At 62.9% G+C, this 95,688-nt stretch carries 75 protein-coding genes, 1 tRNA gene and 1 pseudogene; 46 read left to right on the top strand and 31 right to left on the bottom strand.

Going from position 1 to position 95,688, the window contains the following annotated elements:
* Positions 1–114: 114 nt before the first annotated feature.
* Both ACK1VC_RS11840 and ACK1VC_RS11835 read right to left on the bottom strand, forming a co-directional pair.
* Positions 115–747 carry a response regulator gene (locus ACK1VC_RS11840; RefSeq protein WP_172455960.1) on the bottom strand — a complete coding sequence of 211 codons (633 nt, stop codon included), beginning with the start codon at positions 745–747 and terminating at the stop codon, positions 115–117.
* A 7-nt stretch (positions 748–754) separates the two neighbouring features.
* Entirely contained in the window at positions 755–3,142 is a 2,388-nt protein-coding gene (locus ACK1VC_RS11835) for a PAS domain-containing sensor histidine kinase (RefSeq protein ID WP_191087203.1), read from the bottom strand.
* A 95-nt stretch (positions 3,143–3,237) separates the two neighbouring features.
* On the opposite strand from ACK1VC_RS11835, the gene ACK1VC_RS11830 reads away from it, so the two are divergent.
* Positions 3,238–4,233 (top strand): alpha/beta hydrolase family protein, encoded by a 996-nt coding sequence (locus ACK1VC_RS11830; RefSeq protein ID WP_191087202.1) that lies wholly within the window; start codon positions 3,238–3,240, stop codon positions 4,231–4,233.
* Between the two features lie 134 nt (positions 4,234–4,367).
* Here the strand turns inward: ACK1VC_RS11830 and ACK1VC_RS11825 are convergent, their stop codons facing one another.
* The 3 genes from ACK1VC_RS11825 to ACK1VC_RS11815 are packed head-to-tail and all read right to left on the bottom strand — an operon-like array spanning position 4,368 to position 6,824.
* On the bottom strand, positions 4,368–5,135 hold the full coding sequence (locus tag ACK1VC_RS11825; protein ID WP_449117959.1) for a TerB family tellurite resistance protein: 768 nt from the start codon (positions 5,133–5,135) through the stop codon (positions 4,368–4,370).
* Position 5,136: 1 nt separating this feature from the next.
* Positions 5,137–5,808, bottom strand: a complete 672-nt coding sequence (gene murU / locus ACK1VC_RS11820; protein ID WP_016484617.1) for an N-acetylmuramate alpha-1-phosphate uridylyltransferase MurU — start codon at positions 5,806–5,808, stop codon at positions 5,137–5,139.
* Positions 5,805–6,824 carry an aminoglycoside phosphotransferase family protein gene (locus tag ACK1VC_RS11815; protein WP_191087201.1) on the bottom strand — a complete coding sequence of 340 codons (1,020 nt, stop codon included), beginning with the start codon at positions 6,822–6,824 and terminating at the stop codon, positions 5,805–5,807. Before ACK1VC_RS11815 ends, murU begins: the two co-directional genes overlap by 4 nt.
* Before the next feature lie 130 nt (positions 6,825–6,954).
* On the opposite strand from ACK1VC_RS11815, the gene ACK1VC_RS11810 reads away from it, so the two are divergent.
* From ACK1VC_RS11810 to ACK1VC_RS11760, 11 genes are all read left to right on the top strand, one after another.
* Complete coding sequence (locus tag ACK1VC_RS11810) at positions 6,955–9,762, top strand: LPS-assembly protein LptD (protein WP_024717956.1); 2,808 nt, start codon at positions 6,955–6,957, stop codon at positions 9,760–9,762.
* A complete protein-coding gene (gene surA, locus ACK1VC_RS11805) occupies positions 9,743–11,062 on the top strand; it encodes a peptidylprolyl isomerase SurA (protein ID WP_033731906.1) in 1,320 nt (439 codons plus the stop codon). Before ACK1VC_RS11810 ends, surA begins: the two co-directional genes overlap by 20 nt.
* A complete protein-coding gene (gene pdxA, locus ACK1VC_RS11800) occupies positions 11,059–12,048 on the top strand; it encodes a 4-hydroxythreonine-4-phosphate dehydrogenase PdxA (RefSeq protein WP_016484613.1) in 990 nt (329 codons plus the stop codon). Before surA ends, pdxA begins: the two co-directional genes overlap by 4 nt.
* Entirely contained in the window at positions 12,045–12,845 is an 801-nt protein-coding gene (gene rsmA / locus ACK1VC_RS11795) for a 16S rRNA (adenine(1518)-N(6)/adenine(1519)-N(6))-dimethyltransferase RsmA (protein ID WP_016484612.1), read from the top strand. The genes pdxA and rsmA overlap by 4 nt, the downstream gene beginning before the upstream one ends.
* A gap of 205 nt (positions 12,846–13,050) precedes the next feature.
* Positions 13,051–13,431, top strand: a complete 381-nt coding sequence (gene apaG, locus ACK1VC_RS11790; RefSeq protein ID WP_016484611.1) for a Co2+/Mg2+ efflux protein ApaG — start codon at positions 13,051–13,053, stop codon at positions 13,429–13,431.
* Entirely contained in the window at positions 13,431–14,306 is an 876-nt protein-coding gene (locus tag ACK1VC_RS11785; RefSeq protein WP_016484610.1) for a symmetrical bis(5'-nucleosyl)-tetraphosphatase, read from the top strand. Before apaG ends, ACK1VC_RS11785 begins: the two co-directional genes overlap by 1 nt.
* 5 nt (positions 14,307–14,311) lie before the next feature.
* Entirely contained in the window at positions 14,312–14,644 is a 333-nt protein-coding gene (gene glpE / locus ACK1VC_RS11780) for a thiosulfate sulfurtransferase GlpE (RefSeq protein WP_016484609.1), read from the top strand.
* A gap of 284 nt (positions 14,645–14,928) precedes the next feature.
* A complete protein-coding gene (locus tag ACK1VC_RS11775; RefSeq protein WP_016484608.1) occupies positions 14,929–16,851 on the top strand; it encodes a PrkA family serine protein kinase in 1,923 nt (640 codons plus the stop codon).
* A gap of 141 nt (positions 16,852–16,992) precedes the next feature.
* Entirely contained in the window at positions 16,993–18,267 is a 1,275-nt protein-coding gene (locus ACK1VC_RS11770) for a YeaH/YhbH family protein (RefSeq protein ID WP_016484607.1), read from the top strand.
* Positions 18,264–19,832 carry a SpoVR family protein gene (locus tag ACK1VC_RS11765; protein WP_016484606.1) on the top strand — a complete coding sequence of 523 codons (1,569 nt, stop codon included), beginning with the start codon at positions 18,264–18,266 and terminating at the stop codon, positions 19,830–19,832. Before ACK1VC_RS11770 ends, ACK1VC_RS11765 begins: the two co-directional genes overlap by 4 nt.
* 55 nt (positions 19,833–19,887) lie before the next feature.
* Positions 19,888–20,994, top strand: a complete 1,107-nt coding sequence (locus ACK1VC_RS11760) for a multifunctional CCA addition/repair protein (RefSeq protein ID WP_016484605.1) — start codon at positions 19,888–19,890, stop codon at positions 20,992–20,994.
* A 48-nt stretch (positions 20,995–21,042) separates the two neighbouring features.
* Here the strand turns inward: ACK1VC_RS11760 and folK are convergent, their stop codons facing one another.
* Together folK and folB are read right to left on the bottom strand one after the other, a co-directional pair.
* Entirely contained in the window at positions 21,043–21,552 is a 510-nt protein-coding gene (gene folK / locus ACK1VC_RS11755) for a 2-amino-4-hydroxy-6-hydroxymethyldihydropteridine diphosphokinase (protein ID WP_016484604.1), read from the bottom strand.
* On the bottom strand, positions 21,543–21,899 hold the full coding sequence (gene folB / locus ACK1VC_RS11750; RefSeq protein WP_191087200.1) for a dihydroneopterin aldolase: 357 nt from the start codon (positions 21,897–21,899) through the stop codon (positions 21,543–21,545). Before folB ends, folK begins: the two co-directional genes overlap by 10 nt.
* Positions 21,900–21,973: 74 nt before the next feature.
* On the opposite strand from folB, the gene plsY reads away from it, so the two are divergent.
* Positions 21,974–22,543, top strand: coding sequence for a glycerol-3-phosphate 1-O-acyltransferase PlsY (gene plsY / locus ACK1VC_RS11745; RefSeq protein WP_060517980.1), 570 nt, complete (start codon positions 21,974–21,976; stop codon positions 22,541–22,543).
* Between the two features lie 17 nt (positions 22,544–22,560).
* Here plsY and tsaD read toward each other — a convergent pair whose 3' ends face one another.
* The gene (tsaD, locus tag ACK1VC_RS11740) at positions 22,561–23,586 is read right to left on the bottom strand and encodes a tRNA (adenosine(37)-N6)-threonylcarbamoyltransferase complex transferase subunit TsaD (protein WP_016484601.1); all 1,026 of its coding nucleotides are present in this window, start codon (positions 23,584–23,586) and stop codon (positions 22,561–22,563) included.
* A 204-nt stretch (positions 23,587–23,790) separates the two neighbouring features.
* On the opposite strand from tsaD, the gene rpsU reads away from it, so the two are divergent.
* The 5 genes from rpsU (at position 23,791) to ACK1VC_RS11715 (ending at position 32,279) form a co-directional block, all read left to right on the top strand.
* Positions 23,791–24,006, top strand: coding sequence for a 30S ribosomal protein S21 (rpsU, locus tag ACK1VC_RS11735; protein ID WP_003255575.1), 216 nt, complete (start codon positions 23,791–23,793; stop codon positions 24,004–24,006).
* A gap of 303 nt (positions 24,007–24,309) precedes the next feature.
* Positions 24,310–26,295, top strand: coding sequence for a DNA primase (gene dnaG, locus ACK1VC_RS11730; protein WP_016484600.1), 1,986 nt, complete (start codon positions 24,310–24,312; stop codon positions 26,293–26,295).
* Between the two features lie 67 nt (positions 26,296–26,362).
* Entirely contained in the window at positions 26,363–28,213 is a 1,851-nt protein-coding gene (gene rpoD, locus ACK1VC_RS11725) for an RNA polymerase sigma factor RpoD (RefSeq protein WP_016484599.1), read from the top strand.
* Positions 28,214–28,442: 229 nt separating this feature from the next.
* Complete coding sequence (locus ACK1VC_RS11720) at positions 28,443–32,186, top strand: bifunctional diguanylate cyclase/phosphodiesterase (protein WP_145913442.1); 3,744 nt, start codon at positions 28,443–28,445, stop codon at positions 32,184–32,186.
* Between the two features lie 16 nt (positions 32,187–32,202).
* Positions 32,203–32,279: transfer RNA gene (locus tag ACK1VC_RS11715), tRNA-Ile, on the top strand.
* A gap of 92 nt (positions 32,280–32,371) precedes the next feature.
* Here ACK1VC_RS11715 and ACK1VC_RS11710 read toward each other — a convergent pair.
* Positions 32,372–32,553, bottom strand: a pseudogene (locus tag ACK1VC_RS11710) (serine acetyltransferase); the annotation flags it as partial.
* A 173-nt stretch (positions 32,554–32,726) separates the two neighbouring features.
* Here ACK1VC_RS11710 and ACK1VC_RS11705 point away from each other — a divergent pair.
* Positions 32,727–33,188, top strand: coding sequence for an Lrp/AsnC family transcriptional regulator (locus ACK1VC_RS11705; protein WP_016484597.1), 462 nt, complete (start codon positions 32,727–32,729; stop codon positions 33,186–33,188).
* Between the two features lie 4 nt (positions 33,189–33,192).
* On the opposite strand, the gene ACK1VC_RS11700 is transcribed toward ACK1VC_RS11705, so the two are convergent.
* Positions 33,193–33,483 (bottom strand): hypothetical protein, encoded by a 291-nt coding sequence (locus tag ACK1VC_RS11700; protein ID WP_016484596.1) that lies wholly within the window; start codon positions 33,481–33,483, stop codon positions 33,193–33,195.
* Between the two features lie 635 nt (positions 33,484–34,118).
* On the opposite strand from ACK1VC_RS11700, the gene ACK1VC_RS11695 reads away from it, so the two are divergent.
* The 10 genes from ACK1VC_RS11695 to ACK1VC_RS11650 all read left to right on the top strand — a co-directional run bounded on the left by ACK1VC_RS11695 (position 34,119) and on the right by ACK1VC_RS11650 (position 45,310).
* The gene (locus ACK1VC_RS11695; protein ID WP_191087198.1) at positions 34,119–35,801 is read left to right on the top strand and encodes a flavin monoamine oxidase family protein; all 1,683 of its coding nucleotides are present in this window, start codon (positions 34,119–34,121) and stop codon (positions 35,799–35,801) included.
* 14 nt (positions 35,802–35,815) lie between these two features.
* Entirely contained in the window at positions 35,816–36,610 is a 795-nt protein-coding gene (locus ACK1VC_RS11690) for a carbon-nitrogen hydrolase family protein (RefSeq protein WP_016484594.1), read from the top strand.
* Positions 36,611–36,667: 57 nt separating this feature from the next.
* Positions 36,668–38,956 carry a pyrroloquinoline quinone biosynthesis protein PqqF gene (pqqF, locus tag ACK1VC_RS11685; protein ID WP_191087197.1) on the top strand — a complete coding sequence of 763 codons (2,289 nt, stop codon included), beginning with the start codon at positions 36,668–36,670 and terminating at the stop codon, positions 38,954–38,956.
* A gap of 171 nt (positions 38,957–39,127) precedes the next feature.
* Entirely contained in the window at positions 39,128–39,199 is a 72-nt protein-coding gene (gene pqqA, locus ACK1VC_RS11680) for a pyrroloquinoline quinone precursor peptide PqqA (protein WP_008365141.1), read from the top strand.
* A 79-nt stretch (positions 39,200–39,278) separates the two neighbouring features.
* On the top strand, positions 39,279–40,190 hold the full coding sequence (pqqB, locus tag ACK1VC_RS11675) for a pyrroloquinoline quinone biosynthesis protein PqqB (protein ID WP_096425491.1): 912 nt from the start codon (positions 39,279–39,281) through the stop codon (positions 40,188–40,190).
* 73 nt (positions 40,191–40,263) lie between these two features.
* The gene (gene pqqC / locus ACK1VC_RS11670) at positions 40,264–41,019 is read left to right on the top strand and encodes a pyrroloquinoline-quinone synthase PqqC (protein WP_012270176.1); all 756 of its coding nucleotides are present in this window, start codon (positions 40,264–40,266) and stop codon (positions 41,017–41,019) included.
* Complete coding sequence (gene pqqD, locus ACK1VC_RS11665) at positions 41,016–41,291, top strand: pyrroloquinoline quinone biosynthesis peptide chaperone PqqD (RefSeq protein ID WP_016484591.1); 276 nt, start codon at positions 41,016–41,018, stop codon at positions 41,289–41,291. The genes pqqC and pqqD overlap by 4 nt, the downstream gene beginning before the upstream one ends.
* On the top strand, positions 41,263–42,423 hold the full coding sequence (gene pqqE / locus ACK1VC_RS11660) for a pyrroloquinoline quinone biosynthesis protein PqqE (protein WP_096425490.1): 1,161 nt from the start codon (positions 41,263–41,265) through the stop codon (positions 42,421–42,423). Before pqqD ends, pqqE begins: the two co-directional genes overlap by 29 nt.
* Positions 42,389–44,227 carry a S9 family peptidase gene (locus tag ACK1VC_RS11655; RefSeq protein ID WP_096425489.1) on the top strand — a complete coding sequence of 613 codons (1,839 nt, stop codon included), beginning with the start codon at positions 42,389–42,391 and terminating at the stop codon, positions 44,225–44,227. Before pqqE ends, ACK1VC_RS11655 begins: the two co-directional genes overlap by 35 nt.
* Positions 44,228–44,383: 156 nt before the next feature.
* Entirely contained in the window at positions 44,384–45,310 is a 927-nt protein-coding gene (locus ACK1VC_RS11650) for a heparin lyase I family protein (protein ID WP_096425488.1), read from the top strand.
* Positions 45,311–45,374: 64 nt separating this feature from the next.
* On the opposite strand, the gene ACK1VC_RS11645 is transcribed toward ACK1VC_RS11650, so the two are convergent.
* Together ACK1VC_RS11645 and ACK1VC_RS11640 are read right to left on the bottom strand one after the other, a co-directional pair.
* Positions 45,375–45,533 carry a YqaE/Pmp3 family membrane protein gene (locus ACK1VC_RS11645; protein ID WP_003177654.1) on the bottom strand — a complete coding sequence of 53 codons (159 nt, stop codon included), beginning with the start codon at positions 45,531–45,533 and terminating at the stop codon, positions 45,375–45,377.
* A 152-nt stretch (positions 45,534–45,685) separates the two neighbouring features.
* Entirely contained in the window at positions 45,686–46,966 is a 1,281-nt protein-coding gene (locus tag ACK1VC_RS11640) for an aspartate aminotransferase family protein (protein WP_060517990.1), read from the bottom strand.
* Positions 46,967–47,176: 210 nt separating this feature from the next.
* Here ACK1VC_RS11640 and ACK1VC_RS11635 point away from each other — a divergent pair, with 210 nt between their 5' ends.
* Entirely contained in the window at positions 47,177–48,100 is a 924-nt protein-coding gene (locus ACK1VC_RS11635; protein ID WP_016484586.1) for a LysR family transcriptional regulator, read from the top strand.
* A gap of 280 nt (positions 48,101–48,380) precedes the next feature.
* Here the strand turns inward: ACK1VC_RS11635 and ACK1VC_RS11630 are convergent, their stop codons facing one another.
* The 9 genes from ACK1VC_RS11630 to bioB form a co-directional block, all read right to left on the bottom strand.
* Entirely contained in the window at positions 48,381–50,159 is a 1,779-nt protein-coding gene (locus tag ACK1VC_RS11630) for an acyl-CoA dehydrogenase C-terminal domain-containing protein (protein WP_023047098.1), read from the bottom strand.
* 124 nt (positions 50,160–50,283) lie between these two features.
* A complete protein-coding gene (locus tag ACK1VC_RS11625) occupies positions 50,284–51,567 on the bottom strand; it encodes a GGDEF domain-containing protein (protein ID WP_191087195.1) in 1,284 nt (427 codons plus the stop codon).
* A 177-nt stretch (positions 51,568–51,744) separates the two neighbouring features.
* Positions 51,745–53,550, bottom strand: a complete 1,806-nt coding sequence (locus ACK1VC_RS11620; RefSeq protein WP_016484583.1) for a phenylacyl-CoA dehydrogenase — start codon at positions 53,548–53,550, stop codon at positions 51,745–51,747.
* A 288-nt stretch (positions 53,551–53,838) separates the two neighbouring features.
* The gene (locus tag ACK1VC_RS11615) at positions 53,839–54,135 is read right to left on the bottom strand and encodes a hypothetical protein (protein WP_016484582.1); all 297 of its coding nucleotides are present in this window, start codon (positions 54,133–54,135) and stop codon (positions 53,839–53,841) included.
* Positions 54,136–54,327: 192 nt separating this feature from the next.
* On the bottom strand, positions 54,328–55,008 hold the full coding sequence (bioD, locus tag ACK1VC_RS11610) for a dethiobiotin synthase (RefSeq protein ID WP_016484581.1): 681 nt from the start codon (positions 55,006–55,008) through the stop codon (positions 54,328–54,330).
* Between the two features lie 10 nt (positions 55,009–55,018).
* Positions 55,019–55,837: a malonyl-ACP O-methyltransferase BioC gene (gene bioC, locus ACK1VC_RS11605; RefSeq protein ID WP_191087193.1), complete on the bottom strand. Its 819-nt coding sequence runs from the start codon at positions 55,835–55,837 to the stop codon at positions 55,019–55,021.
* The gene (locus ACK1VC_RS11600) at positions 55,830–56,561 is read right to left on the bottom strand and encodes an alpha/beta fold hydrolase (protein WP_016484579.1); all 732 of its coding nucleotides are present in this window, start codon (positions 56,559–56,561) and stop codon (positions 55,830–55,832) included. The genes bioC and ACK1VC_RS11600 overlap by 8 nt, the downstream gene beginning before the upstream one ends.
* The gene (gene bioF / locus ACK1VC_RS11595) at positions 56,554–57,726 is read right to left on the bottom strand and encodes an 8-amino-7-oxononanoate synthase (RefSeq protein ID WP_096425485.1); all 1,173 of its coding nucleotides are present in this window, start codon (positions 57,724–57,726) and stop codon (positions 56,554–56,556) included. The genes ACK1VC_RS11600 and bioF overlap by 8 nt, the downstream gene beginning before the upstream one ends.
* Before the next feature lies 1 nt (position 57,727).
* Positions 57,728–58,786 (bottom strand): biotin synthase BioB, encoded by a 1,059-nt coding sequence (bioB, locus tag ACK1VC_RS11590; RefSeq protein ID WP_016484577.1) that lies wholly within the window; start codon positions 58,784–58,786, stop codon positions 57,728–57,730.
* Positions 58,787–58,875: 89 nt separating this feature from the next.
* On the opposite strand from bioB, the gene ACK1VC_RS11585 reads away from it, so the two are divergent.
* The 4 genes from ACK1VC_RS11585 (at position 58,876) to rarD (ending at position 62,522) form a co-directional block, all read left to right on the top strand.
* Positions 58,876–59,607 carry a ComF family protein gene (locus ACK1VC_RS11585; RefSeq protein ID WP_096425484.1) on the top strand — a complete coding sequence of 244 codons (732 nt, stop codon included), beginning with the start codon at positions 58,876–58,878 and terminating at the stop codon, positions 59,605–59,607.
* A gap of 59 nt (positions 59,608–59,666) precedes the next feature.
* A complete protein-coding gene (locus tag ACK1VC_RS11580) occupies positions 59,667–60,431 on the top strand; it encodes a TOBE domain-containing protein (RefSeq protein WP_191087192.1) in 765 nt (254 codons plus the stop codon).
* A 164-nt stretch (positions 60,432–60,595) separates the two neighbouring features.
* Positions 60,596–61,570 carry a serine/threonine protein kinase gene (locus ACK1VC_RS11575; RefSeq protein ID WP_191087191.1) on the top strand — a complete coding sequence of 325 codons (975 nt, stop codon included), beginning with the start codon at positions 60,596–60,598 and terminating at the stop codon, positions 61,568–61,570.
* Positions 61,571–61,634: 64 nt separating this feature from the next.
* Positions 61,635–62,522: an EamA family transporter RarD gene (gene rarD / locus ACK1VC_RS11570; protein ID WP_096425483.1), complete on the top strand. Its 888-nt coding sequence runs from the start codon at positions 61,635–61,637 to the stop codon at positions 62,520–62,522.
* A gap of 249 nt (positions 62,523–62,771) precedes the next feature.
* On the opposite strand, the gene ACK1VC_RS11565 is transcribed toward rarD, so the two are convergent.
* Positions 62,772–63,290 (bottom strand): glycine cleavage system protein R, encoded by a 519-nt coding sequence (locus tag ACK1VC_RS11565; protein ID WP_016484572.1) that lies wholly within the window; start codon positions 63,288–63,290, stop codon positions 62,772–62,774.
* 449 nt (positions 63,291–63,739) lie between these two features.
* Between ACK1VC_RS11565 and ACK1VC_RS11560 the strand changes: the two genes are divergently transcribed.
* Entirely contained in the window at positions 63,740–65,917 is a 2,178-nt protein-coding gene (locus ACK1VC_RS11560; RefSeq protein ID WP_096425482.1) for a malate synthase G, read from the top strand.
* A 120-nt stretch (positions 65,918–66,037) separates the two neighbouring features.
* Here the strand turns inward: ACK1VC_RS11560 and ACK1VC_RS11555 are convergent, their stop codons facing one another.
* Positions 66,038–66,577, bottom strand: coding sequence for a response regulator (locus ACK1VC_RS11555; protein ID WP_060517998.1), 540 nt, complete (start codon positions 66,575–66,577; stop codon positions 66,038–66,040).
* 116 nt (positions 66,578–66,693) lie between these two features.
* On the opposite strand from ACK1VC_RS11555, the gene ACK1VC_RS11550 reads away from it, so the two are divergent.
* From ACK1VC_RS11550 to ACK1VC_RS11515, 8 genes are all read left to right on the top strand, one after another.
* Positions 66,694–68,631, top strand: coding sequence for a DUF294 nucleotidyltransferase-like domain-containing protein (locus ACK1VC_RS11550; RefSeq protein ID WP_197884245.1), 1,938 nt, complete (start codon positions 66,694–66,696; stop codon positions 68,629–68,631).
* Positions 68,628–69,338 (top strand): 3'-5' exonuclease, encoded by a 711-nt coding sequence (locus ACK1VC_RS11545; protein WP_016484568.1) that lies wholly within the window; start codon positions 68,628–68,630, stop codon positions 69,336–69,338. Before ACK1VC_RS11550 ends, ACK1VC_RS11545 begins: the two co-directional genes overlap by 4 nt.
* 225 nt (positions 69,339–69,563) lie before the next feature.
* Positions 69,564–70,082 (top strand): RNA polymerase sigma factor, encoded by a 519-nt coding sequence (locus ACK1VC_RS11540; protein ID WP_016484567.1) that lies wholly within the window; start codon positions 69,564–69,566, stop codon positions 70,080–70,082.
* Positions 70,079–71,035, top strand: a complete 957-nt coding sequence (locus ACK1VC_RS11535; protein WP_016484566.1) for a FecR domain-containing protein — start codon at positions 70,079–70,081, stop codon at positions 71,033–71,035. Before ACK1VC_RS11540 ends, ACK1VC_RS11535 begins: the two co-directional genes overlap by 4 nt.
* 148 nt (positions 71,036–71,183) lie before the next feature.
* Positions 71,184–73,616: a TonB-dependent siderophore receptor gene (locus tag ACK1VC_RS11530; RefSeq protein WP_191087189.1), complete on the top strand. Its 2,433-nt coding sequence runs from the start codon at positions 71,184–71,186 to the stop codon at positions 73,614–73,616.
* Between the two features lie 55 nt (positions 73,617–73,671).
* A complete protein-coding gene (locus ACK1VC_RS11525) occupies positions 73,672–74,784 on the top strand; it encodes a PepSY-associated TM helix domain-containing protein (RefSeq protein WP_016484564.1) in 1,113 nt (370 codons plus the stop codon).
* A complete protein-coding gene (locus ACK1VC_RS11520) occupies positions 74,781–74,966 on the top strand; it encodes a hypothetical protein (RefSeq protein WP_016484563.1) in 186 nt (61 codons plus the stop codon). The genes ACK1VC_RS11525 and ACK1VC_RS11520 overlap by 4 nt, the downstream gene beginning before the upstream one ends.
* A 67-nt stretch (positions 74,967–75,033) precedes the next feature.
* Complete coding sequence (locus ACK1VC_RS11515; RefSeq protein ID WP_191087188.1) at positions 75,034–77,820, top strand: dermonecrotic toxin domain-containing protein; 2,787 nt, start codon at positions 75,034–75,036, stop codon at positions 77,818–77,820.
* Positions 77,821–77,837: 17 nt separating this feature from the next.
* Here the strand turns inward: ACK1VC_RS11515 and ACK1VC_RS11510 are convergent, their stop codons facing one another.
* From ACK1VC_RS11510 to glnE, 8 genes are all read right to left on the bottom strand, one after another.
* Positions 77,838–79,280, bottom strand: coding sequence for a lipopolysaccharide kinase InaA family protein (locus ACK1VC_RS11510; protein ID WP_060518008.1), 1,443 nt, complete (start codon positions 79,278–79,280; stop codon positions 77,838–77,840).
* Positions 79,280–80,032, bottom strand: coding sequence for a lipopolysaccharide kinase InaA family protein (locus ACK1VC_RS11505; protein WP_016484560.1), 753 nt, complete (start codon positions 80,030–80,032; stop codon positions 79,280–79,282). Before ACK1VC_RS11505 ends, ACK1VC_RS11510 begins: the two co-directional genes overlap by 1 nt.
* On the bottom strand, positions 80,029–80,763 hold the full coding sequence (locus ACK1VC_RS11500) for a lipopolysaccharide kinase InaA family protein (RefSeq protein WP_191087187.1): 735 nt from the start codon (positions 80,761–80,763) through the stop codon (positions 80,029–80,031). Before ACK1VC_RS11500 ends, ACK1VC_RS11505 begins: the two co-directional genes overlap by 4 nt.
* The gene (gene rfaP, locus ACK1VC_RS11495; RefSeq protein WP_023048018.1) at positions 80,763–81,569 is read right to left on the bottom strand and encodes a lipopolysaccharide core heptose(I) kinase RfaP; all 807 of its coding nucleotides are present in this window, start codon (positions 81,567–81,569) and stop codon (positions 80,763–80,765) included. The genes ACK1VC_RS11500 and rfaP overlap by 1 nt, the downstream gene beginning before the upstream one ends.
* Positions 81,566–82,690, bottom strand: coding sequence for a glycosyltransferase family 4 protein (locus tag ACK1VC_RS11490; RefSeq protein WP_016484557.1), 1,125 nt, complete (start codon positions 82,688–82,690; stop codon positions 81,566–81,568). Before ACK1VC_RS11490 ends, rfaP begins: the two co-directional genes overlap by 4 nt.
* Entirely contained in the window at positions 82,690–83,748 is a 1,059-nt protein-coding gene (gene waaC / locus ACK1VC_RS11485; protein WP_016484556.1) for a lipopolysaccharide heptosyltransferase I, read from the bottom strand. The genes ACK1VC_RS11490 and waaC overlap by 1 nt, the downstream gene beginning before the upstream one ends.
* The gene (waaF, locus tag ACK1VC_RS11480; protein ID WP_016484555.1) at positions 83,749–84,798 is read right to left on the bottom strand and encodes a lipopolysaccharide heptosyltransferase II; all 1,050 of its coding nucleotides are present in this window, start codon (positions 84,796–84,798) and stop codon (positions 83,749–83,751) included. It lies immediately after the preceding gene.
* A 226-nt stretch (positions 84,799–85,024) separates the two neighbouring features.
* Entirely contained in the window at positions 85,025–87,958 is a 2,934-nt protein-coding gene (gene glnE / locus ACK1VC_RS11475; RefSeq protein ID WP_102688920.1) for a bifunctional [glutamate--ammonia ligase]-adenylyl-L-tyrosine phosphorylase/[glutamate--ammonia-ligase] adenylyltransferase, read from the bottom strand.
* A 383-nt stretch (positions 87,959–88,341) separates the two neighbouring features.
* On the opposite strand from glnE, the gene aceE reads away from it, so the two are divergent.
* From aceE to ACK1VC_RS11460, 3 genes are all read left to right on the top strand, one after another.
* On the top strand, positions 88,342–90,987 hold the full coding sequence (gene aceE, locus ACK1VC_RS11470; protein WP_016484553.1) for a pyruvate dehydrogenase (acetyl-transferring), homodimeric type: 2,646 nt from the start codon (positions 88,342–88,344) through the stop codon (positions 90,985–90,987).
* Between the two features lie 13 nt (positions 90,988–91,000).
* Positions 91,001–92,641 (top strand): dihydrolipoyllysine-residue acetyltransferase, encoded by a 1,641-nt coding sequence (aceF, locus tag ACK1VC_RS11465; protein WP_191087186.1) that lies wholly within the window; start codon positions 91,001–91,003, stop codon positions 92,639–92,641.
* A gap of 313 nt (positions 92,642–92,954) precedes the next feature.
* On the top strand, positions 92,955–95,642 hold the full coding sequence (locus ACK1VC_RS11460) for a putative bifunctional diguanylate cyclase/phosphodiesterase (RefSeq protein ID WP_016484551.1): 2,688 nt from the start codon (positions 92,955–92,957) through the stop codon (positions 95,640–95,642).
* Positions 95,643–95,688 lie beyond the last annotated feature (46 nt).

Raw genomic sequence — 95,688 nt, 5'->3', positions numbered from 1 at the left:
CCCCCCCCCCCCCCCCCCCCCCCCCCCCCCCCCCCCCCCCCCCCCCCCCCCCCCCCCCCCCCCCCCCCCCCCCCACGGAGGGTTCGGCAAGCTTCGGGCACGGGGATGTCGCAATCAGACCAGCTTGTGTTCCATGGCGTACTTCACCAACTCCGCCAGCGAGTTCACTTTCAGCTTTTGCATCAAGCGCGCCTTGTGGGTGCTGATGGTCTTGCTCGACAGCGCCAGCTGCTGGGCAATGTCGTTGACGTTGGCCCCTTGGGCCAGGCGCTCGAACACCGAGAACTCCCGCTCCGACAACAGCGTGTGCAATGGTCGGGACTCGGTCAGGCCCACTTCGAACACCATGCGGTCGGCCAGCGACGGGTCGATGTAACGCCCACCCCCCGCTACCCGGCGAATTGCAGTCAGTAGCAGCGCCGGGTCACTGTCCTTGGTGGCATAGCCCGCTGCACCGGCTTTAAGCGCCCGCGCCGCCATCTGGGCCTCGTCGTGCATCGACAGCATCAGGATTGCCGGGGCATCGTGCAATGCACGGATCCGCGGGATCGCCTCCAGGCCGTTCACACCTGGCATCGAGATATCCAGCAGCACCACCTCGCACGGTGTGTAGCGCAGGGTTTCGAGCAGTTGCTCGCCATTCCCTGCCTCCCCTACCACCTGCATGTCCTTGGCCAGGCCAATCAACTGCTTGATGCCTTCACGGACAATGGTGTGGTCTTCGGCCACCAGTACTCGAATCACGATTGCTCTCCTACTCCAACGGAATGGCCACACTCAGGCTGGTGCCTTCGCCTGGTTCACTGTCCAGCACCATGCTGCCCCCCAGCATCAGCACCCGCTCGCGAACACCCACCAGGCCAAATGAAGTGGGCCGGGTCTGCTCGCGGCAAAAGCCTCGGCCATCATCGCTGACCGTCATACGCAGCCGCCCCTCTTCACGCACCAGTTCGATCTCCACGCTGTGCGCCTGAGCGTGACGCATCACGTTCGTCAGCGCCTCCTGCAGGATACGAAACAGGCCGGTGGCCTTGGCATCGCTCAATGCTGGCAGATTATCCGGCACTTGTACCAGGCAGGGGATCTGCGTGCGGGCTTCGAAGCGCCGTGCCTGCCATTCGATGGCCGAAGCAATGCCGGCATCGAGGATCGGCGGACGCAAGGCAGTGGCAACATCACGTACCAGCTGGAACAGCTGGGCGATCAAGCGCTTCATGCTTGCCAGGCGCTCATTCAGGCCGGGGTCCAACTCGGCAAACGCCAGCTCGCACATCGACACCTCCAGCTTGAGCACAGTCAGCATCTGCCCCAGCTCGTCATGCACTTCCCGGGCGATGCGGGCTTTTTCTTCCTCGCGCACGCTTTCCAGGTGGGCCGACAGCTCGCGCAACTGTTCCTGGGAACGGGCCAGTGCCAGTTCTGCCCGTTTGCCCTGAGTGATGTCCCATACCACACCGTCCCATACCACCTGGCCGTTGGCCAGTCGCCGGGTACTGGCCTTGATGTCCGCCCAGCGTTGTTCACCCTGGCGAGTCAGGATGCGCCCCTGCCAGGACCAGTCTTGGTCGCTGGCCAAGGCCAGGTCCTGGACGCGGTGGTAATCGGCGCGGTCTTCGGGGTGAACCAGGTTGCGCAGGCCCATCTGTGGGTGCTGGATCTCGGCCGGCGCATACCCCACCAGCGCCTCGCTGCCCTCACTGATGTAGGGGAATTCCAGCTCGCCCTCGCCCGGGTCACGCTCAAGGCGAAACACCAGCCCCGGCACGTTGCCGGCAATGCCCTTGAGCCGCGCCTCGCTTTCTCGCAGTGCCGCCAGGGCGCGGTGGCGCTCGGTGACATCGGCAAGGTAGACCACCAGATATTCGGAATCACGAAAGCGCAGAAAGCTCAGGGACAGCTCGACCGGCAACAGGCTGTGGTCGGCCCGCCGGCACTGCGCCTCGAACTGGCCGACACCGCCCTCCCCCGTGCGAGCGCCTTTCCACAACTCCAGCCAACGGTCCATGGTCAGGCTTGGCTCAAAGGCGCTCAGCGGCCGCTCCAGTAGCTCGCCGTCGCCATAACCCAGCATGCGCTCGGCGGCATGGTTGGCGTAGCGTACGTGGCTGTCCCAGTTGACCCAGAGGATGCCCACCGTGCTCTGGTCGATGGCGAACTGGCTCAGGCGCAAGGCCTCTTCACGCACCTGTCGCTCCGCCAGGCTTTCCCGCGTGGCCAGCAGGCTGCGCTCCAGCTGACGCTGCTGCCGGCGTTGCCACACCAAGGTGGCCAAGGCACACAACAGCAACAAACCGAACAGCAACGCCAGGTTCTGCCAGAAGCCCGGCGACTCACTCAGGCGTGGGTATTTCGGCTGTAGCCAACGTTGGTGCAGCTGCTCCAGCTCTTTCGCCGGCAGCGCCTGCAGGCCACGTTCGAGCACATCGGCCAGCAGCGGCCAGTCGCGGCGCGAGCCGATGCGCAGCAGCTGCGGCAGGCCGATATCGCCGACTACCGCCAGCTCACTGAACTCACTCTCGCGTGACAAGCGGCTGAGCTGGGCTTCATCCAGCACCGCAAAACTGGCCTGGCCACCCACCACCAGTTGCAAGGCCTCGCGCTCGTTGGGCACCCCCTGCAGGTTGAGGTTGCTGTAGTTGCCGCGCAGGTAATCGGCCAGCTGGCTTGGCATGCGCACGGCCACCCGCTGCTCGGCTTCAAGCTTTTCCAGCTCCACCGCCATGGCGCCGGTGCGCGGCCCCACCACCAGCTGCGGCACGCGCATGTACGGGTCGCTGAACAACCATAGGCGCAGGCTGGCCGGCGTCTGGGTAAGGCCAGGGGCGAAGTCGATTTCACCGCTCTGCAGGGCGTGTTCAAGGCTGGCCTGGTCGTTGAAGTTGCGCCAGGTGAGGTCCAGGTGCAGTGCCTGCGCCAGGCTGTTCACCAGTTCTACGTTGGCCCCGTACAGTTGCTGCAGGCGCCGGTCGAACTGGGCGTAGGGTGCCTGCAGCACCAGGCCGACGCGCACGTTGCGGTGCGCATCCAGCCACTGCTGCTGCGCAGGCTCCAGCGTAACGGTGGGCACCGCCTCGGGCCTGGCCAATGCAATCAAGGGCAGCCACAAGCAGCCGATAACCAACAGGCGACGTACTCGCTTCATCTAAACGCTCGTCTTGGCAAAGGCGGCCATGCAGCATGGCCGTCACGGGCAAATACTATTAGGCTGCCGGTATCATTCTGGCCCTGGGTTGACTCATGTCCACACTTTATCGCACGACGCTGGCAATGTGCTGCCTGGCCTCGATCCTTCCACTCGGCGCCTTGGCCGCCGATGCCGAAAAAACCACTACCACCGAGGCTCCAGCCGCCGAAGCCCCGCGCCCGCCCCTGCTGGAGCGCAGCCAGGAAGATGCCCAGGCGCTGGAGCGGCTGGTGCCAAAGGCTGAGCAGCAGACCCTGCAGGCCGGTGCCGACAGCTTTCTGGCCCTGTGGAAACCGGCTAACGACAACGACCCGCAAGGGGCCGTCATCATCATCCCAGGTGCAGGCGAGACCGCCGACTGGCCCAATGCGGTCGGCCCGCTGCGGCAGAAATTCCCTGATGTCGGCTGGCACAGCCTGAGCGTCAGCCTGCCCGACCTGCTCGCCGACAGCCCGCAAGCGCGGGTCGAGGCCACCCCGCCTGCCGAGCCTGCGAAAGACCAAGGCGAAAGCGCCCCGGCCAAGGACGTGCCGGCCGATGCCAATGCCAACGTCGCCCAGGCCACGGCGGCCGATGCCGATGCGGCAGAAAGCACTGACGCCGAACAGGCCAGCGAGCAGGCGGACCCTGCAGATGCCGAGCGTATCTTCGCCCGCCTGGATGCCGCCGTGGCGTACGCCCAGCAACACAACGCTCGCAGCATCGTGCTGATCGGCCATGGTAGCGGTGCGTATTGGGCGGCCCGCTATCTGAGCGAGAAGCAGCCACCCCAGGTACAAAAACTGGTGATGGTGGCCGCACAGACACCGGCGCGGGTTGAGCATGACCTGGAAAGCCTGGCGCCGACCTTGAAGGTGCCGACGGCCGATATCTATTACGTCACCCGCAGCAGCGACCGCAACGCGGCCGCGCAGCGTCTGCAAGCCAGCAAGCGGCAGAAGGACAGCCAGTACCGGCAGTTGTCGTTGATTGCCCTGCCGGGGAACAAGGCTGCGGAACAGGAGCAGTTGTTCCGCCGGGTGCGGGGGTGGATGAGCCCGCAGGGTTGAGCTGAAACCGATGGGGTGCCGTGCACCCCCATCGCGACACAAGGCCGTTCCCACAAGTACTGCGCCCCCTCGGGCTTTGCGCGAACTTGTGGGAGCGGCCTTGTGTCGCGATGGGCCGCACAGCGGCCCCATTTTCACAGGCCCCGGCGCTTACGGATCATGGCGTAGGCCTGATGCAACTCACGGGTACGCTCGGTCGCCTCACGCACCTGCACCTCGCTGGCACCGGTACCCGCCAGCTTGTCCGGGTGATGCCGGCTGACCAGCCGGCGATACGCCTGCTTGACCTTGTCCACATCCGTGTCCGCCTCAACTGCCAGCAAGCGCAACGCTGCGACATAGGTCATGGCTACCCCTTCCGTCCCGGCTACCTTGCGCGGCTCGTACTCCAGCGACATCGCCTGCACCTGGCGCCGGCTGAGGCCCAGCTTCTGCCCCCAATCCAGCAGCAACTCACGTTCCTTGTTGCCCATCTTGCCATCGGCCCAGACCATGCGCCAACACGCACGCAGGGTGCCTTCAGCCGCATGCGGCTGCTGGCGAATGCGGCGCAAATGGCTGCCCAGCCGGTCCTTGCCTGCCTTGCCGCGATTGAACGCAGCTATCGCGCGGAGCCGGGCCGCTTCGGCCAGGTCCAGGCGCACCATTTCCTGGCGCGCCTGCCGGATATGCTGCTCGACCACCCGGCCATCGCACTTGGCCAGGCGCCCGAGCATCACGAACAGCAGCTCGTCGTCGCGCAACGCCGAGCGACCGCCCAGGCGTTCGCGCATGTCTTCCCAGCCTTGCAAGCGCAGGCGGCGGTCCATGGCTTGCCCTAACAGCCCCCCGAGCAAGGCCCCCGGAATGCTGGCAACAGCAAAACCGGCACCCATTCCAATCACCGTGCCTGGCCACCACATGTCAGGCGCGCTCGCCAATCAAACGCTCAGCCTCGGCCAGGCGCTCAGGCGTGCCAACATCTACCCAGTGTCCACGGTAGTGCTCGCCAGTGACCTTGCCCTGCGCCATGGCCTGACGCAGCAGCGGCGCCAGCTTGAAGGCACCCGGCCGACAACCGTCGAACAGCGCCGGGTGCAGCACCGAAAGGCCACTGAAGGTCAGCGTGCCCGATGCGGCATCACCATCGACGACCTGCTCGCCTACCAGGCAGAAGTCACCGCGCCCGTGATGGCCAGGGTTGTCGACCAGTACCAGGTGAGCAAGGCCTCGCAAGGGGGCCTGCAGGCCTTTGAAGTCGTAGTCGCTCCAGACATCGCCGTTAACCAGCAGGAACGGCGCGTCACCCAGCAATGGCAAGGCCTTGAAGATGCCGCCACCGGTTTCCAGCGGCTCGCCCTCGGGTGAATAACGGACACTCAACCCGAAGCGGCTGCCATCGCCCAGGTGGTCTTCGATCTGCTGGCCGAGCCAGGCATGGTTGATCACCACCTCGGTAACGCCCGCCGCGGCCAGGGCGTGCAGGTGGTACTCGATCAGCGGCTGGCCGGCGACCGGGATCAGCGGTTTGGGGGTATGCAGGGTCAACGGGCGCATGCGCTCGCCTTTGCCCGCTGCCAGGATCATTGCCTTCATGCACAAGCTCCGGCCTGCAACTCGGCAATCAGCTCACCCAGCTCCGCCAATTCGGGCCGGCGGCCGATCACTTCTTCTATATAGGCGAAGAAACGCGGCACGTCGCCCAGGTAGCGTGGCTTGCCATCACGGTGGCAAATGCGGGCGAAAATGCCGATGACCTTCAGGTGGCGCTGCACCCCCATCAGGTCGCTGGCACGCTGGAATGCTTCAAAGTCACCCTGCACCGGTATGCCGGCTGCCTTCGCCCGCTGCCAGTAGTCTCGCAGCCAGCCTTCGACCCGTGCTTGCGGCCAGCTGAGGAAGGCGTCCTTGAACAGGCAGGTGATGTCGTAGGTGACGGGGCCGTACACCGCGTCCTGGAAGTCCAGTACACCGGGGTTAGGGGTGCTTTGCATCAGGTTGCGCGGCATGTAGTCGCGGTGCACCAGCACTTGGGGCTGGGCCAGGGCGCTGTCGATCAGCAACTGGCTGACGCGCTGCCAGGTGGCTTTCTGTGCTTCGCTCAAAGCTACGCCAAGCTCCCGCCCCACGTACCACTCGGGGAACAGCTCGACTTCACGGCGCAGCAGGGCATCGTCGTAGCTGGGCAGCGGCGCGCCCATTGGCAGGCGCTGGAAGGCAAGCAAAGCCTCGATGGCATCGGCGAACAATCCGTCGGCGTTGTCGGCATTGATAATGTCGAGGTATGTCTCGGTACCCAGATCGCCAAGCAGCAGGAAGCCGCGCTCCAGGTCCTGGGCATGGATCAGCGGCACATGTACACCAGCGGTGGCCAGCAGGTGATCGATGGCGACGAACGGTCGGCAGTTTTCCTGCGGCGGGGGTGCATCCATGACCACGAAGCTATGGCCCGCACCCTGCCAACGGAAGTAGCGGCGGAAGCTGGCGTCACTGCTGGCGGCGGTCAGGCTGCCTGCAGGCACTTCGCCCCAGGCGTTGTTCCGGAAAAGATCATTGAGCTGCTCATCGAGCCAGACCGTCAGTTGTTGCAGGCGTACATCGTGTTCAGGCATTACAAGGGTCTCCGACGGCCCTAGCCGTCAAGCGGGTCATGCTTTATTATCCAGCATCTTTTTCAGACCATCGAGAGGCGTGCGGCCCCACACGCGGGCAGATGGCACGCAGGAAGCCCGGACTAATAAGATGGCATTGAAATCCCCCGCGTTTCGTAGAAAGTTTCCGTTGCTGGTAACCGGCGGTCTGCTGGCCCTGCAACCTCTGGCCACCTCATATGCAGTGGCAGCCGAACAATTCGACTGCCAAGTGTCCGCCTCCGGTGGTTGGGACTGCAAGCCCAAAGCGCCAGTCAACAACCTGCCACCGCGCCCGGTGCACGAAGGTGCGGCCGTCAGCTCCGGCACAGAAGCCGCGAGCGAAGCCGACACCGCAGACCGGCCAATGCTGGTCACCGAGGCCAAAGGCCGCGGCCTGAAGTCGCGCAGCGAAGACTACAGCCACCTGGACTGGGTGCCGCGTGAAAAGCTCACCGCCGCGCAGCTGGCCGAAACCGGCCCGTACTGCGGTGGCGCGTATGTCGAGCCAACCCGCCCGGGCATGGCTGATACCACGCCGAAGGACGAGTCGCCGACCTACATCAACGCCAAGGTGTCCAAGTACCAGCAGGAGCAGCAGATTGCTACCCTCGCCGGTGACGTGGTGATGCGCCAGGGCAGCATGCAGGCCGAAGCCGACGAGGCAAACCTCTACCAGACCGAAAACCGTGGCGAGCTCAAGGGTAACGTCAAGATTCGTGACAACGGTTCGCTGGTGGTCGGTGACCAGGCACAGATCCAGCTCGACACCGGCGAAGCCCAGGTCGACAACGCCGAATACGTGATGCACAAGTCGCACATCCGCGGCAGTGCGCTGTATGCCAAGCGTGGTGAAAACGCCATCATCCGCCTCAAGGACGGTACATACACCACCTGCGAACCGGGCAGCAACGCCTGGCAGCTGAAGGGCAACAACATCACCCTGAACCCGGCCACCGGTTTCGGTACCGCGACCAACGTTACGCTGCGGGTCAAGGATTTCCCGGTGTTCTACACACCGTACATCTACTTCCCGATCGACGACCGTCGCCAGTCCGGCTTCTTGCCGCCATCGTTCAGCAGCAGCAGCGACACCGGCTTCATGCTGGTCACGCCGTACTATTTCAACCTGGCGCCCAACTACGACGCCACGTTGTACCCGCGTTACATGACCAAACGCGGCTTGCTGATGGAAGGCGAGTTCCGCTACCTGACACCTTCGAGCGAAGGCCAGTTCGGCGGCGCCTACCTGAACGACAAAGACGACGACCGCAAAGACCAGACTGACTACAAAGAACAGCGCTGGATGGTCAACTGGCAGCACAAAGGCGGTTTGGACGAGCGCCTGATGACCGAGGTGAACTACACCGACATCAGCGACCCGTTCTACTTCCAGGACCTGGAATCCGACCAGATCGGCGTTGAAAGCAAGGACTTCCTTGACCAGCAAGGTGCGTTGACCTACCGCGGCGACAGCTACACCGCGCGGTTGAACGTGCACGCCTACGAGGCGGCGACCATTTCGCAGATCACGCCTTATGATCGCCTGCCGCAGATTACCTTCAATGGTGTACTGCCCTATCAGCCGGGTGGGTTGAACTTTGCTTATGAAACCGAGGCGGCACGCTTCGAACGTGACTTGAAGAATGACTTCGTTCGAGACAAAGATGGCAACCCGGATTTCTCTGCCGGGGCAGCCGGTCGCCGGCTTGACGAAAACATCCAGGGTATTGAACGTGCCAACGGAACACGTCTGAACGTCGCGCCGTCCATCAGCTACCCGATGACAGCCAGCTACGGTTTCATCACACCCAAGCTGAAGTATGCCTATACCCAGTACGACCTCGACCTGGACAGCAAAGGCAAAGCAGATGCAATCGCCTTGCAGAACGCGAACCCAAGCGCCTACGGCAGCTATGACAGCTCCGTGAATCGCGATGTACCGATCTTTAGCGTGGACAGCGGACTGTACTTCGACCGCAACACGTCGCTGTTCGGTACCAATTACAAGCAGACCCTCGAGCCGCGCCTGTACTACCTCAACGTCCCGTACAAGGACCAGAAGGACATTCCGCTGTTCGATACGGGCGAAACCCTGTTCAGCTACGACTCGCTGTTCCGGGACAACCGCTTCAGTGGCACCGACCGCATCGGCGACGAGAACAAGCTGTCGCTGGGTGTGACCACCCGCTGGATCGAAGACAACGGCTTCGAGCGCCAGAACTTCAGCATTGGCCAGGCTTACTACTTCAAGGACCGCAAGGTCCAGTTGCCTGGGATCGACTACCGCACCCGCAAAGATTCGCAGTCTGACGTGTCGCCGTATGCACTGGTGTACAACTACTACTTCAACCGCGACTGGCGCTTCAATTCGGACTTCAACTGGGACCCGGACAGCCGCAGCACCCGCTCGGGCAGCGCGATGTTCCACTACCAGCCTGAAGACAACCCGAACAAGGTGGTCAACCTCGGCTATCGCTACCGTAATGACACCATTGCCTTCGACTCGACCACAGGTACCTGGAAAGTGGGTGGCGGTGACTACGGCACCCCGGGCGATCCGAACTACATCAAGGACTACTACAAGATCCAGCAGCATGACTTCTCGGTCATCTGGCCGATCGTTCCGCAGTGGAGCGTCATCGCCCGCTGGCAGCATGACTACAACCGCAACCGCACCCTGGAAGCCATGGGTGGTTTCGAGTACGACAACTGCTGCTGGAAGCTGCGCCTGATCAACCGTTACTGGATCGATTACGACGACTTCAGCCAGGCGCTTCCGCAGAACGAAAAAGGCGACCACGGCATCTTCCTTCAGATCGTTCTGAAAGGCCTCGGTGGCGTAGTGGGCAACAAGGTCGAATCTTTCCTCGACCAAGGCATTCAAGGTTACCGTGAACGTGAAGACCAAGCTTATTGATCGTCTGCGCCCAGTGTTGCTGGGCGCCGCTTTGCTGAGTGGCGCGGTGCATGCCGCGGTACAACCTCTTGATCGCGTGGTGGCCATCGTCGACAACGACGTGGTCATGCAAAGCCAGCTGGACCAACGCGTCCATGAGGTACAGCAAACCATCGCCAAGCGCGGCGGCGGCGTGCCGCCGACCAGCGCTCTTGAACAGCAGGTACTGGAACGCCTGATCGTCGAAAACCTGCAGCTGCAGATCGGCGAGCGCTCTGGCATCCGCATTACCGACGAAGAGCTGAACCAGGCCATCAGCACCATTGCCCAGCGCAATGGCATGTCGCTGGACCAGTTCCGCGCCGCCCTGGCCCGTGACGGCCTGTCGTTCGATGACGCTCGCGAGCAGGTCAAGCGCGAGATGATCATCAGCCGCGTGCGTCAGCGCCGTGTGGCCGAACGCATTCAGGTGTCGGAGCAGGAAGTGAAAAACTTCCTCAATTCCGACATGGGCAAGATGCAGATGTCGGAAGAGTACCGCCTGGCCAACATCCTCATCCCGACCCCGGAAGCCGCCAGCTCGGATGATATCCAGAAGGCAGCGCGCAAGGTGGGTGATGTGTACCAGCAGCTGCGCCAGGGCGCCGACTTCGGCCAGATGGCGATTGCCAACTCCGCCAGCGAAAACGCCCTGGAAGGCGGCGAGATGGGCTGGCGTAAAGCCGGCCAGCTGCCACCCGACTTCGCCAAGATGCTCAGCAGCATGCCGGTCGGTGAAATTACCCAGCCTATTCGCATCCCTAACGGCTTCATCATCCTCAAGCTCGAGGAGAAGCGCGGCGGTAGCGAGAACGTGCTGCGTGACGAAGTGCATGTACGCCACATTCTGATCAAGCCAAGCGAAATCCGCAGCGAAGCGGCCACCGAGCAACTGGCCGAGCGCCTGTACGACCGCATCAAGAACGGCGAAGACTTCGGCGAGCTGGCGAAAAGCTTCTCGGAAGACCCGGGTTCGGCGCTCAACGGCGGCGACCTCAACTGGGTAGACCCGAACAGCCTGGTACCGGAGTTCCGCGAACAGATGGCCAACGCCCAGCAAGGCGTAGTCACCAAACCGTTCAAGACCCAGTACGGCTGGCACGTTCTGGAAGTGCTGGGCCGCCGCGCCACCGACAGCACCGAACAGGCACGTGAGCAACAGGCCCAGAGCGTCCTGCGCAACCGCAAGTACGACGAAGAGCTGCAAACCTGGCTGCGCCAGATTCGCGACGAAGCCTACGTTGAAATCAAGCTGCCTGGCGCTGACCAGGCCGCCCAGTGAAGCCCCTGCGCTTCGCCGTCACCCCCGGCGAGCCGGCCGGCATAGGCCCTGACCTGTGCCTGCTGCTTGCCGCAGACGCCCAGCCCCACCCCCTGATCGCCATCACCAGCCGTGACCTGCTCGCCGAGCGGGCCACGCAGCTGGGGCTGGCTGTCAGCCTGCTGCCAGTCGTCCCGGGCCAATGGCCCGACCGACCGGCACCGGCGGGCAGCCTGTACGTGTGGGATACCCCTCTCGCCGCCCCGGTGGTGCCAGGCCAGCTCGACAAAGCCAACGCGGCGTTCGTGCTGGAAACACTGTCCCGCGCCGGGCAAGGCTGCCTGGATGGGCATTTTGCCGGGATGATCACCGCCCCTGTCCACAAGGGCGTGATAAACGAAAGCGGTATCGCCTTCTCAGGGCATACCGAATTCCTTGCCGAGCTGACCCACACCGCGCAGGTGGTAATGATGCTGGCCACCCGCGGCCTGCGCGTGGCCCTGGTGACCACCCACCTGCCGCTGCGTGATATTGCCGACGCCATCACTGCCGAGCGCGTCGAACGTGTAACCCGTATCCTGCATGCCGACATGCGCGACAAGTTCGGCATTGCCAACCCGCGCATACTGGTATGTGGCCTTAACCCGCACGCGGGCGAGGGCGGCCACCTGGGCCGCGAGGAAATCGACATCATCGAGCCGACCCTGGCCCGCCTGCGCACCGAAGGCATGGACCTGCGCGGGCCGCTGCCGGCCGATACCCTGTTTACCCCCAAATATCTGGAGCACTGCGACGCGGTGCTGGCGATGTACCACGACCAAGGCCTGCCTGTACTCAAGTACAAAGGCTTCGGCGCTGCAGTCAACGTGACCCTGGGCCTGCCGATCATCCGTACGTCGGTCGACCACGGCACCGCCCTGGACCTCGCCGGCACCGGCAACGTCGACACCGGCAGCCTGCGCGTCGCGCTGGAAACCGCCTACCAGATGGCCGAGAACCGACCATGAACGAGCAATACCAACACCGGGCGCGCAAGCGCTTCGGCCAGAACTTCCTGCACGACGCCGGCATCATCGACCGCATCCTGCGTGCCATCAACGCCAAGGCCGGCGAACACCTGCTGGAAATCGGCCCAGGCCAGGGCGCCCTGACCGAAGGCCTGCTGGGCAGCGGTGCACAACTGGACGTGGTGGAGCTGGACAAGGACCTGGTCCCGATCCTGCAGCACAAGTTCGCTGGCCGCACTAACTTCCGCCTGCACCAGGGCGACGCCCTGAAGTTCGACTTCAACCAGTTGGGCGTACCGCCGCGCAGCCTCAAGGTGGTAGGCAACCTGCCCTACAACATTTCCACCCCACTGATCTTCCATCTGCTCAGCCATGCCGGGCTGATCCGCGACATGCACTTCATGCTGCAAAAGGAAGTGGTCGAGCGCATGGCCGCAGGCCCAGGCGGTGGTGACTGGGGGCGCTTGTCGATCATGGTGCAGTACCACTGCCGCGTCGAGCACCTGTTCAACGTGGGCCCTGGTGCCTTCAACCCGCCGCCAAAAGTGGACTCGGCCATCGTGCGCCTGGTGCCGCACGAGGTGCTGCCGTTCCCGGCCAAGGACCACCTGCTGCTGGAGCGCGTCGTTCGCGAAGCGTTCAACCAGCGTCGCAAGACACTGCGCAATACCCTCAAAGGCCTGCTCGACAGCGCGGCCATCGAGGCAGCCGGCGTGGATGGCAGCTTGCGTCCCGAACAGCTGGACCTGGCGGCCTTTGTGCGCCTGGCTGACCAGTTGGCTGATCAGCAAGCCTGATATCGCTTGTACCGGCCTCTTCGCGGGTAAACCCGCTCCCACAGGTACGCCACAGCCTTCGAATACTGTGCAATTCCTGTGGGAGCGGGTTCACCCGCGAAGAGGCCGGCGCTGACAACAAAGACCACAAGCCCCACACCGCTGGCCCTCCCCCCTCCCAATGGCCTAGACTGCATTATTGCGTCAGCTCGCCCAAGGCCCTTGCATGTCCGACCCCCGCTATCAAATCGACGTCAACGTCGTGACTCGCTACCTGAAAGAACAATCCGACCCGGAAAACAGTCGTTTCGCTTTCGCCTACACCATCACCGTCCAGAACAAAGGCTCGCTGAAAGCCAAGCTGCTGTCACGCCACTGGCTGATCACCAATGGTGACGGCGAGGTCGAGGAAGTACGGGGCTCAGGCGTGGTGGGCCAACAGCCCAACATCGACCCGGGCCAGAGCCATACTTACAGCAGCGGTGCGGTGATCACCACCCGGGTGGGCACCATGCAAGGCAGTTATCAGATGTTCGCCGAAGACGGTAAGCGCTTCGACGCCGAGATCGCCCCCTTCCGCCTCGCAGTGCCCGGGGCGTTGCACTGATGGCAACCTACGCCGTCGGTGATCTGCAGGGCTGCCTGCAGCCCCTCAAGTGCCTGCTGGAACGTGTCAGTTTCAACCCGGCCGTTGACCGCCTGTGGCTGGTCGGTGACCTGGTCAACCGCGGCCCCGAATCACTGGAAACCCTGCGTTTTCTGTATTCGATACGCCAGTCGCTGGTGTGCGTGCTCGGCAACCATGACCTGCACCTGCTGGCCGCCTGGTACAACGTCGAGCGCCTGAAGAAAAGCGACACGCTGCGCGAGATCATCGAAGCACCGGATGCCGACCAGCTGTTCCACTGGCTGCGCCAGCAAAAACTGCTGCATTACGACGAGGCAAGGGGTATCGCCATGTCGCACGCCGGCATCCCGCCGCAGTGGACGCTCGGCCAGGCCCTTGGTCTTGCGGCTGAGGTGGAAGAAGTATTGCGCGACGACGGCCGCCTGAAGCTATACCTCGACGGCATGTACGGCAACGAGCCGAACAAGTGGAGCAAGAACCTCTCCGGCATCGAACGCCTGCGGGTCATTACCAATTACTTCACGCGCATGCGCTTCTGCACCGCCGAGGGGAAACTTGACCTCAAGAGCAAGGAAGGACTGGGCACCGCGCCCAAGGGCTACAAGCCCTGGTTTGCCCACAAGGACCGCCGCTCGCGGCATGTGAAGATCATTTTCGGCCACTGGGCTGCCCTCGAAGGCCGGGTCAACGAGCCAGGCGTCATCGCCCTGGACACCGGCTGCGTGTGGGGCGGCGCCATGACCTTGTACAACGTCGACAGCGGCGAATACCACCGTTGTGACTGCGCCGACGACGGCACCCTGCGCCAGCCGGCACAACCCACTACACTCAACGACCACACCCGAAGGAAGTAGTACCCATGAGCGAATTCAAGCGCATCCCTCCCGAGCAGGCCTTGGAGCTTCGCAAGCAAGAAGGTGCGGTCGTCGTCGACATTCGCGACTCCCAAGCCTTCGCCGCCGGTCATATCACCGGTGCCCGGCACCTGGATAACCATTCGGTTGCCGATTTCATCCGCAACGCCGACCTCGATGCACCTACCCTGGTGGTCTGCTATCACGGCAATTCCAGCCAGAGCGCTGCCGCCTACCTGGTCGGCCAGGGCTTTTCCGACGTGTACAGCGTGGACGGCGGCTTTGAACTGTGGCGCGCCACCTACCCGGCCGAGACCGCCCAAGGCACCGCCGAATAAAAATTTTCATTTCTACTGCAGCCCGCGCCCTGTGCGGGCTTGCGGCTTATCTGACGAACGGTAGTTCGCAACTTCTCCGCCCCTCCCCCTTGAACTTGCCGATAACCAACTATTCTTAAGCGCAGGCCATCCAGAAAAAGGGGAGAGCCGGTACACCGGCGTGCGGGTCATCGGTAGCGTTACAGGGTGTTCTGGGGGGTATACAGCAGCCGGCAAAACCGGTTGCATGCCAGCATCAGCTGACTGATCCGGCGTCGTCTCCACGTATCGAGCGAGGTGACGTCATGAGTATTTTTAGCCACTTCCAACAACGTTTCGAGTCCACGCGCCAGGAAGAACTCTCGCTGCAGGAGTACCTCGAGCTGTGCAAAGAGGATCGCAGTGCCTACGCATCGGCGGCCGAACGGCTGTTGCTGGCCATCGGTGAGCCAGAGCTGATCGACACCTCTACCAACTCCAGGCTGTCGCGCATCTTCTCCAACAAGGTTATCCGCCGCTATCCGGCCTTTGCCGACTTCCATGGCATGGAAGAGTGCATCGACCAGATCGTGTCTTATTTCCGCCACGCCGCCCAAGGCCTGGAAGAAAAGAAACAAATCCTCTATCTGCTGGGCCCGGTGGGCGGCGGTAAATCGTCGCTGGCCGAAAAACTCAAGCAGCTGATGGAAAAGGTACCGTTCTATGCCATCAAGGGCTCGCCGGTATTCGAGTCGCCCCTGGGGCTGTTTAACGCTACCGAAGACGGGGCCATCCTCGAGGAAGAGTACGGCATCTCGCGGCGCTACCTGAACACCATCATGTCGCCCTGGGCCACCAAACGCCTGCAGGAGTTCGGCGGCGACATCAGCAAGTTCAAAGTGGTCAAGCTGTACCCATCGATCCTCAACCAGATCGCCATCGCCAAGACCGAGCCGGGCGACGAGAACAACCAGGACATTTCCGCCCTGGTCGGCAAGGTCGATATTCGCAAGCTTGAGGAATTCCCGCAGAACGACGCCGATGCCTACAGCTATTCGGGCGCGCTGTGCCGGGCCAACCAGGGCCTGATGGAATTCGTCGAGATGTTCAAGGCCCCGATCAAGGTCCTGCACCCATTGCTCACGGCCACCCAGGAAGGTAACTACAACAGTACCGAGGGGCTGGGTGCCATTCCCTACACCGGCATCCTGTTGGCCCACTCCAACGAATCGGAGTGGCACACCTTCCGCAACAACAAGAACAACGAGGCGTTCATCGACCGGATCTACATCGTCAAGGTGCCGTACTGCCTGCGCGTCAGCGATGAGATCAAGATCTACGACAAGTTGCTGATCAACAGCTCGCTGGCCAAGGCCCATTGCGCGCCAGACACCCTCAAGATGCTCGCCCAGTTCACGGTACTTTCGCGCCTCAAGGAGCCAGAGAACTCCAACATCTACTCGAAGATGCGCGTCTACGACGGCGAGAACCTCAAGGACACCGACCCCAAGGCCAAGTCGATCCAGGAGTACCGGGACTCGGCAGGCGTCGACGAGGGCATGAACGGTCTGTCGACCCGCTTCGCCTTCAAGATCCTTTCCAAAGTCTTCAACTTCGACCCACACGAAATTGCGGCCAACCCGGTTCACCTGCTGTATGTGCTTGAACAGCAGATCGAACAGGAACAGTTCCCTGCCGAAGTGCGCGAACGCTACCTGCGCTACCTGAAGGAGTACCTGGCACCGCGCTATATCGAATTTATCGGCAAGGAAATCCAGACCGCCTACCTGGAGTCCTACAGCGAATACGGCCAGAACATTTTCGACCGCTACGTGCTGTACGCCGACTTCTGGATCCAGGACCAGGAGTACCGCGATCCGGAGACCGGCGAAATCCTCAACCGCATCGCCCTCAATGAAGAGCTGGAGAAGATCGAGAAACCGGCCGGTATCAGCAACCCGAAAGATTTCCGCAACGAAATCGTCAACTTCGTGCTGCGTGCCCGTGCCAACAACAACGGGAAGAACCCGAGCTGGCTGAGCTATGAAAAGCTGCGGGTGGTGATCGAGAAGAAAATGTTCTCCAACACCGAAGACCTGCTGCCGGTCATCAGCTTCAACGCCAAGGCCAGCAAGGAAGACCAACAGAAACACAACGACTTCGTCACGCGCATGGTGGAGCGTGGCTACACCGACAAACAGGTTCGCCTGCTGTCGGAATGGTACCTGCGGGTCAGGAAATCGCAATAAAGCGGCAAGCTTCTAGCCGCAAGCTGCAAGCTGCCCGGCGTCGGCGCTTCTGTCTACGCCACAGCTTGCAGCCGCGGTGGCTGCTCTTTCTTGCAGCTTGAAGCTCGTGGCTTGCAGCTGCATCCAGTCACCGGAGGGACCATGAGCTACGTTATAGACCGACGCCTGAACGGCAAGAACAAGAGCACGGTCAACCGCCAGCGCTTCCTGCGGCGGTACCGTGAACACATCAAGAAAGCCGTCGAAGAGGCGGTAAGCCGCCGTTCCATCATGGACATGGAACATGGCGAGCAGATCAGCATTCCGGGCCGCGACATTGACGAACCCGTGCTCCACCACGGTCGTGGGGGTAAACAGACCGTTGTGCACCCCGGCAACAAGGAATTCACTGCCGGCGAACATATCCCCAGGCCCCAAGGTGGCGGCGGGGGTGGCGGCGGCCGCGGCAAGGCGGGCAACTCCGGCGACGGCATGGATGACTTCGTCTTCCAGATCACCCAGGAAGAGTTTCTCGAGTTCATGTTCGAGGATCTCGAACTGCCCAACCTCGTCAAACGTCACCTGACCGGCACCGACACCTTCAAGACCGTACGCGCAGGTATAGCCAACGAGGGCAATCCGTCACGCATCAACATCGTGCGCACCCTGCGCTCGGCGCATGCCCGGCGTATTGCCCTGACCGGCAGCAGCCGCGCACTGTTGCGCGAAGCACAAAAGGAACTCGACCGCCTGCGGGTCGAGGAGCCGGACAACTTCACCGATATCCAGGAAATCGAACAGGAAATCGAGCGCCTGAAGGCACGCATTAACCGCCTGCCCTTCCTCGATACCTTCGATCTCAAATACAACCTGCTGGTCAAGCAGCCCAACCCCAGTTCCAAGGCGGTGATGTTCTGCCTGATGGACGTCTCCGGCTCCATGACCCAGGCCACCAAGGACATCGCCAAGCGCTTCTTCATCCTCCTGTACCTGTTCCTCAAGCGTAACTACGACCGCATCGAAGTGGTGTTCATCCGCCACCACACCAGCGCCCGGGAAGTCGACGAGGAAGAATTCTTCTACTCACGGGAAACCGGCGGCACCATCGTCTCCAGCGCGCTCAAGCTGATGCAGGAGATCATGGCCGAACGCTACCCGGCCAGCGACTGGAACATCTACGCCGCCCAAGCGTCGGACGGCGACAACTGGAATGACGACTCGCCAATCTGCCGCGACATCCTCTCCAAGCAGATCATGCCGCACGTGCAGTACTACACTTACGTCGAGATCACTCCCCGTGAGCACCAGGCGCTGTGGTATGAATACGAGCGCATCGGCGAAGCATTCCCCGACACGTTCGCCCAGCAGCAGTTGGTATCGGCCGGCGACATCTACCCGGTCTTCCGTGAACTCTTTCAGCGCAGGTTAGCCACATGACCGCCAGAGCACAGAGACGCCAACCCATTTCCACCGGGTCCGAGTGGACGTTCGAGCTGATCCAGACCTACGACCGGGAAATCAGCCGCCTGGCCGAACGTTACGCCCTGGACACTTACCCCAACCAGATCGAGGTCATCACGGCCGAGCAGATGATGGACGCCTATGCCTCGGTCGGGATGCCGCTGGGTTACCACCACTGGTCCTACGGCAAGCAGTTCCTCAGCACAGAGAAGTCCTACAGCCGCGGCCAGATGGGCCTTGCCTACGAGATCGTGATCAACTCCGACCCGTGCATCGCGTACCTGATGGAAGAAAACACCATGTGCATGCAGGCACTGGTGATTGCCCACGCCTGCTACGGCCACAACAGCTTTTTCAAAGGCAACTACCTGTTCCGCACCTGGACCGACGCCAGCTCGATCATCGACTACCTGGTGTTTGCCAAGCAGTACATCGCCCAGTGCGAAGAGCGCCACGGCATCGACGCTGTGGAAGACCTGATCGACTCCTGCCATGCCCTGATGAACTATGGCGTGGACCGCTACAAGCGGCCCTACCCTATCTCCGCAGAAGAGGAACGGCGCCGACAGAAAGAACGCGAGGAGCACCTGCAGCGCCAGATCAACGACCTGTGGCGCACCATCCCGAAAAGCGCCGAGCGGGGTAATGAACGCGATGATGCGCGCTTCCCCGCCGAACCACAGGAAAACATCCTCTATTTCATCGAGAAGAACGCCCCGCTACTCGAACCCTGGCAGCGTGAGGTGGTGCGCATCGTGCGCAAGATCGCCCAGTACTTCTACCCGCAGCGCCAGACCCAGGTAATGAACGAAGGTTGGGCAACCTTCTGGCACTACACGCTGATGAACGACCTGTACGACGAAGGGCTGATCACCGAAGGCTTCATGATGGAGTTCTTGCAGTCGCACACCAGCGTGGTGTTCCAGCCCGGCTTCGACAGCCCCTATTACAGCGGCATCAACCCCTACGCGCTGGGCTTTGCGATGTACACCGACATCCGCCGCATGTGCGAGAACCCGACCGAGGAAGATCGCCACTGGTTCCCCGACATTGCAGGCAGTGATTGGCTTTCTACCATCAAGTTCGCCATGAGCAGTTTCAAGGACGAGAGCTTCATCCTGCAATACCTGTCACCCAAGGTGATGCGCGACCTCAAGCTGTTCAGCATCCTTGATGACGACCAGCGCGACGACCTGCTGGTGCCAGCCATTCACGATGAAGCCGGCTATCGGGTGATTCGTGAGCTGCTGGCCGCGCAGTACAACCTGGGCAACCGTGAACCGAACGTGCAGATCTGGAGCGTCGACCGTCGCGGTGACCGCTCGCTGACCCTGCGCCACCAGCAACACAACCGCAAACCGCTGGGCGACTCTACCGAGGAAGTGCTCAAGCACCTGCATCGCCTGTGGGGCTTCGATATCCACCTGGAGACCGTGCAGGGCGAGCAAGTGATGAAAACCCACCACATGCCACCCCGTGGCGAGCATGGCGAAAGTGCGGACTACGGGCGCATGGACCTGGCAGTCATTCACCATCTCTAGTGCACCGCCATAACGGCCGACGGGTTATCCTGTCGGCCGTTATGGAGAGTTGCACATGCACATCTACAAAGTCGGCGGCGCCGTGCGCGACCGCCTGCTCGGCCGCCCCGTCAGCGATATCGACTGGCTGGTGGTAGGCGCCACCGTCGAAGAAATGCACGCCAAAGGCTATAGGCCGGTAGGCGCAGACTTTCCGGTATTCCTGCACCCGAAAACCGGCGAGGAATATGCCCTGGCCCGTACCGAGCGCAAGAGCGGGCGCGGTTATGGCGGGTTCACTTTTCACGCCAGCCCTGACGTCACCCTGGAAGAAGACCTGATCCGCCGTGATTTGACCATCAACGCGATGGCCGAGGACGAAGCGGGGACGGTGTACGACCCCCACCATGGCAAAGACGATCTGGAAAATCGAATTTTACGCCACGTTTCTCCGGCATTCGCCGAAGATCCCTTGCGCGTTCTGCGCGTTGCGCGCTTTGCTGCCCGGTATGCACCGCTGGGTTTCCGGGTTGCCGAAGAAACGCTTGCACTGATGCGCCAGATCAGTGCCTCTGGCGAACTGCAGGCGCTGACTGCCGAGCGCAGCTGGAAGGAGATCGAGCGGGCGCTGATGGAGGCAAAACCCCAGGTTTTCTTCCAGGTGCTGCGCGATTGCGACGCCCTGCCGGCCATGCTGCCTGAGCTTGTTGACGATGCACAGGCCTTGGCGGCGCTGGAGCAGGCAGCAGCGCATGAACAGCCCCTGCACGTGCGCTGGGCCTGCCTGTTGCGCGGGCTGGCACCGGCCTCGATAAAAGCCGTCAACCAGCGTCTGAAGGCACCGCGTGAGTGCCAGGAACTGGCCCTGCTGACAGGCGAATGCCTGGCGCAGGCGAATCAGGCGCTGGAGCTGCCTGCCACGGCACTGCTGGAACTGTTGCAGAAGTTCGATGTTTACAGGAGGCCGCAGCGGTTCGAGGACTTTGTGGTGGTCTGCGAGATGGCGGCGCTGGGCGATGGCGAGCAAGGTTATCCACAGGCCGATTACCTGCGAGGCGCAGCAGCGGCGGCGCGAGCGGTGGATGTGAAACCACTGGTACAGGCCGGGCTGACTGGACAGGCCCTGGGCGAAGCGCTCAAAGCCGAGCGGCTGAAAGCGCTTGAGGCTTACCAACTCGTCTGACCTTCCCGGCCCCTTCGCGGCTTTAGCCGCGAAAGGGCCGAAACAGGCTTAAGCGGGGGTCAGCTGCAAACCGCGCCACTCGAAGGCGACCGGGGCCAGTACCTGGTCAATCTGTGCCTCTTGCCACAACCGGGCCATGGTCTTGCCCGCGCCCGGATGCATCAGCTGAGGGGCCAGTAACGACAGCGGCCACAGCACAAAAGCGTTCTTCAGGATCTCGGCCCGAGGCAACACCAGCCCATCGAACGTGCCGTGCAGATCGTCATACATCAGCACGTCGATATCCAGCGGCAGCCCTTTGCGGTCCGGCGCGTAACGGCCATTCTCGGCCTCGATGAACTTCAATCGACGGTCCAGTTCGATCAGCGGCAGCGCGGTTTGCCCGGTCACCACGAAATTGATGAACGGCCCGCTCTTGATCCCCACCGCCTGGCTTTCGAACACCGGCGAGCAGCGCATGTCTGTGAGGATGCCCGCCAACGCATCGAGCCCGGCGCACAAATGCGCCTCACGGTCGATGTTGCTGCCAAGGCCCAGGTAAACCGTGCTCAGAGACATCCGCGCTCGATCTCCACGCCAACACCGCCACGGGCCGCTGGTACCGCACCCGGCTTGGTCAGCTTCAGCCGCACCCAAGGGATATGGAATTCTTCCATGAGCGTTGCCACCAGGCGCTCGGCAAAGGTTTCCACCAACTCGAAACGCGCCTGCTCGGCAAACGCCTGGATGCGCGCCGACACACTGGCATAGTCCAGCGCCAGGTTCAGCTCATCACCCGCTGCGGCCGGGCGGTTGTCCCAGGCAAAGCTCAGGTCCAGGCGCAAGCACTGGCGAATATCCCGCTCCCAGTCATAGGCACCGATGACGGTATCGACTTCCAGGCCTTCGATGAACACTCTGTCCAAGCACTTCTCTCCACAGCACGACAAGGGCGACTGGCGCCGTTAGAATCAGGGCGTCCTCGCCCGGAATAGTTAGCATGTTTTGGTTACTGGCGTTGCTCGCCTACCTGCTCGGCTCGCTGTCCTTCGCCATTCTCCTCAGCCGCCTTTCGGGCAGCCCGGACCCGCGTTCCAGCGGCTCAGGCAATGCCGGCGCCACCAACATGCTACGCCTGGCGGGCCGCAAAATGGCGATCCTGACCCTGCTTGGCGACCTGTGCAAGGGCCTTTTGCCGGTATTGCTCGCCCACCTTGCCGGGCTGGACCTGCACGCGCAGGCCTGGGTGGGCGTATGCGCGGTACTGGGCCACCTGTTCCCCCTGTACTTCCGTTTCCAGGGCGGCAAGGGCGTGGCGACGGCTGCCGGCATGCTCATGGGCCTGTATTTTCCGGCCGCGCTGCTGGCGATCGGCGCCTGGCTGCTGACCTTCTACCTCACCCGTACCAGCTCGCTGGCGGCGCTGATTGCCACGCCATTGACCTTGCCATTGCTGGCCTGGCGCGAGCCCGAAGCCTTGCTGCCGATCACCGTGCTGACCGTGTTGATCGTATGGCGCCACCGCAAAAACCTGCGCGACCTGTTCGCGGGGCGCGAACGGCACTTCTGATCGTTCGCCATCAAACACTACAGCGGCGGTAACTGCTCCATCGGCCAGCGTGCCTGCACGCTGATCGCCAGGTCCTGCTGTTGCCCGGCCAACAGGCGCTGGCAACCGGCGTAAGCGATCATCGCGCCGTTGTCGGTACAGAACTGCGGGCGCGCGTAGTACACGTTGCCCTTGATGCTGCCGAGCATGTCCTCGAGCGACGCACGCAAGGCCTTGTTGGCACTCACGCCACCCGCGATGACCAGGCGTTTGAGGCCAGTCTGCTTGAGCGCCCGCTTGCACTTGATGGTCAAAGTCTCCACCACCGCCTGCTGGAATGCCAGGGACAGGTCGCAACGGGTTTGCTCACTGTCGTCGCCAGCATTCTTGCATTGCTGCCAGGTGTTGAGGGCAAAGGTCTTGAGGCCGCTGAAGCTGAATTCCAGCCCCGGGCGGTCAGTCATCGGCCGCGGGAACACGAAGCGCCCAGGTACGCCCTGCTCGGCCAGGCGCGCGATTTCCGGGCCGCCGGGGTAGTTAAGGCCGATCAGCTTGGCGGTCTTGTCGAACGCTTCGCCGGCGGCATCGTCCAGGCTCTCGCCCAGCAGCTCGTACTGGCCGATGCCATCGACGCGTACCAGCTGGGTGTGGCCGCCCGAAACCAACAAAGCGACGAACGGAAACTCAGGTGGGTTTTGTTCCAGCATGGGCGCCAGCAAGTGGCCTTCCATGTGGTGCACGCCAATCGCCGGAATGTCCCACGCAAAGGCCAGCGCCTGGGCGCACGAGGCGCCCACCAGCAATGCCCCGACCAGGCCAGGACCCGCGGTGTAGGCGATGGCGTCGATCTCGGTGGCGACGCAACCCGCCTCCTCCAGCACCTGGCGGATAAGCGGCAACATGCGCTTTACGTGGTCACGCGAGGCCAGTTCGGGCACCACACCGCCAAACACGCGGTGCAGGTCAATCTGGCTGAACAGTGCGTCGGCCAGCAGGCCGCGCTCGCTGTCGTATAATGCGACGCCAGTTTCGTCGCAGGATGTTTCCAATCCCAGTACTAGCATGGGCTCGTCCCTTGTGGGGGCTGAATTCGAAGGCGCGCATGATAGTCCCCGTGTCGGACGCCGACCAGCGGTTTTCGATCAGAGGCTTTGCATTCCGGCTTGCTAAGGGTTAACATCCGCAACCCTTGAAAACCGACGTTCTCCAGCACACCTTTGTTTTGCCAGGAGCACGTCTACCCCGGTAATGAATTAAGGTAGCCCTGGATGCCAGCCGTCAAAGTTAAAGAGAACGAACCCTTCGACGTAGCTCTGCGTCGTTTCAAGCGCTCCTGCGAAAAAGCCGGTGTACTGGCTGAAGTTCGTAGCCGCGAGTTTTACGAGAAGCCGACCGCAGAGCGTAAGCGCAAAGCAGCTGCTGCTGTTAAGCGTCACGCCAAGAAAGTTCAGCGCGAACAGCGCCGCGCCGTTCGTCTGTACTAATACAGGCGTTCTACGCAAAGCTTCTGCCCTGCCCGGTTAACCACCGGGCGATGGCAGCGGTCGCTTCAAACTTGAGCAGCTAGCTCAAGGCCCTGCACAAGCTCATGCGAACTGCATACGGGGCAACCTGCCTGAAACGTCAGAGCTGGTCTTTCTTGTTGTATGACCAGACGTGCACGTCCGACTGACGGGCCCTTAGGGGCTGGCGACGAGCACACACTCCCTCACACTTCCCCAATCAGCACTCGCCCTATTCGGCGCGTGAGCGATTAGACTTGCCAGTTGCCAGATGACGAGACTGCCATGGCCGGGCTGATTCCCCAGAGCTTCATTGACGACCTGATCAACCGCCTCGACATCGTCGACGTGGTGAGTTCGCGCGTCCAGCTGAAAAAAACCGGCAAAAACTACTCCGCCTGCTGCCCGTTCCACAAGGAGAAGACCCCTTCCTTCACGGTCAGCCCCGACAAGCAGTTCTACTACTGCTTCGGCTGCGGCGCCGGCGGCAACGCCCTGGGCTTCGTCATGGACCACGACAACCTGGACTTCCCCCAGGCTGTCGAAGAACTGGCCCGCGCCGCAGGCATGGAAGTGCCCCGCGAGCAAGGGCGCCGCGACCAGAAGCCTCGCCAGCCAACCGACTCGCCACTGTACCCGCTGCTGGACGCCGCCTCGGAGTTCTATCGCCAGGCCCTGCGCAGCCACCCGACCCGCAAGGCCGCAGTGGACTACCTCAAAGGCCGCGGCCTGTCCGGAGAGATCGCCCGCGATTTCTGCCTGGGTTTCGCCCCGCCCGGCTGGGACAACCTGCTCAAGCACCTGGGGGCCGACACCCTGCAGCAAAAGGTGATGATCGATGCCGGCCTGCTGATCGAGAACGCCGAAAGCGGCAAGCGCTACGACCGCTTCCGCGACCGGGTAATGTTCCCCATCCGTGATAGCCGCGGGCGCATCATCGCCTTCGGCGGCCGGGTACTGGGCGACGACAAACCCAAGTACCTGAACTCCCCGGAAACCCCGGTGTTCCACAAGGGCCAGGAACTGTACGGGCTGTACGAGGCGCGCAAGCACAACCGCAACCTCGACGAAATCATCGTCGTCGAGGGTTACATGGACGTCATCGCGCTGGCTCAGCAGGGCCTGCGCAACGCCGTGGCCACCCTTGGCACCGCCACCAGCGAAGAGCACCTCAAGCGTTTGTTCCGGGTAGTGCCCAGCGTGCTGTTCTGCTTCGACGGCGACCAGGCCGGGCGCAAGGCCGCCTGGCGTGCGTTGGAGTCAACCCTGTCGAACCTGCAGGACGGCCGCCGCGCGCGCTTCCTGTTCCTGCCCGAGGGCGAAGACCCAGACAGCCTGGTGCGTGCCGAAGGCACCGATGCCTTCAAGGCCCGCATCAACCAGCACGCCCAGCCGCTGGCCGATTACTTCTTCGAGCAACTGGGCGCTGAAGCCGACCCGCGATCACTGGAAGGCAAGGCGCACATGGCGACCCTGGCCGCACCGTTGATCGAAAAGATCCCCGGGGCCAACCTGCGCCAACTGATGCGCAACCGCCTGAAAGAAATCACCGGCCTGGACCCACAACAGGTCGAGCAACTGGCGCAACAAGCTCCGCCAGCCAGTAGCGTGCCGGACTACGACCCTGGCTACGACTACGATGCCATGGCCAGCTACACCCCTGATTTCGGCGACATGCCGCCGCAGCACGACTTCGCCCCCGCTCAGCAGGAACCGGCATGGAAGCCGAACAAGGGCGGCGGTAAAAAGCAGTGGAGCGACAAACCCTGGGACAAGAACCGCAAGGGCGGCAAGCCCTGGCAGCAACGTGACGAAGCGCCACCGCGCGTGCCAGCACCGGTCGAACCACCTACCCTGGCGGCCCTGCGCACCCTGCTGCACCACCCGTTGCTGGCCGGAAAGGTCGAAGATGCCAGCCACTTTGCCGACGAAGAACACCTGTACAGCCAGCTGTTGGTGGCATTGATCGAAGCCGCACAGAAAAATCCTGGGCTAAGCTCAATGCAGCTGATTGCACGTTGGCATGGCACCGAACAGGGCCGCCTGCTGCGGGCCCTGGCGGAAAAGGAATGGCTGATCGTGGCCGACAACCTTGAACAACAGTTTTTCGACACTATAACTAGCTTGTCCGCCCGCCAACGCGAGCGCAGCCTGGAACAACTGCTCAGGAAATCACGTCAAAGTGAATTGACCAGCGAGGAAAAAACCCAGCTCCTCGCCTTGCTGAGCCGGAAAGTTCCCGCACAAACGCCGACCTCATCTGGCGCGTGAGGCCCATGCTCGGGTATAATCCTCGGCTTGTTTTTTGCCCGCCAAGACCTTCAGTGGATAGGGTGTTATGTCCGGAAAAGCGCAACAGCAGTCTCGTATCAAAGAGTTGATCACCCGCGGTCGTGAGCAGGGCTACCTGACTTACGCGGAGGTCAACGACCACCTGCCTGAGGATATTTCAGATCCTGAACAGGTGGAAGACATCATCCGCATGATCAACGACATGGGGATCAACGTATTCGAGAGTGCTCCGGATGCGGATGCCCTTCTGTTGGCGGAAGCCGACACCGACGAAGCCGCGGCCGAAGAAGCCGCTGCTGCGTTGGCGGCAGTTGAAACCGATATCGGCCGCACGACTGACCCGGTGCGCATGTACATGCGCGAAATGGGTACCGTCGAGCTGCTGACCCGCGAAGGCGAGATCGAAATCGCCAAGCGTATCGAGGAAGGCATCCGTGAAGTGATGGGCGCCATCGCCCACTTCCCGGGTACTGTCGATTACATTCTCAGCGAATATGACCGCGTCACCACCGAGGGTGGCCGCCTGTCCGACGTGCTCAGCGGCTACATCGACCCTGACGACAACATCGCCGCGCCGACCGAAGAGGTGCCGATCCCTGGCGCCAAGGCCGCAGCCGCGAAGGAAGAGTCCGACGACGAAGAGGAAGAGTCCGAAGGCAGTGACGACGAGGAAGAGACCGAGAGCGGTCCGGACCCGGTAGTCGCAGCCCAGCGTTTCGGTGCGGTATCCGACCAGCTTCAGGCGACTGTCAAGGTCGTGAAGAAGAACGGTCGTGCCCACAAGGAAAGCATCGAGGCCCTGCAAGCCCTCGCCGACCTGTTCATGCCGATCAAGCTGGTACCCAAGCAGTTCGAGGTGCTGGTAGAACGTGTTCGTGATGCACTGAACCGTCTGCGTCAGCAAGAACGCGCCATCATGCAGCTGTGTGTGCGTGATGCCCGCATGCCGCGTGCCGACTTCCTGCGCATGTTCCCCAGCAACGAAACCGACCAGACCTGGAGCGGTGACCTGGCCAAGCGCAACACCAAATGGGCTGCCGCCCTGGGTGAAAAGGACGCCGCCATCGTTGCTTGCCAGCAGAAGCTGATCGACCTTGAGACCGAAACCGGCCTGACCGTTGCCGAGATCAAGGACATCAACCGTCGCATGTCGATCGGCGAAGCCAAGGCCCGCCGCGCCAAGAAAGAAATGGTCGAGGCGAACCTGCGTCTGGTGATTTCCATCGCCAAGAAGTACACCAACCGTGGCCTGCAGTTCCTTGACCTGATCCAGGAAGGCAACATCGGCTTGATGAAGGCGGTGGACAAGTTCGAATACCGTCGCGGCTACAAGTTCTCGACCTACGCCACCTGGTGGATCCGGCAGGCGATTACCCGCTCGATCGCCGACCAGGCACGCACCATCCGTATTCCGGTGCACATGATCGAGACGATCAACAAGCTCAACCGTATTTCCCGCCAGATGCTGCAGGAAATGGGTCGCGAACCGACCCCGGAAGAGCTGGGCGAGCGCATGGAAATGCCTGAGGACAAGATCCGCAAGGTACTGAAGATCGCCAAAGAGCCGATCTCCATGGAAACCCCGATCGGTGACGACGAAGATTCGCACCTGGGCGACTTCATCGAGGACTCGACCATGCAGTCCCCGATTGATGTGGCCACGGTCGAAAGCCTCAAGGAAGCCACCCGTGACGTGCTCTCGGGCCTGACTGCACGCGAAGCCAAAGTGCTGCGCATGCGTTTCGGTATCGACATGAACACCGACCACACCCTCGAAGAGGTGGGCAAGCAGTTTGACGTAACGCGTGAGCGGATCCGTCAGATCGAAGCGAAGGCGTTGCGAAAACTGCGCCACCCGACTCGCAGCGAGCACCTGCGCTCCTTCCTCGACGAGTGATGACAAAACCCCGGCCCAGGCCGGGGTTTTTCTTTTCTGCCTTTTGAAGCACTCGCGGTCCCTGTAGAAGCAGCCTTGTGCTGCGAAGAGGCCATCCGGGTCACCGAACACCTCCGCCCATACCGGCCCTTTCGCAGCACAAGGCTGCACCTACACGTATCTCGCTTACCCCACGCTTGCGCAATGCCCGTCTACACTCGACGTCAGACCCCAAGAATGCGAGGCTGCTATGCCACTTATGCCGGCCATTCTGTTGCTGCTCCTGATTCTGTGGAACACGACGGCCGGCGCCCTGACCCTGACAGACGAGGAAAAAGCCTGGTTGGCTGCCCACCCGCAGCTGAGCCTGGGTGTAGACGCCTCTTGGCCACCGTTCGAGTTTCGCGACCAGGAGGGCCGGTACCAGGGATTGGCCGCCGATTACATCGCTGCGATCCAGCAACGCCTGGGCGTGACGCTCAAACCGGTCGAGCCCAGCAGCTGGACCGAGGTACTGGCGCAGGCACGGGATAACCGCATCGACCTGCTGCCAGGCATCATGTCCACGCCCGAACGCCAAGGCTACCTGGCCTTCACCCGTCCGTACCTCGACTTCCCGATCGTCATCCTCGCCCACAAAGGCGGTGTCCAACCGCGCAAACTGGACGACCTGTATGGCCTGAAGATTGCCGTAGTCGAAAATTACGCCCCGCACGAACTGCTGCGTACCCATCACCCCGACCTCAACCTGGTGGCGCTGCCCAATGTCAGCTCCACACTGCAGGCCTTGGCTACCGATCAAGTGGACGCGGTGGTCGGCGACCTGGCGTCAAGCATCTGGAGCCTGCGACAGCTCAAGCTCGACGGCCTCTACGTCAGTGGTGAAACGCCCTACCGCTATCAGCTGGCCATGGCCGCACCACGTGACAACAAAGTGCTGGTGGGCATTCTGGACAAAGTCATGGCTGACATGAGCAGCGGCGAAGTCAGCCAGATCCAGCAGCGCTGGGTGGGTAACGTGGTCGACCAACGGATGTTCTGGTCCGACCTGCTGGTATATGGCTTGCCAACAGTCCTTTTGCTGATGGCCGTTCTGGCCGTGGTCATCCGTATCAACCGCCGCCTCAGCTCGGAAATTTCCCGGCGCATCGCCCTGGAGCAGGAGCTGCGCAGCAGTGAGTACCACTACCGCGGCCTGGTCGAGAGCCTGTCAGCCATCGCCTGGGAAGCCGACGCCAACGACTTCACCTACAGCTATGTCTCACCGCACGCCGAAGACTTGCTGGGTTACCCGCTTGGCGACTGGCTCAAACCGGGCTTCTGGCGCAGCATCCTGCACCCGGAGGACGCGCTCTGGGCGCAGGCATACTGCGACAGCGAAACCGCAGCCGGACGCGACCACAGCCTGGACTATCGGGTGATACGGGCCGACGGTCAGCCATTGTGGATACGCAACATTGTCAGCATGATCGAACACGGGCACCAGCCGGTGATGCGCGGGCTGATGATCGACATCAGCGAAACCAAGCGCACCGAGGACGCCCTGCGTCTTTCCGAGCAAAAGTTTGCCTCGGTGTTCCAGCAGTGCCCCGACATTCTACTGATTGCCCGCCACAGCGACGGCTGCCTGCTGGAGGTGAACGAAGCCTTCGAAGAGCAGATTGGCCTGAACCCGGACCAGGTGCTTGGCCGCAGCGCCACCGACCTGAACCTGTGGGGCGTCGAAGGCTCCGGCCCGCCGCTGCTTGAGCGCCTGCACCAAGGTGGCATCCGCAACCTTGAGATGAGCTTTCGCCGCAGTAATGGCCAACTCTTCACCGGCCTGACTTCGGCCGAAACCTTCGAACTGGACGGCACCCCCGCGCTGGTTGTGGCCGTTCGCGACATCAGCCAGCTCAAGGAGACCCAGCAGCAGCTGCAAACTTCAGAAGAAAAGTTCGCCAAGGCCTTCCACGCCTCGCCCGACGGCCTGCTGCTGTCGCGCCAGAGCGACGGTTTGCTGCTTGAGGTGAACGAAGGCTTCTGCCGTCTGACTGGCTATGACCTGAACCCGACTATCGACCAGACCTCGCTGGACCTGGGTATCTGGGTCGACCTCAACGAACGCAAACGCCTGGTCGACCAGCTCAACCGCGACGGTTTCGTGCGTGACTTCACCTGCCACATCCGCCGCAGCGACGGGCAGGTCCGCCTGTGCGAGCTGTCCGCCAGGCCCCTGCCGATTGCCGGCGTCGACTGCATGCTGACCATCGCCCGCGACATCACCGAGCGCCACCTGATGCAGGAAAAACTGCAACTGGCCGCCACCGTGTTCGAGAACACTGCCGAAGGCGTGCTGATCACCGACATCGACCAGCGCATCAGTGCCGTCAACCGTGCCTTCAGCGAAATCACCGGCTACAGCGAAATCGAAGCCCTCGGCCAAACCCCGCGCCTGCTTGCCTCCGGCCAGCACGACAGCGCCTTCTATGCCGCCATGTGGCACCAGCTTACCGCCGAGGGTCACTGGCAAGGCGAGATCTACAACAAGCGCAAGAACGGCGAACTGTACCCCGGCTGGCTGACCATCAGCGCCGTGCGCAACAGCGAACGCGAGATCACTCACTTCGTGGCTGTGTTCGCCGACATTTCCAGCCTCAAGCATGCCCAGGCCAAGCTCGACTACCAGGCCCACCACGACCCGCTGACCGGCCTGCCCAACCGTGCCTTGTTCGAGAACCGCCTGCAGGCCGTGCTCACCTGCGCGCAGGTGTCCAACCGACAGGGTGCAGTGCTGTTCCTCGACCTCGACCGCTTCAAGCACATCAACGATAGCCTCGGCCACCCGGTCGGCGACTTGCTGCTCAAGGGCATTGCCCAGCGCCTCAAGGAGCAGGTGCGTGACGTCGACACCGTGGCCCGCCTGGGCGGCGACGAGTTCATCATCCTGCTGCCCGGCCTGCACAAGCCCAGTGACGCCAGTACCATCGCCAACAAGCTGCTGGCCTGCTTCATCGCACCGTTCCAGGCCGGTGAGCATGAGTTTTTCACCAGCGCCAGCATCGGCATCAGCCTTTACCCACAGGATGGCAGCGACGTTGCCACACTGATCCGCAACGCCGATGCTGCCATGTACCGCTCCAAAGCCAAGGGCCGCAACCGCGTCGAAGCCTACACCCGCGACCTCACCGCCCAGGCCAGCGAACGCATTGCTCTGGAACACGAACTGCGCCGTGCCGTCGAACGCAACGAAATGAGCCTGTGCTTCCAGCCCAAGCTCAGCCTCAAGACCCAGAGCCTGGTCGGCGCCGAGGCGCTGATCCGCTGGAGCCACCCGACCTTTGGTGAAGTGCCCCCGGAGCACTTCATCCACCTGGCGGAGGAGAACGGCACCATCCTCCAACTCGGCGACTGGGTATTGGAACAGGCCTGCCAGCAGATGCAGGCCTGGAAGCAGCACTACGAACCCTTCGGCCCCTTGTCGATCAACCTCGCGGGCGCCCAGCTACGCCAGCCGCACCTGGCACGGCGCATCGAACAGTTGCTCAAGCATCACCAACTCAAGGCAGGTGACTTGCAGCTGGAGATCACCGAAAACTTCATCATGAGCCAGGCTGAAGAGGCCCTGGCCGTGCTGTACCAGTTGAAAAAACTGGGCGTGCAACTGGCCATCGACGACTTTGGCACCGGCTATTCATCGCTGAGCTATCTCAAGCGCCTGCCGCTGGACATTCTGAAGATCGACAAGTCGTTCATCCGCGGCCTGCCCGACGACCCGCACGATGCCGCCATCGCCCGTGCAATCATTGCCCTGGGCCGCAGCATGCAACTGACCATCATTGCCGAAGGTGTGGAAAACCAGGCCCAGCAACGCTTCCTGGCGGCCGAGGGCTGCGAGCAGATCCAAGGCTACATCGTCAGCCTGCCACTGCCGCCCGAGGAGTTCGCGACAGCGTTTCTTCGCATAGCACTATCGGATCTTTCAGATGGCACAGGTGCGAAACCCCCGTTATAATCCGGCCACTTACTGAGGGCCTATAGCTCAGTTGGTTAGAGCAGAGGACTCATAATCCTTTGGTCCACGGTTCAAGTCCGTGTGGGCCCACCACATACGAAAGCCGCGCAAATGCGCGGCTTTTTTTTGCCTGTAGCCCGACGGCGCAAACACGCCCGCTTTTTCCGTGCACGCCCTGCCCCGGGTCGCTGCTGCATGTGCCGGGCATGACGCCGAGCCAGGCCGCCGCGGGGGTCAAGAGAAAGCGCAGCTTGTTGTCCTTGAGTACACGGCACAGCACATTCAACAGCAGGCTGGTACGGCGTCCGGGCCTTTTCTTGTTGGAGACTTCCAGTCGCCAGCATTCGAGCAGGTGGTCGAAGCTCACGCTGAGGTTCGCGATGAACTGGGGCTTCATCATGCCGAATTAGTGCAAAAGACGCAGCCTCCACCACACCCGCGATTCCTCTGTGGGACCGCGTCAGATTTGCCAGCTGTGCCCGGCCTTGCCCTGATTGCCACTCGCTGGCTAGGCTAGCAGGCCAACCGAAGAGACTCGCCATGTCGGATTCCCGCTCCATCACGCTGGATGAAATCGATCGCCAACTGATCGCCCTGCTGCAAATCAACGCCCGCGAAAGTGTCGCCACCCTCGCCCGCCAGCTGGGTATCGCCCGCACCACCGTCAATTCGCGCCTGGAGCGTCTGGAGAAGAACAAGGTCATCTCCGGTTATGGCGTACGTCTGGGTCAGCGGGTGCTGGGTGGCGGGCTGCAGGCGTATGTGGGGATCAAGGTGCAGCCGCGCTCCGGCAAGGAAGTGGTACGCCGCCTGAGTGCCATGGGCCAGGTGCAGCAGCTGTGTGCGGTAAGCGGCGAGTTCGACTATGTGGCCTGGCTGCTTACGGACTCACCTGAGCAACTGGACCAGTTGCTCGACCAGATCGGCAGTGTCGACGGGGTGGAGAAGACCACCACGTCGATCATTCTCAGCAGCAAGGTGGATCGCGGTCAGCCGCTCTGATCAATCAGGCCTCCTGGCCGTCGAGCAGCCCCTCCAGAATCGCCGAAAGGCTCTCGGCAGAATGCTGCATCGACCAGACGATGTCTCGGCTACGCTCGGGGGCGTGGTGCTGGGCGTAGTCAGTGGCAATCTGGTTGAGGCCACGGGCCAGCAGGCAGGCGTGGACTAGAGCGTCGGCGGCGTCGATGCCAGGACGGATGGCGAATAGCGGCGGGTGGCTGGATTCGCAGTTGCAGAAGGGCTTTTCAGCGGTGGGTTGCAGTTTTACAGGTTGATCGGGCAAACGGTCAGTCATGGTATAGCCTCCAGATCACAGGGATGACTGGCGGCCAATCGCTTCCTTCTCACGGGAATTGGGTGGCAGCCATGCGCGAGGTGAGAACCGGCGAACTTGGAGGCGCATACCCGGCCAGGCAAAGCCTGCCCGCGCACAGCTGCCATAACAGTGCGCCTCTAGAAAGATCAGCGGGTTCTCACGCCCGATCACCGAATTTTCGGCGACCCGGTGAAGTTAACGATGAAGCCGTTCCCGCGATGCCAGACTGAGGCGATAGCGAGCGTAGGGTAATTCTTTATTTCGAGCGTTGGGTGTAGGAATTGGCTGATCAGAGCCCGTCCAAAGTGTACTTATGCCCGCCAGAGAGGCCGCATGAGGCCACCAGGTGCTTGCCTTGCAATTTACTGCGCCTATCAGATCGAGCGCCGCCCGCGCGGCGCATCGCGAGCTGCGCTCGACCTGATAGGCACAGCAAATCGCACTACAAGCACTTCGTCATAAATAATTTTAAACCTAATTTTTCGACGAAAAGTAATACATTAAGACGCCAATATGTACCTTAATTACGATTCCCCCACGCCTTAAAATGACCTCCAGCCATCTCCTATACTCAGGCTCCGCCACCCGCGCAGCCTCTCTGGCAAGGTCACTTCATGAACAAGAAAAACCGCCACCCCGCCGACGGCAAGAAGCCGATCACCATCTTCGGCCCGGACTTCCCCTTCGCTTTCGACGACTGGCTGGAACACCCCGCAGGCCTGGGCTGCATCCCAGCTGAGCGTCACGGTGAGGAAGTGGCAATCGTGGGTGCTGGTATCGCCGGCCTGGTGGCGGCCTACGAGCTGATGAAACTGGGCTTGAAGCCGGTGGTGTACGAGGCCTCCAAGCTGGGTGGCAGGCTGCGTTCGCAAGCCTTCAACGGCACCGACGGGATCATCGCCGAACTCGGTGGCATGCGCTTCCCGGTGTCGTCCACTGCCTTTTACCACTACGTGGACAAGCTGGGCCTGGAAACCAAGCCCTTCCCCAACCCGCTGACCCCGGCCTCGGGCAGCACAGTGATCGACCTGGAAGGCCAGACCTACTACGCCGAAAAAACCACCGACCTGCCCAAGCTGTTCCACGAAGTAGCCGACGCCTGGGCCGATGCGCTGGAAAGCGGCGCCCAGTTCGCCGACATCCAGCAGGCCATCCGCGACCGGGATGTACCGCGCCTGAAGGAACTGTGGAACAAGCTGGTCCCACTGTGGGATGACCGCACCTTCTACGACTTCGTCGCCACCTCGCGCTCGTTCGCCAAACTGAGCTTCCAGCATCGCGAAGTGTTTGGCCAGGTCGGCTTTGGCACCGGCGGGTGGGACTCGGACTTCCCCAACTCGATGCTGGAAATTTTCCGCGTGGTGATGACCAACTGCGACGACCACCAACACCTGGTCGTGGGCGGAGTGGAGCAGGTGCCGCAAGGTATCTGGCGCCATGTGCCTGAGCGCTGCGCCCACTGGCCGGAGGGCACCAGCCTGAGTGGCCTGCATGGCGGTGCGCCGCGCACCGGGGTCAAGCGCATTGCCCGTGCCGCCGATGGCCGCCTGGCGGTCACCGACAACTGGGGCGACACCCGCCACTACGGCGCCGTGCTCGCCACCTGCCAGACCTGGCTGCTGACCACCCAGATCGACTGCGAGGAATCGCTGTTTTCGCAAAAGATGTGGATGGCGCTGGACCGCACCCGCTACATGCAGTCGTCGAAGACCTTCGTCATGGTCGACCGGCCGTTCTGGAAGGACAAGGACCCGCAAACCGGCCGCGACCTGATGAGCATGACCCTCACCGATCGCCTCACCCGCGGCACCTACCTGTTCGACAACGGCGACGACAAGCCGGGTGTGATCTGCCTGTCCTACGCCTGGATGAGCGACGCGCTGAAAATGTTGCCGCACCCCGTGGAAAAGCGCGTCCAGCTGGCCCTGGATGCGCTGAAGAAGATCTACCCCAAGACCGATATCGCCGGGCACATCATCGGCGACCCAATCACTATTTCCTGGGAGGCAGACCCGCACTTCCTCGGCGCCTTCAAAGGCGCACTGCCGGGCCACTACCGCTACAACCAGCGCATGTACGCGCACTTCATGCAGCAAGACATGCCTGCCGAGCAGCGCGGCATGTTCATCGCCGGTGACGACGTGTCGTGGACCCCGGCGTGGGTGGAAGGCGCGGTGCAGACATCGCTGAATGCGGTGTGGGGTATCATGAACCACTTCGGTGGCCAGACCCACCCGGACAACCCCGGCCCGGGCGATGTGTTTGACGAGATCGGCCCGATCGCCCTGGCAGACTGACACAAGGAGGCACCATGCGCATTGCTCTGTTCCAGGGCGCTCCCAAGCCACTGGACGTGCCCGGTAACCTGCAACGGCTGCACCACCAGGCCCAGCTGGCTGCCGAGCGCGGCGCGCAACTGCTGGTGTGCCCGGAAATGTTCCTGACCGGCTACAACATCGGCCTGGCCCAGGTAGAGCGGCTGGCCGAAGCCAGCGATGGACCGGCGGCGATGGGCGTGGTGGAGATTGCCCAGGCGCACCGTATCGCTATTGTCTACGGCTATCCCGAGCGCGGCGATGATGGTGCGATCTACAACAGTGTGCAGTTGATTGATGCGCACGGCCGCAGCCTGAGCAACTACCGCAAGACCCATCTGTTCGGGGATCTGGACCGCTCGATGTTCAGCGCAGGCCCCGACCACTTCCCGGTGGTGGAACTGGACGGCTGGAAAGTCGGGCTGCTGATCTGTTACGACATCGAGTTCCCGGAGAACGCCCGACGCCTGGCGTTGGACGGTGCCGAACTGATCCTGGTGCCGACGGCGAACATGACCCCGTACGACTTCATCTGCCAGGTGACCGTGAGGGCGCGGGCGCAGGAAAACCAGTGCTACCTGGTGTATGCCAACTATTGCGGCTCGGAAGACCCGATCCAGTATTGCGGGCAGAGCAGCATCATCGGCCCGGATGGCAGCCTGCTGGCCATGGCCGGGCGGGATGAATGCCTGCTGCTGGCGGAGCTGGAGCATGAAAGGGTGGTGCAGGGGCGGGAGGCGTTTCCTTACCTGACAGACCTGCGCCAGGAACTGCACTTGCGTAAAAGCTGACTGGGGCCGGGCCTGCAAACAAATGGGTTAGCATGGACCGCAGTTACCGGAGTCCCCATGCCTGACACCACTCGCCATCTCACCCTCGCCAACGGCCTGCAGCTGACCCTGCGCCACGCCCCGCGCCTGAAGCGCTCGGCTGCTGCATTGCGGGTGCACGCGGGCAGCCACGACGCGCCCGCCAGGTGGCCCGGCCTGGCCCACTTCCTCGAACACCTTTTCTTCCTCGGCACCGCGCGGTTCCCCTTGGACGACGGCCTGATGCGCTACGTCCAGGCTCTCGGCGGCCAGGTCAACGCCAGCACCCGGGAGCGCGCCACAGACTTTTTCTTCGAAGTCCCGACCAATGCCTTGGCCGGAGGGCTTGAGCGCCTGTGCCAGATGCTGGCCGAGCCCGACCTGGGCATCGAGCGCCAACGCCGTGAACGCGAAGTGATCCACGCCGAGTTCATTGCCTGGTCGCGCGACCCGCAGGCTCAGCAGCAGTGCGCCTTGCTGCAATCGGTGTCGCAGGGCCATCCGCTAGGCGCTTTTCACGCCGGTAACCGGCACACCCTGGCCTTGCAGAACCCTGCCTTCCAGCAAGCCCTCGAAGGTTTTCACCAACGGTATTACCAAGGCGGCCAGATAACCTTGAGCCTGTGTGGCCCACAGTCTCTGGATGAGCTGGAGCAGCTGGGCAGGCAGCATGCCAGCCTGTTCGCAACGGGCACGCCGGTGCCACAAACGCTGCCACCGTCATTGTCGCCAACGCGCGCGCGCCTGGTCTTTACCCATGAACAGCTCCCGGCAGGTGCCGAGCAGGCGCTGGAATTACTGATCAGCTGCCTCGGTGACAACCGCCCAGGTACCTGGCTGGATGCGCTGCGCCAACGTGGCTGGCTGCAAAGCTTCAAGGCCGAGATGCTGTACAACTTCGCCGGGCAGTTACTTTGGCGCATTGACTTGCAACTGAGCGCAAGCGCCAACCAGGAGGAAGCAGATGCCCTGCTGCAAGGTTGGTTCGGCTTCATCCGCCAGGCCGACCTTGAGCAGATCAACCACGCATTCGGCCTGCTGCAGCGCAGCCGCGCACGCAGCGCCGGCGCGCTTGAGCTGGCCCACCGGGACAGCACGGGCCAGCCGTTCGCCAAACTGGACGCGCAAGGTCTGCTGGCCCTCAGTGCACTGCTGAAGGGCCTGCCGAGCCAAGCGCACGGGCAATGGCAGCTGCCCCCGGTCGACCCCTTGCTGATGGCAGATGTGCCCAATGCCCCAGCGCAACCTCTACCGCCGGCCCTGAAAACCAGCGACGTGCTGCCTGGTAGTCGTCAGTGCGCTGCGCTGTACCTGCGCTGGCACGTGCCTTCGCCCTTGCGCCAGCGCATGCAGGCGGTGCTGGAACAAGCGCTGGCCCCATTGCAGGAGCGTTGCGAGCGCGCGTCGGTGCAACTGCTGTTCAGTGCTGTTGGCGAATACTGGCAATTGCGCTGCGCAGGGCAACCGGCAGCAGTGCTTCGGGCTGTGGAGCAGGCCCTGGCACTCATGCTCATGCCAGGAGAAAACTGCTGGCGGCCCTACGCGGCAACGGCACCGCCACTGATCCCCATCAGGGCCTTGCTCAAGCAACTGCCCGATGCGGTACTGGGCGCCCACCCCGCCAGTATGCCTGCCTGCACGCCGGCACAGCCGCAACTCGACAGCCTGTGGCAGCACACACACTGGCATGGCCTTGCCACAGGGTTCGACGATGTCGCTCTGGGCGCCTTGGGCACCGCGTTGCAGCAGTGCCCTGGGCAAGGCTCGCTGCCTGGCCCCTTGCCGAAATGGGCCAGACACCGTTGGCAGCACGCAGAAGTACCGGGAAGTGAACACGCCCTGCTGCTGTTCTGCCCGCTACCTGCGGCCAGCGAAGCCAGCGGGCGGCTGCTCGCACAACTGCTGCAAGGCCCGGTTTACCAAAGGCTGCGGGTAGAGCTGCAACTGGGCTACGCGGTATTCAGTACCTTTCGTCAGGTCGAGGGCGTCGGCGGCCTGCTGTTTGGCGTGCAGTCGCCGCATACCCGCCAGGCGCAGATCCTCGACCACCTGTTTACCCTCCTGCGCCAAGGCATCACGCTGGATCCGGGCGCTCGCCTGGCCTTGGCCGGGCAATTCGACGAGCCCGCCATGGCCAACGCCGACGTTGCCGAATGGGCATGGCAGACACACCTGGCTACACAACCTGGCAGGCTGGATGAGCTGCGCAAGGCTATCTTGAAGACGCGGCAGACGGATCTGGACCAGCTGCTGGGCACCCTGCTCGATAAGGATTGCCCTTGGCTCTGCTTGGCCAACGCTGCCGCGCCAGCCCTCGACTGGCCGTGAACAACCTCTCGATTGTTACGCCAATCGCAACGGCGCTTTTCGAATAATTAACCTTTCAGTACAAATTTTTCTTGTAAGATAGCGCAATCCCAGTTTCAGGGAACTGCCGAGCCATGGCGGTACCCAAGTAGTAGCTGAGCAACCCAACCCTCATTCGGAAGGAGTAATTCCATGTGGACCAAACCTGCTTACACTGACCTGCGTATCGGTTTCGAAGTCACCATGTACTTCGCAAGCCGCTAAGCCAGGCTTGCGCCTCAACGCCTCGGCCCGCCGGGGCGTTTTCGTTTTTACGATACGGTTTTCTGCATAGAGAGTGGCCATGTACATCCAGGTTCTCGGCTCCGCCGCCGGTGGTGGGTTCCCGCAGTGGAACTGCAACTGCGTCAACTGCAAGGGCTACCGTGACGGCACCCTGCGGGCAACGGCGCGCACTCAATCATCCATCGCCCTGTCCGACGACGGCGTGCACTGGGTGTTATGCAATGCCTCGCCCGACATCCGCGCCCAACTGCAAGGCTTTGCGCCAATGCAGCCGGCCCGGGCCCTGCGCGACACCGGCATCAACGCCATCGTCCTGCTGGACAGCCAGATCGACCACACCACCGGCCTGCTGAGCCTGCGTGAGGGCTGCCCACACCAGGTGTGGTGCACCGACATGGTCCACCAGGACCTGACCACCGGTTTCCCGCTGTTCAACATGCTCAGCCACTGGAACGGTGGCCTGCAGTGGAACCGCATCGAGCTGGAAGGCAGCTTCGTGATCGACGCCTGCCCCAACCTGCGCTTCACTCCGTTCCCCCTGCGCAGCGCCGCGCCGCCCTACTCACCACACCGCTTCGACCCGCACCCGGGCGATAACCTGGGCCTGCTGGTCGAGGACACTCGCACCGGCGGCAAGCTGTTCTATGCCCCAGGCCTGGGGCAGGTAGACGACAAGCTGCTGACGATGATGCACAGTGCCGACTGCCTGCTGGTCGACGGCACCCTGTGGGAAGACGACGAGATGCAGCGCCGCGGTGTGGGCACCCGCACCGGCCGCGAAATGGGTCACCTGGCGCAGAACGGGGCCGGTGGCATGCTGGAAGTCCTCGACGGCTTCCCGCGCCAGCGCAAGGTACTTATCCACATCAACAACACCAACCCGATTCTCGACGAAGACTCACCCGAGCGCGCCGAAGTCCTGCGCCGGGGCGTCGAAGTTGCCTTCGATGGCATGAGCATCGAGTTGTAACAACGAGCTCGCACAAGCAACTTAGTTCCCCTGTGGGATCGAGCCGAGACTCAGCTTTACAGGAGCCAGCCGAATGAGCGACGCACTGCCAATGTCACCTGCCGAATTCGAGCAGGCCCTGCGCGCCAAGGGCGCCTATTACCACATTCATCACCCGTACCACGTGGCGATGTACCAGGGGCGCGCCACCCGCGAGCAGATCCAGGGCTGGGTAGCCAACCGCTTCTACTACCAGGTCAACATCCCGATGAAGGATGCCGCGATCCTGGCCAACTGCCCGGACCGCGAAGTACGCCGCGAGTGGATCCAGCGCCTGCTCGACCACGACGGCGCACCCGGCGAGGACGGTGGCATCGAAGCCTGGCTGCGCCTGGGCCAGGCCGTCGGCCTCGACCCGGACCAGTTACGCTCCCAGGAGCTGGTACTGCCAGGCGTACGCTTTGCCGTGGACGCCTACGTCAACTTCGCCCGCCGCGCCAGCTGGCAGGAAGCGGCCAGCAGCTCGCTGACAGAACTGTTCGCCCCGCAAATCCACCAGTCGCGCCTGGACAGCTGGCCGCAGCACTACCCGTGGATCGACCCGGCCGGCTACGAGTACTTCCGCACCCGCCTGGGCCAGGCCCGCCGTGACGTGGAGCACGGCCTGGCGATTACCCTGCAGCACTACACCACCCGCGCGGGCCAGGAGCGTATGCTGGAGATCCTGCAGTTCAAGCTGGATATCCTCTGGAGCATGCTCGACGCCATGAGCATGGCCTACGAGCTGAACCGCCCGCCTTATCACTCCGTCACCCAGGACCGGGTGTGGCACAAGGGGATCACCCTATGAGTTTTGATCGCAAGCAGGTGCCGAACTGGCGCCCTGGCTACCGCTTCCAGTACGAGCCAGCGCAAAAGGGCCATGTGTTGCTTTACCCCGAGGGCATGATCAAGCTCAACGAAAGCGCCAGCCTGATCGGTGGCCTGATCGACGGCCAGCGTGACGTGGCAGCAATCATCAGCGAACTCGAACAGCAATTCCCCGATGCTCCGGACGTAGCCGAAGACATCGAGCAGTTCATGGAGGTGGCCCGTGCCGAACACTGGATCGTCCTCGCCTGAGTTACCGCCCACGCCCGAGGTCGGGCTGCCGCTGTGGTTGCTGGCCGAGCTCACCTACCGCTGCCCACTGCAGTGCCCGTACTGCTCCAACCCGCTGGACTTCGCCGCCCAGGGCCAGGAGCTGAGCACCGAACAGTGGTTCAAGGTGATGGCCGAAGCGCGGGAAATGGGCGCCGCGCAAATCGGTTTTTCCGGCGGTGAACCGCTGGTGCGCCAGGACCTAGCCGACTTGATCGGCGAAGCCCGCCGCCTGGGTTACTACACCAACCTGATCACCTCGGGTATCGGCCTGACCGAAGCGCGCATCGCCGACTTCAAGAAGGCCGGCCTGGACCATATCCAGATCAGCTTCCAGGCCAGCGACGAGCAGGTCAACAACCTGCTGGCCGGTTCGAAGAAGGCCTTTGCGCAAAAGCTGGAGATGGCCCGTGCGGTAAAGGCCCACGGCTACCCGATGGTGCTCAACTTTGTCACCCATCGGCACAACATCGACAAGATCGACCGCATCATCGAGCTGTGCATTGCCCTGGAAGCCGACTTCGTCGAGCTTGCCACCTGCCAGTTCTACGGCTGGGCGCACCTCAACCGCTTGGGGCTGCTGCCGACCCGCGCACAGCTGGAGCGGGCCGAACGCATCACCAATGAGTACCGGGAGAAGCTCAAGGCCGAGGGCAGCCCGTGCAAGCTGATTTTCGTCACCCCGGATTACTACGAAGAGCGCCCCAAGGCCTGCATGAATGGCTGGGGCAACCTGTTCCTCACCATCACCCCGGACGGCACCGCGCTGCCCTGCCACGGCGCCCGCCAACTGCCGGTGCAGTTCCCCAATGTACGCGACCACGACCTGCACCATATCTGGTATGAGTCGTTTGGCTTCAACCGCTTCCGTGGTTATGAGTGGATGCGCGAACCATGCCGCTCCTGCGACGAAAAAGAAAAGGACTTCGGCGGCTGTCGCTGCCAGGCCTTCATGCTGACCGGCGATGCCAGCAACGCCGACCCTGTGTGCGCCAAGTCGGCCGACCACGGCATCATCCTCAAGGCCCGCGAGGAGGCGGAAACCGCCCAGCTCGCCATTGAACAGATGACCTTCCGCAATGATCGAAACTCCCGTGTCATCGCCCGCGGCTGAATTCAGCGCGGCCCAGGCGGTAGCCGCCGGCACCGACTTCACGGAACTCAAAGTCAGTGCCGACGGGCTGTTCTGGATTGAATTTCGCCCGGCCGATGGTGCTTGCCGTATCTGGCACTGGCTGTACCACCAGGCTAGATGCCTGACCCCGGATGGCTTCAGCGTGCGCAGCCGGGTCTACGAGTATGGCGGGGGCAGCTTCTGCCTGGGTGGCGACGGGCTGGTGTTCGTCAACGAAAAGGACCAGCAGGTCTACACCCAGCCGCTGGACGATTTGCCACCGCGTGCGCTCACCCAGGACGGCAGCTGCCGCTACGGCGATGTGCAGTGGCACGGTGGCCAGGTGCTGGCCGTCGAGGAACGCCATGCCGAGCAGGTGGAGCATCGTCTGGTTGCGTTGGGTGACAGCAGCCGCGAGGTGTTGGCCGAGGGCGCCGATTTCTATGCCTCACCCACTGTGAGTGCCGATGGCCAACGACTGGCATGGGTCGAATGGGACCGCCCGGCACAGCCTTGGACCGTCACCCGGCTGATGTGCCGCGTCCGCGACAGCAGTGGCCATTGGGGGCCCGCGCAGTGCGTGGCCGGCGATGACGAATCGCTGCAGCAGCCGCGCTTCGATGACGAAGGCCGTCTCTACTGTCTGTCCGACCGCAACGGCTTCTGGCAGCCTTGGGGCGAAGTCGATGGCCACTGGCAGGTGTTGCCTGCGGAGCTTGCCGACCACGCGGCAGCGCCTTGGCAAATGGGCACCTGCACCTGGTTGGCGCTGGGGCCGCAAAGCTACCTGGCCAGCTGGTTCAAAGACGGCTTCGGGCAATTGGGGCTGCGTGCTGAAGATGGCCGCATGGCGCGTTACGCCAGTGCCTACACACGCTTTCGCAGCCTGGCCATGGACAGCGAACACCTGTATGCCATCGCCGCCTCGCCCATCAGCCCGCCGGCAGTGATTGGCATTGACCGCCGCAACCACGAGGTACGCGTGCTGGCCGGTGGTGCCGAAATACTGCCGGCGGAACAGATCAGCCTGCCGCAGTCTTTCCACTACGGCAGTGAAGGCGAGCAGGCGCATGGTTTCTTCTACCCGCCATCACAGTCGCAGGGCGCTGCACCGCTGGTGGTGTTCATCCATGGCGGGCCGACGTCAGCCTGCTATCCCGTGCTGGACCCACGCATCCAGTACTGGACTCAACGCGGCTTTGCCGTGGCCGACCTGAACTACCGGGGCAGCACCGGCTATGGCCGGGACTACCGCCAGGCGCTGCACCTGCGCTGGGGTGAGAGCGATGTGGCCGATGCTTGCGCGGCGGTCGAATACCTGGCTGCTCAGGGCTTGGTCGACCAGCACAAGGCGTTCATCCGCGGCGGCAGTGCTGGGGGCTACACCACCCTGTGCGCCTTGGCGTTCCATGACGTGTTCCGCGCCGGCGCCAGCCTCTATGGGGTCAGCGACCCGGTTGCCCTGGGCCGTGCCACGCACAAGTTCGAAGGGGATTACCTGGACTGGCTGATCGGCGACCCGCAGCAGGATGCCGAACGCTATCGCCAACGCACCCCTCTTCTGCATGCAGACAGCATCAGGGCGCCAGTGATTTTCTTCCAGGGTGAACTGGATGCGGTAGTGGTACCGGAGCAGACCCGAAAAATGCTCGCAGCACTCCAGGCCAAGGGTGTTCAGGCAGAGGGGCATTTCTATGCACTCGAACGGCACGGCTTCCGGCAGGCAAGTAACCTGGCGCATGCGCTGGAACAGGAGTGGCTGTTCTTTAGCAACGTGATCAACCCTCAACACAATAAAGTTTAAGTGTGCTTTGCATTCGGCAAACCCACGATTACCTGGCAATTCTGTCAGTAGACGTGTCTTGGTTCAGGCCCTAACGTCGCGGTATTTGCGCCGCCCTTGAATCTGAATGGATGCGCTATCAGGGCGGCGGCTATTGTAAATTGACAATGGGCCGCCATGATGGAAAAAGACGAACACGAAGCACTCCTCAAAGATCAAAAAAATGGCCATAAGCCTTTTGTAATGCGGGCATGGGCGCTATGGCTGCAATGGTTATCACCGTATAAAACCCAAGGTGCAATCCTTGAAAAGAACCAGCCGGAAGTTAAAGAGGAGCGCTGCCCACCCAGTGTCCCTGACAACTTTCTGATGTGGGTCGGGTCAACCACACCCCTCGACCGCACCCAGGAAGATGAGCAGAAATCACCCAATGACCTGTTCAGAATGGTCGAAACAGGCGATGCGGACACGGGTGCCAGCCTCAAGGTAGTCCACGATACCGAGCGAGGGAAAGTCTGGCTGTTTGACAAACCCGCCCACCCGACCAATTACCGGTGCGAGTCAAACTCCATCAAAGTGAATGTGGCACCCTACGAGGTCTATGAAGGCTGGGAAGAAAATCAGATTTACGACTTCTGTTGGAGCAGCAAGTTTCCGGACGTCGACAACGCGCCCTATGGCGATTATGTAATCTTTCAGTGGAAGTCCGAGGGCAGCAATATCTACCCTTTCTTCATGAAGGTGCAGGCCGGCCGGTTTGAAATGACGCACTACAACACCCGGCTTGATGGTGAAAAACACAAGGTGGTCTGGTGGACGCGAATTGAAGCGGACAAGTGGTACGACATCCGAATTCGGGTTCTGCTCTCCAGTGACCAAGATATCGGTACCGTTCAGCTCTTTCTGGATAATGCGCCCCAGAAATTCACGGCCGACCGGGAAGGAAAACCCAGGGAACCCGATGAAAAAGATCCTTGTACCCTCGTGTGCCAGACATTCTCCCCTGCCCGGCATTACTTGAAATGGGGCGCTTACAATACCGGGTTCCCACTGAACGCGCTGAAACACTACGTCGACAAACTCATGGTAAAACGCATTGCATAGTCAGCTTCGAAACTGATGGCTGTTGCGGGGGTGGAAGACCGGCATGTCTTCAACCCCCGGCGCCTCAGCGCTTGGCGATGATGTATACCGCGTGCACGATCCCTGGAATGTATCCCAGCAGGGTCAGCAGAATATTCAGCCAGAACGCCCCGCCAAACCCCACCTGCAGAAACACCCCCAGCGGAGGCAAAAGAATGGCAATAATGATGCGAATAAAGTCCATGCGAGTCTCTCCTGAAGGGTTACATCAAAGACTAGCCGCTCGCCACAGAGGTTCCACCAGCCAAAAAAAACGCCCCGGGCCGAATGAAACAGGCCAGGGGCGATGCGCAGGAACGCCAGACGGTTCGTAGAATTCTCGGTCTTGCTAAACAGCTACGCCGGCACCTCGCGGCGGGCCTGCTGCTGGGCATGCAGGCGCGCAAAGGCGCGTGCCAGGCGCAACAGCATTTCATCGATGTTGCCCTTGCTCACGGTCAGCGCTGGCGAAAAACGCACCACATCCGCTTGCGGCGCATTGAGCAGCAGGCCTTCGTGCAGGGCGGCCGCCACCAGCTCGCGGGCTAGGCTTTCCTTTAGCTGCAGAGCCCACAGCAGGCCTTGCCCGCGTACTTCACCCTGGCCGTAGCGCCCGGCCAGGCGGCTCAGGCCTTCGCGCAGGTGGCGGCCGTTATCCTGCACCTGGGCAAAAAAGCCCGGCTCCAGCACGGTGTCCAGCACAGCCATGCCGGCGGCGCACATCAGCGCATTACCGTGGTGGCTGCCTTCCAGTTCGCCAGGCGCGGCGCAGCATGCTGTACCCCGGGCAAGCAACGCAGCCAGTGGCACCCCGCCGCCCAGGCCTTTGCCCAGGGTGATGATGTCCGCGCGCACTCCGTAGAGCTCCTCGGCCAGCAGCGCGCCACAACGACCGATACCGGTCTGCACTTCATCGAGGATCAGCAGGATGCCCAGTTCACGGCACAGCGTTTCCACACCCTTGAGGTACTCCAGCGTGGCGGGGATAACACCCGCCTCGCCCTGGATGGGCTCCAGCATGATGGCCACGGTGCGCGAATCCACTGCGGCGTGCAGGGCAGCCAGATCATTGAACGGCACCTTGCTGAAGCCCGGCAGGCCAGGCTCGCAGCGGTTGCACGGCAACGGGTCAGACGCCGACAACGCACCCAGGCTGCGGCCGTGGCAGGCCTGGCTGGCAGTGATGATGTGGTAAGCGCCGTTGCGGTGCAGTTGGCCCCACTTGCGGGCCAGCTTGATCGCACCTTCACAGGCCTCCGCACCGCTGTTAAGCAGGTAGGCCTGCTCGCTGCCGGTGCTCTGGCACAGGCGGTTGACCAACCCCAGCAAGCCACGGCTATGAAAGCCCGAACCCGGGTTGATCAGTGCCTGGGCCTGGTTGCCCAGCGCTTTCACCAGCACGCTGGGGCTGTGGCCCAGGCTGTTGACCGCACCGCCCTGGGTAAAGTCCAGGTAGGCATGCCCTTCGTTGTCCCACAACCAGGAGCCCTGCCCTCGCACGAACACCTGCGCTGCACGTTCGGCGCCGGGCATCAGGCGATCACGCGACAACTCATCAGCCTGCGGCACGATCACCGGCGCACGCTTGGGCTCGGCGACAGCGGCAGGTGCCGAACGGCGCAGGTTGAACAGGTTCATCAGGGCTCCAACCAATCACGGTAAAGGGCGGCCACGGTGCGGTCTTGACGCCGACACTCTATATTTTGCCTTGCCTATCAAAAGTGTTTTTCATCCTGGGTAACAATCAGCCTGATGACTGCTGTAACCCGTTGGAATACGGCGATAGACTAGGCTTCACGAGGGTTTTCGACCATTTCGTTTTTCCAGCATTTTCGATAAGTGTTACTTATGGATTTCCGCCAACTGCGTTATTTCGTCGCGGTGTACGAAGAAGGTCACGTGGGCCGCGCCGCCGAGCGCCTGTCGCTCTCCCAGCCGGCGCTCTCCCAGCAGATCCGTCAGCTGGAACACAGCCTGGACCTGAGCTTGTTCGAGCGCAGCAACAAGCGCCTGCTGCCCACCCTGGCTGCCCATACCCTGTACAACCACGCCTTGCCATTGCTTGATGGCCTGCAACGCGCCCACGAGGCCATGCGCAACTTCAAGGGCCAGTCGCTGCGCACCCTGGCTATCGGCGTGTTGCAGACCGTGCGGCCCAGCCTGGTGCCACAGTTGCTCGAACGGCTGCGCAAGGCACAGCCGCACCTTGTCGTGCAGATATACGAGTTGTCGGGGCTGGAGATAGAACGACGGCTGCTCAACGGCAGCCTGGATATCGGCATCAGCTACCTGCCACCGCGCCAGCCAGGGCTGCATGGCCTGCTGCTGTACGAAGATGAACTGCAACTGGTCATACCTGATACCCACCCCCTGAAGGATTTCAAGAAGGTGTCCATCCGCCAGGCCGCCGAGTTGCCCATGCTGATGCTGGGTGAGGAGTTCCAGATCCGCCAGATCTGGCAGGCGCAACTGGCCAGCCAAGGCCGACGGCCACACGTGCAGGCAGAGATGAACAACATGGCGGGCATTCTCGACAGCCTGGCGCACACGGCACTGGCCACCATTTTGCCGGGGCGGGCCAAGGAGGCTGCCGAGGATGATCAAGGGCTGCTGTGGAAGCCTTTGAGCGAGCCGCGGGTGCCGCTTAAGGTTGGCCTGGTGTTCCGCGATGCACAGCGCCAGCAGGCCTCTGTGGAACTGCTGCGCACGCTACTGGAGGAGGAGACGGACGCCCGCCTGTTGGGGGCGTCGCCGCTGGATGTGCTGGCCTGAAAAAACACGCCCACAAAGAAAACCCCGCCGAAGCGGGGTTTTCCAGACTGTTTCCCTGTGACATCCGTATCGCCCCGCCATCCTGGCAGGTGGTCCTTCGTCGTCTTCCTTGATCTGTCCTTTGCGCTTCCTGCGCAACGTCCATGTGGTAAAGATTAACCGTGGATCCAATCTTAGAACAGTGGTGAAAAGTCACCACGTCGTGTAGGAAAATGCTTACAAAGAGGATTCGTTCCCAGAAAGGCCATGGCTGGGGGCCGCAAAGCGGCCCAAAAACATGTCAGAACTGCTCGGCATCCAGCAGGAACAGCGACTCACTCCCCGCCTTCACCGAAGCCACCAGCGAATCCACACGTGGCAACAACCGTGCAAAGTAGAACCGCGCCGTCCCCAGCTTGCCCGAGTAGAACGCCTCGTCCCCCTCACCCGCCTGGGCCGCCCGCGCCATCAGTGCCCACATGTAGGCATAGGCCACATAACCAAAGGCATGCAGGTACTCGACCGACGCCGCGCCGATTTCATTCGGGTTGCCTTTGGCCTGCTCAAGCACCCATTCGGTCAGCCCGTCGAGCTGGTCGAGGCTGGCAGCCAACGGCTTGGCAAACTCGTCCAGTTCGCTGCCTGCGCTGGCAATGAACTGGCGAATCTCGTCGGAGAACAGTCTGTAGTACGCCCCGCCGCTGGCCACCACCTTGCGCCCCATCAGGTCGAGGGCCTGGATGCCGTTGGTGCCTTCGTAGATCTGCGTAATGCGCACATCACGCACCAACTGCTCCTGCCCCCACTCACGGATGTAACCATGCCCACCAAATACCTGCTGGCCGTGCACAGTGCTCTCCAGCCCCAGGTCGGTGAGGAACGCCTTGGCCACCGGTGTCAGCAGTGCCACCAGCTCTTCGCTGCGCTTGCGCACGGCGGCGTCTTCGCTGTACTTGGCACTGTCCAGCTGCATGGCCACATAGGTCGAGAAGGCGCGGCCACCCTCGATCTGCGCCTTCATGGTCAGCAACATGCGGCGCACGTCCGGGTGGACGATGATCGGGTCGGCGGCCTTGTCCTTGGCGTGCGGGCCGGTCGGGGCGCGGCTCTGCAGGCGGTCGCGAGCATATTCCACTGCGTTCTGGTACGAGCGTTCGGCGGAGGCCAGGCCCTGGATACCCACGCCCAGGCGCTCGTAGTTCATCATGGTGAACATGGCCGCCAGGCCCTTGTTCGGCTCACCGACGATGTAACCGATCGCTTCGTCGAAGTTCATCACACAGGTGGCCGAGGCCTGGATGCCCATCTTGTGCTCGATCGAGCCGCATGTCGCCGGGTTGCGCGCGCCCAGGCTGCCGTCTTCATTGACCAGGAATTTGGGCACCAGGAACAGCGAAATGCCTTTCGGCCCCGCCGGGGCATCCGGCAGCTTGGCCAGTACCAGGTGGATGATGTTCTCGGTCAGGTCGTGCTCGCCGCCGGTGATGAAAATCTTGGTGCCGCTGACCTTGTAGCTGCCGTCGGCCTGAGGCTCGGCCTTGGTGCGGATGATGCCCAGGTCGGTACCGGCATGCGGCTCGGTCAGGCACATGGACCCAGCCCACACGCCCGCATACATGTTCGGCAGGTACTTGGCCTTCAGCGCTTCGCTGGCGTGGGCATTGATCGACAGGCAGGCACCTGCAGTAAGCATCGGGTACAAGCCAAAGGCCAGGCTGGAGGCATTGACCATTTCCTCGACCTGAGCCGAGATGGCCTTGGGCATGCCCATGCCACCGAACACCGGGTCGCCGCCCACGCCTACCCAGCCGCCTTCGGCGTAGGTGTTGTAGGCCTCGATGAAACCGGCCGGTGTGCTTACCGCACCGTTGTCCCAGCGGCAGCCTTCTTCATCCGCGGCGCGGCTAAGCGGCGCGATGGTCTTGGCGGTGACCTTGCCGGCTTCTTCCAGCACGGCCATGGCGGTGTCGGCATCGACTACCTCTGCCAGCCCGGGCAACTGCGCCCACTGCTCGGCCACGTTGAAGACTTCATTCAGGACGAAGCGCATGTCGCGCAGGGGCGCTTTATAGTCAGCCATGACAACCTCTCACTAGTCGGGTCGGGGCGGTCTCGGGGAACCGCGACACTGGGGTTGATGGCAGTGTAACCGAACAACTTTTACGAGACATAGGGTCATCACTTGACCGTATAGTCTTCTACGGTCACGCCGTACGCACCGCCCCACGCTGCGATTGCTGCCCATGCACCATGACACAATTGCGCCCCGCGCCTTTAGCGCTGTACAGCGCCTGGTCAGCAGATTTCAGCACCGCTTCGGGGTTACGGTGGTCAACCTGGCGCTCGGCTACACCGATGCTGATGGTGACCGACACCGTCCCGCCGCTGCTGCCCGCCCGCCGCTGGCGCCCGCTGGTATCGTCCTGTGGACGGCTGTTCTGGTCGCGCAGGTGCATCACATAGTTGGCGATCACCTCGCGCACGGCCTCCACGTGGGGCACGCATTCCTCGGCCGTCTTGCCGGCGAACACCAAGGCGAACTCCTCACCGCCATAGCGATACGCGCGGCCACCGCCGGTCACCTTGGACAAGCGGCTGGCAACCAGGCGCAACACCTGGTCACCCACATCATGCCCGTGGGTGTCGTTGAATTTCTTGAAGTGGTCCACATCGGTCATGGCGATTACGTAGCTGCGCCCCAGGCGCTGCATGCGCTCGTTCAGCGCACGGCGCCCCGGCAGGCCGGTCAGTTCGTCACGGAAGGCCATCTGGTAGGCCTCGTGCGCAACCGCTGCGGCGATCATCAACATCACCTGGCTGCACATGATGTTCAGGGTGAACGGCAAGATGAAGGTCTGCGGCAGCATCCAGAAAATACCCAGCAACCCGGTTATCAACGCGGCGTGCAACGGCCGCGGTGCGCGCAGGTATTGCACCACCAGCAGGAGGAAAACGCCGATGAACAACGGGTAGACCATCTGGATCAGACTCATCCACTGGCCATGCAAGGTGGGCCAGCGGATTTCCGCCAGCCAGGTCAGCAATGCTTCAGGGTAGCTTTGTTCAAGGGCTACCGCCACGCTGCCCACTGCGAACAGCACGGCGCCGCGAGCGACCATGTCCTGTAGCAGGTGGGTACGTTCTTGCCAGGCGCCGTATAGCCCGAACAGAGCGGGCAGCAGCAGGCACACCAGGTGGAAGATCACGGCCGCGTCCTCGCGCACGCGGCCATGGTCACGGTAGAAGTCGGTCTGGGTGTCGAGCAGGTAGTAGGCGATGTACACCGTGAGCATCATGAACAACTCACGCTGGCGACGGTAAACCGCGCAGTAGGCACCGCCCAGCAACAGGACCAAGGTGGGCAGGACGTTGAACAGCGATGTGAAAAAGACACTGAGGTCTCTCACATAGGCTGCGGCGAGCCCTGCCAGCAACAGGAACAGCGAAGGCAGGAAGTGGCTTGCGCGAACAGCGTTAAGACGAAACAAGGGTAATCTCCAACCCGGCAGATCAATAGTGGCATTGTGCCCTCACTTCATCGGCAGCGCACATGAACAGTTGAATTTCGTTTCAGATGCCATCCGGTGCAGGAACGCGCTGAACCTGAAAAATAAAAAAACCCGCCTGCCGGTGAGGGCAGGCGGGTTTTCGCTACAGCGGATAGATCAGTACGACAGGCCGAAGTGCTCTTCGTCCATCGCCATCAGGTTGTTGGCACCCGACAGCATGGTCGCCACATGCGTACGGGTACGCGGCAGGATACGTTGGAAGTAGAAGCGCGCAGTCTGCAGCTTGGCAGTGTAGAAGGCCTCTTCGCTGGTGCCGGCTGCCAGCTTCTCGGCTGCCAGGCGGGCGATGTCGGCCCAGAAGTAGGCCAGGCAAGCGTAGCCGGAGTACATCAGGTAGTCGACCGAGGCCGCGCCCACTTCCTCGCGGTCCTTCATGGCGGCCATGCCCACTTTCATGGTCAGCTCGCCCCACTCCTTGTTGATGGCCGCCAGCGGTTCGACAAACTCCTTGACCGCTTCATTGCCTTCCTGCGCCTGGCAGAACTTGTGCACGATCTTGGTGAAGCCCTTCAGCGCCTCGCCTTGGGTCATCAGCACTTTACGGCCGAGCAGGTCGAGGGCCTGGATGCCAGTGGTGCCTTCGTACAGCATCGAGATACGGCTATCGCGTACGTTCTGCTCCATGCCCCACTCGGCAATAAAGCCGTGGCCGCCATAGATCTGCACGCCGTGGTTGGCCGCTTCGAAACCGACTTCGGTCATGAACGCCTTGGCGATCGGGGTCAGGAACGCCAGCAGGGCATCGGCCTTCTTGCGCTCCTCTTCGTCCTGGCTGTACTTGACGATGTCCACCTGCTTGGCGGTGAAGTACACCATCGCGCGGTTGCCTTCGGCAAAGGCCTTCATGGTCAGCAGCATGCGGCGCACGTCAGGGTGCACGATGATCGGGTCAGCGGCCTTGTCCGGGGCTTTCGGGCCAGTCAGGGAGCGCATCTGCAGGCGCTCGCGGGCGTACTTCAGGCCACCCTGGAACGCCACTTCGGCGTGGGCCAGGCCTTGCAGCGCGGTACCCAGGCGAGCCGTGTTCATGAAGGTGAACATGCAGTTCAGGCCCTTGTTGGCCGGGCCGATCAGGTAGCCGGTTGCAGCATCGAAGTTCATCACGCAGGTCGCGTTACCGTGGATGCCCATCTTGTGCTCGATGGAGCCGCAGCTCACGCCGTTGCGCTCGCCCACACCGCCTTCGGCGTCAGGCAGGAACTTCGGCACGATGAACAGCGAAATACCTTTGGTACCGGCCGGTGCATCCGGCAGGCGGGCCAGGACGATATGGACGATATTGCCGGCCATGTCGTGCTCACCGGCCGAAATGAAAATCTTGGTGCCCGACACTTTGTAGCTGCCGTCGGCCTGTGGCTCGGCCTTGGTGCGCAGCATGCCCAGGTCGGTACCGCAGTGCGGCTCGGTCAGGCACATGGTGCCGGTCCATTCGCCGGACACCAGCTTGGTCAGGTAGGTGTGCTGCTGCTCGGCAGTGCCGTGCGCAGAAATGGTGTTCATCGCACCGTGCGACAGGCCAGGGTACATGCCCCACGACCAGTTCGAACCGCCAACCATTTCGCTCAAGGCCAGGCCCAGCGACTCCGGCAGGCCTTGGCCGCCATGCTCGATGTCATGCGCCAGGCTCGGCCAGCCGCCTTCGACGAACTGCTCGTAGGCTTCTTTGAAGCCGGTCGGGGTTTTAACACCCGATTCGCTCCAGGTGCAGCCTTCCTGGTCACCCACACGGTTCAGCGGGGACAGCACCTGCTCACAGAACTTCGCACCTTCCTCAAGGATCGCGTCGACCATGTCAGGCGTGGCGTCCTGGCAGCCCGGCAGGCTCTGATAGTGCGCCTCATAGCCAAGCAGTTCGTCGCGAACGAAGCGGATATCACGCAAGGGGGCTTTGTAATCAGGCATTGCGATGAACCTCTGGGTCAGTTCTGTGGGGGTGACCAGCTCTTGGCGGCCGTCTATCAAACAGTTGTTTGAAACTTACGTTTAGCTCCGCCTTCTGTCAAGGTTGGACTATGGTGCCATTTACGCCACGAAAAATGGCGTTTACGCCACACCCAGAAAAATCGCCGCCTCTGTGGGAGCGGGCGTGCCCGCGAAAAGGGCCCGGCCAGACATTAAAGAAGCCTGACCTGACGCATTCGCGGGCACGCCCGCTCCCACAGGGGCTGTGTTTAATTGAAGGGGGATCTGTCAGGCGTAGGTGTCGATGATCCGGCCGAGCATTTCGTCGGATGCCTTGACCACCTTTGCGCCAAGTTCGACTTCGGTTTTGCCTACGGCCATTTGCACCACGCTGGTGGCCATGTCCATCTGCTGGCTGCGGTCGACCGAACGCAGGCGTTCTGCCTGAAAATCGCTGGACTGGCTGGTGGCGGTACGTTCGGCGGTGGTGTTGGCGATCTGGCCGGCGGCCTGATCGACCCGGTTCTGGCCGGTCTGGATAGCGCTCAGGCCCGCGTAATAAGCGGAGCTACCGGTGATTTCCATGTCAGGACTCCATTGACGCTGGATGACGAACAGGCCTAATTAAAACAGGCTGGGCGCGAAAAGGCCCGTTTAAAAGCATAATGGCCTGGTGCCAGTTGATAGGCCTTGGGTATTCCTGCACCGGCCCTATCGCCGGCAAGCCAGCTTCTACAAGAGCGGTTTCCCCCGCGAAGGGGCCGGGCGTGGAAACGGCTAATCCAGCAGATCCAGCTGAAGGTGTTCAGCCACCATATCGGCACTGGCTTGCTTCAATTTGGGCACCCGCCCAAGGCAAGGCGCCGGCAAGCGCTCCGCCAGGCTCGCCAGATTCTCTTCAAGTCGCGAAGTACGGGGCTCGATGATGTTGGCCACCCACCCGGCCAGTTGCAGCCCGTCACGCTCGATGGCCTCGGCGCTGAGCAAGGCATGGCTGATGCAACCCAAGCGCACCCCAACCACAAGAATCACCGGCAACTGCAGCGCAACGGCAAGGTCGGAAAGATTCTCCAGGCCCGACAGTGGCACGCGCCAGCCACCTGCCCCTTCGACCAAGGTGAAATCGGCATTTTGTTGCAGCACATTGCGCATTGCCGCCAGCAGCTCCGGAACAGCCAACGTAACCCCCGCCTCACGCGCCGCCACATGCGGGGCAATCGCAGGCTCGAAGGCAAACGGGTTGACCTGCTCATAGGGCAACTTGATCGTGCTTTCGTCGATCAACGCCTGGGCATCGCTGTTGCGCAAGCCTTTCGCTGTCATCGTGCAGCCGGAGGCCACCGGCTTGGCACCCAGAGTACTCATGCCCTGCAAGCGCGCCGCATGCAAAAGCCCGGCGGCGATGGTGGTCTTGCCGACATCGGTGTCGGTACCGGCAATGAAATAGGCCTGGCTCATCTCGCTCCCCTTACGCCTGTGGCTTGCGCAACACACCATAGACCACCTGATAGGTGGCTGGCAGCCCCTCGGGCTGGCGAAATGCCTCATAGGCCTGCAACAGGCCCTGCATGCGGGCGCGGCCGGTGAGGCCTGAGGGGCGACCCGGGTTGAGGTTGTGTGCGCCCAGCGCCTTCAGTTCATGGGTCAGGCTGCGTACATCCGGGTAGTGCAGCACATGCGGGCAGCGCTGCAGCCCAAGTTGTTCAAAGCCACTGTCGGCACACAGGCGCTGGTAATCTTCAAACCGGCGGAAGCGGTTCACATGCACCAGGCCGTCCACCGCCTGCCAGCTGGCACGCAATTCGCCCAATGTCCCCACGCACAGGCTGCTGAAGGCCATTACGCCTCCCGGGCGCAGTACCCGCAACGCCTCGGCCAGCACACTGGCGAACTGGTCGCACCACTGCACGGCCAGGCTGGAGAACACAAGGTCGACACTGGCATCTCGCAGCGGCAAACGCTCGGCGTCACCGGCCACGTAGTAGCGCGCCCCACCCTGTTCATGCCGGGCGTGGCGCAGCATGCCTTCGGCGATGTCCACTGCCACACCGCTGGCCTGTGCGAAACGCTCGGCCAGCTTTCGGCTGAAATGGCCAGTGCCACTGCCCAGGTCCAGCCAGTGCGACGGCTGCATGCCTGCTGGCAACTGCTCCAGCAGGTTCAAACCGACAGCGCGCTGCAAGGCTGCCACGCTATCGTAGCTGGCCGCAGCGCGGGAGAACGAAGCCGCCACCTGGCGTTTGTCGGGCAATGCGCCGGGCAGGGTCGGACGGGAAAGGTCAGTCATCGCCACTCTCATGCAGGAAACTCTTGATGCCCGCCGCCAACTCCTGTGGGTACTCCAGCAGGAACGCGTGGGAACTGTCTTCGACCAGGCCCACTTCCACATCAGGCAGCAGCTCGCTCAACGCCGTCGCTGCCTCTGCCGGCACCAATGCATCGCTGCCTGCGAACAGGTGCAATTGCGGGCCGCCATAGGCCTGCAGTGCTTCGCGGGTGTCCAGCTTGGCCAGCACCTCAAGGCCGGTGCCCAGGTACAGCGGGTCGGTGTCCGGCACACCAACTCCCAGTTGGCGTAGCAACGTGCGCGGCTGCAGGGCGCCATCACTGCATAAGGTACGGAAGCGTTTGAGGGTCACCTGTGTATGGCTGCGGCAGCCATCGAGGAAGGTGCCGAAGGTGTCTTCGGGCATGCCATGGGGCCAGTCTGGCCGGGCGACGAAACTGGGGTTGCTGGCCAGGGTCAGCAGGCCACAGCAGTAATCGCCGCGCTGTTTCGCCAGCGCGCTGGCCAGCATGCCACCGAGCGACCAGCCGCCCAGCCAGACATTGCTGGGCAGCTTGCGGTCCAGGTGATCCACCCAACCCTGCACATCGCTGTGGTCCAATTCCGGCAGTGGCATCAGCTCTACCTGCAGGCGGGTATCCTGGGCGCGCAGGCTGGCCGCCAGCGGCTCCAGTGAAGCAGTACCCAGCCCCCAGCCGGGCAGCAGTACAAGACGATTACGCATCGGCGTTCTCCAGTTGTGGATAACACTCGGCCAATGCATTCAACAATAGCTGCACCTGCGCCTCGCTGTGCGCGGCGCTCAGGGTTACCCGCAGGCGTGCGCTGCCGGCCGGTACGGTGGGCGGGCGGATGGCGGTCACCAGCAAGCCGCGCTCGCGCAACATACGCGACAGGCGCAGGGCCTGTGCGCTGTCGCCAATCATGATCGGCTGGATCGGCGTCGGGCTGTGCATCAACGCCAGCCCGATCTGCTGCGCACCTTCGCGGAACTGGCGAATCAACGCTGTCAGGTGCTCGCGACGCCAGGTGTCACGGCGCAGCAGCTCCAGGCTCTTGAGCGTGGCGCAGGCCAGCGCAGGTGGCTGGCTGGTGGTGTAGATGTAGGGGCGGGCGAACTGCACCAGTGTCTCGATCAACGCTTCGCTGCCGGCAACAAAAGCGCCAGCCGTACCGCAAGCCTTGCCCAGCGTACCGATCAGCACCGGCACATCTTCCAGGCCCAGGCCGAAGTGCTCGACGATGCCGCCGCCCTGTGCGCCGAGGGTGCCCAGGCCATGGGCATCGTCGACCATCAGCCAGGCACCGCGGGCGCGTGCGACCTTGGCCAGCGCCGGCAGGTCGGCCACGTCGCCGTCCATGCTGAACACGCCATCGGTCACAACCAGCGTATTGCCAACGGCCTTCTCCAGGCGGCTTGCCAGGCTGGCCGGGTCGTTGTGAAGGTAGCGGTTGAAGCGTGCACCGCTGAGCAGCCCGCCATCCAGCAGCGAGGCGTGGTTCAGGCGGTCTTGCAACACCGTATCGCCCTGCCCCACCAGCGCGGTGATGGCGCCCAGGTTGGCCATGTAGCCCGTGGAGAACAACAACGCACGCGGGCGCCCAGTCAGTTCGGCCAGCGCCTCTTCAACCTGGTGGTGCGGCGTACTGTGGCCCACCACCAAATGCGAGGCCCCTCCCCCCACACCCCAGCGCTCGGCGCCGGCCTGCCAGGCGGCGATCACCTCAGGGTGGTTGGCCAGGCCCAGGTAGTCATTGCTGCAGAAGGCCAGCAGCCGCTGGCCGTCGACCACCACTTCGGGCCCTTGCGGGCTCTCCAGCAGTGGCCGCTGCCGATACAGGTCTGCGGCGCGCCGTTCGGCCAGGCGCGCCGCCAGGTCGAAGGCCATATCAGGCCGATGCAGCGTTGTAGAACATCTCGCTGCTGCGCTGTTCGACCAACGCCTGCTCGATGGCCGCCTGATGCACTTCGTCGGCATGCTCCTCACGCGCTTCTGGCTTGATGCCCAGGCGTGCGAACAATTGCATGTCTTTGTCGGCCTGTGGGTTGGCAGTGGTCAGCAGTTTTTCGCCGTAGAAGATCGAGTTGGCGCCAGCCATGAACGCCAAGGCCTGCATTTGCTCGTTCATCTGCTCGCGGCCGGCGGACAGGCGCACGTGCGACTTGGGCATCAGCAGGCGGGCGACGGCCAGCATGCGAATAAAGTCGAACGGGTCGACGTCCTCTTCTTCGGCCAGCGGCGTGCCGGCAACCTTGACCAGCATGTTGATCGGCACCGACTCCGGGTGCTCGGGCAGGTTGGCCAGCTGAATCAGCAGGCCGGCGCGGTCGTCCAGCGACTCGCCCATGCCCAGGATGCCGCCAGAGCAGATCTTCATCCCCGCATCGCGCACATAAGCCAGGGTCTGCAGGCGCTCGCTATAGGTGCGGGTGGTGATGATGCTGCCGTAGAACTCCGGTGAGGTGTCGAGGTTGTGGTTGTAGTAGTCCAGGCCGGCCTGGGCCAGGGCCCGGGTCTGCTCCTCGTCGAGCTTGCCCAAGGTCATGCAGGTTTCCAGGCCCATGGCCTTCACGCCTTTGACCATTTCCAGCACGTAGGGCATGTCTTTGGCCGACGGGTGCTTCCACGCCGCGCCCATGCAGAAGCGGGTAGAACCGATGGCTTTGGCGCGGGCAGCCTCTTCCAGCACCTTCTGCACTTCCATCAGCTTCTGTTTTTCCAGCCCGGTGTTGTAGTGGCCGGACTGTGGACAATATTTGCAATCTTCCGGGCAGGCGCCGGTCTTGATCGACAGCAGGGTCGACACCTGCACCCGGTTAGGGTCGAAATGCGCGCGGTGCACGGTTTGCGCCTGGAACAGCAAGTCATTGAACGGTTGCTGGAACAGCGCCTTGACCTCGGCCAGGGACCAGTCGTGACGTGTTGTTGCAGTTGTGCTGGCGCTCATCGGCGTTTCCTTGTTTAGGCTGAAGCTGGCGCCGGGACAGGAAAGCCCACAAGCGCATCACGGATAGCTCGCATAGTTACGGAAGGCCCATGAACTGTCAACCACACTGGAAAAGACTGGTTTACAAGTGCTCACTTATTAATCAATCGTGTTTATTGTGCGATGAGCCTGCCGAGCAGCACTACCCGTTGTGCATCGCCTGCGAGCAGGAACTGCCATGGCTGGGTGACCACTGCCTGCGTTGTGCCTTGCCCTTGCCCATGGCCGGCCTGACCTGCGCCCAGTGTTCCCGTCGCTTGCCGGCCTTCGATAAGGTCGTTGCGCTGTGGCATTTCGGTTTTCCGGTGGACACGTTGGTCAGCCGCTTCAAGCACAACCGTCAGTGGCCTCTGGGCCGGCTGATGGCTGAATTGTTGGGGCATGGGCTAATGCATCGCTTTGCCGAAGGGCTGCCCCGTCCTGACCTGCTGTTGCCTGTACCCCTGGCCAAGCGTCGACTGCGCGAGCGTGGGTTCAACCAGGCAGGAATGCTTGGGCGGTGGCTGGGGTCGCAATTGGGGGTAAATTGCGATGAGCGAATACTGGCGCGCACGCGCGAGACACCGGCACAGCAACGTCTGGACGCCAAGGCACGGCGGCACAATTTGCGTCAGGCGTTTGCTGTAACCCGTGAACTGGAAGGCAAGCATGTCGCCATCGTCGATGATGTATTGACCACCGGTGCCACTGCCCAAGCTATTGCCCAGGCACTACGCAGGGCAGGCGCGCGGCGGGTGGATGTGTATTGCCTGGCACGTACGCCCAAGCCGGGGTATATCTGACCAGGCGCGGATCGCCGCTCCTGCACACTATCCATTCTGACTATAACGACCGAACGCCCATGCCCCTACCCACGCTTCTCACCCAGCACATCGCCCGCCGCCCCCAGCGCATCGCACTGCTGCAGCACATTGCCGAGCAAGGCTCGATCACCCGCGCAGCGAAGGCAGCGGGTATCAGCTACAAGGCTGCCTGGGATGCCATCGACGAGCTCAACAACCTGGCCAGCCAGCCGTTGGTCGAGCGCAGCACCGGTGGCCGTGGCGGTGGTGGTGCGCGCTTGTCGCCGGAAGGCGAGCGGGTGCTGCGCCTGTATCAACGGCTGCAGACACTGCAGGCGCAAATGCTTGAAGCCGCCGAAGAATCCAGCGACCTCGACCTGCTCGGGCGCCTGATGCTGCGCACCAGTGCGCGTAACCAGCTGCAGGGCCAGGTCAGCGGCCTGCGTCGTGAAGGCCGATATGATCGCGTCAGCCTGGCATTAGGCGGCGGGCTGGAGATTGATGCGCTGATCACCCACGACAGCACCGCGCGGCTGGAGCTGACACTGGGGACGATGGTGGTGGCGCTGCTCAAGGCGGGATGGGTACGGTTGCTGGCGGAGGGGGAAGCACCCGAAGCGGGCAGCAACTGCTTGAACGCAACGGTGGAAGAGGTGCTGGCAGGGGATGACGGGCCCAGTGAGCTCCGGCTGGCGTTGGGCAATGGGCAGACATTGTGTGCCATTGCCGAGGCGCACTGGTTGGCTGGGCAGCCGGTGGCGGCGGGCAGTGCGGTGCAGGTGCAGTTTCATCCGTCCTATGTGTTGATCGGGGTTCCTGCATAGCCTGGCCGCGCTTCAGCGCGGTTCGCGGGTAAACCCGCTCCCACAGGGAACGCGCCGCCTGAGACATGTGCACAAAACCTGTGGGAGCGGCTTTAGCCGCGAAGAGGCCGGTACAGGCATAACGCGTTACCATGGCCCCACGCTGCTTACCCTCCGGAGTCACCATGTCCCACCCCTTCGACACCCTCACCCCCGACCTGGTCCTGGACGCAGTGGAAAGTATCGGCTTTCTCAGCGACGCCCGGGTGCTGGCACTGAACAGCTACGAGAACCGCGTCTATCAGGTGGGCATTGAAGACGCTCAGCCGCTGATCGCCAAGTTCTATCGCCCAGACCGCTGGACCGATGCGGCGATCCTCGAAGAACACAGCTTCACCGCCGAACTCGCCGACTGCGAGGTGCCTGTGGTTGCGCCGATGCAGCACGACGGCCGCACCTTGTTCGAGCACCAGGGCTTCCGTTTCACTCTGTTCCCGCGCCGCGGCGGCCACGCTCCGGAGCCGGGCAACCTCGACCAGCTCTACCGCCTTGGCCAGTTGCTCGGCCGCCTGCATGCCGTAGGCGCCACCAAACCATTCGAGCACCGTGAGGCCCTGGCTGTGGAGAACTTCGGCCACGCCTCGCTGAACACCCTGCTGGACGGTGGTTTTGTCCCGCGCGAACTGTTGCCGGCCTTCGAGTCCGTAGCACGCGACGTGCTCAAGCGTGTCGAGGACATCTACGCCCGCACACCGCACCAGCTCATCCGCCTGCACGGCGACCTGCACCCCGGCAACCTGATGCACCGAGACGAGGTGTACCACATGGTCGACCTTGACGACTGCCGCATGGGCCCGGCAGTGCAAGATCTGTGGATGATGCTGGCGGGCAACCGCGAGGAGCGCCTGGGGCAACTGGCCGAACTGATCGACGGTTACAACGAGTTCCACGATTTCGATCCGCGCGAACTGGCCCTGATCGAGCCGTTGCGTGCCCTGCGCCAGCTGCACTATAGCGCCTGGCTGGCGCGGCGCTGGGACGACCCGGCATTCCCGCCCAGCTTCCCCTGGTTTGGCCAGCCACGCTACTGGGGCGACCAGATTCTTGCGCTGCGCGAGCAGATGGCTGCGCTGGATGAGCCACCCCTGAAATTGTTCTAGAGGTAGGGACGTCTCTGTCTACAATAGGGGTCGCTATATTTAGCTACCTAAGCAAGGATTCTGCATGCACGCCGCAAACCCGCGTCGCGGGTACATATTGGGCCTGAGCGCCTACATCATCTGGGGCCTGTTCCCCATTTACTTCAAGGCAATCCAGAACGTCCCGGCAGTGGAGATCATTGTCCACCGGGTGCTCTGGTCGGCACTGTTCGGCTCGCTGCTGCTACTGGTGTGGAAACACCCCGGCTGGTGGCGCGAACTGCGTGACAACCCGCGCCGGCTGGGCATTCTGGCGCTGAGCGGTGCACTGATCGCCGGCAACTGGCTGACCTATGTGTGGTCGGTAAACAACGGCCGCATGCTCGAGGCCAGCCTGGGTTACTACATCAACCCGCTGATCAACGTGTTGCTGGGCATGCTGATACTTGGCGAGCGCCTGCGCCGCCTGCAATGGCTGGCGGTGGGCATGGCCGCCTTAGGCGTAGCACAGCAGGTGTGGCAGGTAGGCAGCCTGCCTTGGGTGTCGCTGGTGCTGGCGTTGAGCTTCGGCTTCTACGGGCTGATTCGCAAACAGGCGCCAGTGGCGGCATTGCCGGGCCTGGTGGTGGAAACCTGGATGCTGGTGCCGCTGGCCCTTGGCTGGCTGCTGCTGCACCCGGCGGCGATGAGTGCCCAAGGGGCGTTTTACACCAGCAGCGAAGCCTTGTGGTTGATGGCTGCCGGGCCGGTGACGCTGATACCGCTGGTGTGCTTCAACGCTGCGGCGAGGCACCTGCCGTATACCACCTTGGGCTTCCTGCAGTACCTGGCGCCCACCTTGGTGCTGTTGCAGGCCGTCCTGCTGTTCGATGAACATTTGTCGTCGAGCACCTTAGTGGCGTTCATGTTCATCTGGGCGGGTCTGGCGATTTACAGCGTTGATGCGTGGCTGAGTTTGCGCAAGCGGAGCTGATCATTAAATGATCAAAACCATGCAGGCCACGTGGTTCGTGGCCTGCAGCGACATCTCCAAAGGTTATCCACACCCTCGTCCCCGTGCTTTGTGCACAAGCGGCTGGAACTTGGACGTTTTTTGATCAAAACCGTGCAAGGCACAGGGTACCTGGGCTGGAGCGCTACACCCCCAGGTTATCCACAGGGCCTTCCCCGTGATATCGGGATAACCGCAAGGGGGCGCAAAGCGGCCCCCGGCAATGTCGGCTCAATCCTCCGCCCGCAACTTCAACTCCACCATCAAATCATCCGCCAGGCTCTCCAGCTTCTGCTGCAGTTCATCCAGCGAAAGGGTCAACGGCAGCGCCAGCAAGGCATCTGCATGAAACAGTGGTTCGCTGCTCATCGGTGCCGGCCGTACCTCAGTGGTAAACCGCTCAAGGTTCACGCCCAGATCCGCCAGCAACCGGGTAATGTCGCGCACGATCCCCGGCCGGTCATTCCCCACCAGCTCCATGGCAATCGGCTTCCAGGTGCACGACGGTTCAATACCGCTCTCGGCAATCAGCACCCGAATGTCATACCTCGCCAACCCCTGCAACGACGCCACCAGTTCAGCATAATTCTCTGCCGGCACCGCCACCCGCAAGATGCCGGCAAACTGCCCGGCCATGCGCGACATGCGGCTTTCCAGCCAGTTGCCACTGTGGTCGGCGATGCACTGGGCAATGCGTTCGACCTGGCCGGCCTTGTCAGGGGCGATAACAGTCAGTACAAGATGATCCACAAGCCCTTCCTCGTGTCGGACCGCGCCCGGCGGCAGTAAATCGGGGGATCGACTCAGTATAGGCAAGGCGCGGCAACCTGCCGCAGGGCGGCCAGCACAACGAATCGTGTACTGTTTCAAGATTTATCTGGAACAATCCACCTGTTTTTTGCGAACATACCCACTCCCAGCGTGACCATACGCGACCAACGGGTCGCATAACGGCGCTTTTAGTCTGATTTTGCCCCGCCTACTGCTTCATGTAGTATCCCGTGGCGCGGACTACAAAACGTCGTTTGGATGTCTGCCAAGGCGCCTGTGAAAATACGCACACTGCCTGCCGGCCTGTCTGGCAAGCCGCACCCAGCCGCGCCCGGTACAACCCGGGGGCACGCACTGGTGCCGTGTTTAGAGAAGCGCTACAGGCTTAATACAGAAGAGCGAAATAGCTGAGCAGAGTGAGGCAAGCAATGACTGGATACGTTCAAGTCGGTGGCCTTCAGGTCGCCAAGGTCCTGTACGACTTCGTGAACAACGAAGCCATCCCCGGGACCGGCATCGTCGCCGAGCAGTTCTGGGCGGGTGCAGAGAAGATCATCAATGACCTCGCTCCAAAGAACAAAGCCCTGCTCGCCAAGCGCGACGAGCTGCAAGCCAAGATCGACGCCTACCATCAGGCACGCAAAGGCCAGGCCCACGACGCCGTCGCCTACAAAGCATTCCTCCAGGAAATCGGCTACCTGCTGCCACAAGCCGACGATTTCCAGGCCACCACCCAGAACGTGGACGAAGAAATCGCCCACATGGCCGGTCCGCAGCTGGTTGTTCCGGTGATGAACGCCCGTTTCGCCCTGAACGCCGCCAACGCCCGCTGGGGTTCGCTGTATGACGCCCTGTACGGCACCGACGCCATCAGCGATGAAGGCGGCGCCGAAAAAGGCCAGGGTTACAACAAGGCCCGTGGCGACAAGGTCATCGCCTTCGCCCGCGCCTTCCTCGACGAAGCCGCGCCACTGGCTGCCGGCTCGCACGTCGACTCCACCGGCTACCGCGTCGAAGGCGGCAAGCTGATTGTTGCCCTCAAAGGCGGCAGCAACACCGGCCTGCGTGACGATGCCCAGCTCATCGGCTTCCACGGTGATGCTGCTGCACCGACCGCCGTGCTGCTCAAGCACAACGGCCTGCACTTCGAGATCCAGGTTGATGCCAGCACTCCGGTTGGCAGCACCGACGCCGCTGGCGTCAAAGACATCCTGATGGAGTCGGCGCTGACCACCATCATGGACTGCGAAGACTCGGTTGCCGCCGTCGACGCCGACGACAAGGTCATCGTCTACCGCAACTGGCTGGGTCTGATGAAAGGCGACCTGGCCGAAACCGTGACCAAGGGTGGTAAAACCTTCACCCGCACCATGAACCCGGACCGCGAGTACGCCGCGCCCAACGGCGGCAGCGTGACCCTGCATGGCCGTTCGCTGCTGTTCGTGCGCAACGTTGGCCACCTGATGACCAACCCGGCGATCCTCGACGCCCAAGGCAACGAGATCCCCGAAGGCATCCAGGACGGCCTGTTCACCAACCTGATCGCCCTGCACAACCTCAACGGCAACACCAGCCGCAAGAACACCCGCAGCGGCAGCGTGTACATCGTCAAGCCGAAGATGCACGGCCCGGAAGAAGTCGCCTTCGCCGCGGAAATCTTCAGTCAGGTCGAAGACCTGCTGGGCATGCCGCGCAACACCGTCAAGGTTGGCATCATGGACGAGGAGCGCCGTACCACGGTCAACCTCAAGTCCTGCATCAAGGCAGCCGCCGAGCGCGTGGCGTTCATCAACACCGGTTTCCTTGACCGCACAGGCGACGAAATCCACACCTCGATGGAAGCCGGCGCCGTGGTGCGCAAGGGCGCCATGAAAAACGAGAAGTGGATCGGCGCCTACGAGAACAACAACGTCGACGTTGGCCTGGCCACCGGCCTGCAAGGGCGTGCCCAAATCGGCAAGGGCATGTGGGCCATGCCCGATCTGATGGCCGCCATGCTCGAGCAGAAGATCGCTCACCCGCTGGCCGGTGCCAACACCGCCTGGGTACCGTCGCCGACGGCCGCTACCCTGCACGCCCTGCACTACCACAAGGTGGACGTCCAGGCGCGTCAGCGTGAACTGGCCTCGCGCACCCCGGCATCGGTGGACGACATCCTGGCCATCCCGCTGGCCGCCGACACCAACTGGTCGGACGAAGAAATCCGCAACGAGCTGGACAACAACGCCCAGGGCATCCTCGGCTACGTGGTGCGCTGGATCGACCAGGGTGTGGGTTGTTCGAAGGTGCCAGACATCAACAACGTCGGCCTCATGGAAGACCGTGCCACCCTGCGCATTTCCGCCCAGCTGCTGGCCAACTGGCTGCGCCATGGCGTGGTCAGCCAGGAGCAGGTGCTGGAAAGCCTCAAGCGCATGGCCGTGGTGGTCGACCAGCAGAACGCCAGTGACGCACTGTACCGCCCGATGGCGCCGAACTTCGACGACAACATCGCGTTCCAGGCGGCTGTAGAGCTGGTGGTGGAAGGTGGCAAACAGCCGAACGGCTATACCGAGCCGGTGCTGCACCGCCGTCGCCGCGAGTTCAAGGCGCGTAACGGGTTGTAAACCGCAAGGGGCCGCTTTGCGGCCCATTCGCGGCACAAGGCCGCTCCTACAGGGGACCGCGTGCCCCTTGTAGGAGCGGCCTTGTGCCGCGAATGGGCTGCAAAGCAGCCCCTTTCTGCATCACTCTATTTTCAGTTCTTTCTTCACCAGTTCCAGCAGCTTGCCCAGGTCGACCGGCTTGAGCAGGAAATCCACCACCCCCAGGTGCATCACGTCCACCGCCTCTTTCACATCGGTGTCGCCCGACACCACGATGATCGACAACGCTGCGCGCTCCGACTCGCGAATCTGCCGGATCAGGTCCAGACCGTCCTCTGGCTGCATGCGCAAATCGGTGATCATCAAAGCAATCCGTTGCTGGTAATGCAGGTACAACCTGGCTTCTTCTGCCCCGTCCGCCCCCACCGCATCGATGCCCCGGCTTTTCAGGTACACGATCAGCGCCTCGCGGTTAACCGCGTTGTCATCCACCACCAGCACCAACGGCCTGGGTGCCACAGGTGCACTCACCACGGCCAATGCCTCACGCTCGGCGTCGCTCAAGATGTCGGTGTGCTCAGGCATGCTCATCTCGTCAAAAAAATTCCGCTTCAGCCTTAGGACCACATTACTCGCGTAACCCGTTTCGCCTTTCGTCGGGTCTTTGACAGGGGCCTTCATAGACTTACGTCCAATGGGCACCACCCCGCCGCAAGCCGACCATGGAGGCAGAAAACAACAGGGCCGGCACCTATATATAGATATATATAGTTCGGCATAGCGATACGGTCAGTTTCATGAGCAAAAAGGACGCCTACAGCCAGGCGGGCAGGACAGCAGTACTGCAGAACATTCAGGGCACCCTGCAGTTCCTGCAGCGCTTTCCGCCGTTCAACCAGATGGAGCACAGCCACCTGGCCTACCTGGTCGAGCAGTGCCAGCTGCGCTTCTATGCCTGCGGCGAGAGCATCGTCAAGCCTGCCGACGGGCCGATCGAGCACTTCTACATCGTCAAGCAGGGCCGCGTGGTTGGCGAGCGCCAGCACCTGGTCAAGCCTGGCGTGGAAACCACCTTCGAAATCACCAGTGGCGAGTGCTTCCCGCTGGCGGCCCTGCTGGGCGAGCGGGCCACCCGCACCGAGCACCTGGCCGGTGAAGATACCTTCTGCCTGCAGTTGAACAAGGCCGCGTTCATCCGCGTGTTCTCGATGTCTGAAGTGTTTCGGGATTTTGCCCTGCGCGGAGTCAGCAGCCTGCTCGACCAGGTCAACCAGCAGGTGCGACAGCGTGCCGTGGAAACCCTCGGCACCCAGTACTCGCTGAACACGCCATTGGGTGAACTGGCCATGCGTCATCCGGTGGTGTGCAGTGGCGACATGTCTTTGCGCGAAGCCGTGCAGCTGATGCACGAGCAGCAGGTCGGCAGCATCGTGGTGGTCGACCCGCAGCGCTACCCCACCGGCATTTTCACCCTGCGCGACCTGCGCCAGGTGGTGGCCTCGGCGGATGCCGACCTGGGCGCCCCCATCGAGCGGCACATGACAGTCAAACCCTTCTACCTCAGCCCTCAGGCCAGCGCTTTCGACGCGGCCATGGCCATGACCGAGCGGCATATCGCCCATGTGTGCCTGGTGGAAAACCGGCGCCTGTGCGGTGTGGTTTCCGAGCGTGACCTGTTCTCGTTGCAACGGGTCGACCTGGTGCACCTGGCGCGCACCATCCGCCATGCGCCGCGGCTGGACACCCTGGTCTCGCTGCGTGGGGAAATCAGCCAACTGGTCGAGCGCATGCTCGCCCACGGCGCATCGTCCACGCAGATCACCCAGATAATCACCCTGCTGAACGACCACACCGTGTGCCGGGTGATCGAGCTGGCGCTGGCCGAGCGCGGCGACCCGGGCGTGCCGTTCAGCTGGTTGTGCTTTGGCAGCGAGGGGCGCCGCGAGCAGACCCTGCACACCGACCAGGACAACGGCATCCTCTTCGAAGCGCTAGACCGTACCGAAGCCGACGCCATCCGTGCCCGCCTGCTGCCGCTCGCGCAATACATCAACCAGTGCCTGGCCCAGTGCGGCTTTACCTTGTGCAAGGGCAACGTCATGGCGGGCAACCCTGACTTGTGCCTGTCGCGCAGCGAGTGGGCACGGCGCTTTGCCGGCTTTGTGCGCGAGGCCAGCCCGGAGAACCTGCTGGGTTCGAGCATCTACTTCGACCTGCGGGTGGTGTGGGGCGATGAGCAAGGTTGCGAGCAACTGCGCCAGGGCCTGCTGGAGCAGGTGGCCGACAACCGCATCTTCCAGCGCATGCTGGCCGACAATGCCCTGCGCCAGCGCCCACCGGTGGGCCGCCTGCGCGAATTCGTGCTGACCCGCCAGGGCAACGACAAGGCCGCTACCCTCGACCTCAAGGTCCAGGGGCTGACACCCTTCGTCGACGGCGCCCGTCTACTGGCGTTGGCCAATGGCGTCGGTGCTTGCAATACCCTGGAACGGCTGCGCCAGCTGGTAGCCAAGGGCGTGATCGAGCCACTGGACGGCGCGGCCTATGAAGAGGCTTACCATTTCATTCAGCAAACCCGCATGCAGCAGCACCAACGCCAGGCGCGCGACAACCTGCCCTACTCCAACCGGCTCGACCCGGACAGCCTCAACCACCTGGACCGGCGCATCCTGCGCGAGTCCCTGCGCCAGGCCCAGCGCCTGCAAAGCAGCCTGGCCTTGCGGTACCAGTTATGAGCCTGTTCGCGTGGCTGCGCCCCAGCGCGCCCGAGCTGGACCACAGCACACGCCAGCGCCTGGCCCGGTTACCCAAGCCCACGCCGCTGGGGGTGTGTACCCTGCGCGAACAACGCTGGGTAGTGCTGGACCTGGAAACCAGCGGGCTCAACCCCAACCGGGACCAGGTGCTGTCGATTGGAGCAGTGGCCATCGAAGATGGCGCCATCGATTTTGCCCAGCAGTTCGAACGTACCCTGCACCGGCCTTTGCAGAAGACCAACGCCAGCGTGCTGATCCACGGCCTGGGCCCGAGCGCCCTGGCCGCCGGTTGCGACCCGGCCGAGGCCTTGCTCGATTTGCTCGACTTCATTGGCGACAGCCCGGTGCTGGCGTTTCATGCGCCATTCGACCAGCGCATGCTGGCCCGTGCGCTGAAAGAGAGCCTTGGGTATCGCTTGCAGTCACCGTTCCTCGACGTTGCCGAACTGGCGCCGATGCTCAACCCCGACACAGTGTTGCGCGAGGCCGGGCTGGATGACTGGGTGGCGCGGTTTGGTTTGCAGGTGGAGGAACGCCACCATGCCAGTGCCGATGCCCAGGTGACGGCAGAGCTGGCGCTGATCCTGTTCAGCCAGGCCCGGCGCCAGCAACTGGACAGCCCGTTGCAGCTGGAGCAGCGGTTGCGTGGGTGGCGCAGGCGTAACGTGCAGAGTCACGGCCTTTAGCTTTGTATTGGCCTTGCTGGCCTCTTCGCGGGCACGCCCGCTCCCACAGGGATCTCACAGCCTTGAATACTGTGGAGTACCTGTGGGAGCGGGTTTACCCGCGAAGAGGCCGGCACAGGCTAGTGGTGGCAATCCGATAAGCGTCCATTGCACCCACCCCCTCCCCTCTGCAACAATCGCGAATAATTATCGTTAGTTAATGCATTCGTTCCGGGGGGACGCTGCTTGTCTTCTGCACAGAGCCCACACGCCGATCTGGTCGGTGCGCTGTACCGCGACCACCGTGGCTGGCTGCTCGCCTGGCTGCAACGCAGCATGGCCTGTCGCCAACGTGCCGAAGACCTGAGCCAGGACACCTTCGTGCGCCTGCTCGGCCGTGACCAGCTGGATACGCCCCGCGAACCCCGCGCCTTTCTGGCCGCCGTGGCCAAGGGGCTGATGTTCGACCATTTCCGCCGCGCCGCACTGGAACAGGCCTACCTCGCCGAGCTGGCACTGATCCCGGAAGCCGAACACCCCTCACCGGAAGCGCTGCACCTTATCCTTGAAGACCTCAAAGCCATCGACCGCCTGCTCGGCAAGCTGTCGAGCAAGGCCCGCGCAGCGTTCCTGCACAACCGCCTGGACGGCATGGGCCATGCCGAAATCGCAGAGCGCCTGGGCGTTTCAGTATCACGGGTGCGCCAGTACATCGCCCAAGGCATGCGCCAGTGCTATGTGGCCCTGTACGGGGAGCCGACGTGAGCAATGCACCGGTTTCGTCCCAGGTACTGGAAGACGCCATCGCCTGGAAACTCAGCCTCGGCGACGCCAGCGGCACGCCGGATGAGCGCAACGCGTTCATGCGCTGGCATGCCGCCAGCGAAGAACACGCACGTGCCTGGCGTCAGCTCGGCGCCATGGACCAACGCGTCAGCGCTGCGGCCGGCCCGGCACGCCAGGCTTTGCTGCAATCGCGCGCCGGCCTGCGTCGACGCATCGGTAAAGTTGGCAGCGGGCTGGCCAGCATGGTCCTGCTCGGTTCGTTGCTGGCCTGGGTCGGCGCACCGTCACTGGCCCCCAGCTACTGGCTGGCCGACCAGCGCACGGCCACGGGTGAGCTGCGGACCTTGCGCCTGGAAGACGGCACACTGCTGAGCCTGAACACCCACACCGCGGTAGACATCGACTACGCAGGCGAGCAGCGGGTCATCGTGCTGCATCAGGGCGAAATCTCGGTCGAAACCGGCCACCAAGACCCCCGCCCGCTGCTGGTACGCACCGACGACGGTCGCCTGCGTCCCCTTGGCACGCGTTTCCTGGTGCGCCGCGAAGCCGGCGGTACACGCCTGGAAGTGCTGCAAGCCTCGGTCGCCGCCATGCCGCATAACAGCGGCGACGAACAAGTGCTGCGTGAAGGCCAGCAAGTGCTGATGAACGCCAACGGCCTCGGCCAGGTCGGCGCAGTACCGGTCGGGGCCGATGCCTGGACCCGTGGCATGCTGGTGGTGGACAACGTGCGCCTGGGCGAACTGCTGGCCGCGCTGGGCAAATACCGCAGCGGCTACCTCGGGGTAGACGAGCAAGTCGCAGACCTGCGCGTGACTGGCAGCTTCCCGCTGACCGACACCAACCTGGCGCTGGAGTCGCTGGTGCCGGCCTTGCCGGTAAAGATCGAGCGGCATACCCAGTGGTGGGTGAACGTCGTTCCCAAGTAAACCTTCACTGCCCTGTTCGCGGGCTTGCACGCGAACAGGCCACTACACACTCCAAATAATTCTCAATATTTTTCAGATTCGCCCTGTCACTTTTCAGATCTCGCTCGGCAAGGAAACAGCAAGCACTTACCCGTCGAGGAACCGCCGCATGTCCCGTGCCGTTGATCGTATCCTGCGCCCCAGCCTCATGGCCCTGGCCATCGGCTTGGCTGCCCCGCTGTCCAGCCCTGCCTTGTTCGCCGCCGAGCCATCCACTGCGCGCGCCTACAACCTGCCCAGCGCGCCGCTAGCCACCACCCTCAACCAGATCGCCAGCCAGGCGGGCATCGCCTTGGCCATCGACCCGGCACTGGTCAGCGGCCGCACTTCGGCCGCGGTGAGCGGCCAGTACGACGGCCTTGGCGCCCTGCAAGCCGCCCTGCGCGGTACCGGCCTGCAACTGCAACAGAGCACCGTGGGCAGCTACAGCCTGGTGGCGGTGCCGGATGGCAGCCTGGCGCTACCAGAAACCACCGTGAACGCCGCCAGCGTTTCTGAAAGTGCCTGGGGGCCGGTAGAGGGTTACCTGGCCAAACGCACCGCCGCTGGCACCAAAACCGACACCGCACTGGTGGAAGCCCCCCGCTCCATCTCCATTGCCACCCGCGAGCAGATGAAAGACCGTGGCGTGCACAGCCTGGATGACGCCGTGCGCTACATGCCGGGCATCGTGTCGGCCAGTTTCGGTAGCGACACGCGGTATGACTGGATGCGCGTGCGCGGCTTCGAGCCCACCCAGTTCCTCGATGGCCTGCCGCTGCCACGCGGCGTGTACGCCAACCCCAAAGCCGAAACCTGGAACCTCGACCGCCTCGCCCTGCTGCGTGGCCCGGCCTCCTCGATCTATGGCCAAACCCCGCCCGGCGGCCTGCTCGACATGGTCAGCCGCCGCCCGCAGGCCGAAAGCGCCCATGAGATCGAGCTGCAATATGGCAGCGACAACCATCGTCAGATCAACTTCGCCAGCACTGGCAAGATCGACGACGACGGCCGCTTTCTGTACGGCGTCAGCGGCGTGATCCGTGACAGCGGCACACAAATCGACCATATCAACAACAAGCGCTACAACATCGCGCCAAGCCTGACCTGGAACATCGACGAAGACACGACGTTGACCTTGTTGACCCAGTTCACCCGCGACGATACCGGCGCCACCAGCCAGTTCCGGCCCATCCAGGGCACCAAGATCGACATGCCGTTCGGCAAGATCTCGCACCACAAGAACCTGGGTGACCCGGATTACGAGTTCTACGACCGCACTTACTACGCGCTGGGCTACGCCTTCGAACACCGCATCAACGACGTATGGCAGTTCCGCCAGAACCTGCGCTATACCAAGTCGGACCTGTCGTTCCAGACCATCACCCCTGGCAGTTACTATTCGCCGGGCGGCCCGGTGCAAGACGACGGCACAGTCAGCCGCATGTCGACCAATACCGATGAAGACATCAGCCAGTTCGCGGTGGACAACAACTTCCAGGCCGACTTCGCCACCGGTGACATTACCCACACCCTGCTGATCGGCCTGGACCACCAGCGCGTCAATACCAACTACCTGTCGATCTTCGGCTTCAACGTGCCGGACAGCAACGTCAACAACCCGGTCTACGGGCTGCCGATCACCCGCCCGGATCGCTCGACCGCGTTTTATGACTACAACCAGAAAACCCGTCAGACCGGCCTGTATGTGCAGGACCAGATGGCACTCGGCAACTGGCGCCTGACGCTGGGCGGTCGCGAGGACTGGGTGCATACCGGCACCAAGTTCTTCAACCAGGACGATGCCACCAGTACCCAGCGGGACAAGAAGTTCAGCGGCAACGCAGCCATCAGCTATGTGTTCGACTCGGGCTTCGTGCCGTACCTGTCGTATGCCGAGTCGTTCCAGCCCTCCAGCAATGCCAGTGTGTCGGCAACGAACCCGCTCAAACCCACCGAAGGCAAACAGTGGGAGCTGGGCGTGAAGTACCAGCCGCCAGGCTCCAACACCCTGCTGTCGGCAGCCGTGTATGACCTGACCCAGAAAAACGTCGCGGTCACCGACACCGTTGGTGGGGTGACCATCACCAGCCAGACCGGCGAAGTGAAAGTCCGCGGCCTTGAGCTGGAAGCGGTTTCCGATGTGACCGAAAACCTGAAGGTGATTGCCGCCTACACCCTGGCCAAGTCCGAGGTGCAGGACGGCGATTTCAAAGGCAACCGCCTGCAGCTGATGCCGAACCAGCAGGCGTCCATCTGGGGCGACTACACCTGGCACTCGGGCGTGCTCGACGGCTTCGGCATCGGCCTGGGCGCGCGTTACACCGGCAACACCTACGGTGACCAGGCCAATACCTACCTGGGCAAAGCCAAGGCCTACACCGTATTCGACGCGTCGGTGCATTACGACCTGGGTCGCCTGAACAGCAGCCTGCAAGGCGCCTCGGTGGCGGTCAATGCCACCAACCTGCTGAACAAGGATTACCTCTCTACTTGCGACGGGTACTACTGCTACTACGGCGATGAGCGCAGCGTTGTCGCCAGCGCCACTTACAAGTTCTGAATGAGCGGGGGCCGCCTTGCGGCCCCAGGTTCCAACAGACAAAATCGGTACCGTGATGAAAAGCCCCACCATCCGCCGCTGGTCCGTGGTCCACACCTGGAGCAGCCTGGTCTGTACCCTGTTCCTGCTACTGCTGGCACTCACCGGCCTGCCGCTGATCTTCCACCACGAACTCGAACACCTGCTCGGCGACGCCCCCGAGCTGCGCGAAATGCCAGCAGGCACCCCGCACCTCGACCTGCAGCAGCTTGTAGTGAAAGCCGAACAGCATCGCCCCGGCGAGGTCATGCAGTACTTCGGCTACGACGAAGACGAACCCAACGGCGTGGTCGCCATCACCGCCGCCACTGCGGGCACCGACCCCAACCTGTCGCACACCTTCATGCTCGACGCCCGTACCGGCGAGGCAGTGGCCATGCCGGCCGCCAATGGCGGTTTCATGATGGTCATGCTGCGCCTGCACGTGGACATGTTCGCCGGCCTGCCCGGCAAGCTGCTGCTGGCCTTCATGGGCATACTGTTCATCGTCGCGATCGTCTCCGGCACCGTGCTGTATGCGCCGTTCATGCGCCGCCTGGCGTTCGGCACCGTGCGCCACGAAAAATCCCGCCGCCTGCGCTGGCTCGACCTGCACAACCTGCTCGGCGTGGTTACGCTGGCGTGGGCGTTGACAGTGGGCGTGACCGGTGTGATCAGTGCCCTGTCCGACCTGGTCATCGCCGCCTGGCGCAACGACAGCCTGGCAACCATGGTCGCACCGTATCGCAATGCCCCGCCGCTCACCGACCGCGCGCCAGCCACACGCCTGCTGCAGATTGCCGAACAGGCCGCCCCTGGCATGCGCCCGGACTTCATTGCCTTCCCCGGCACGCGCTTTTCCAGCGAGCACCACTACGCGGTGTTCATGAACGGCTCCACCCATCTGACCTCGCACCTGTTCACGCCGGTGCTGATCGACGCCCGTACCCTGGCAGTGACTGCCGTAGGCGATCGCCCTTGGTACATGGACGCCATGGGCCTGTCGCAGCCGCTGCATTTTGGCGACTACGGCGGGCGGCCGATGCAAATACTGTGGGCGGTCCTGGATGTGCTCACCCTCATCGTGCTCGGCAGCGGCCTCTACTTGTGGTGGGGCAAGCAGCGCAAACCCAGGGAGGCGCGGACATGAGCCACCAGTCGCAATCCACTGTGCGCCTTTTCGCCTGGCCAGCGTTGATTGCCCTGCTGGGCTTCGTGGGCCTGTTCGCCGCGCTGCTGGGGGACGGTGGTTGGGACGTGCTGGCCTGGGCCGGCCTGGGCCTTCCAGCCCTGCTGAGCGTGCGCGGGCTGTTCTGGCGTCGGCGGCGCTAGCCCGCTACCACCACGCAGTTGCGGGTATTGCCAAGCATGGGGTTTTCCTCAACCAAGGATCAGCCCCATGCGCCCCCTCGAACACCTGGAACAGATCGACCGACACATCGGTGACCTGCTCGACGGCCTCCCCACCATCGCCCTCAACCAACCCATCACCTCCGGCACGCGCACCTGGCTACACGGCGAGCTGGCCAGTTTCTGGGCCACAGCCGATGAACAGGGCAACACGCCCAGGCAGCAATTGCTGATACTGCGCAAGGCGCTGATGCTGGCCGAAATCGAATTGCGCGTGGCCGACCAGACCTTGAGCAACGGGCAAGCCGAACTCTTGCGCACCTGCCTGGAGAAGCCATTGCCCTCACAACGCAGGCACTTGCCTCTGGCCGAACGGCCACAGGTGTACCGCGTACTGCTGGAAGACCGGCGGCCCAACTGGCGCAGCTACCTGCCAGGCACTCTGGTCATCGTTGCCAGTACCGTCGAGGGCCACATGCTCACGGCAGAAGACGCCGCAGGCAGCGCCTTGCTGTGCAGCCTGTCACAGGGTATCGAAGCATTCGATTCCCTTGCCGCACTGCACAAAGAGCTCTGCGAACGCCTGGAGGATCCGCTCCAGAGCCGGCCACTGCTGCACCTGTACCTTGAGGAACAGGCAGACCGCGCGCGCCGGTCGCATCGCCTGCGCTATGACTGGTATGCCGACAGCCTGCTGGAGGCTCAGGTCGACAGTGTGATCGAAGCCCAGCGCCAGCGGTTGAGTGATCCCGGGTTATGGAGCGTCGACATAACCGACCAGCACGCCCGGCTGAACAGGGCCATGGCGCTTCGGCACGAAGTCGGCGCCAAACCCATCCTGCAGACGCGCTATTCGCAACTGCTTGAAAAGAACCTGCCGAACTGGCTGCGCAATACCTCCGCGCAAGGCCTGAGCCATATCATGCAGACCATGCAGGAGCTGGTGGCAACTGCCGAGCGGGCTGCAGCCCCCGGCGTGCTTAGCCTCAACGACTTCAAGCAACGCAACAGCCTGCTGAGCTGGGCCAATGCACGCCTGCGCGAGCGCCTGAGCTACGACCTGGGGTACGACGCGGATCCGGGCGAGATTCAGGTGAGTATCGTCCGCGCCCGCCGTACCGGCGCTGTCATGCATCCCTTCGCCACCTCCTCCTACGTCACTTACGCCGGCATGCAGCGCGTGGGCGATGAGATGGTGGAAATGGTCGAGGAAAGCAACACGCTCGAACAGCTGGCGCTGAAGAACCTGCCATGGTTCGACACCGACTACTGGCTTACCGCGCGCATGGTCCATGCCCGAGGGTGTGCCTTACCACCTGGCCTAACGGCGGAGTATGTGAAAAACATGATCCGGGAACTGAACGTGGGCGACAGCTACGCAATGTACCTGCATACCCAACTTATCGGTTCCAGAACCGGCAAGTGGCGCCAGGCCGCACACAGCCGGGTAAACCTGGCGCGCATGCGTGCAGAAGCAGTCAAGGCACGCTACGCCGGGCACTTCGGCGAAGACCCTTTCGAGCACGGTTACAACTGGGTGTGCGCCGTGCTGGATCAACCGCACAATACCTTGCGCGCCCCGGTGGCGGGCTACCCGGTCACGGTTCGACAATTGAACATCATGGGCCACACCCTGCAGGGTGTGCTGCTGCTCAACAGTACCCCCTACAAGTCCCAGGCATGCGTGTTGTATACGCCGGATGCACCGGACCGCAGGGCATGGCGCCGTTTTCGCACCACCCGCGAACTGCTTCGTACTGTGCGCCAGCAGCCCGGGCTGAAGGCGTACATTGCACAGCGCCTGCCATTGCTACCCGCAGCCACGGTGCAGCGCCTTCTGGACAAGGGGCGCCTGGGCACACATGTAAAAACCCCTGCAGTGAACGATGACCTGTTTTTTGTCTATTACCGGGCCGAGGTCCAGGCGCTGATCGCCCAGGCCGATGCCGACAGCATGACGACCCAGGAAGTGAATGCGCAAACGATCATCGCGCTGAGCTGGCGCCTGGTGGACTTCATCAGCCTGCTGCTGCCCAACCAAGCCCTGTTGGCATTGTCGATCGGCCGCATGGCCATCGACATCTGGGACGGCGTGCAGGCCTTCAAGCAGGAGGATGTGGAAGGGGTGATGCGCCACGCCTACAACGCCTTCAGCCACCTCAATGATGCAGCGATCAGTTATGTAGGCTCTGGCCTGCTGCGCCGTTCGCTGCGTGGCATGCCAAAGCAACCGCCATTGCCGTTGCCCGCGCGCTTCCAGGCGCAACCGGACAGCACCAACCTGCGCTATCGCATAGACGGCATCTACGGTGAAGGGGTATACGAGCAGCCCACGGCCTTTGGCGGGCTGTCGCTGTACTTCGTCAAGGACAACGACAACCGCTACTACAAGGTCAGTTTCGACGGCTACCGCTGGCGGGCCATCGACCCTGACCAACCGGATGCCTACCTGCATCAGCCGCTCAAGCGCAGAGCCGACGGGCAATGGGTAATCGACTCATCGGTGCACTGGTACGACGGGCTGCCCGACCTGACGCAGCTGCTGCAGGACTGCTACCTGCAAGCGCCACTGGCGGGCACACCTTTGAACATCGAACAGGGGCTCTACCAGGCTGAAGATCAACTGTACCTGGCGCTCATGGGCGGGCAGTTACCTTTACGCCGCCACTTGCTGCCAGACCGTTACCACTTGCAGATGGCAGCCGCCAGCAGCGCTGGCGCGGCGCCGTGGGCGGTATTGCGCCACGAGAATGGCCAGTGGCTGATACGCGTTCGCCAGGCGGGGCGCAGCAGCGACTGGCTGGCATTGCCAGATCAGCCACTGCCAGCCCGCTGACGCCCGCATCGACAGCCTTAATCGCCCAGCTTGGGCAATAACCGGTCCAGCCGCTGGTACAAGGCACTGCCACTCGGCCAGTTTCGCAACAGCCGCGCCCGATCCCGGGCGTAGGCCGGGGCGAAGCTGAGCTGGGTCGCGTGCTGGCACATGGCATCGAGGTCAATCAGCGACCACCGGCCATTGTCCCAGAACAGGTTATGGCCCTTGAAGTCGCCATGGCTGATGCGCTCGCGAATCAGCTGCTGCATCACATGCACCAGCGCATCCACCTGTTCCTCGGGCGCATCGCCATTTTCGACGTAGGGCGCAAAGCATGCCGTCAGGTCCGGGCCATCGACATACTCGGTGACCAGATAGGCACGGCTGCGCAGCCCCATGACCCGTTGCTCCAGCACCGCCAAAGGCTTGGGCGTAGCGATGTCGAGGAACTCCAGGCGGTGGCCTTCGATCCACGAATGCCAGGCACGGCTCGGGCGCCAGAAGCGCTTGAACCAGTGCGCGGTGTTCTTGATGTTGTAGCGTTTGAGCACAAGCTTGCGACCGTTCACCTCGATGCGCGCCACACTGGCGGCGCCACCGGTCTTGTACAGGTGGCCCCTGTCGATCAGTGCATCGGCCTGCTCCAGTACCGGCTGCATGGCCTCGACCTCACTGCGACGGATCGCCTGCAACCCCGAGAGTGTGCGCTGGACACTGAACAGGCTGCATTCGCGGCCCGCTTTGTCCAGGTAGTCCTTCTGGCGCCAGTTGCGCACCTTGTCCACCTGCTTTTGCAGGGCTTCCAGTGGCAACGCATGTTCGGCGTTGGCCAGCAGGTAGTGGACCAGCAGCTCTTCGATGAAAGGTTCCAGGCGCTTGGGCAGCTGGGCAAAGAATACGCCGAGGTTTTCCAGTACACGTGGGCGCGACAGCTGCTGGCCTGGCGTTTCAGCCTTGATACCGGCGCCATCGATCAGGTACAGCTTGCCGCCATGGCGCAGCAGGTTGTCCAGGTGCAGGTCTTCCTGCCAAAGGCCCTGAGCGTGCATGTGCGCGACAGCCGTGAGCGCTTCGCCCAGCACCAGGTGTTGTTCGTCGGCCAGCACCGGCAGGCTTTCCACCGCCGCCCAGGCATCGGCCAGGCTCTCAGCGCCGTCGAGGAATTCGAAGAGCAGCCAGCCGCCCTCGCCTTCCTTGAGGCCGTCGGCCAGCAGCTTCGGCGTGGTCAAGCCATGTTCGGCCAGCAATTTCACACCTTGCAGTTCGCGCTGGAAATGCCGGGCGGCGTTGCCGCCCACCAGCAGCTTGGCCAGCACCGGGATACCGCGCCACACACCAGCGCCCACATAGCGCTGCCCGGGCAGGACGCGCAGCAGGCTGAGCAGTTGCAGTTCGGCGCTGCCGGCGGCGTCCGCCAGGGTGATGCTCAGGGGCAACGACGGGCTGCGCCCGGCGTCCTTCAGTTCAGACAAACGCATCAGCGGGCCTCTTTTTCACGACGCCGTTGCGTCAGGCGTTGCAGCCAGGTATCGACCAGCGTGCTGTCAGCCGGCTGCGCCAGGTAAGTCGCCAGCATCGTGCGCACATCAGCCTCGCTCCAGGCGCGGGCGCGACGCAGCAGCGGCTCCAGGTCCTTGAGGCGGTCACGCATGCCAAACAGCAATGGCCGGGTCTTCTCCAGGTCGATCAGTTGTGCATCCCAGCCTTCTCGTCGCTGGCGCAGGAAAATGTGCTTGGGATAGAAGCAGCCATGCACCTGGCCGGCGCTGTGCAGGGTACGCGCCAGTTGGCCGCACGCCTGCAGGATGCCATTGCGTTCGGCATCGCCCAGCTGTGGCCAGTGGGCCAACAGGCTGTCGAGATCGGCCCACTCGTCCAGCGCGCGGGTCATCAGGATGGCGCGGTGCTTGCCGCCTTGCTTGCGCTCGCCATAGAACACCGCCTGCAAGGCCGGAATGTGCAGCTTCTGATAGCGGCTGATGTTGCGAAACTCGCGGGCAAAAGTGGGCTCGCCAAACGGCCGGTGCAGGGTGCGCGTCAGGTAGTCGCTCTGGCGCTTGAGGTAGTACCCCTTGCCTTCGAGTTCCAGGCGGAACACGCTGCTCCAGCCACCACGGCCGGTGTTGGGTTCATCCACCGCCTCCAGTTGCAGCGCCCACAGCGCCTCGAAGTCGTCCAGGCCATGGCGTTTGAGCAGCGCGAGGTCCGCGCTGGCCAGGTAATCGGTCATTCCCTTCCCTCGAAAAAGCCCAGCACCTGGCGAATGCGCTTTTTGTCGCGCACATTCAGCCGGTCGCGGCCACGGTATTGCAGATAGAAACGCAGGCGCTGGGTGGCCGACAGGTGGTATTTGGCCACCTTGTCCAGGCACGCCAGGTCCTTGATCATCCGGTGCCGCCACATGAAGCCGCGCCAGAAGTCGCCGGTGGGGCAATCGATGAAGAATAGCGTGCCCTGGTCGTCGACCAGCAGGTTGCGCCACTTCAGGTCATTATGGGCAAAGCGGTGCTCGTGCATGACCCGGGTGTGGCGCGCCAGCTGACGGCTGAGATGGTCGACCCAGGCCCGGTCGGCCAGGCGTGTATCGTTGCGTTCGGCCAGCGCAGACAAGTCTTCGGTGTTCGGCAGCTCGCGGGTGATCATAGCCCCGCGCCCAAAGGCCAGGCCGTTGCGTTCCAGGCCCCAGGCCACCACTTCGGCAGTAGGGATACCCCACTTGGCGAACAGCTTGAGGTTCTGCCATTCGGCTTTGATGCGCGGCCGGCCCAGGTAGCGGCGCATGTGCTTGCCAGCCCCGGTGTAGCGCTTGACGTAGTAATTGACCCCGTCACGCTCGATGCGCACCACTTCGCTGAGCGGGTCGCGGGTCAGGCGCTCGCCTTGCAGGTCAAATACCGCATCGAGGCTGCCAAAGTCCGCCGCCAGGTGTTCGTAGCCTGGCGCCAGTGTCCAACCCGCCATCAGAGCGCGTCCCCATAGCGTTGTTTGCGATCGTAGAGTTTCTGCGCCTTGCACTCCAGCCAGGCGAGCAACCGGGCCTCGTCTTTGAGCACTTGCCGCAGCGGGCGCTGGAAGTACCCCTGCAAAAAGCGCAGCTTGTCGCGCCGGGTGAGGCCGATGTCCAGCGCTGAGAAGTACAGCGCGGCCAGGTCCTTGTCGCGCCAGCGGCGGCTGATTGTCGCCCGGGTCTGGGCGCGGTGCAGGTCAATGACCGACAGTTTGAAGTCATCCGCCGTCACCGGGCGGTCGGTGTGCAGCAGGAAATGGCAGATGTAGCAATCGCGGTGGTTGACGCCGGCACGGTGCATGCCGCCGGTCATTTTTGCCACTTCGGCGATCAGCGCACGCTTCAGACGCGGTTCGGGCGGCTGCTTGAGCCAGTCGATACTGAAGTCTTCCAGGCTGATGGTCGGCGCCAGCTCTTGGGTGATGATGAACGAGTGCTGCGTGGCCGGATTACTGCCACGCTCGCCATAGGCGACTGCGGTCATGGTCGGCACGCCCACCTCGTGCAGGCGCTGGATAGCCCGCCATTCCTGGCCGGCACCCAGCACCGGCAGCTTGGCGGTGAGCAGGTTTTTGAAGATCTCGCCCCATCCGATGCCGCGGTGGATCTTGACGAAAAAGCCCTCGCCAGCCACTTCGGTACGCAGTGTGCGCCGCCCTTCCAGCTCGCGATAGACCTCACCTTGCAGCGCCTCTACGGCATCGAAGGCATCACGCCCGGCCCACAGGCGCTTGAACGGTTCGGCCAGTATCAGCTTCATGCGGTTTTCTGCCCCAGGATCACGTCGGCAGCATGCTGCGGCATGCTGTACAGATCGGCGGTTTCAGCAAACGCCAGGCCGTTGCGCGACCAGCTGGCGCGGGCCTGCGGGTCTTCCAGCATGCGTTGCAGGTAGCCGTTGAGCTGTTCCTGTTCGAATGGCTCGTCCAGCACCAGGCCACAGTCGGCCTCGGCAATGTAATGGGCGTAGCCGCACACCTTGGACACCAGCACCGGAAGGCCAGCCACCAGCGCTTCAAGCAGCACCGTGCCGGTGTTCTCGTTGTACGCCGGGTGAATCAGCAGGTCGGCACCCAGCAGGAAACGCGGGATGTCGCTGCGGCCCTTGAGGAACTGCACCTGCTCACCCAGCCCCAGGGTGGCGCTCTGCAACTGGAACACCTTGGGGTCGTCCTGGCCGATCACCATCAGCTTCGTGCGCTTGCGCAGGGCCGATGGCAGCGCGGCCAGCGCCTTGAGGCTGCGGTCCACACCCTTGGTCTTGAAGCCCGAGCCAATCTGTACCAGCAACAGGTCGTCATCGCCCAAGTCGAATTCCTTGCGGAATTCGGCACGGATCTCGGCCGCATTGGCCGGCGCGCGGCGATCCTGGGAAATACCCGGTGGCAGCAGGTGGAAGCGCTCCACCGGGGTGCCGTAATGCTTGATGAACAGCGGCTGCTGCACCTCGGAAATCATCAGCACTTCGGTGTGGGCGTCCTTGGCGAACACCGCACGCTCGTACTCGGCAAAGTGCCGGTAGCGGCCCCAGCGGCGGTACAGCCCACCGCGCAGGGTCTGCGCCTTGTCTTCGAAGCAGCCGTCGGCGGCGTAGTACACGTCCAGCCCCGGCATCTTGTTGAAGCCGATCAGGCGGTCGACCGGGCGCTTGGCCAGGTCGGCGGCCATCCAGGCGCTGAGCTTCTCGTTGCGACGGTGGTTGAAAATGGCCTTGACCGGCGCCACCAGCACCTCGAAGCCAGGCGGAATGTCACCCTCCCAGATCAGCGTGTACACACGGATCTGGTGGCCCCGCTTCTGGCATTCCAGGGCAATGCGCATGAAATCGCGCTGCAGCCCGCCGAAGGGGAAATATTTGTAAAGCACGAAAGCCAGTTGCATCAACGGACATCCTCAGCCAGCAGCAACGCGCTCAAGCGGCCCGCCACATGCTCGGGATTCAGGCGAGTGAAGCACAGCGGCCACTCGCGTTTCAGATCGAACCGGCGCAGGTCGTCGGCGCTCGGTTTATAGGTGCACTTCTTCTGCAGGCAGGGAGCGCAAGGCCAATCACTGGCCTGGTGAATCTGGGTCCGTCCGTAGGCACCGGTCAGGCCCGGGTTGGTCGGGCCGAACAGCGAAATGGTCGGCACATCGAGTGCCGCAGCCAAGTGGCCAAGGCCGGTATCGACCGCCACACAGGCTTTTGCCGCCGCCAATACACGGGCAACCCCGGCAAGGTTCAATTTGGGGAGCACCTGGCAGTTGTTCAAGCCCTGTGCAATGCGCTCGGCCCGCGCCTTCTCGGCGGCGTTGCCCCAAGGCAGGCGCACTTCCAGCTTGCGCCGGCCCATGCGCTCGGCCAGCTCGCGCCAGTAGGCTTCGGGCCAATGCTTGGTCGCCCAGGTGGTGCCATGCAAAAACACCACGTAAGGCGCTGCTGGCGGCAGCTGCAGGCGCTCCAGGTCCAGCCCGTAATCGCCTATGCCCTCTGGCAAGTCGTAGGCCAGGGCCATGGCAAACAGCTGGCGCACCCGCTCCACCGCGTGCTGGCCGGTGGCAACCGACAGGCGCCGGTCATAGAAGCGGCTGGCCCAGCCTTCGCGGGCCGAGTAGCGGTCCAGGCCGGCGACCGGGGCCTTCACGTAGCGGGTGAGCCAAGCCGACTTGACCAAGCCCTGGGCGTCAATCACCAGGTCGTACTTGCGCTCGCGCACACGCTGTTTGAACGCCTTCCACTCGCCACTCTTGAGGGTCTGCCAAAGGTTCTTGCGCCAGCGGCGGATGGCCACCGGTATAACCTGGTCGACCGCAGGGTGCCAGCCGGGGATTTCAGCGAAGCCTTCCTCCACCACCCAGTCGAAACGGATGCCCGGGATGGCATGGGCGGCATCGGTGAGCGCCGGCAGGGTGTGGATCACATCACCCAACGACGAAGTCTTGATGATCAGTACCCGCACTTAGTCGACCTCGGCCACGGTATCGATCAGGTCCGGCCCGCTCAGGCTGTGCAGGGCGGCGATGACTTTGCCCGGGTCCAGCAGGCGCAGGCAGTTGTAGTGGCCGAAACGGCAGGTCCGGTCGAAGCATGGGCTGCACTCGATACCGGTGCGCACCACCTCCACCTGGTCGGCCAGCGGCGGAGTAAAGCCGGGCGATGTGGAGCCGTACACCGCCACCAGCGGGCGGTTCAGTGCGGCGGCCACGTGCATCAGGCCGGAGTCGTTGGACACCACGGCATGGGCACAGGACATCAGGTCGATGGCCTCGGCCAGCGAGGTCTCACCGGCCAGGTTGGAGGATTCTTCGCGCAATCCCGGGATCAGCCGGTCACGGATCTGCTCGCCGACCGGGTGGTCGTTCTTCGAGCCGAACAGCCATACCTGCCAGCCCTGGCGGATCATCGCATCGGCCACGGCCGCGTAATGCTCGACTGGCCAACGCTTGGCCTCGCCGAACTCGGCGCCAGGGCACAGCGCCAGTACCGGGCGGTCCAGCTCCAGGCCGAACTTGGCCAGCGCAGCCTCGCGGCTTTGCGCTTCGATCTGCAGGCTGGGGCGCGGGTACGGCTGCGGCAGCTCGGCGCCGGGCGCGTACGCCAAGGCCATGAAGCGTTCGATCATCAGCGGGTAGCGGGCCTTGTCCAGCTTGCGCACATCGTTCAGCAGGCCGAAGCGCATTTCGCCGCGCCAGCCGGTGCGCTTGGGGATGCCAGCGAAGAACGGCACCAATGCCGACTTCATCGAGTTGGGCAGCAGGATGGCCTGGTCGTACTGGCCGACCAGGGATTTGCCGATGCGCCTGCGCGTGGCCAGTTCCAGCGCGCCGTGGCCGAGCGGGAAGCTCAAGGCCTGACGGACTTCGGGCATACGCTCCAGGATCGGCCGGCTCCACTCGGGGGCCAGCACGTCGATCACGCAGTCGGGGTGCTGCTGTTTCAGGCACTGGAACAAGGTCTGCGCCATCACCATGTCGCCGACCCAGCTGGGGCCAATGATCAGTATTCTCATGCTTAGTCCAGAAACGCTCGGGGAGGCTACAGGCTGCGGTACAGCCTGGCCTCCCCTCTTTATATTCAGGCTATGTGGCGGACAGTGTACCACCGGTGGTGAGGCATGAGCCTTTAGGGCTGCTTTGCAGCCCATTCGCGGCACAAGGCCGCTCCTACAGGAGATCGCATTCCCGTGTAGGAGCGGCCTTGTGCCGCGAATGGGCCGCAAAGCGGCCCCAACAATCTCAAGTCAACCCCAGTTCACCCCAGATCCGCCGCACTTCACGGCGTTCATCGGCAAACTGCGTCGCATCGATCACCCCGGCCTGCTTCTGCAGGGCCTGGCGGTGCGAAGCCGAGCGGAACGCCTTGTACACTTCACGCAACAGCACCGCGTCACTGGCCGGCATCAGGTTCGCCTGCTCCAGCTCTTCCAGAATGCGGATGTTATCGGTCCATCGGAGTATGGCCGGGTGGTCATGAGACCAGGCCAAAGCGGCGTATTGCACCATAAATTCGATATCGACGATACCGCCGGCATCCTGCTTGATATCGAAGGGCACACCGGCCTCGAAGGCGTTGGCCGCAGTACCGGCAGCCGTGGCCTTGGTACCGAGGTTGCCGCGCATCTTGGCGCGCATTTCACTCACTTCGGTGCGCAGTTTTTCCAGGTCGCGCGCCTGGCCCAGTACCTTGGCGCGCACGCCTTCGAACGCCGCGCCCACCTGTTTGCAACCCACCAGTACGCGGGCCCGCACCAGGGCCTGATGCTCCCAGGTCCAGGCTTCGTTCTGCTGATAGCGCTCGAAGGCGCCCAGCGAACTGACCAGCAGGCCGGCAGCACCGGACGGGCGCAGGCGCATGTCCACATCGTACAGCTGGCCCGAGTTGGTCTGGGTGGTCAGCAGGTGAATGATGCGCTGGCCCAGGCGGGTGAAGAACTGGGCACTGTCGATGGGCTTGGTGCCGTCGGTTTCCGCCTGCGGGTCGCCGTCGTGGATGAACACCAGGTCCAGGTCCGAGCCGTGGCCCAGCTCCAGGCCGCCGACCTTGCCGTAACCAATGATGATGAACCCTGGGTCGCACAGGCTGCCGTCGCTGCGCTTGGGCTGGCCGTGGCGGGCCACGGTCTGGCGCCAGGCCAGGGCGAGCACCTGGTCGAGGATGGCCTCGGCCAGCCAGGTCAGGTAGTCGCTGACTTTCATCAACGGCAGGTTGCCGCTTATTTCCGAAGCAGCCACACGCAGGCTGTGCGCCAGCTTGAAGTGGCGCAGCGCTTCCATCTGCTGCTCCAGGTCGTCCTCGGGGATGCGCGTCAGGCGTTCGCGCAACTCGCTGGCCAGCTCCGGGGCCAGTGGCGGGCTGAACAAGCGGCCTTCATTGAGCAGCTCGTCGAGCAACAGCGGGTACAGCGCAATTTGCTCGGCAATCCACGGGCTGGCAGCGCACAACGTCAGCAGACGGCGCAAAGCGCCGGGGTTTTCGGTCAGCAGTACCAGGTAGGCAGACCGCCGCGCCACCGCCTCGACCAGCGGCAACACACGCTCAAGCACCAGGTCAGGATTGTCATGCTCCACCGCCTGGGCCAGCAGCCGTGGGATGAAGGCATCCAGGCGCTCACGGCCGATACGCTGCATCGAGCGCAGCTGCGGGCTGGAGCGCAGGCCGGCCAGACGCCGCAGGGCTTCGACGGGCTGCTTGAACCCGGCCTCTTCCAACTGCCGGCCAGCGGCTTCCTCGTCCTGCGCCTGCTCCCATAGCGGCGACCATTCGCCCCCCACCACCAGTTCGCCCTCACCGTCTTCGTCATCCGGGTCGGCGATCACCTGGCGGAAGTGCCAGTCGATACGGCCACGCCAGTACATCAGCTGGTCGTGGAAGCTGTGCCAGTCGGCAAAGCCGAGCATATAAGCCACCCGCGCCTGGTCCGTTTCGCCTTCAGGCAACATTTGCGTCTGCCGGTCGGCGATGGCCTGGATGGCGTGCTCGGTATAACGCAGGAACTCATACCCCTCGCGCAGCTCGGCCACCACCGCCGGCGGCAGGTAACCCTGCCCCTCGAGGGTGGCCAGCACCTTGAGCAACGGCCGTTGCTGCAGGCTGAGGTCGCGCCCGCCGTGGATCAGCTGGAAGGCCTGGGCGATAAACTCCACTTCGCGGATGCCGCCGGCACCCAGCTTGATGTTGTCGGCCATGCCCTTGCGCCGCACCTCCTGCTGAATCAGCTGCTTCATGGTGCGCAGCGCTTCGATTGCGGAAAAATCCAGGTACCGGCGGTACACGAACGGCCGCAGCATTTCCTGCAACTGCGCGCCGGCCGCCTGGTCGCCCGCCACCACCCGTGCCTTGATCATCGCGTAGCGTTCCCAGTCACGGCCCTGGTCCTGGTAGTACTGCTCCAGGGCATTGAAGCTGAGCACCAGTGCGCCGGCCGAGCCATAGGGGCGCAGACGCATGTCGACGCGGAACACGAAGCCGTCGACGGTCACCGGGTCCAGCGCCTTGATCAGCCGCTGGCCAAGGCGGGTGAAGAACTCCTGGTTTTCCAGCGAGCGCTTTACCCCTTTGGTTTCACCGCCTTCGGGGAAACCGAAGATCAGGTCGATGTCCGACGACAGGTTAAGCTCCACCGCCCCCAGCTTGCCCATGCCCAGCACCACCATGTGCTGCGGCTGGCCGCTGCGGTTGCCGATGGGGGTGCCGAACTGCTGGCAATGGCGCGGGTACAACCATTGGTAGGCTTCGTCGATGGCGGCATCGGCAAGGTCAGACAGGTCGCGGCAGGTTTCGCCAAGCGCCGCCTGGCGGGTGATGTCGCGCCAGATGATGCGCAGCTGCTGGCGGTTGCGCGCGCGGCGCAGGTTACGCGCCAGCTCGTCGTCGCTTTGCGCAGCCTGGGCAGCCGCCGCGATTTGCCCGCGCAGTTGCCCCGGCGCATAACCCCGCTCCAGCTCGCCACTGGCCAGCAGATCGAAGAGCATGGCTGGCTCGCGCTGGGCCAGGCCCAGAACAAAGTCGCTGGCGGCAGCAACCTGATCGAATTGTTGCCGGTGCACCGTGCTCCAGGCGTTCAGGTCGAGGTCAGGGTGAGCGGCCACTGCATCGCTCAGGAATTGCTGGTTGCGAGCGACCAGTGGCTGGAGGGTGGCGGGCAGATCGGACGGCAAAGGCAGGCGCATGGTCTATCCTTGATCGGCGTGAAATAGAAGGGAAAAAGCGGCCAAGGGGAAGCCGGACCACGGTTGGACTGTCGTACAAAAGTTGGAAATAGCTGAAAAAAACGAAAACTTGGCAACAAACATCAAGAAGTACCCGTTCGCATCACAATGCCAACCACCATGAACGTTTTTCCTCACAAGCCAAGGTGCGACCAAACGTCGCAGAAATGTAGTTTTACTACTACTCATGTCGTGCAAAAGCATGAAATGCGCAAGCAAATGTAGTAAAACTACACGGCGCCGGATGACACCCCGGTAATCCAAGAATTCACGACGTCTGCCCATAAGGCCAGTCGCAATCTCAGGCAATCGATTCTGGTTGCCTTTCCGCCCTGGAGCAAGCCATGCAAGACCTCGATCCAATCGAAACCCAGGAATGGCTGGATGCCCTGGAGTCGGTCCTCGACAAAGAAGGCGAAGACCGCGCTCATTACCTGATGACCCGTATGGGCGAGCTGGCCACCCGCAGTGGCTCCCAGCTGCCGTATGCGATCACCACGCCATACCGCAACACCATCCCTGTCACCCACGAAGCACGCATGCCTGGCGACCTGTTCATGGAACGCCGCATTCGCTCGATGGTGCGTTGGAACGCCTTGGCCATGGTCATGCGCACCAACCTGAAAGACTCGGACCTGGGCGGACACATCTCCAGCTTCGCCTCCAGCGCCACCCTGTACGACATCGGTTTCAACTACTTCTTCCAGGCCCCGACCGAAGAACACGGTGGCGACCTGATCTTCTTCCAGGGCCACGCTTCGCCGGGCGTCTACGCTCGCGCCTTCATGGAAGGCCGCATCAACGAAGACCAGATGAACAACTTCCGTCAGGAAGTCGACGGCAACGGTCTGTCTTCGTACCCGCACCCATGGCTGATGCCTGACTTCTGGCAGTTCCCGACCGTATCGATGGGTCTGGGCCCGATCCAGGCTATCTACCAGGCGCGCTTCATGAAGTACCTGGAAGCCCGTGGTTTCATTCCGGCCGGCAAGCAGAAGGTCTGGTGCTTCATGGGTGACGGCGAGTGCGACGAGCCGGAATCCCTGGGCGCAATCGCCCTGGCCGGCCGCGAGAAACTGGACAACCTGATCTTTGTCATCAACTGCAACCTGCAGCGCCTCGACGGCCCGGTTCGTGGCAACGGCAAGATCATCCAGGAACTCGAAGGCGTGTTCCGTGGCGGCGGCTGGAACGTCAACAAAGTGGTCTGGGGCCGTTTCTGGGACCCACTGCTGGCCAAGGACACCAACGGTGCCCTGCAGCGCCGCATGGACGAAGTCATCGACGGCGAGTACCAGAACTACAAAGCCAAAGATGGCGCGTACGTTCGTGAGAACTTCTTCAACACCCCAGAGCTCAAGGCCATGGTCGAAGACCTGTCCGACGACGAGATCTGGAAGCTCAACCGTGGCGGCCACGACCCGTACAAGGTCTACGCGGCGTACCACCAGGCTGTGAACCACAAAGAGCAGCCGACCGTCATCCTGGCCAAGACCATCAAGGGTTACGGCACCGGTGCTGGCGAAGCCAAGAACACTGCGCACAACACCAAAAAGGTCGACGTTGAGAGCCTGCGTCACTTCCGTGACCGCTTCGACATCCCGGTCAAGGATGCCGACCTTGAGAACCTGCCGTTCTTCAAGCCGGAAGAAGGTTCTGCCGAAGCCAAGTACCTGGCCGAGCGCCGCGCAGCCTTGGGTGGCTTCGTACCACAGCGCCGTGCCAAGAGCTTCAGCGTACCGACCCCATCCCTGGAAACGCTGAAAGCGATCCTGGACGGCTCGGGCGACCGCGAAATCTCCACCACCATGGCCTTCGTGCGTATTCTGGCGCAGCTGGTCAAGGACAAGGAAATCGGCCAGCGCATCGTGCCGATCATCCCGGACGAAGCCCGTACCTTCGGTATGGAAGGCATGTTCCGCCAGTTGGGCATCTACTCGTCGGTCGGCCAGCTCTACGAGCCAGTCGATAAAGACCAGGTGATGTTCTACCGCGAAGACAAGAAGGGCCAGATTCTCGAGGAAGGCATCAACGAAGCCGGCGCCATGTCGTCGTTCATCGCTGCCGGTACCTCGTACAGCTGCCACAACCAGCCGATGCTGCCGTTCTACATCTTCTATTCGATGTTCGGCTTCCAGCGCATTGGCGACCTGGCCTGGGCCGCTGGCGACAGCCGCACCCGTGGCTTCCTGATCGGCGGTACCGCCGGCCGTACCACCCTGAACGGTGAAGGCCTGCAGCACGAAGACGGTCATAGCCACATGATGGCGGGTACCATCCCGAACTGCCGCACCTACGATCCGACCTACGGCTATGAGCTGGCGGTGATCATCCAGGACGGCATGAAGAAGATGACCGAAGAGCAGCAGGACATCTTCTACTACATCACCGTGATGAACGAATCCTACCAGCAGCCAGCCATGCCGGCCGGTGTCGAGGAAGGCATCATCAAGGGTATGTACCTGCTGGAAGAAGACACCCGCGAAGCCGCGCACCACGTACAGCTGATGGGCTCCGGCACCATCCTGCGCGAAGTCCGCGAAGCGGCGAAGATCCTGCGTGAAGAGTTCAACGTCGGTGCCGACGTGTGGAGCGTCACCAGCTTCAACGAACTGCGTCGCGACGGCCTGGCCGTAGAGCGCGCCAACCGCCTGAAGCCTGGCCAGAAGCCACAGCAGACCTACGTCGAGCAGTGCCTGAACGGTCGCAAAGGCCCGGTCATCGCCTCCACCGACTACATGAAGCTGTTCGCCGAGCAGATTCGCCAGTGGGTGCCGAGCAAAGAGTTCAAGGTCCTGGGTACCGACGGTTACGGTCGCAGCGACAGCCGCAAGAAGCTGCGTCACTTCTTTGAAGTCGACCGCCACTTCGTGGTACTGGCTGCCCTGGAAGCCCTGGCTGACCGTGGCGAGATCGAACCCAAGGTTGTGGCTGACGCCATCGTCAAGTTCGGCATCGACCCGGACAAGCGCAACCCACTGGACTGCTGAGGAGTATTTTTAAGTGAGCGAACTCATTCGCGTACCTGACATCGGCAGCGGTGAAGGTGAAATCATCGAGCTGTTCGTCAAGGTCGGTGACCGTATCGAGGCTGACCAGAGCCTGCTGACCCTGGAGTCCGACAAGGCCTCCATGGAGATCCCGGCTCCCAAGGCCGGCGTCATCAAGGAACTGAAGGTCAAGCTGGGCGACCGCCTGAAAGAAGGCGACGAGCTGCTGGTGCTGGAAGCTGAGGGTGCCGCTGCTGCGGCGCCTGAGGCTCCGGCCGCGGCCGCTGCCCCGGCAGCTGCGCCAGCGCCTGCCGCTGAAGCCGCCCCTGCTGCTCCGGCCGCAGCCCCGGCTGCTGCCAGCGTGCAGGACATCCACGTGCCGGATATCGGTTCGTCGGGCAAGGCCAAGATCATCGAAGTGCTGGTCAAGGTCGGCGACACCGTCGAAGCCGACCAGTCGCTGATCACCCTGGAATCCGACAAGGCCTCCATGGAGATCCCGTCGCCTGCCGCTGGCGTGGTCGAAGAAGTACTGTGCAAGCTGGAAGACGAAGTCGGCACTGGCGACCTGATCTTCAAGCTGAAAGTGGCGGGCGCTGCCCAGGCTGCTGCCCCGGCCCCAGCTGCTGCCCCGGCGCCAGCCAAGGCCGAGGCTGCTCCGGCCGCCGCGCCTGCAGCTGCTGCCCCTGCTGCTGCCCCTGCACCGGCTGCTACCGCACCGGCTGCTGGCAACAACGCCAAGGTTCACGCAGGCCCGGCTGTTCGTCAGCTGGCCCGTGAATTCGGTGTCGAGCTGGGCGCAGTTGCTGCGACCGGCCCGCACGGCCGCATCCTGAAAGAAGACGTGCAGGTTTACGTCAAGGCGATGATGCAAAAGGCCAAGGAAGCCCCGGCTGCCGCCGGTGCAACCGGTGGCGCTGGCATCCCGCCGATCCCTGCAGTGGACTTCAGCAAGTTCGGTGAAGTGGAAGAAGTGGCCCTGACCCGCCTGATGCAGGTCGGTGCCGCCAACCTGCACCGCAGCTGGCTGAACGTACCGCACGTTACCCAGTTCGACTCCGCCGACATCACCGAGCTGGAAGCCTTCCGCGTTGCACAGAAGGCCGTGGCCGAAAAAGCTGGCGTGAAGCTGACCGTGCTGCCACTGCTGCTCAAGGCCTGCGCCTTCCTGCTCAAGGAACTGCCGGACTTCAACAGCTCGCTGGCACCAAGCGGCAAAGCCATCATCCGCAAGAAATACGTGCACATCGGCTTCGCCGTGGACACCCCGGACGGCCTGCTGGTCCCTGTGATCAAAAACGTCGACCAGAAGAGCTTGCTGCAACTCGCTGCCGAAGCCGCTGCACTGGCCGAGAAGGCGCGCACCAAAAAGCTGTCGGCCGACGACATGCAAGGTGCCTGCTTCACCATCTCCAGCCTCGGCCACATTGGCGGCACCGGCTTCACGCCGATCGTCAACGCGCCGGAAGTGGCTATTCTGGGCGTCTCGAAGGCGACCATGCAGCCAGTGTGGGATGGCAAGGCCTTCCAGCCGAAGCTGATGCTGCCGCTGTCGCTGTCCTACGATCACCGTGTGATCAACGGCGCTGCCGCCGCGCGCTTCACCAAGCGTCTGGGCGACGTGCTGGGCGATATCCGCACCATGCTGCTGTAAGGCAGCCCGCTGCCCCTCCCCGGAGGGGCGGTACCCTTTTCGAGCTGCCACGCTCGTACCTCAACCCCGTCAATTGGCGGGGCTTTTTTTGTCCGGCGAAAGTATTCGGCGCCTGGGAGATCGAGCGCCGCGCGGGCGGCGGTCGATCTCCCAGGCGGCAAAAATCCCAAGGCGATCTAAGTTTTCCGCCCCACCCGCCGATAACCTGTCCACAGCATCAAGCATGGCCGCTTGCCAGCCCTCGGGACATGATGCAACCTTGCCGAATCCGCTGCCGCTACATGGCCGCGCTCCCTGTTCAAGCGAGTCTTCGATGAAAAGCCAAACCGATGCCGCCAGCCGTGTGGCGGCCGAGGTCGTCACGCCGTTACCCGTGCCCTCGCGGCTCGGTATGCTGCGTTTCGAAAGGCTCAACGAAGCCACCTGGGCCATGCTCTATCTGGACCCGGCCTGCGAGCGCCATTTTGGCCTGCACGCCGCCGACCTGTGTGCCCTGGTGGACGCGCCGTACGCCAGCCTGATGGAACCCGAGGCCCGTTACCGGCTGCACGACGAGATCCAGCTGCAACTGGCCCAGCGCGGCTACTACCGCGTGCGCTACTCCCTGCACACGCCAGGCAAGTTGCTCCGCCTGCTGGAGACCGGTGAAGCCTACAAGCAGCACAACCGCCAGCTGTTGCGCGGCTACATGAGCGTGCTCGACGACCAGCCCGACGACCCTGGCGAGAGCGCCAGCGACCTGGAGTCGCGCAACAACCGCCTGCAACTGGCCCTGCAACTGAACCAGCGTGCCCAGCAAGAACAACTGGAACACCTGGAGCGCGTACGCGGTCAGCAGGACCTCATCCTGCGCCTGGCGCGTCAGCGCTACAGCGCCGAGAACTCCCTGCTGGAAGCCGCCCAGCTGATCACCCAAAGCGCCTGCGAAATCTACAAGGTCGACAGCGCCAGCATCTGGCACCTGGACGACCAGCGCCTGGAACCGATCACCGCCTGGTACCGTGACGCACAGGAGCATCGCCAGCCTGAAGCTATCGATGCCAGCCGCTTCCCCGACTACCTCGAGGCGCTGCACGCCAGCCGCGCCATCGACGCCCACAACGCCGGCCACGACCCACGCACCCGCGCCCTGACGCAAAGCCTGCGCCCGGAAAACAAGGCCATGCTCGATGCCAGTATCCGCGTTGATGGCCAGGTGGTCGGCGTGCTGTGCCTGGAGCAGAGCGGCCAACCACGGGCCTGGCAATCGGACGAAATCGCCTTTGCCGGCGAGCTGGCCGACCAGTTCGCCCAGGTCATCACCAACCACAACCGGCGCGCTGCCGCCAGCGCATTGCACTTGTTCCAGCGTGCAGTGGAGCAAAGCGCCAGCGCCTTCCTGCTGGTCAATCGTGATGGCCGGGTGGAGTACGTGAACCCGAGCTTCACCGCCATCACCCAGTACAGCACTGACGAAGTGCAAGGCCGCCACCTGGGCGAACTGCCTGCACTGGAAAACCTGAGCGAACTGCTGTTCGACTCGCCCTCCAGCCTGGCCATGGGTAATAGCTGGCAGGGTGAGTTCAAGAGCCGGCGCAAGAACCTGGAGCCCTACTGGGGCCAACTGTCGATTTCCAAGGTGTACGGCGACAATCGTGAGCTGACCCATTACATCGGCATCTACGAAGACGTCACCCAGACCAAGCTGGCCCAGCAGCGCATCGAGCGCCTGGCCTACACCGACAACCTGACCAACCTGGGCAACCGCCCGGCGTTCATCCGCAGCCTGGACGAGCGCTTTGTCCGTGATGGCGAAAGCGCGATGTGCCTGCTGCTGGTGGACATCGACAACTTCAAGCGCATCAACGACAGCCTCGGCCACCAGACCGGCGACAAGCTGCTGATCAGCCTGGCCCGGCGCCTGCGCAACAGCCTGCACAGCGGTGGCATCCTGGCGCGCTTTGCCAGTAACGAGTTCGCCGTGCTGCTCGACGACACCAGCCTGCAAGATGGCCAGGGCGTTGCCTTGCAGTTGCTGAGCACACTCGACAAACCCATGTTCGTCGACAACCAGCTGATCAACGTCACCGCCTCGGTAGGCCTGGCCTGCGCGCCGCTGCATGGCACCGACCCGGCCAGCCTGATGAAGAACGCAGGCCTTGCGCTACACAAGGCCAAGGCCAACGGCAAGCACCAGGTGCAGGTGTTTACTGAAGTGCTCAACGCCGAGGCCAGCTACAAGCTGTTCGTCGAGAACAACCTGCGCCGCGCCCTGACCCAGAACGAGCTGGAGGTGTTCTACCAGCCCAAGATCTGCCTGCGCAGCGGCCGCCTGCTGGGGCTGGAAGCGTTGTTGCGCTGGAACCACCCCGAGCGCGGCATGATCCGCCCGGACCAGTTCATCAGCGTGGCCGAGGAAACCGGCCTGATCATACCCATCGGCAAGTGGGTGGTCCGCCAGTCGTGCCGCATGAGCAAGCAACTGCGTGAGGCCGGCCTGGGCAACCTGCACGTGGCCATCAACCTGTCGCCCAAGCAGTTCTCCGACCCGGACCTGGTGGCATCAATCAGCAGCATCCTCAAGGAAGAAGCCCTGCCCCCGCACTTGCTGGAGCTGGAGCTGACCGAAGGCCTGCTGCTGGAAGCCAGCGAAGACACGCACCGCCAGCTGGACGAGCTGAAGGCCTTGGGGCTGACCCTTGCCATGGACGACTTCGGTACCGGTTATTCATCGCTGAGCTACCTGAAGAAGTTTCCGATCGACATCCTCAAGATCGACCGTAGCTTCATCAACGAAATCCCGGATAACCAGGACGACATGGAAATCACCTCGGCGGTGGTGGCCATGGCCCACAACCTCAAGCTGAAGGTGGTGGCCGAGGGTATCGAGACGCCGGAGCAACTGGCGTTCCTGCGCCGGCACCGCTGCGACGTGGGCCAGGGCTACCTGTTCGACCGGCCGATCCCTGGGCGCGAGCTGGCCGAACGGCTGAAGCGTTATCCGCGCGGACCAGTGGCCTGACAGCGGCGTAATCCTCGGGCACTATAGAACCTATTCGGGCCCTATC

This window comes from Pseudomonas sp. XP2 (assembly GCF_053557975.1).
Note: the sequence above shows the minus strand (reverse complement) of the source record. Positions and strands in the feature narration are given on the sequence as shown.

Coding starts and splice junctions, on each gene's coding strand:
- ACK1VC_RS11835 (WP_191087203.1), bottom strand. CDS start 3,142: ATGAAGCGAGTACGTCGCCTGTTGGTTATCGGCTGCTTGTGGCTGCCC.
- ACK1VC_RS11830 (WP_191087202.1), top strand. CDS start 3,238: ATGTCCACACTTTATCGCACGACGCTGGCAATGTGCTGCCTGGCCTCG.
- ACK1VC_RS11825 (WP_449117959.1), bottom strand. CDS start 5,135: ATGTGGTGGCCAGGCACGGTGATTGGAATGGGTGCCGGTTTTGCTGTT.
- murU (WP_016484617.1), bottom strand. CDS start 5,808: ATGAAGGCAATGATCCTGGCAGCGGGCAAAGGCGAGCGCATGCGCCCG.
- ACK1VC_RS11815 (WP_191087201.1), bottom strand. CDS start 6,824: ATGCCTGAACACGATGTACGCCTGCAACAACTGACGGTCTGGCTCGAT.
- ACK1VC_RS11810 (WP_024717956.1), top strand. CDS start 6,955: ATGGCATTGAAATCCCCCGCGTTTCGTAGAAAGTTTCCGTTGCTGGTA.
- rsmA (WP_016484612.1), top strand. CDS start 12,045: ATGAACGAGCAATACCAACACCGGGCGCGCAAGCGCTTCGGCCAGAAC.
- apaG (WP_016484611.1), top strand. CDS start 13,051: ATGTCCGACCCCCGCTATCAAATCGACGTCAACGTCGTGACTCGCTAC.
- ACK1VC_RS11785 (WP_016484610.1), top strand. CDS start 13,431: ATGGCAACCTACGCCGTCGGTGATCTGCAGGGCTGCCTGCAGCCCCTC.
- glpE (WP_016484609.1), top strand. CDS start 14,312: ATGAGCGAATTCAAGCGCATCCCTCCCGAGCAGGCCTTGGAGCTTCGC.
- ACK1VC_RS11775 (WP_016484608.1), top strand. CDS start 14,929: ATGAGTATTTTTAGCCACTTCCAACAACGTTTCGAGTCCACGCGCCAG.
- ACK1VC_RS11770 (WP_016484607.1), top strand. CDS start 16,993: ATGAGCTACGTTATAGACCGACGCCTGAACGGCAAGAACAAGAGCACG.
- ACK1VC_RS11765 (WP_016484606.1), top strand. CDS start 18,264: ATGACCGCCAGAGCACAGAGACGCCAACCCATTTCCACCGGGTCCGAG.
- ACK1VC_RS11760 (WP_016484605.1), top strand. CDS start 19,888: ATGCACATCTACAAAGTCGGCGGCGCCGTGCGCGACCGCCTGCTCGGC.
- folK (WP_016484604.1), bottom strand. CDS start 21,552: ATGTCTCTGAGCACGGTTTACCTGGGCCTTGGCAGCAACATCGACCGT.
- plsY (WP_060517980.1), top strand. CDS start 21,974: ATGTTTTGGTTACTGGCGTTGCTCGCCTACCTGCTCGGCTCGCTGTCC.
- tsaD (WP_016484601.1), bottom strand. CDS start 23,586: ATGCTAGTACTGGGATTGGAAACATCCTGCGACGAAACTGGCGTCGCA.
- rpsU (WP_003255575.1), top strand. CDS start 23,791: ATGCCAGCCGTCAAAGTTAAAGAGAACGAACCCTTCGACGTAGCTCTG.
- dnaG (WP_016484600.1), top strand. CDS start 24,310: ATGGCCGGGCTGATTCCCCAGAGCTTCATTGACGACCTGATCAACCGC.
- rpoD (WP_016484599.1), top strand. CDS start 26,363: ATGTCCGGAAAAGCGCAACAGCAGTCTCGTATCAAAGAGTTGATCACC.
- ACK1VC_RS11720 (WP_145913442.1), top strand. CDS start 28,443: ATGCCACTTATGCCGGCCATTCTGTTGCTGCTCCTGATTCTGTGGAAC.
- ACK1VC_RS11705 (WP_016484597.1), top strand. CDS start 32,727: ATGTCGGATTCCCGCTCCATCACGCTGGATGAAATCGATCGCCAACTG.
- ACK1VC_RS11700 (WP_016484596.1), bottom strand. CDS start 33,483: ATGACTGACCGTTTGCCCGATCAACCTGTAAAACTGCAACCCACCGCT.
- ACK1VC_RS11695 (WP_191087198.1), top strand. CDS start 34,119: ATGAACAAGAAAAACCGCCACCCCGCCGACGGCAAGAAGCCGATCACC.
- ACK1VC_RS11690 (WP_016484594.1), top strand. CDS start 35,816: ATGCGCATTGCTCTGTTCCAGGGCGCTCCCAAGCCACTGGACGTGCCC.
- pqqF (WP_191087197.1), top strand. CDS start 36,668: ATGCCTGACACCACTCGCCATCTCACCCTCGCCAACGGCCTGCAGCTG.
- pqqB (WP_096425491.1), top strand. CDS start 39,279: ATGTACATCCAGGTTCTCGGCTCCGCCGCCGGTGGTGGGTTCCCGCAG.
- pqqC (WP_012270176.1), top strand. CDS start 40,264: ATGAGCGACGCACTGCCAATGTCACCTGCCGAATTCGAGCAGGCCCTG.
- pqqD (WP_016484591.1), top strand. CDS start 41,016: ATGAGTTTTGATCGCAAGCAGGTGCCGAACTGGCGCCCTGGCTACCGC.
- ACK1VC_RS11655 (WP_096425489.1), top strand. CDS start 42,389: ATGATCGAAACTCCCGTGTCATCGCCCGCGGCTGAATTCAGCGCGGCC.
- ACK1VC_RS11650 (WP_096425488.1), top strand. CDS start 44,384: ATGATGGAAAAAGACGAACACGAAGCACTCCTCAAAGATCAAAAAAAT.
- ACK1VC_RS11645 (WP_003177654.1), bottom strand. CDS start 45,533: ATGGACTTTATTCGCATCATTATTGCCATTCTTTTGCCTCCGCTGGGG.
- ACK1VC_RS11640 (WP_060517990.1), bottom strand. CDS start 46,966: ATGAACCTGTTCAACCTGCGCCGTTCGGCACCTGCCGCTGTCGCCGAG.
- ACK1VC_RS11635 (WP_016484586.1), top strand. CDS start 47,177: ATGGATTTCCGCCAACTGCGTTATTTCGTCGCGGTGTACGAAGAAGGT.
- ACK1VC_RS11630 (WP_023047098.1), bottom strand. CDS start 50,159: ATGGCTGACTATAAAGCGCCCCTGCGCGACATGCGCTTCGTCCTGAAT.
- ACK1VC_RS11620 (WP_016484583.1), bottom strand. CDS start 53,550: ATGCCTGATTACAAAGCCCCCTTGCGTGATATCCGCTTCGTTCGCGAC.
- ACK1VC_RS11615 (WP_016484582.1), bottom strand. CDS start 54,135: ATGGAAATCACCGGTAGCTCCGCTTATTACGCGGGCCTGAGCGCTATC.
- bioD (WP_016484581.1), bottom strand. CDS start 55,008: ATGAGCCAGGCCTATTTCATTGCCGGTACCGACACCGATGTCGGCAAG.
- bioC (WP_191087193.1), bottom strand. CDS start 55,837: ATGACTGACCTTTCCCGTCCGACCCTGCCCGGCGCATTGCCCGACAAA.
- ACK1VC_RS11600 (WP_016484579.1), bottom strand. CDS start 56,561: ATGCGTAATCGTCTTGTACTGCTGCCCGGCTGGGGGCTGGGTACTGCT.
- bioF (WP_096425485.1), bottom strand. CDS start 57,726: ATGGCCTTCGACCTGGCGGCGCGCCTGGCCGAACGGCGCGCCGCAGAC.
- bioB (WP_016484577.1), bottom strand. CDS start 58,786: ATGAGCGCCAGCACAACTGCAACAACACGTCACGACTGGTCCCTGGCC.
- ACK1VC_RS11585 (WP_096425484.1), top strand. CDS start 58,876: ATGAACTGTCAACCACACTGGAAAAGACTGGTTTACAAGTGCTCACTT.
- ACK1VC_RS11580 (WP_191087192.1), top strand. CDS start 59,667: ATGCCCCTACCCACGCTTCTCACCCAGCACATCGCCCGCCGCCCCCAG.
- ACK1VC_RS11575 (WP_191087191.1), top strand. CDS start 60,596: ATGTCCCACCCCTTCGACACCCTCACCCCCGACCTGGTCCTGGACGCA.
- rarD (WP_096425483.1), top strand. CDS start 61,635: ATGCACGCCGCAAACCCGCGTCGCGGGTACATATTGGGCCTGAGCGCC.
- ACK1VC_RS11560 (WP_096425482.1), top strand. CDS start 63,740: ATGACTGGATACGTTCAAGTCGGTGGCCTTCAGGTCGCCAAGGTCCTG.
- ACK1VC_RS11555 (WP_060517998.1), bottom strand. CDS start 66,577: ATGAAGGCCCCTGTCAAAGACCCGACGAAAGGCGAAACGGGTTACGCG.
- ACK1VC_RS11550 (WP_197884245.1), top strand. CDS start 66,694: ATGAGCAAAAAGGACGCCTACAGCCAGGCGGGCAGGACAGCAGTACTG.
- ACK1VC_RS11545 (WP_016484568.1), top strand. CDS start 68,628: ATGAGCCTGTTCGCGTGGCTGCGCCCCAGCGCGCCCGAGCTGGACCAC.
- ACK1VC_RS11530 (WP_191087189.1), top strand. CDS start 71,184: ATGTCCCGTGCCGTTGATCGTATCCTGCGCCCCAGCCTCATGGCCCTG.
- ACK1VC_RS11525 (WP_016484564.1), top strand. CDS start 73,672: ATGAAAAGCCCCACCATCCGCCGCTGGTCCGTGGTCCACACCTGGAGC.
- ACK1VC_RS11520 (WP_016484563.1), top strand. CDS start 74,781: ATGAGCCACCAGTCGCAATCCACTGTGCGCCTTTTCGCCTGGCCAGCG.
- ACK1VC_RS11515 (WP_191087188.1), top strand. CDS start 75,034: ATGCGCCCCCTCGAACACCTGGAACAGATCGACCGACACATCGGTGAC.
- ACK1VC_RS11510 (WP_060518008.1), bottom strand. CDS start 79,280: ATGCGTTTGTCTGAACTGAAGGACGCCGGGCGCAGCCCGTCGTTGCCC.
- ACK1VC_RS11505 (WP_016484560.1), bottom strand. CDS start 80,032: ATGACCGATTACCTGGCCAGCGCGGACCTCGCGCTGCTCAAACGCCAT.
- ACK1VC_RS11500 (WP_191087187.1), bottom strand. CDS start 80,763: ATGGCGGGTTGGACACTGGCGCCAGGCTACGAACACCTGGCGGCGGAC.
- rfaP (WP_023048018.1), bottom strand. CDS start 81,569: ATGAAGCTGATACTGGCCGAACCGTTCAAGCGCCTGTGGGCCGGGCGT.
- ACK1VC_RS11490 (WP_016484557.1), bottom strand. CDS start 82,690: ATGCAACTGGCTTTCGTGCTTTACAAATATTTCCCCTTCGGCGGGCTG.
- waaF (WP_016484555.1), bottom strand. CDS start 84,798: ATGAGAATACTGATCATTGGCCCCAGCTGGGTCGGCGACATGGTGATG.
- glnE (WP_102688920.1), bottom strand. CDS start 87,958: ATGCGCCTGCCTTTGCCGTCCGATCTGCCCGCCACCCTCCAGCCACTG.
- aceE (WP_016484553.1), top strand. CDS start 88,342: ATGCAAGACCTCGATCCAATCGAAACCCAGGAATGGCTGGATGCCCTG.
- ACK1VC_RS11460 (WP_016484551.1), top strand. CDS start 92,955: ATGAAAAGCCAAACCGATGCCGCCAGCCGTGTGGCGGCCGAGGTCGTC.